101 protein-coding genes, 7 tRNA genes and 4 pseudogenes are annotated in these 108,443 nt (G+C 42.7%); 93 read left to right on the top strand and 19 right to left on the bottom strand.

Annotation, left to right across the window (positions count from 1 at the left end; all coding sequences use genetic code 11):
* Positions 1-152: 152 nt before the first annotated feature.
* On the bottom strand, positions 153-452 hold the full coding sequence (locus tag DW904_RS09730) for a hypothetical protein (protein ID WP_118579873.1): 300 nt from the start codon (positions 450-452) through the stop codon (positions 153-155).
* A gap of 444 nt (positions 453-896) precedes the next feature.
* Here DW904_RS09730 and DW904_RS09725 point away from each other — a divergent pair, with 444 nt between their 5' ends.
* The 6 genes from DW904_RS09725 to DW904_RS09700 all read left to right on the top strand — a co-directional run bounded on the left by DW904_RS09725 (position 897) and on the right by DW904_RS09700 (position 6,755).
* A complete protein-coding gene (locus DW904_RS09725) occupies positions 897-1,925 on the top strand; it encodes a substrate-binding domain-containing protein (RefSeq protein ID WP_118579870.1) in 1,029 nt (342 codons plus the stop codon).
* A gap of 52 nt (positions 1,926-1,977) precedes the next feature.
* Positions 1,978-3,510 carry a sugar ABC transporter ATP-binding protein gene (locus tag DW904_RS09720; protein ID WP_118579867.1) on the top strand — a complete coding sequence of 511 codons (1,533 nt, stop codon included), beginning with the start codon at positions 1,978-1,980 and terminating at the stop codon, positions 3,508-3,510.
* Positions 3,500-4,477 carry an ABC transporter permease gene (locus DW904_RS09715; RefSeq protein ID WP_202187701.1) on the top strand — a complete coding sequence of 326 codons (978 nt, stop codon included), beginning with the start codon at positions 3,500-3,502 and terminating at the stop codon, positions 4,475-4,477. Before DW904_RS09720 ends, DW904_RS09715 begins: the two co-directional genes overlap by 11 nt.
* Positions 4,478-4,694: 217 nt before the next feature.
* Entirely contained in the window at positions 4,695-5,696 is a 1,002-nt protein-coding gene (locus tag DW904_RS09710) for a LacI family DNA-binding transcriptional regulator (RefSeq protein ID WP_202187700.1), read from the top strand.
* Between the two features lie 37 nt (positions 5,697-5,733).
* The gene (locus DW904_RS09705; RefSeq protein WP_118579859.1) at positions 5,734-6,411 is read left to right on the top strand and encodes an MBL fold metallo-hydrolase; all 678 of its coding nucleotides are present in this window, start codon (positions 5,734-5,736) and stop codon (positions 6,409-6,411) included.
* A gap of 17 nt (positions 6,412-6,428) precedes the next feature.
* The gene (locus DW904_RS09700) at positions 6,429-6,755 is read left to right on the top strand and encodes a hypothetical protein (RefSeq protein ID WP_118579856.1); all 327 of its coding nucleotides are present in this window, start codon (positions 6,429-6,431) and stop codon (positions 6,753-6,755) included.
* Between the two features lie 416 nt (positions 6,756-7,171).
* Here the strand turns inward: DW904_RS09700 and DW904_RS25415 are convergent, their stop codons facing one another.
* Positions 7,172-7,369 carry a hypothetical protein gene (locus DW904_RS25415; protein WP_347562092.1) on the bottom strand — a complete coding sequence of 66 codons (198 nt, stop codon included), beginning with the start codon at positions 7,367-7,369 and terminating at the stop codon, positions 7,172-7,174.
* 340 nt (positions 7,370-7,709) lie between these two features.
* On the opposite strand from DW904_RS25415, the gene DW904_RS09690 reads away from it, so the two are divergent.
* From DW904_RS09690 to DW904_RS09645, 10 genes are all read left to right on the top strand, one after another.
* Positions 7,710-9,296, top strand: coding sequence for a hypothetical protein (locus tag DW904_RS09690; protein ID WP_118579850.1), 1,587 nt, complete (start codon positions 7,710-7,712; stop codon positions 9,294-9,296).
* A complete protein-coding gene (locus tag DW904_RS09685; RefSeq protein WP_118579847.1) occupies positions 9,296-10,000 on the top strand; it encodes a hypothetical protein in 705 nt (234 codons plus the stop codon). Before DW904_RS09690 ends, DW904_RS09685 begins: the two co-directional genes overlap by 1 nt.
* A 5-nt stretch (positions 10,001-10,005) precedes the next feature.
* Positions 10,006-10,314, top strand: a complete 309-nt coding sequence (locus tag DW904_RS09680) for a hypothetical protein (RefSeq protein WP_118579844.1) — start codon at positions 10,006-10,008, stop codon at positions 10,312-10,314.
* Positions 10,315-11,231: 917 nt separating this feature from the next.
* On the top strand, positions 11,232-11,549 hold the full coding sequence (locus DW904_RS09675; RefSeq protein ID WP_118579841.1) for a helix-turn-helix transcriptional regulator: 318 nt from the start codon (positions 11,232-11,234) through the stop codon (positions 11,547-11,549).
* Positions 11,550-11,608: 59 nt separating this feature from the next.
* Positions 11,609-12,067: a hypothetical protein gene (locus DW904_RS09670; protein ID WP_118579838.1), complete on the top strand. Its 459-nt coding sequence runs from the start codon at positions 11,609-11,611 to the stop codon at positions 12,065-12,067.
* Positions 12,068-12,571: 504 nt separating this feature from the next.
* Positions 12,572-12,736: a rubredoxin gene (rd, locus tag DW904_RS09665; RefSeq protein WP_005608410.1), complete on the top strand. Its 165-nt coding sequence runs from the start codon at positions 12,572-12,574 to the stop codon at positions 12,734-12,736.
* 77 nt (positions 12,737-12,813) lie between these two features.
* The gene (locus DW904_RS09660; RefSeq protein ID WP_118579835.1) at positions 12,814-13,248 is read left to right on the top strand and encodes a hemerythrin family protein; all 435 of its coding nucleotides are present in this window, start codon (positions 12,814-12,816) and stop codon (positions 13,246-13,248) included.
* A gap of 631 nt (positions 13,249-13,879) precedes the next feature.
* Entirely contained in the window at positions 13,880-14,221 is a 342-nt protein-coding gene (locus DW904_RS09650; RefSeq protein WP_118579832.1) for a DUF3848 domain-containing protein, read from the top strand.
* Complete coding sequence (locus DW904_RS22860; RefSeq protein WP_195699110.1) at positions 14,218-14,388, top strand: hypothetical protein; 171 nt, start codon at positions 14,218-14,220, stop codon at positions 14,386-14,388. Before DW904_RS09650 ends, DW904_RS22860 begins: the two co-directional genes overlap by 4 nt.
* Positions 14,370-14,894 (top strand): site-specific integrase, encoded by a 525-nt coding sequence (locus DW904_RS09645; protein WP_202187699.1) that lies wholly within the window; start codon positions 14,370-14,372, stop codon positions 14,892-14,894. Before DW904_RS22860 ends, DW904_RS09645 begins: the two co-directional genes overlap by 19 nt.
* A 58-nt stretch (positions 14,895-14,952) precedes the next feature.
* Here the strand turns inward: DW904_RS09645 and DW904_RS09640 are convergent, their stop codons facing one another.
* Positions 14,953-15,945, bottom strand: a complete 993-nt coding sequence (locus DW904_RS09640) for a Fic family protein (RefSeq protein WP_118579826.1) — start codon at positions 15,943-15,945, stop codon at positions 14,953-14,955.
* Positions 15,946-16,469: 524 nt separating this feature from the next.
* Between DW904_RS09640 and DW904_RS22855 the strand changes: the two genes are divergently transcribed.
* Positions 16,470-16,640: a hypothetical protein gene (locus tag DW904_RS22855; protein ID WP_173716171.1), complete on the top strand. Its 171-nt coding sequence runs from the start codon at positions 16,470-16,472 to the stop codon at positions 16,638-16,640.
* A 188-nt stretch (positions 16,641-16,828) separates the two neighbouring features.
* On the opposite strand, the gene DW904_RS09635 is transcribed toward DW904_RS22855, so the two are convergent.
* On the bottom strand, positions 16,829-18,313 hold the full coding sequence (locus DW904_RS09635; RefSeq protein WP_118579823.1) for a tagaturonate reductase: 1,485 nt from the start codon (positions 18,311-18,313) through the stop codon (positions 16,829-16,831).
* A gap of 109 nt (positions 18,314-18,422) precedes the next feature.
* Positions 18,423-19,904 (bottom strand): altronate dehydratase family protein, encoded by a 1,482-nt coding sequence (locus tag DW904_RS09630; protein ID WP_118579820.1) that lies wholly within the window; start codon positions 19,902-19,904, stop codon positions 18,423-18,425.
* 256 nt (positions 19,905-20,160) lie between these two features.
* Here DW904_RS09630 and uxaC point away from each other — a divergent pair, with 256 nt between their 5' ends.
* The 17 genes and pseudogenes from uxaC to DW904_RS22850 form a co-directional block, all read left to right on the top strand.
* Positions 20,161-21,567, top strand: a complete 1,407-nt coding sequence (gene uxaC / locus DW904_RS09625; RefSeq protein WP_118579817.1) for a glucuronate isomerase — start codon at positions 20,161-20,163, stop codon at positions 21,565-21,567.
* 59 nt (positions 21,568-21,626) lie between these two features.
* Positions 21,627-22,634, top strand: a complete 1,008-nt coding sequence (locus DW904_RS09620; RefSeq protein ID WP_118579814.1) for a LacI family DNA-binding transcriptional regulator — start codon at positions 21,627-21,629, stop codon at positions 22,632-22,634.
* A 127-nt stretch (positions 22,635-22,761) separates the two neighbouring features.
* Positions 22,762-23,079: a rhodanese-like domain-containing protein gene (locus tag DW904_RS09615; protein WP_118579811.1), complete on the top strand. Its 318-nt coding sequence runs from the start codon at positions 22,762-22,764 to the stop codon at positions 23,077-23,079.
* 143 nt (positions 23,080-23,222) lie between these two features.
* A complete protein-coding gene (yfcE, locus tag DW904_RS09610) occupies positions 23,223-23,765 on the top strand; it encodes a phosphodiesterase (protein ID WP_118579808.1) in 543 nt (180 codons plus the stop codon).
* A 17-nt stretch (positions 23,766-23,782) separates the two neighbouring features.
* Entirely contained in the window at positions 23,783-24,964 is a 1,182-nt protein-coding gene (locus tag DW904_RS09605; protein ID WP_118579805.1) for a class I SAM-dependent RNA methyltransferase, read from the top strand.
* On the top strand, positions 24,961-25,551 hold the full coding sequence (locus DW904_RS09600; protein ID WP_118579802.1) for an XTP/dITP diphosphatase: 591 nt from the start codon (positions 24,961-24,963) through the stop codon (positions 25,549-25,551). Before DW904_RS09605 ends, DW904_RS09600 begins: the two co-directional genes overlap by 4 nt.
* Positions 25,548-26,027: a metallophosphoesterase gene (locus tag DW904_RS09595; protein WP_118579799.1), complete on the top strand. Its 480-nt coding sequence runs from the start codon at positions 25,548-25,550 to the stop codon at positions 26,025-26,027. Before DW904_RS09600 ends, DW904_RS09595 begins: the two co-directional genes overlap by 4 nt.
* 286 nt (positions 26,028-26,313) lie before the next feature.
* Positions 26,314-26,388, top strand: a tRNA-Pro gene (locus DW904_RS09590).
* A 33-nt stretch (positions 26,389-26,421) separates the two neighbouring features.
* Positions 26,422-26,492: transfer RNA gene (locus DW904_RS09585), tRNA-Gly, on the top strand.
* Positions 26,493-26,512: 20 nt separating this feature from the next.
* Positions 26,513-26,586, top strand: a tRNA-Arg gene (locus DW904_RS09580).
* A gap of 5 nt (positions 26,587-26,591) precedes the next feature.
* Positions 26,592-26,665: transfer RNA gene (locus DW904_RS09575), tRNA-His, on the top strand.
* Positions 26,666-26,673: 8 nt separating this feature from the next.
* Positions 26,674-26,745: transfer RNA gene (locus DW904_RS09570), tRNA-Gln, on the top strand.
* Between the two features lie 8 nt (positions 26,746-26,753).
* Positions 26,754-26,826 (top strand) — tRNA-Lys (locus DW904_RS09565).
* A gap of 62 nt (positions 26,827-26,888) precedes the next feature.
* A tRNA-Leu gene (locus tag DW904_RS09560) sits at positions 26,889-26,969 on the top strand.
* Positions 26,970-27,260: 291 nt separating this feature from the next.
* Complete coding sequence (locus DW904_RS09555; protein ID WP_118579796.1) at positions 27,261-28,019, top strand: RNA polymerase sigma factor region1.1 domain-containing protein; 759 nt, start codon at positions 27,261-27,263, stop codon at positions 28,017-28,019.
* 252 nt (positions 28,020-28,271) lie between these two features.
* Positions 28,272-29,969, top strand: coding sequence for an adenine deaminase (ade, locus tag DW904_RS09550; RefSeq protein WP_118579793.1), 1,698 nt, complete (start codon positions 28,272-28,274; stop codon positions 29,967-29,969).
* A gap of 148 nt (positions 29,970-30,117) precedes the next feature.
* Positions 30,118-30,222, top strand: a pseudogene (locus DW904_RS22850) (DUF6061 family protein); the annotation flags it as partial.
* 51 nt (positions 30,223-30,273) lie between these two features.
* Here the strand turns inward: DW904_RS22850 and DW904_RS09545 are convergent.
* The 4 genes from DW904_RS09545 to DW904_RS09530 form a co-directional block, all read right to left on the bottom strand.
* Positions 30,274-32,919, bottom strand: a complete 2,646-nt coding sequence (locus DW904_RS09545) for an ABC transporter permease (RefSeq protein WP_118579790.1) — start codon at positions 32,917-32,919, stop codon at positions 30,274-30,276.
* Between the two features lie 15 nt (positions 32,920-32,934).
* Positions 32,935-33,606, bottom strand: coding sequence for an ABC transporter ATP-binding protein (locus DW904_RS09540; protein ID WP_118579787.1), 672 nt, complete (start codon positions 33,604-33,606; stop codon positions 32,935-32,937).
* A gap of 135 nt (positions 33,607-33,741) precedes the next feature.
* Positions 33,742-34,641 (bottom strand): HAMP domain-containing sensor histidine kinase, encoded by a 900-nt coding sequence (locus DW904_RS09535; protein WP_118579784.1) that lies wholly within the window; start codon positions 34,639-34,641, stop codon positions 33,742-33,744.
* A complete protein-coding gene (locus DW904_RS09530; RefSeq protein ID WP_118579781.1) occupies positions 34,634-35,311 on the bottom strand; it encodes a response regulator transcription factor in 678 nt (225 codons plus the stop codon). Before DW904_RS09530 ends, DW904_RS09535 begins: the two co-directional genes overlap by 8 nt.
* Positions 35,312-36,015: 704 nt before the next feature.
* Between DW904_RS09530 and hflK the strand changes: the two genes are divergently transcribed.
* The 6 genes from hflK (at position 36,016) to DW904_RS09500 (ending at position 42,633) form a co-directional block, all read left to right on the top strand.
* Positions 36,016-36,966: an FtsH protease activity modulator HflK gene (gene hflK, locus DW904_RS09525; protein ID WP_118579778.1), complete on the top strand. Its 951-nt coding sequence runs from the start codon at positions 36,016-36,018 to the stop codon at positions 36,964-36,966.
* Between the two features lie 37 nt (positions 36,967-37,003).
* Positions 37,004-37,867 carry a protease modulator HflC gene (locus DW904_RS09520; RefSeq protein WP_118579775.1) on the top strand — a complete coding sequence of 288 codons (864 nt, stop codon included), beginning with the start codon at positions 37,004-37,006 and terminating at the stop codon, positions 37,865-37,867.
* Between the two features lie 62 nt (positions 37,868-37,929).
* Entirely contained in the window at positions 37,930-38,202 is a 273-nt protein-coding gene (locus tag DW904_RS09515) for an acylphosphatase (protein ID WP_118579773.1), read from the top strand.
* 242 nt (positions 38,203-38,444) lie between these two features.
* The gene (locus tag DW904_RS09510) at positions 38,445-38,945 is read left to right on the top strand and encodes a MarR family winged helix-turn-helix transcriptional regulator (protein WP_118579770.1); all 501 of its coding nucleotides are present in this window, start codon (positions 38,445-38,447) and stop codon (positions 38,943-38,945) included.
* A 23-nt stretch (positions 38,946-38,968) separates the two neighbouring features.
* A complete protein-coding gene (locus tag DW904_RS09505; protein ID WP_118579767.1) occupies positions 38,969-40,726 on the top strand; it encodes an ABC transporter ATP-binding protein in 1,758 nt (585 codons plus the stop codon).
* Positions 40,723-42,633, top strand: a complete 1,911-nt coding sequence (locus tag DW904_RS09500; RefSeq protein ID WP_118579764.1) for an ABC transporter ATP-binding protein — start codon at positions 40,723-40,725, stop codon at positions 42,631-42,633. Before DW904_RS09505 ends, DW904_RS09500 begins: the two co-directional genes overlap by 4 nt.
* A 131-nt stretch (positions 42,634-42,764) precedes the next feature.
* On the opposite strand, the gene DW904_RS09495 is transcribed toward DW904_RS09500, so the two are convergent.
* The 3 genes from DW904_RS09495 to ilvB all read right to left on the bottom strand — a co-directional run bounded on the left by DW904_RS09495 (position 42,765) and on the right by ilvB (position 46,037).
* The gene (locus DW904_RS09495) at positions 42,765-43,718 is read right to left on the bottom strand and encodes a DMT family transporter (RefSeq protein WP_264295788.1); all 954 of its coding nucleotides are present in this window, start codon (positions 43,716-43,718) and stop codon (positions 42,765-42,767) included.
* 68 nt (positions 43,719-43,786) lie between these two features.
* On the bottom strand, positions 43,787-44,284 hold the full coding sequence (gene ilvN / locus DW904_RS09490; protein ID WP_334285059.1) for an acetolactate synthase small subunit: 498 nt from the start codon (positions 44,282-44,284) through the stop codon (positions 43,787-43,789).
* A gap of 34 nt (positions 44,285-44,318) precedes the next feature.
* On the bottom strand, positions 44,319-46,037 hold the full coding sequence (gene ilvB, locus DW904_RS09485) for a biosynthetic-type acetolactate synthase large subunit (RefSeq protein ID WP_118579758.1): 1,719 nt from the start codon (positions 46,035-46,037) through the stop codon (positions 44,319-44,321).
* Positions 46,038-46,416: 379 nt separating this feature from the next.
* Between ilvB and DW904_RS09480 the strand changes: the two genes are divergently transcribed.
* Complete coding sequence (locus tag DW904_RS09480; protein WP_118579755.1) at positions 46,417-47,577, top strand: AI-2E family transporter; 1,161 nt, start codon at positions 46,417-46,419, stop codon at positions 47,575-47,577.
* Between the two features lie 142 nt (positions 47,578-47,719).
* Here DW904_RS09480 and DW904_RS09475 read toward each other — a convergent pair whose 3' ends face one another.
* Positions 47,720-48,955 (bottom strand): argininosuccinate synthase, encoded by a 1,236-nt coding sequence (locus DW904_RS09475; RefSeq protein WP_118579752.1) that lies wholly within the window; start codon positions 48,953-48,955, stop codon positions 47,720-47,722.
* Positions 48,956-49,401: 446 nt separating this feature from the next.
* Between DW904_RS09475 and argC the strand changes: the two are divergent.
* The 4 genes and pseudogenes from argC to DW904_RS09455 all read left to right on the top strand — a co-directional run bounded on the left by argC (position 49,402) and on the right by DW904_RS09455 (position 53,948).
* A pseudogene (gene argC, locus DW904_RS09470) lies at positions 49,402-50,441 on the top strand (N-acetyl-gamma-glutamyl-phosphate reductase).
* 100 nt (positions 50,442-50,541) lie between these two features.
* Positions 50,542-51,765: a bifunctional glutamate N-acetyltransferase/amino-acid acetyltransferase ArgJ gene (gene argJ / locus DW904_RS09465; protein ID WP_118579749.1), complete on the top strand. Its 1,224-nt coding sequence runs from the start codon at positions 50,542-50,544 to the stop codon at positions 51,763-51,765.
* Between the two features lie 109 nt (positions 51,766-51,874).
* Positions 51,875-52,771 (top strand): acetylglutamate kinase, encoded by an 897-nt coding sequence (gene argB, locus DW904_RS09460; RefSeq protein ID WP_118579746.1) that lies wholly within the window; start codon positions 51,875-51,877, stop codon positions 52,769-52,771.
* On the top strand, positions 52,758-53,948 hold the full coding sequence (locus tag DW904_RS09455; RefSeq protein ID WP_118579743.1) for an aspartate aminotransferase family protein: 1,191 nt from the start codon (positions 52,758-52,760) through the stop codon (positions 53,946-53,948). The genes argB and DW904_RS09455 overlap by 14 nt, the downstream gene beginning before the upstream one ends.
* Positions 53,949-54,225: 277 nt before the next feature.
* On the opposite strand, the gene DW904_RS09450 is transcribed toward DW904_RS09455, so the two are convergent.
* Positions 54,226-54,555 carry a DUF1292 domain-containing protein gene (locus DW904_RS09450; protein WP_118579740.1) on the bottom strand — a complete coding sequence of 110 codons (330 nt, stop codon included), beginning with the start codon at positions 54,553-54,555 and terminating at the stop codon, positions 54,226-54,228.
* A 335-nt stretch (positions 54,556-54,890) separates the two neighbouring features.
* Between DW904_RS09450 and DW904_RS09445 the strand changes: the two genes are divergently transcribed.
* Positions 54,891-55,106 (top strand): helix-turn-helix transcriptional regulator, encoded by a 216-nt coding sequence (locus DW904_RS09445; protein WP_118579737.1) that lies wholly within the window; start codon positions 54,891-54,893, stop codon positions 55,104-55,106.
* Positions 55,099-55,902, top strand: coding sequence for a DUF3169 family protein (locus tag DW904_RS09440; protein ID WP_173716155.1), 804 nt, complete (start codon positions 55,099-55,101; stop codon positions 55,900-55,902). The genes DW904_RS09445 and DW904_RS09440 overlap by 8 nt, the downstream gene beginning before the upstream one ends.
* A gap of 30 nt (positions 55,903-55,932) precedes the next feature.
* Here the strand turns inward: DW904_RS09440 and DW904_RS25410 are convergent, their stop codons facing one another.
* On the bottom strand, positions 55,933-56,151 hold the full coding sequence (locus DW904_RS25410; protein ID WP_347562089.1) for a DUF6783 domain-containing protein: 219 nt from the start codon (positions 56,149-56,151) through the stop codon (positions 55,933-55,935).
* On the opposite strand from DW904_RS25410, the gene DW904_RS25405 reads away from it, so the two are divergent.
* The 10 genes and pseudogenes from DW904_RS25405 (at position 56,071) to holA (DW904_RS25395) (ending at position 64,299) form a co-directional block, all read left to right on the top strand.
* Positions 56,071-56,244: a DUF6783 domain-containing protein gene (locus tag DW904_RS25405; RefSeq protein ID WP_308768404.1), complete on the top strand. Its 174-nt coding sequence runs from the start codon at positions 56,071-56,073 to the stop codon at positions 56,242-56,244. The genes DW904_RS25410 and DW904_RS25405 overlap by 81 nt on opposite strands.
* Positions 56,226-56,660: a DMT family transporter gene (locus DW904_RS09430; RefSeq protein WP_118579731.1), complete on the top strand. Its 435-nt coding sequence runs from the start codon at positions 56,226-56,228 to the stop codon at positions 56,658-56,660. Before DW904_RS25405 ends, DW904_RS09430 begins: the two co-directional genes overlap by 19 nt.
* Positions 56,661-56,786: 126 nt before the next feature.
* Positions 56,787-57,623, top strand: coding sequence for a helix-hairpin-helix domain-containing protein (locus DW904_RS09425; RefSeq protein WP_243110360.1), 837 nt, complete (start codon positions 56,787-56,789; stop codon positions 57,621-57,623).
* 13 nt (positions 57,624-57,636) lie between these two features.
* Positions 57,637-58,325 (top strand): annotated as a pseudogene (locus DW904_RS09420) (response regulator transcription factor).
* Between the two features lie 3 nt (positions 58,326-58,328).
* The gene (locus DW904_RS09415) at positions 58,329-59,756 is read left to right on the top strand and encodes a HAMP domain-containing sensor histidine kinase (protein ID WP_118579728.1); all 1,428 of its coding nucleotides are present in this window, start codon (positions 58,329-58,331) and stop codon (positions 59,754-59,756) included.
* Between the two features lie 10 nt (positions 59,757-59,766).
* On the top strand, positions 59,767-60,705 hold the full coding sequence (locus DW904_RS09410) for a GerMN domain-containing protein (RefSeq protein WP_173716154.1): 939 nt from the start codon (positions 59,767-59,769) through the stop codon (positions 60,703-60,705).
* 61 nt (positions 60,706-60,766) lie between these two features.
* Complete coding sequence (locus tag DW904_RS09405; RefSeq protein WP_118579722.1) at positions 60,767-62,647, top strand: ComEC/Rec2 family competence protein; 1,881 nt, start codon at positions 60,767-60,769, stop codon at positions 62,645-62,647.
* A 29-nt stretch (positions 62,648-62,676) separates the two neighbouring features.
* Positions 62,677-63,144 carry a hypothetical protein gene (locus DW904_RS09400; RefSeq protein ID WP_147422308.1) on the top strand — a complete coding sequence of 156 codons (468 nt, stop codon included), beginning with the start codon at positions 62,677-62,679 and terminating at the stop codon, positions 63,142-63,144.
* Between the two features lie 169 nt (positions 63,145-63,313).
* Positions 63,314-63,850 carry a DNA polymerase III subunit delta gene (gene holA / locus DW904_RS25400; protein ID WP_347562087.1) on the top strand — a complete coding sequence of 179 codons (537 nt, stop codon included), beginning with the start codon at positions 63,314-63,316 and terminating at the stop codon, positions 63,848-63,850.
* Positions 63,832-64,299: a DNA polymerase III subunit delta gene (holA, locus tag DW904_RS25395; RefSeq protein ID WP_347562085.1), complete on the top strand. Its 468-nt coding sequence runs from the start codon at positions 63,832-63,834 to the stop codon at positions 64,297-64,299. The genes holA (DW904_RS25400) and holA (DW904_RS25395) overlap by 19 nt, the downstream gene beginning before the upstream one ends.
* 143 nt (positions 64,300-64,442) lie before the next feature.
* Here the strand turns inward: holA (DW904_RS25395) and rpsT are convergent, their stop codons facing one another.
* A complete protein-coding gene (gene rpsT / locus DW904_RS09390) occupies positions 64,443-64,706 on the bottom strand; it encodes a 30S ribosomal protein S20 (RefSeq protein WP_330382769.1) in 264 nt (87 codons plus the stop codon).
* A gap of 296 nt (positions 64,707-65,002) precedes the next feature.
* Here rpsT and gpr point away from each other — a divergent pair, with 296 nt between their 5' ends.
* A complete protein-coding gene (gpr, locus tag DW904_RS09385; protein WP_118579888.1) occupies positions 65,003-65,914 on the top strand; it encodes a GPR endopeptidase in 912 nt (303 codons plus the stop codon).
* Here the strand turns inward: gpr and DW904_RS25390 are convergent.
* A complete protein-coding gene (locus DW904_RS25390) occupies positions 65,868-66,035 on the bottom strand; it encodes a DUF6783 domain-containing protein (RefSeq protein ID WP_347562094.1) in 168 nt (55 codons plus the stop codon). The genes gpr and DW904_RS25390 overlap by 47 nt on opposite strands.
* Between DW904_RS25390 and DW904_RS25385 the strand changes: the two genes are divergently transcribed.
* From DW904_RS25385 to DW904_RS09270, 23 genes and pseudogenes are all read left to right on the top strand, one after another.
* The gene (locus tag DW904_RS25385; RefSeq protein ID WP_347562093.1) at positions 66,009-66,083 is read left to right on the top strand and encodes a DUF6783 domain-containing protein; all 75 of its coding nucleotides are present in this window, start codon (positions 66,009-66,011) and stop codon (positions 66,081-66,083) included. The two genes, DW904_RS25390 and DW904_RS25385, sit on opposite strands and share 27 nt — an antisense overlap.
* A 116-nt stretch (positions 66,084-66,199) precedes the next feature.
* Positions 66,200-67,447, top strand: coding sequence for a stage II sporulation protein P (locus DW904_RS09375; protein ID WP_243110359.1), 1,248 nt, complete (start codon positions 66,200-66,202; stop codon positions 67,445-67,447).
* A 147-nt stretch (positions 67,448-67,594) separates the two neighbouring features.
* A complete protein-coding gene (gene lepA, locus DW904_RS09370) occupies positions 67,595-69,403 on the top strand; it encodes a translation elongation factor 4 (protein ID WP_330386328.1) in 1,809 nt (602 codons plus the stop codon).
* Between the two features lie 101 nt (positions 69,404-69,504).
* On the top strand, positions 69,505-69,936 hold the full coding sequence (locus DW904_RS09365) for a hypothetical protein (protein WP_118579707.1): 432 nt from the start codon (positions 69,505-69,507) through the stop codon (positions 69,934-69,936).
* Positions 69,937-69,992: 56 nt separating this feature from the next.
* Positions 69,993-71,129, top strand: a complete 1,137-nt coding sequence (hemW, locus tag DW904_RS09360; RefSeq protein WP_118579704.1) for a radical SAM family heme chaperone HemW — start codon at positions 69,993-69,995, stop codon at positions 71,127-71,129.
* A 159-nt stretch (positions 71,130-71,288) separates the two neighbouring features.
* The gene (gene uvrA, locus DW904_RS09355) at positions 71,289-74,126 is read left to right on the top strand and encodes an excinuclease ABC subunit UvrA (RefSeq protein WP_118579701.1); all 2,838 of its coding nucleotides are present in this window, start codon (positions 71,289-71,291) and stop codon (positions 74,124-74,126) included.
* A 210-nt stretch (positions 74,127-74,336) separates the two neighbouring features.
* A complete protein-coding gene (locus DW904_RS09350; RefSeq protein WP_118579698.1) occupies positions 74,337-75,326 on the top strand; it encodes a rod shape-determining protein in 990 nt (329 codons plus the stop codon).
* Between the two features lie 219 nt (positions 75,327-75,545).
* Positions 75,546-77,821, top strand: a pseudogene (locus DW904_RS09345) (ATP-dependent RecD-like DNA helicase).
* Positions 77,718-78,458 (top strand): ComF family protein, encoded by a 741-nt coding sequence (locus DW904_RS09340; RefSeq protein WP_118579695.1) that lies wholly within the window; start codon positions 77,718-77,720, stop codon positions 78,456-78,458. Before DW904_RS09345 ends, DW904_RS09340 begins: the two are co-directional and overlap by 104 nt.
* A gap of 92 nt (positions 78,459-78,550) precedes the next feature.
* Entirely contained in the window at positions 78,551-78,985 is a 435-nt protein-coding gene (locus DW904_RS09335; RefSeq protein WP_118579692.1) for a hypothetical protein, read from the top strand.
* On the top strand, positions 78,982-80,100 hold the full coding sequence (locus tag DW904_RS09330; RefSeq protein WP_118579689.1) for a hypothetical protein: 1,119 nt from the start codon (positions 78,982-78,984) through the stop codon (positions 80,098-80,100). Before DW904_RS09335 ends, DW904_RS09330 begins: the two co-directional genes overlap by 4 nt.
* 44 nt (positions 80,101-80,144) lie before the next feature.
* On the top strand, positions 80,145-81,032 hold the full coding sequence (gene cdaA, locus DW904_RS09325; protein WP_118579686.1) for a diadenylate cyclase CdaA: 888 nt from the start codon (positions 80,145-80,147) through the stop codon (positions 81,030-81,032).
* Entirely contained in the window at positions 81,010-82,305 is a 1,296-nt protein-coding gene (locus DW904_RS09320; protein WP_118579683.1) for a CdaR family protein, read from the top strand. The genes cdaA and DW904_RS09320 overlap by 23 nt, the downstream gene beginning before the upstream one ends.
* A gap of 77 nt (positions 82,306-82,382) precedes the next feature.
* Positions 82,383-82,646, top strand: a complete 264-nt coding sequence (locus DW904_RS09315; protein ID WP_118579680.1) for an HPr family phosphocarrier protein — start codon at positions 82,383-82,385, stop codon at positions 82,644-82,646.
* Between the two features lie 31 nt (positions 82,647-82,677).
* Positions 82,678-83,157 (top strand): hypothetical protein, encoded by a 480-nt coding sequence (locus DW904_RS09310; protein ID WP_118579677.1) that lies wholly within the window; start codon positions 82,678-82,680, stop codon positions 83,155-83,157.
* 23 nt (positions 83,158-83,180) lie between these two features.
* Entirely contained in the window at positions 83,181-85,262 is a 2,082-nt protein-coding gene (locus tag DW904_RS09305) for a L,D-transpeptidase (RefSeq protein ID WP_118579674.1), read from the top strand.
* A 261-nt stretch (positions 85,263-85,523) separates the two neighbouring features.
* A complete protein-coding gene (locus DW904_RS09300) occupies positions 85,524-87,101 on the top strand; it encodes a GH25 family lysozyme (RefSeq protein ID WP_118579671.1) in 1,578 nt (525 codons plus the stop codon).
* Positions 87,102-87,281: 180 nt separating this feature from the next.
* On the top strand, positions 87,282-87,836 hold the full coding sequence (gene rfbC, locus DW904_RS09295; RefSeq protein WP_118579668.1) for a dTDP-4-dehydrorhamnose 3,5-epimerase: 555 nt from the start codon (positions 87,282-87,284) through the stop codon (positions 87,834-87,836).
* A gap of 10 nt (positions 87,837-87,846) precedes the next feature.
* Entirely contained in the window at positions 87,847-88,662 is an 816-nt protein-coding gene (locus DW904_RS09290) for an ABC transporter permease (protein ID WP_118579665.1), read from the top strand.
* Between the two features lie 137 nt (positions 88,663-88,799).
* Positions 88,800-90,053, top strand: a complete 1,254-nt coding sequence (locus DW904_RS09285) for an ABC transporter ATP-binding protein (protein ID WP_226837934.1) — start codon at positions 88,800-88,802, stop codon at positions 90,051-90,053.
* A gap of 6 nt (positions 90,054-90,059) precedes the next feature.
* Positions 90,060-90,989, top strand: coding sequence for a class I SAM-dependent methyltransferase (locus DW904_RS09280; RefSeq protein WP_118579662.1), 930 nt, complete (start codon positions 90,060-90,062; stop codon positions 90,987-90,989).
* Positions 90,986-92,221, top strand: a complete 1,236-nt coding sequence (locus DW904_RS09275) for a hypothetical protein (protein WP_118579660.1) — start codon at positions 90,986-90,988, stop codon at positions 92,219-92,221. The genes DW904_RS09280 and DW904_RS09275 overlap by 4 nt, the downstream gene beginning before the upstream one ends.
* Position 92,222: 1 nt before the next feature.
* Positions 92,223-94,697, top strand: a complete 2,475-nt coding sequence (locus DW904_RS09270; protein ID WP_243110358.1) for a glycosyltransferase family 2 protein — start codon at positions 92,223-92,225, stop codon at positions 94,695-94,697.
* A gap of 63 nt (positions 94,698-94,760) precedes the next feature.
* Here the strand turns inward: DW904_RS09270 and DW904_RS09265 are convergent, their stop codons facing one another.
* The gene (locus tag DW904_RS09265) at positions 94,761-96,014 is read right to left on the bottom strand and encodes a D-alanyl-D-alanine carboxypeptidase family protein (protein WP_118579657.1); all 1,254 of its coding nucleotides are present in this window, start codon (positions 96,012-96,014) and stop codon (positions 94,761-94,763) included.
* Between the two features lie 262 nt (positions 96,015-96,276).
* On the opposite strand from DW904_RS09265, the gene DW904_RS25380 reads away from it, so the two are divergent.
* From DW904_RS25380 to DW904_RS09220, 12 genes are all read left to right on the top strand, one after another.
* Positions 96,277-96,831 (top strand): glycosyltransferase, encoded by a 555-nt coding sequence (locus tag DW904_RS25380; protein ID WP_347562084.1) that lies wholly within the window; start codon positions 96,277-96,279, stop codon positions 96,829-96,831.
* A complete protein-coding gene (locus DW904_RS09260) occupies positions 96,756-98,144 on the top strand; it encodes a glycosyltransferase family 2 protein (protein ID WP_347562083.1) in 1,389 nt (462 codons plus the stop codon). The genes DW904_RS25380 and DW904_RS09260 overlap by 76 nt, the downstream gene beginning before the upstream one ends.
* Positions 98,145-98,191: 47 nt before the next feature.
* On the top strand, positions 98,192-98,791 hold the full coding sequence (locus DW904_RS25375; protein ID WP_347562082.1) for a glycosyltransferase family 2 protein: 600 nt from the start codon (positions 98,192-98,194) through the stop codon (positions 98,789-98,791).
* Positions 98,764-99,108, top strand: coding sequence for a hypothetical protein (locus tag DW904_RS25370; RefSeq protein WP_347562081.1), 345 nt, complete (start codon positions 98,764-98,766; stop codon positions 99,106-99,108). Before DW904_RS25375 ends, DW904_RS25370 begins: the two co-directional genes overlap by 28 nt.
* 228 nt (positions 99,109-99,336) lie before the next feature.
* The gene (locus DW904_RS25365; protein WP_347562080.1) at positions 99,337-100,125 is read left to right on the top strand and encodes a hypothetical protein; all 789 of its coding nucleotides are present in this window, start codon (positions 99,337-99,339) and stop codon (positions 100,123-100,125) included.
* Positions 100,122-100,739, top strand: a complete 618-nt coding sequence (locus tag DW904_RS25360; RefSeq protein WP_347562079.1) for an exopolysaccharide biosynthesis polyprenyl glycosylphosphotransferase — start codon at positions 100,122-100,124, stop codon at positions 100,737-100,739. The genes DW904_RS25365 and DW904_RS25360 overlap by 4 nt, the downstream gene beginning before the upstream one ends.
* 14 nt (positions 100,740-100,753) lie before the next feature.
* Positions 100,754-102,166 (top strand): LCP family protein, encoded by a 1,413-nt coding sequence (locus tag DW904_RS09245; RefSeq protein ID WP_118579654.1) that lies wholly within the window; start codon positions 100,754-100,756, stop codon positions 102,164-102,166.
* Between the two features lie 153 nt (positions 102,167-102,319).
* A complete protein-coding gene (locus DW904_RS09240) occupies positions 102,320-103,240 on the top strand; it encodes a glycosyltransferase family 2 protein (RefSeq protein ID WP_118579651.1) in 921 nt (306 codons plus the stop codon).
* A gap of 216 nt (positions 103,241-103,456) precedes the next feature.
* A complete protein-coding gene (locus DW904_RS09235) occupies positions 103,457-105,142 on the top strand; it encodes a trypsin-like peptidase domain-containing protein (protein ID WP_118579876.1) in 1,686 nt (561 codons plus the stop codon).
* Positions 105,143-105,306: 164 nt separating this feature from the next.
* Positions 105,307-106,740, top strand: coding sequence for an ATP-dependent Clp protease ATP-binding subunit ClpX (gene clpX, locus DW904_RS09230; protein WP_118579648.1), 1,434 nt, complete (start codon positions 105,307-105,309; stop codon positions 106,738-106,740).
* Positions 106,741-106,847: 107 nt separating this feature from the next.
* Positions 106,848-107,372, top strand: a complete 525-nt coding sequence (locus DW904_RS09225) for a zinc ribbon domain-containing protein (protein ID WP_118579645.1) — start codon at positions 106,848-106,850, stop codon at positions 107,370-107,372.
* A 13-nt stretch (positions 107,373-107,385) separates the two neighbouring features.
* A complete protein-coding gene (locus DW904_RS09220) occupies positions 107,386-107,850 on the top strand; it encodes a signal peptidase II (protein WP_173769628.1) in 465 nt (154 codons plus the stop codon).
* Positions 107,851-107,887: 37 nt separating this feature from the next.
* On the opposite strand, the gene DW904_RS09215 is transcribed toward DW904_RS09220, so the two are convergent.
* Positions 107,888-108,136, bottom strand: coding sequence for a helix-turn-helix transcriptional regulator (locus tag DW904_RS09215; protein ID WP_118579639.1), 249 nt, complete (start codon positions 108,134-108,136; stop codon positions 107,888-107,890).
* Positions 108,137-108,443 lie beyond the last annotated feature (307 nt).

Raw genomic sequence — 108,443 nt, 5'->3', positions numbered from 1 at the left:
TAGGGAGGTCTGTGCGGTACGCCTTGAAAGAGGTAACCATTGCATAAAGCAATGCTGAACGCACAGAAGTCAGCAGAGGTCATAGTAGCCGAGAGGTGAAGGACCGAATTAGTAGGAGTCTTGAGTATGACCGAGAAAGGAGGAATGACCGTCTATGGCAGAAAACATTGAAAACAATGGCTATTCGCAAAGAGATAATGCGGAACATGATTCAAAGTTCCTACGTATTTGCCAAACAAAGTGAGAACCAGTGCTTCCTGAGGCTTCAGCACTCTCAGCCCGCAAAATGGAATCCATCCCAGAGACAACCATACAATACCGATTACCATCACTGGAATGCACTGATAGATGGCGCTGATAATAGTTGCTGCAGTGGCCGCACAATAGAGCAGGATAAACAGCAGCATCATACTCATACCATTCTTTTTGTTATCCAATACTTTTTCTTTCATTATATCCTCCTTACTGGTGAGAACTCTGCTCACCTGCAAAAAATGGCATTCTTTCTAAAATATGCACGATGCTTTAAAATGCATCTCACTTATTGAATATTGATATATATCATTTTAATATCAAATTGTCAATGAAGACTATATAAAATTTAATTTGAAGCATAAAAATATATAGTAAAAATTTTATATAAAGCTGAATCCTTGCAAATGAAAAATGTAAACAATTCAGCTCTGAATTTGTAAGAAAATAAAATTTATATAAATATTTACATGGCAAATTGCTGGAAAAATGTTATAATATGTGCAATAAGAACAAAAAATAGATTCACAAACTGTGCAAACGAACGATTTTACCAATAAAAAGCAAATAACACTTGAAAACATATATAAAATTATTATAATAAAACATATAAAAATATTACATAAAACAAGGAGGAAGCAAAAATGAAAAAACATGTATTGTTTGGGGTAGCAATGACACTGGCAGCGGTAACTGCAATGGGAAGTACGGTATATGCTGAGGACGGCGGCAGTAAAAAGATTGCAGTTCTCCGAAATATGACCAGCTCCGACCATACCACCCAGTTCTTCGCAGGTGCGGTTGATGAAGGCGAAAAGCTGGGCTACACAGTGGACACTTTCATGAGTGACGGTGATGATGTTAAGATGCAGAACCTGATGGACCAGGCATTAAATCAGGATTATGACATCTGGATTGTTTCCCATGCAAACGAAGGCTATCAGTTCGATTATCTTAGCAAGGCTGTAGAAAAAGGAATCAAGGTTGTTGGCTTTGACTGTGGCGGAGATCATGTTGATGGTGTTACCTACACAAGCCAGAGTGATCCGGATCTGACAGCAATTTCTCTGGATTCACTGATTGATAATGCCAAGGAAGAGGGAAAAGAGGAGCCAATTAAGATCGTAGAAATAAATACATTAGGCGCCATCATTCCTTTTGATACCAGACACGCAACGGTTGAACAGTATGAGAAGGATGGAAAAATTGAAGTTGTAAAGATGATTTCTCCAAACCTGCAGGGTGACTATTATTCAGAGATTAACACAGCTCTTACCACAACTATTCAGAGTGGACTGGAGTTTGATGGAATCTGGACAGCGTCTACCGCTTTCCTGGATCCAATTTTTGATTCAATGCATTCTCTGGAAAAAGATTATGTGGTAACTGGAATTGATATTTCTGATACAGAGGTACAGAGACTGGCAACAGAGCCTGACTATTATTGCTGTGCAGCGGTTGACCCATATGTTATTGGTATGGTTGATGTACGAATTGGTGTTTCCAAGGTTCTTGGAGTAGAAACTCCGGAAGAATATAAATTTGATGCAGTAGGAGTTAGCAATGCAGATGTGACAAAAGATGATTCCATGGCAACTCTGGCAGAAAAGATTCCAGGATTTGGTTCTTCTGACGCATTCCTTTCCGACGAACTGAATGCGCTGTATAAATAAAGTAGTCTGGTAAAAACTGGCGCTTAGAAACGCCCCAAGGAAGGAAATACTTATGGATAACGCTGGTAAAAATGTAATTGAAGTAAAAGGGGTATCAATTGAATTTCCTGGTGTAAAGGCCTTGCAGAATGTGTCCTGTAAATTTGAAAGCGGCATGGCGAAGGCATTGATCGGAGCCAACGGAGCAGGAAAATCTACATTAATGAAAGTACTTGCAGGGGCAAATCCAACTTATACAGGTGAGGTCTATTTCAATGGTAAGAAAGTAGAATTGAGAAATCCTGTAGATGCAAAAGCCCAGGGGGTTGGAATCGTATATCAGGAAGTTGACAGCATTCTAACACCAAATCTGTCAGTAGCAGAAAACATCATGACGGATCATTTGATTTATGAGTTAAAAGGTCTTGGCGTTGTAAACTGGTCCAAACTGAACAAAGAAGCAGCGGCTGTACTGAAAGAACTAGATATTGATATCAATGTAAAAACGCTGGTATCGAACCTGACTCTGGCAGAAAAACAGATGGTTGTTATTGCAAGAGCCATGGTGCAGAACTGTAAATTCCTGATTCTGGATGAGCCCACAGCACCTCTTTCCCAGAAAGAAACTGAGACTTTGTTCGACCTGGTAAGAAGACTGAAAAAGAAAAACTGCGGTATTATTTTTATCTCCCACAGGTTAAATGAATTGTTTGAAATCTGTGAAGAGATCGCAGTTATGAAAGACGGTCAGATGGTTGGAGAACGGCAGGTAGATGGGAAACTGAGAATTGATGATATTGTACAGATGATGCTTGGCGGAAAGCATGTATTGGAACTGGATAAGTCCGGAAGAACTGTGGGCGAGGTTGTGCTGAAAACAGAGAATCTGAAGGACAAAAAAGGCAGAGTACATAATATCAATATGGAGATTCGCAAGGGCGAGATCGTAGGTATTTCCGGACTGGTTGGAGCTGGCAAAACAGAGCTTTGCAAGACACTGTTTGGAGAATTTGGAAAAGTAGAGGGAACCTATGAGGTTTGTGGAAAAGCAGTGAATCCAGTCTGTCCTGCAGATGCGATTAAAGCTGGCCTGGCATTAATCCCGGAGGAAAGACGTAAAGAGGGAATCTTTATCGAGGAAACCGTTAATCATAATATGTCTATCGTAACACTGGGGAAATTTTCCAAAGTTCTTACTTTTGTCAATCAAAGACAGGAGCTTGAAGCAGCAAAGAAGAAAATTGCCAGTCTTACTGTAAAAACTCCCTCACCTCACCAGAAAGTAGGTCTGCTTTCCGGTGGAAATCAGCAGAAAGTAACCATTGGAAAATGGCTGGATTCAAATGCTGAGGTTTATATTTTTGACGAGCCTACAAAGGGTATTGATGTAGGTGCCAAAAATGAGATATATAAGCTGATCGTAGAGCTTGCAAGACAGGGAAAGGCGGTTATCTACACATCCAGTGAGCAGTCTGAAATCCTTCTGGTGTCTGACCGTACTTATGTAATGTACGATGGCACGATTCAGAAAGAGCTGCGCACAGATCAGACAACAGAGGAAGAAATTTTATTCTATTCAACTGGAGGAAGTAATTATGAACGGTAAAATAACGGCGAAAAAGCTGGTAAGCAAGGGTGGAGTTGTCATTGCTGTTATTATTGCATTTATCATTTTTGCAATAGGGGCTCCCAGTGTGTTCTTAACACCAAGTAATATTGTAACGATTTTGAAATCTATTTCTATCACTACAGTTATTGCAATGGGTGCAACCATTGGATTTGCAACTGGCGTGTTTGATTTGAGCTTTGCTACGCTGGCTACACTTGGAGCGGCATTAAGCGTAACCTTTATTGGCTGGTACAATATGCCTATGCCGGTTGCCATGATCGCTGCAACTTTGATCTGTATGCTGGTTGGCGTGATCAATGCTGTAGTTGTAGTAAAATTTCATGTAACGGCTTTCCTTGCAACACTTGCGATGCAGTTTGTCCTGGATGGTGTGATTCTTACCTATTCTGGCGGAGCGCTGATCAACCCGAAGGTTGCTGGTGCAAATGGTCAGGAGGTTGTACGTGAGGTTCCGGAAGCCTTCTGGAACATGGGAAAATCTCCCTATATTATTATCATTATGTTTGTATGTGTCATTGTTGTGGAGCTGTTTCTTTCTTATACAAAGCATGGAAGAATGCTTTATATGGTAGGCTCTAATCCTGGTGCAGCAAGATTGTCCGGTATTAAAACTGGTGCATATATTGCCCTGGCATTTGTGCTGACAGGACTGTTCTCTGCTCTTTCTGGTATGTTAATTGCTGCAAGAGCCGGAACAGTACAGTCAACAGCGGGAAGCTCCTTCCTGATGCCGGCTATCGCAGCTGCCAATATCGGTTTCTCCTTTGGCGGCAGAGGTAAGGCGAATGCAATCGGAACATTTGTTGGCGCGGCACTGATCGGTGTTGTGGAAAATGGTCTGTATGCAATGGCTTTCCCATATTATTCCATCAATATTATAAAAGGTCTGATCCTTTTACTGGCGCTGATCATGAGTGCGGCTACAGCGAAAGCTCAGGACTGATGTCGCTGTAGCGACCCGCCACAGGCGGAGAATCCTGTAAAGAGGATTCATTCTTGAAATTTTGGTTTTGCAAATCCTGTAAAGGGCAGTTCCTTCGTAAAAACGAACCCTTTACAGGAGATTTTTAAGGATTTTGAAGGAAAAATTGACATTCTGAAAACTATCATGTAAAATTTTCACAGAATATAGATAGTATATGTACAGATGGAGGGCGGCTATGAAGGTTAATATGAAACAGATCAGTGAAATAACAGGTTTTTCTCAGGCAACCATATCGAATGCCCTGAATAAAAAACGTGGTGTGAATGCTGATACGGCTGCCCGCATCTTGTCAGTTGCCCGTGAGTTGGGATATCTGGAAGAGGAGAGCGTACAGAGAGTGAAGTTTGTAACTTTTCTCAAGGAAGGCCTGATTGCAGATGCTCCCTATTTTCCGCCGATTATAGCTGCGGCTGAGAAGGAATGCAGAAGTCAGGGAATGGAAATGGTTCTGCATAATATTGATAAAAGAAGTGCCGTTTATGAGGAGGAAATAGAGCAGCTGCGTGAGGATAAAAGTTCGGCTGTAATCTTACTTGGAACAGAAATGACAGCGGAGGATATGGATGTTATCCGGGCAATTACAACTCCTCTTGTGGTGATTGATTATTGGAATAAGGATGAAGATTTTGATGCGGTTCTGATCAATAATACAGATTCCGTTCAGAGGGCCACAGAGTATCTTTTGAAAATGGGACACAGGAAGATTGGATATGTGAGAGGTAAATTTCGTTATGTACCTTTTCAGGAAAGAGAGCTGGGGCTTCGCCGGGCGTTAGCCGAAGCGGGGTTGACCCTTCCGGATGAAATGATATTTGATGCGGATCTGAGTTTGGACAGTCATTTTGAAGATGAACTGGCAGAATATATCCATTCTCTTCATGAATTTCCAACGGCATTTTTTGTGGATGATGATACGATTGCATTGGCTGCAATGAAAGTAATCCTGGCCTGTGGTCTGAGGATTCCAGAGGATATTTCCCTTGTAGGGTTCGATGATATTCTTACTGCAGCGTATATGAATCCGGCTCTTACAACTGTGAGTGTTCCGAAACAGGAGATTGGCAGAGCAGCTGCGCAGAGGCTTTTTGATATTATCAGAAATGGCAGTGATGTAAAATACAAAATCCATATTTGTACGTCCCTTGTGGAACGGGAGAGCGTGCTGAAACTAAATTGAAAACCAGGTGAGCGCCTGGTTGTTAGGAGGCATCTCTATGGATTGGAAAAAAAATATGGAACCTATTGACTTTTCGGCATTACATGACTATCTTCTGGAAGATGAAGATGGAAATATCCTGCCGATGGATGTACCTTATTTTAAAGAGAAAAAAATTGCGCCAGGTACCTGGCAGATTTTAAGTCATGGTGATTACAGCTACTTAATCGAAGGTGACGATGAGGCAATTCTTATTGACAGCGGTATCGGATGTGGCAGTGTGAGAAAGTTCTGCGAGGAGCTTACTGGAAAACCAGTCTACCGTATGCTGCTTACCCATAATCATTATGACCATACAGTAAATAATTATTTGTTTGATGTGGTATATATGTCCCCGAAGTGTTATGAGAAGAGATGGGATGCCATGGGAAGTATGATGTCAGCTCTTGATGTTCCTGTGGATTATCCGGTTGTATTTTTACACGATGGCGACACCATTAATTTGAAGGGCCGTGAGCTTCAGGTGTTTAATATTGAAGAACATTGCTCAGGTTCTCTTCAGTTTCTTGATAAAAAAGAGCGAATCCTGTTCTGTGGGGATGAGCTGAATGGGAATTTCTTTGACAGCAGAATTTCTGTGGAGCATTCTTTCAGGAATGTGGCAAGATGGAAATCTTTTAGAAGTGAATATGATACCTTATGTGCAGGAAACGGAATCCATGATGCAGTTATGTAGATCGGTATTATGATACTTTGAAGTATATTCTGGAGGGGCATGCAGGAGAAGGAGAAGAGTACTACGTACCTCATGAGGATGCCAGATCAAAGGTAAGTGAGCTGGATGGAAAGAAAGTCCATCTGCGCAGAAGCCCGGATATGGACATGGTTGCAGATGCCATGAAAGCAGCAGGTATGGAGAAATTCCTGGAGCTGACAGACGGAAGAGGCTGCTTCTGCTTCCTGAGAAAGCTCACCCCAGACGGAATGTTCGACCGACAGCTGGAGATGAATGACTGCAAAGTTTGCTATTATATGAATCGAATTTGGGATGAAAAAGAAGAGAGAGGCAGTGTAATTTAACCAAATTAAGTATATTGAGAATATCCGCTTAACAGGAGACAAACTTGGTGTTGGGGATTATGGAGACTATGAAGAAAAGTCTGTAAATAATAATCTTCTATGATAATGATTGAGCTGGAAGCGCTAAATTAGAGCTTCCAGCTCTTGCTATATATATACGACATGATTTCGGGCATGTCAAGAGTAGACGTCAAAAACGTCCTTCTCATCATGCATACAGATTTCCTTCTGTCATTACTACTTTGTGTACAGGTTTCTTTTCTCTTCTTGCCATAATAAAAGGCCTCCTATGATTTATATTTTACCATAGAAGACCTTGCTTTTATTAGCTATTTACAGAAAAAGTTTCACACACTCGGGCATGTCACGCTGGTGACATGCCCTGTTTTTTTATCTGAATTAAAGTTCCGAAGCATTCAAGATATAATTCTCCAAAGCCATTCGGCTAATCTTCCAGGTGGATCCCATGCGGAATCCTTTAAGCTTCCCGGTGTTAAGCAATTCATAAATTCTGTTCTTACCCACGCCAAGATACTCAGCAACTTCTGAGACACTAAAACAGTCAAAATAGAATTTTCCTTCCCTGCAGGTACTGAATTAGATGTAGTTGACATAATAGTTACCTCCTGTCTGATATTTGGTTTTACTTATATGTGAGCAAGGTTAGTTTTGTAAGAAATAAATATAAGCAGAACAGTCCTGTAAAAATGCTATAGATGAATTTCAAATGCCATATAAAGTTTTTTCAAGCTCAAACACTTATATGAACCGTAACTGGAGCTACTGAGAGCTGATATGAGCAGATTGTAAGCAAAAGTGTATATTTATAGAAATCTCATAGGTTTAAATAGAGCATTCCCAATTTGCTTACAAACTGTCATGCCATGCTCCCAGAGTGACCAGTTTAGCTTGAATAAAGTATGTCAGTATGGAATTTATCGGAAAGGAAGAATAATGCTTATAAATATAGATTCTAACAAATATAAGGATATGACACTTGCTTCATTACATATGGGACTGATTGCTGATCGTTTTAAGAAGAGGCAAAGTATTAAAGACTTAACCATAAAAGAAATTATAGAGAGCGTTGGAAATAATGGACAGGCTTTTTGCAGGGCTTTATTAGATGGTGGAACAGATGAGGAAAACTTTGTAGGACAGACACTTTTGGTATTGGAATTTGATGGTGATCTGAAATATCGTGAGTTTAAAGAAAAATGTGAAAAATATAGCTTGTCCTATGCTTTTACATATAAAACACTTGGAAGCTGTGCAAACCAAAAGGGATTTGGAGCTGTTTTTTTGATGGATCGTTGGATAAAGAATCCTGCACTTGCGAAAGCTGCTAATATTCTGCTAAGGGCATTTTTTTCACCTGTGGGTGCAGAATGCCTTAATTTAGGCAGGTATTTTCTCGGAGGAAAAGGGATAATAGAGAAGAAGCCGTATGCAAAAATTAATATTGTGGAGCTTGCAAGGAATCTGGAAATTTATTATTGGGAGACAAAGGGGCGTAATAATAGTAAGGAACTAAAAAGACTTGGAAAAAAGAGCGGGATATGTGTTAAGAACGGAGAACTATGTATTTACAATGAGAATAAATTTGATTTAGAAGGAATTGAAGACAAAATTAATGATAACGGCATAATCATGCTTCCATATAGCGAAGGCAAAGCGTGTGAGGGAGATTCTGCGAAAGAGCAGAAAATAAGAAAGGATATTCCAACACTGACCGGATATAACCAGGAATCATTATGTAAACTATGTCCTCTGTTAAATGACTTTGTTAATGGAGAAGACATACATTATGATCAGGAGTTCCTTCTTGTGACCAGTCTGGTACATATAAAAGGTGGAAAAAAATTATTTTTTGATAATTTGCAGAAACGTACTGGTAAATGGAACCATACTTTAAACCAGAATAGAAAACATAATATATTAAATGGCAGCCCTATGTACTGTGAAAATTCAAAGACAACCTGTCCATATTATAATAACTGTAAAGGTAAATCCCTCTATGACAAAGCAAGCAGGAAAATCAGAAAATTAGAAAATACAGAGGTCTTTTACGAAATTGATAAATGTGTATCTGTGCTTAAAAAAATGCTTGAGGAAGCGGTAGCTGCCAGAAATGCAGATATCCACATTATAAAAGCACAGACGGCTTTAGGAAAAACGGAACAGTACGCTGAGATTGTAAAAAACTGGATAGGTAAGAAATTTATCATAGCAGTGCCTACAATCAAGCTGCAGCGTGAGGTGGCTGAAAGAATAGAAGCCAAAGGTGTTGAGTGTGAAATAACAGAAAGTATGTATACCAAGATTGCACAATTAGGTCTTCCGGATTTAGAGGAGAAACTTAACAAGGACTTTTCCAAGGGGTTCACCAAGAGAGGAAAAAAGACCATACTGGAATATAAAAAGGAACATATGGATGAACTATCCCCAAGACAGTTAGAGATATTTAACGAGATACTGAAAAAAAGAAAAATAGGCTACAGCGGAGCGCGGTGTATTGTTACGACACATGCGCTTTTTTAATGAAAGAATTATACAAAATGCAGGACTATGAAATTATCATTGATGAAGACCTGCTTATGACATTATTTCATTTTACAAGTAGTTTACCGCTGTCAGATATTGAGAAATTATTGGAACTGCCATTTATAGATGCGGATAATAGAGAGCAGCTTGAGAGAATTTTAGAACTGGATAATGAAGAAACCCTTCAGGTCAATTTCACCAGTCTGTCAGAATCAGTTTTGGAAAAGCTGTATGAGCAAAGAAATGAGTTTACAGGACCGGTTCCGAAGTTGTTTGATAGTACCCATGTTATCATGTGCAAAAATAAGAAGGAAATTGTGTTTATTAAGAAGTATGATTTCGGAGACTGTAGTAAGATGACTATATTATCAGCAACTGCTGACAGAGCTTTATATGAGGATTACTTCTCTGGAAAAACCATTAATTTCAGAGAAGTATATAAGGCTGAATATAAAGGAAAGGTGCTCCAGTACACGGCACATACTCTCAGCAGAGCTTTTTTCAATAAAAATGGAGGGACAGATGTTCTGGAAGAGATAAAGGAAAAGTATATCGGGGATATTCCGATTATCACCTTTAAAATGCTGGCACCAGACTCAGAAATTCATTTTGGTAAGACTGAGGGATTTAATGTATATCGTGGAATGGATATAGCTGTAATAGGTACACCACATAATTCACCAGTCTATATGAACTGGTAGGAGCAATGCTTGGATACGATACAAGTGGCAGCTTACACAGATACCGTGTGGAAAGAGGTGGATATAGTTTCCCTATGATGAGCTATGATGATGGGAAAATGAGAAATATGCAGCTCTTCTTCATTGAGTCAGAATTGGAACAGGCTGTGGGAAGAGCAAGACTTTTAAGAGAGAATTGTACCGTATATGTTTTTTCTAATTACCCCTGCCAGCAGGCTGAAATTATTGAGAATCCATATCTGAGAGTAAAAACAGAAGCGGATACAGGGAAAAACGAAGATGAAATAATCCAGAATGAGACGATGGAATATTAAGAATAAATTCTTCAGAAACATATATGTGGCGGACTCTGATCGAACAGGGTTGACAGTCATCCCTTAAAATATTATAGGCAACATACTTAAGATGATAATATGGAGAGGAATATACGAATCGGGCACTGCCAGGATTGATACATCTGCCTGGCAGTTAGCCAGAAATGTTATAATTTCTGGCTAGGCGGGAATCAGACACTTCGGTTGGACGGAGACATGTCTGGCAGTATCCCGGACATGTATGTTTGGGAGAGGGCGTATATTCCGTGAAAGAGATGTTGAGAAGGTCACAAATGTCATTGGCATTTGTGACTATTGATTTGCTAAAAGCAATAATATGTTAATATGCGACATGGGTAGAAATGTTTGAAAATTTCAGTGGGAAGGATTGAGGCAAATGCATAAAGACCAGGCTCGCGCGAAGCGATAGAGCCTGGTCGCCTAGGCATTTGTCTCAAGACTTTACAGTGAAATTTCTCAAAGATTTCTATCCGTGGAGCTGGTTATATTTAACTTGATAAGAGAAGGCTAATTATAATCTCCCACGAGGTTTTGGCACGATGCGATAGCAGAGTGACAATAACCGAGTCAATAAAACGAGGGCACTGATAATTACATTATTATTAGGCTACTTTTATGGCTAAAGAAATGAAAAAGTTTAATCTTCAAATTGTGCAATGGAAGATTATTATATTAGACAAAATAACTCATACATGGTAGAATAAATTTGTTATTATAATTGGTATCAGTAAAACACGATACATAAGAACCGGAACATATCTTCGCTTTAGTAAATTATCTTTTTTTGTATAAATACTTTTTAAAACACAACTAAATGCTTGCGTAATATACCTCTAATAAAATGCTGAGATTGAAGGTAAAATAAAACCAGTAATGCTGAACGGAGGTGTATTTACTTGCAGATAGAAGAGTATGTTGCTGGGAATATAAAGGATTTATGCAAAAAACGTCATGTGAGTAAATACAGACTGGCACAGCTGACAGGAATTGCACAGTCTTCCCTTGGAAGGATTGTTGCAAATGAGAGTACACCATCATTACAGACGCTTGAAAAGATATGCAGTGCACTGGATGTAACACTGTCTCAGTTTTTCCAGAATGAAAAAGAAAATCATCTGACGGATAAACAGAATGAAGTGATGGAGATATGGAATGATCTGAGTGCTGATGAGCAGGCTGTTGTATTGGCAATGCTCCGAGGACTTAAGAAGTGAGGGAACAGTTCGGACGTATTTGTTTGACTGTTCCATTTTTGTCTGTAAGGAGAAGATGAATGCTGATAGAATGTAAATATTATGACGTTGCAGCTAAGGAAATGGAAGAACTGGATAAGCAGATAGCAGAAGAATCTGAGAATCTTTCTGAAGGAGAATTACAGCTGGAAAATGACCGGAGAGATTTTCAGTTAGCAGAAATTATCAGAAGCTTTAAAGAGAAGGAAAAAATGAAAGAGATTGTTCCTGATTCCGAGAAGATTGCTTTGTTTATCAGACTGCAGAGAGCTTCGATGGAACTGGCTAAGTTATTGGAATTGAACATTGTGACCATGAAAAAAGATGATGATACCTATGGGTATATTGAATTATCTTATGGAATTTCCTGGATTCTTTCAGATTCTCCGAAGATGTGTAAAAAGACAATGGCAATGTTATATGAGAATGCAGATCAGATTTGTTCTGAGGTAAAGGATAACTGTGTTGTACAAAGGTTTGAGTTCGAATTGGAGAAATAGAAACGATAGTGGCAATATCTTTGACTGCAAGGTATAATATTACCACAAATTCTTTAGGTTAGAATCGATGATGGAGTAAACGAAAAAGCAGTTTTGACATTTCAGTGAACTGCCCCTTCGTTTACTCCATTTTCGATTTGACCTAATTGAACAAAGTGAGCGTCCGAGTAGCTACTACCTATGGACTTTTAATCTTTTGTTCAATCGGAATTTGGAGGAATATATATGGTAAATTCATATAGGATAATGAATGATGCTACATGAGAAAGAGCAATGCACTGTCAGATTTTCAGAAATAGTGTAGAACCAGTCTTTTTCGTAACATTTTAGTCAGATATTACTGAATTTAAAATACACAAAATAAAAATAATAACAATTACTATTATTGACATAATAGAAAGTATCATGTATAATACAGACATACATAAAAAGCAACAAAATACTAAAAAATTCAGTAGGAATCTATTAACAAAATGAATCAACATTGAAAAGGAGAAAATAACTATGAAAAAATATGAATGTGAACCATGTGGCTATATTTATGATCCGGCAGTAGGCGATCCAGACGGAGGTATCGCTCCAGGAACTGCATTTGAGGATATTCCAGATGACTGGGTATGCCCGATATGTGGATTAGGAAAAGATGTTTTTGTTCCTGTAGAAGACTAAGCAGAAAATGCAGGTGTGAAACTGACAGACACAAAAAAATCCCAAGAGAACATATAAAAAGAAATGGAGACCAGATTATGACTTACGATTTAAATATTACCTTTGATGACAATTTAGTAACAGGAAATGAAACAATTGATACCCAGCATAAAGAATTGATCGACCGTATCCAGAACTTTGTAACTGCCTGTCAAAATGGCGACAGCAAAGTAAAAGCAATCAAAATGCTGGATTATCTGGATGAATATACTGACTTTCATTTCAAAGAAGAGGAAAAGCTTCAGGAAAAATCCGGTTATCCAGAGCGTGAAAACCATCATGAAAAACATGAAGAGTTTAAAAAGACAATTCAGGAACTGCATGAATACCTTCAGGATTATGAAGGACCAACTGATCGGTTCAGTGAACTTGTACAGAAGAATGTGATTGACTGGCTGTTTGGACACATTAAAACATATGACCGCTCTGTAGCAGAATTTATCTTTATGAGAGAAAATCCAAAACGATACTAAAATAAAACAGGGAAGGTGTTCCCTCAGAGAATTCAGACAAAAGGGTGAATATTTCTATGATGGATAACCTTAGAGAATACTGTGTCAATGCTAAGAAGATTACAAATAAACAAGAACCCTATTTCACAGGCCCATTTGGGAATGATATTTTTCAATGTTCCCCTAGCTGCGAATAAAATATGTACATGTTTCTCATACAAATTCAGCTAAAAAATAATACCACACCTTTATTGGACTGGGGAAAGTATTGGGAAAAAGATGTAAGGATAATGGTGCCTATATCTGTACAGACTCATTACTCATTTATTGATGGAATTCATATTGGTGAGTTTGTAGATTCATTAGAAAAATATTTTGCAAGTTTTTAACAATCAAGTTCCAGTTTGTGGAATTGGAGTAGTGTAAAAACAAGTTCAAAATTTCAATTACATATTATAATTATGAAAAAGCAAAGGCTGAAACATTCCTTTGCTTTTTTCATGTCCAAATATATCAGAGAAAGGAGTTATGCCAATGGATTTTTCATGGGAGCTGTTATTTGAACTGCTGGGTAAGGTTGCAGATACAATCGGTAATGTTCTCGGCGGCACAAAGAAAGATTGAGAAAAACGAAAACAGGAGGTGATGAAACATGGGAGAGGATGAAATTGTAAGGCTGTTCAATGCCAAGATCAAGCTGGAACGGAAGCAGTATAAGAAGCGAGTATTACAGTTAGCCCCAGAGAGGATTTACCAGAGGGCGTATCAGATCAACTGCCGGGAGAATATTGCAGAGACTTTGCTGGAAAAGAGCGGTGAGATGAAATCAGAGGTCCTGCGCTGTCTCCTGGTCCTGCCAAATGTGATCCAGTTCTTTTATGCCAGGTGGATGGGAAAAGGAGATTCCTTCCAGCTGGAACTGGAAAACAGCATGGATACCGGGATCAAGGAAATTGGCTTGCTCCTGGAGCAGGAAGAAACGGAGGCGGCATGAAGAAAAGAGTCATGTGTGTACATACGGAGCTGGTGAGGGAAGGCTCCGTATTATACGAAGGGAAAGATGGAAACACAAGTATTACAACAACGGAGGAGGCTGCAGGTTTTGCAGCCTCTTTTTTCGACGAGGCGGAGAGCTACGGGCATTGCAGTGGTCGGATATAGATTTTGAGAATAAAATCATACATGTGAATGGAACTTTGAAGTACATAGCCAAGGCTAAAGTAAAATATATGATTGATGAGCCAAAGTCTGAAAGTAGTAAAAGGGACATTCTAATGCTTGACAATCTGGTGACTGTACTACGAGAGCACAGGAAGCGCCAGCTCGCGACAAGAATGCTTCTGGGTGATAAATGGAGACCAGAGCCAGGTTTTGAAAATCTGGTGTTTACAGGCAGTTTTGGAAGGTGCATTTCTGAGAATGCATTGTATCAGGACATGAAAAAAATCATAGTTCAAATCAGGGAGGACGGACACACGTTTGGAGAGCATACACCCCATTCGCTTCGTCATACATTTGCAACACGCGGTTTTGAGAGGGGAATCCCGCCAAAGGTCATGCAGGAAATTCTGGGGCATAAGTCAATCACGATGACTTTGGATATCTATTCTCATGTACTTCCGGACAAGAAGGCTGAGGAAATTAACAAGTTAGCAGCGATGTTTTAGCAAGGGGGAGCAAAGTCCCCCCCCCCTTGAATTTTTCTGCCAGAAAGTCTGATTGGGTTCAAAGCTTAATATATTTCTGACTTCTGCTCCTGGGCTTATCTGGGAGGGTCATACGGATCAGATTAAGCTTAATAGCAGGATGTAAATAATTTTTTCGGAAAGTTTCTTTTGATTTCAAATCTAGTTTTTCCATTAGTGCGCTGCTGGTATAAGGAATGTCATATTCCATTACAGAAAGTAGTTTCTGAACATAATCTGAGAGCAAATGGTTTTCTTCATTGATTTGGGCCGGGATGTCATCCAGAATTTTATCAATCTGTGACAGCATAAATTCAATAAAGTCAGTGGAAGAGCCTGCCCTATGGCATTGGGCGATTGCGTCATAATATTCAGTCTGGAATTTCTCAATCTGGCTTTCGATAGGAATATATTCAAATATAGGCTTCCATTTTGCGAGAATAGCGGTGTGCCATAGCCTTGCCATTCTGCCATTTCCATCAGAAAATGGATGGATAAAAACAAATTCATAGTGGAACACGCTGGCAAGAATCAAAGGATGGATCGTGTTTCTGGATTTATTCATCCAGTTAAAAAGATCATTCATTAATTCTGGAACAAGGTGTGCGGGTGGAGCCATGAAAATACACTGGTCACCATTAAAAACGCCTTCTTCCCCATGTCTGAAGTCCCCAGATTCATTTACAAGATATCTGGTCATTATGCCGTGAAATGTTTTTAAATCTTTGATACTGTAAGGGTCGATTTCTGACAGGCGTTCATAAGCTTCGTATGCGTTTTTTACTTCCTGTATTTCTGTTTGTTTTCCAAGAACTGTTTTTCCCCCTATTACATCCCGGACTTGTCCTAAAGAAAGGGAGTTGGCTTCAATTTTCAGAGATGAGTGGATGGATTTAATGCGGTTGTTTCGTCTAAGGTGCGGCTTGGATTCAAGGCTGCTGGTAGCTGTAATGCGTCCGATTTTTTCTGAAATAGAGGACACATATGTTAGTATTTTGTTGGTAATGGTAAAAGGTGGTGCGTAATCTCCCATAAAATACCTCCGTGTATAATGATTAACTTGCTTATTAACTTGCGTATTTTCTTGCTTAATTATACATGGGAAAAAAGAAAAAAACAATTTCTGTTTTTGAAGAATTTGAGTGAGGGTGGTTAAAAGCTGCCCTCATTTTTGCGTCGGAGGAAACTGATTTGGGTACTTGAAATGCAATCTTGGGTATATTTTGGGTACGAGGGGTAAATGTTACAGAAATATTACAAGAATGGTGAACCCCAAAATCCCGCAAACCCTTATAAATCCAAAGAGAAACACCCGGTAGGGGAGCTACCGGGTATTTCGAGGGGAGTATAAATAATTAAATAAGGGGTTATGTAAAAAAATTTTTGAAGGGTAAATTCTTTTACAAAGCCAATTATAATATAAATTGGAAAAAAAAGCAATATCATTTTGATGAATATTCTTTCTGCAATTGGTTACAATACACAAAGTAATCTGAAAACAGCTGCTGGGTGCGGAACAGAACGCGAACAGCGGCATTCAACAGGAGGAATACTCAAATGGCAAAAAATTATGAGTCTGAAAACAAGAACAGCAAAAATTCAACAAACAGATCTTATGAAAATGAGATGAATTCTCAGGATTGCAAGAATTCTTACTCAAAAAACAGCAGCAAAAACAAGAGTCGTAATTCTTACGAGTCTGGGGAAGATACTACTTCCAGATATTAAAATATTTTAAGAAAGGGCGCAGGGTCTGTTGACTCTGCGCCCATGTTGGGAGGTTTAATGTATGCCGGAGGTTTTTGATGAGCAATGCGGAAGGAAATCCAGAGCCTTTTTCAGACACGCTCTAACGTTGCACGCGTCCTGCACCGTCGCTTTCAATCATGGAAAGAACTTATGATTCAGTAATATATTTAAGCCAGTGCTTTCATTACTTCATACGCACCATTTTCACGGATCTGAGTTAAGTAATTGCATACAGCTGCTTCAAATCCGGAAATCTGTGTCAGATCTTCGCCCCAGAAGGAAGTATTGGTGCAGACTGCATGAACAAGATCCGCTGCGGAATCATCTTTATGTGCAAGGTAGAATTCGAGAACTGCTTTGTCATCTTTTACAGTGTATTCATTAGCTGCTCTTTTGGCTGTAAGTCCGTCTTCGCTCATAGCATATCCGTTATAGAATGCAATGTAGAAGGCGAAAGAAGCTGTGATGCATGCAGGAAGTGTACCTTTGCGTTCAACATATTTTTTGAGTGACGGCATAACACGTGCTTTCCATTTGGATGTAGAGTTCAGAGAAATGGAAAGAAGAGCGTGATCGATAAATGGGTTTTTGAAACGTTCTGTAACAGCAGCGGCAAAATCTTTGAGCTCTGCTTTTGGAAGGTCCAGAGTAGGGATGATCTCATCATAAATAGTTTTGTTCATAAATCCACAGATCACATCGTCGTTCATGCAGTCTCTGACAATATCCTGTCCTGCAAGGTAAGCACCCAGTACAAAGGAGGTATGAGCACCATTTAAGATACGTACTTTTCTCTGCTTGTATGGTTTGTGATTGTCTGTGATCAGGATTGGAAGGTTCGCTTTGTCAACCGGGAATTCGTCTTTGATTGACTGAGGTCCTTCGATTACCCAGAAGCCGAAGATTTCACCTGTGTCGATCAGGTTATCTTTATAGCCAAGTTCTTCACAGATTGCAGCAGCTTCATTTCTTGGATAACCTGTTACAATACGGTCTACAAGTGTAGAGCAGAAGATGTTTTCAGCTTTGATCCAGTTGATAAAGTCTTCACCAAGATTCCACTGTTCAGCATATTTTAATACACATTTTTCAAGCTCTTTTCCATTATCATCGATCAGCTCACAGGAAAGAATGATAAATCCTTTGCCGGCTTCCTGACCGAATTTCTGGAAACGGCGATACATAAATTGAGTAAGTTTTCCAGGATAGCTGCCAGCCGGAACATCAGTAAACTGACAGGAAGAATCATAAGTAATTCCGGCTTCTGTTGTATTACATGCGATAAAACGGAGGTCCGGGTTATCTGCACATGCGAGAACTGCTTCAAAATCCTTATATGGATTGAGACAACGGCTTACACAGGAGATAACACGCTTTTTATTTATTTTTTTGCCATCCTGGAATCCACGGAGAAATAAGGTATAAAGACCCTCTTGTTCGTTGAACCTGTCATCGAGATCTGGAGCGATTGGCTGGCACAGAACAACTTTGGAGTTGAATCCGGCTTTTTCGTTTAACTCATCTATAAAATAATCTACAAATGCACGGAGGAAGTTTCCTTCACCAAACTGAAGTACACGTTCCGGCGCTGATTCAAGAAGGTATCCATCATAGCCCTGTTCTTTTAAAACAGCATAAGATAATTTTTTCATTTTCATTTTTCCTCATATATAATGATATGAGTGTTAAAAGGTCTTTTGACACTCATTTGATATCCGGATTGCTACGCAGCTACGCTGCTTCCGCAATTCGATTTATGTTTTATAAAGTAACGCCCTGTTTGAAGATTGCCATATCATGGAAACCTGCTTCTTCGGATTTTGATTTCTTTCCGGATGCAATCTCAAGGACAAAATCCAGAAGATTTTCTGAAAGCTCATCAAGAGGAGTATCATTTACCATGACTCCACAGTTGAAATCAATCCAGTTCTGCTTCTTTTTTGCAAGCTGGTTATTTGTGGAGATTTTTACTGTAGGTACAGGACTTGCAAATGGTGTTCCGCGTCCGGTGGTAAAAAGTACAATGTGTGCACCGGATGCAGCAAGGGCAGTAGAGGCGACAAGATCATTGCCAGGTGCACTCAGCAGGTTTAATCCTTTTTCCTTTACAGGTTCTCCATAAGAAAGAACTCCCATGACAGGTGCACTTCCGGATTTTTGCGTACATCCGAGAGATTTATCTTCCAGACTGGAAATACCGCCTTTTTTGTTTCCAGGAGAAGGATTTTCATAAATGGTCTGGTTGTGACTTTTAAAATAGTTTTTGAAATCGTTGACAAGGGCAACTGTCTGGTTGAACAGATCTTCTGTCTCGCAGCGGTTCATAAGTAATTCCTCAGCACCGAACATTTCAGGAACTTCTGTAAGAATTGTAGATCCTCCCATAGAAATCAGTTTGTCAGAAAATGCACCAACAGTAGGGTTTGCCGTGATTCCGGACAAACCATCAGAGCCGCCGCATTTCATACCGATCACCAGTTCAGATGCACTGATTGGTTCACGTTTAAATGAGGAGGCATAGGAAATCAGTTCTTTGACAATTTCAATACCATCACGGATCTCATCTTCGCATTCCTGGGCAACGAGAAAACGTACACGCTCAGGATCATAGTCCCCGATAAATTTCTTTAATTCATCGATGTTGCTGTTTTCGCAGCCAAGTCCAAGAACCAGAACACCGCCTGCATTAGGATGGTTCACTAAATCAGCAAGAATCTGACGTGTGTTATTCTGATCATCACCCATCTGGGAACATCCGTAAGGATGTGGAAAAGCACAGACACCATCAATCTGGTCTGTCATGTACTTCTGTGTGGCTCGTTCAATAGCAGATGCCACATTGTTAACGCAGCCTACTGTAGGAATGATCCAAATTTCATTGCGTACACCAACACCACCGTTTTTTCTGCGATAGCCCTGGAAGAACTTTGGCTCCCGGTGTGGAAGCTCTGTGATAGTTTTGTTATATGTATAAGTAAGAAGATCTCCCAGCCCTGTTTTTAAATTGTGAGTATGAATCCAGGAACCTGCAGGAATTTCTGCGGTTGCACGTCCAATGGGATTACCATATTTAATAATGGAATCACCAGGCTTGAGACTTTTTAATGCAAACTTGTGTCCCTGCATGATTTCTTCTGTAAGAGTGAGTGTGGAGTTATCAAGTTTGATCACAGTGCCTTTCGCCAGAGGCTGAAGCGCAACGGCTACATTATCTGAAGGATTAATTTTAATAAAAGATTTCAAGAAATCAACAACCTCCTTTATGTGAAAATAATGTATGTAAGAGCTTACATACAAATTACATCAACAAAACGGGAACGTCAATAGGAAATGGAAAAAAAGCTGAAAATGGTAAAAATACACAATGTGTAGTGCGAAAATTTGTCTGTTCTGCAAATACTTCGTGAATTGAAAATGATACTTATTTGTCGTATACTGTAAATAAAATGTAAGACCTTACATTTGCTGAAACGGATAGAAAGGAGAGGAGAATTATTTTATGAAAGCATTTATGGACAAAGATTTTTTACTTTCAACAGAAACTTCAAAAAAGTTATTTCATGAGTATGCAGAGACAATGCCAATTGTAGATTACCATTGCCATATCAATCCCCAGGAAATTGCAGAGGATCGTAAGTTTGAGAATATTACCCAGGTGTGGCTTGGTGGCGATCATTATAAATGGCGTCAGATGAGATCAAATGGAGTAGATGAGTACTACATTACAGGTGGTGCCAGTGATCGTGAAAAATTCCAGAAATGGGCAGAAACTCTTGGGAAAGCAATCGGAAATCCGCTCTATCACTGGAGCCATCTGGAATTGCAGAGATATTTCGGATATACAGGATATCTGAACGGAGATACAGCTGAAGAAGTGTGGAACCTGTGCAACAAAAAGCTTCAGGAAGATGATATGTCTGTAAGAAACATTATCCGCAAGTCCAATGTAAAATTAATCTGCACAACAGATGATCCGGTAGATGATCTGAAATGGCATAAAGTTCTTGCAGAGGATGACAGCTTTGAGGTGAAAGTGCTTCCTGCATGGCGTCCGGACAAGGCAATGAATCTGGAAAAACCGGAATATCCGGAATACATGAAAAAGCTTTCACAGGTCAGTGGCGTTGAAATTGCTGATTTCGCAGATCTGAAAGAAGCCCTTCTTAAGAGAATGGAATTCTTTGCACAGATGGGATGCAGCGTATCTGACCATGCACTGGAATATGTTATGTATGCGCCTGCAGCAGAAGAAAAAGTAAATGAGATCTTTAAAAAGAGACTGAATGGCGAAAGCATTTCAAGAGAAGAAGAAATGATCTTCAAGACAGCTTTTATGCAGTTTGTTGGAAAAGAATATCAGAAAAAGAACTGGGTAATGCAGATCCATTATGGATGCAAGAGAGACAACAATGCATTTATGTATGAGCAGCTCGGACCAGATACCGGATATGACTGCATCAATAACTATGCGCCAAGTGCTCAGACAGCAGATTTCCTGAATTCTCTGATCGCATCAAATGAACTTCCAAAGACAATCCTGTACTCCCTGAATCCCAATGACAATGAAGCAATTGGAACAATCCTTGGCTGCTTCCAGGGAACAGAGGCAGCAGGTAAAATTCAGCAGGGAAGTGCATGGTGGTTCAACGATCACAAAACAGGTATGATCGCACAGATGACATCACTTGCAAATCTGGGACTGCTTGCAAACTTTGTTGGCATGCTTACTGATTCAAGAAGCTTTTTGTCCTATACCAGACATGAGTATTTCCGCAGAATTCTTTGCGAGCTTATTGGCGGATGGGTGGAAAATGGAGAATATCCGGCTGATTATAAGACTTTAAAGGAAATCGTGTGTGGAATTTCATACAATAATGCAGTAGACTATTTTGGGTTTGACCTGTAAAATGATTGATATCAGAAAGCTTATTTTCTATTATTACCAGAACGAACAGGAGAACGATAGTGAATATATATGATATTGCAAAGCTGGCAAATGTTTCCATCGCAACAGTATCCAGAGTGGTCAATAACAGTCCGAAAGTCAGCCCGAAGACAAAAGAAAAGGTTCTTGCGGTTATGAAAGAAAATGAATACACGCCGAATGCGTTTGCCAGAGGCCTTGGTCTTGGGTCGATGAAAACAGTAGGAATCATCTGTCCAAATATTGACGATATCTATATGGCAAAAGCAGTATCTTATCTGGAGCAAAATCTTCATGCTCATGGATATGACTGTATTCTTGGCTGCAGCGGATTTAAACAGGAAGAAAAGGAGGATTATGTCAGACTCCTTTTGTCTAAGAAAATAGACACGCTGATACTGGTTGGTTCTACATATGCAGGAAATGGTAAAGATGAATCTGACACAGATTATATTCGGGAGGCAGCGGAACAGGTTTCCATATTTATGATTAACGCAAAGGTTTCAGGCGATAATATTTACTGCACCTATGCGGATGATTTTCAGGCTACTTATGAAGTGACGAAAGCCTTTATTCGGAGAGGAAAAGAGAAAATTCTTTTTATGTATGATTCAGAATCCTACAGTGCCAGGCAGAAAATGGCGGGATACGAAGCTGCATTGCAGGATGCCGGATATCCCATTCGTGGAAATCTGAAATTCAAGACCAAAAATGACATTGAATATACGCGGGATATGCTGCTTGAATACAACCGGACCCTCGATTTCGACAGCGTCCTTGCAACGGAGGATGGAATTGCAATCGGAGCAGTAAAGTATGCAAAGATTAAGGGACTGGCGATTCCTGAGGAACTGGCGGTCGTCGGATATAATAACTCAATTCTTGCAATCAGCAGTGATCCTGAGCTTACATCGGTGGACAGTAAGCTGGGGGTAATGTGCAAAAAGACAGTGGAACGGATGATAGACCTTCTTGAGAGAGAAATACAAATTGAAAAGAATGTGTGTGTTCCATGCGAAATAGTCCGCAGATGTACAACGGATTTCTGATCTTGTTTCATATTTAACCGAATCAAGTAAGTCCCCTGCGGAGGTTGCGAAAAGCAATACTTAAAAAAGGTGCATTTTGGCACCTTTTTTGTATTTGCGGATATACTGATAAAAAAGGGGATTTTCCATGTTTCCTGTAGAGCCGATTTCCGGAAAAATGCTGGATTATTATGTTGGACGGAAAGATTCCTTTCTTATAGATTTAAGAAATCCGAAAGAGTACCATACCGGACATATAAAGGGAGCGGTAAATGTGCCATATGAGAAGTTTGAAGAAATGCAGACATATGATTTTCCAAAAGGGAAAATACTGGTGCTGTATTGCGACCGGGGCGGGGCAAGTCTTCAGGCGGCCAGGATTCTGGCGCGAAATGGATATAAGACAAAAACGGTGATCGGGGGAATGAAGGAGTACAGAGGGAGAAATCTGATATGCGATATATGAGAAAAAATTCAAAAGAGTACTATCTTGTAATTTCCATCAAGGCATGATAATGTAAAGAAGAAAAATGTCCTTTTCATGAGGTTATGTAAACCGAAAAGGAGAGAGACAATTCGAACACTAAAAACAGAGGAGAAACCAAGTTTATGAAATATATGTTTGCTTCTGACATCCATGGTTCTGCTTACTATTGCAGGAAAATGCTGGATGCTTTTGAGAAAGAAGGGGCAGAGCGCCTGGTTCTGCTGGGCGATCTGCTTTATCACGGACCAAGAAATGATCTGCCAAAAGAATATGCACCTAAGCAGGTAATTCCCATGCTGAATGCCATGAAAGACAAAATTTATGCTGTGCGCGGTAACTGTGAGGCAGAAGTGGATCAGATGGTTCTGGAGTTTCCGGTGATGGCAGATTACTGTATTCTGTCAATTGACGGCAAGACACTTTATGCGACGCATGGACATGTTTATAATCAGAATAACCTTCCGCCTTTATGCGAGGGAGATATTCTGATCCATGGTCATACCCATGTGCTGAAAGCAGAGCAGATGGAGGGATACATTCTTTTGAATCCGGGTTCCGTATCCATTCCGAAAGAAGGAAATCCGCCTACCTATGCGGTGCTTGAGAACGGTGTTTTTTCCATCATGGATTTTGAAGGAAATATTGTAAAAAGCATAGTGCTTTAAGAAGGGAAAAACGGTGAATGAGTACAGAAAGATTTGAACTGATCGCTCCCTGCCATTTTGGCCTGGAAGCGGTTTTGAAAAGAGAAATACTGGATCTGGGATATGAGATCAGCAAGGTGGAGGATGGCAAGGTTACTTTCCTGGCAGATGCCCAGGGAATTGCAGATGCCAATGTTTTTCTGCGCACTACAGAGCGTATTCTTCTGAAGATTGCGGAAGTGAAAGCTGAGACATTTGATGAGCTTTTCGAGGCAACGAAAGCTTTGCCATGGGAACGTTACATTCCAGCAGATGGCAAATTCTGGATTGCGAAAGCCAATTCAGTGAAGAGTAAGCTGTTCAGCCCGTCTGATATCCAGTCTATTATGAAAAAAGCCATTGTAGAGCGTCTGAAGGGCGTATATAACGTGTCCTGGTTCCCGGAGGATGGAGCAAGTTTTCCTATCCGCGTGGCGTTTATGAAGGATGTGGCAACTATTGGAATCGATACTTCCGGTGTTTCTCTTCATAAGAGAGGGTATCGTCAGATGACCGTGAAGGCACCTATTACAGAGACTCTTGCCAGCGCATTGATTATGTTAACTCCGTGGAAAAAGGACAGAAGTCTTGTGGATCCCTTTTGCGGAAGCGGTACTTTTCCAATCGAGGCGGCTATGATGGCTGCAGATATTGCACCGGGTATGAACCGTTCTTTCCTTGCAGAGGACTGGAAGCAGGTTGTGCCGAGAAGATGCTGGTATGAGGCTGTAGAAGAGGCTCAGGACAGAGTGAATCTGAAAATCGAGACAGATATTCAGGGCTATGACATAGATGCTGAGGCACTGAAGGCAGCCAGGGCAAATGCGAAAATGGCGGGGGTAGAAAGCCTGATCCATTTTCAGCAGCGTCCTGTGAAGGATCTTCATCACCCGAAGCCTTACGGATTTATCATTACGAATCCACCTTATGGTGAGCGTCTGGAAGAAAAAGCAGCTTTGCCGCAGCTTTACCGCGAGATCGGTGAGAGCTACCGCGGCCTGGATAAGTGGTCTATGTACCTGATCACTTCTTATGACAAAGCTGAGAATGACATTGGACGCAAGGCGGATAAGAACCGTAAAATCTATAACGGAATGCTGAAAACGTATTTTTACCAGTTCCTGGGACCAAAGCCTCCAAGACGCGCGGCACAGGAAAAGAAAGAGGGCACTGATAAATGAAGAAAATAATTTTTGCAACAGGAAATGCGGATAAAATGAAAGAAATCCGAAAAATTCTGGCAGATCTGGATGCAGAAGTGGTATCTATGAAAGAAGCCGGGATTCAGGCTGATATTGTGGAAGATGGCAAAACCTTTGAGGAAAACGCAGTGATCAAGGCGACTGCCATCAGCAAGCTTACCAGTGATGGCGAAATTGTACTTGCAGATGACTCGGGGCTTGAGATTGATTATCTGAATAAAGAGCCGGGAGTGTATTCTGCTCGTTATATGGGCGAGAATACAGACTATCATATTAAGAATGCAAATTTGATCCAGAGACTGGATGGCGTGCCGGATGAGCAGCGTACAGCCCGTTTTGTCTGCGCTATTGCAGCTGCCTTTCCAGACGGAAGAGTGGAAACTGTGCGTGGAACCATGGAAGGCCGTATTGGATATGAGGAAAAGGGTGCCAATGGATTTGGCTATGATCCTATCTTTTTCCTGCCGGAATATGGCTGTACATCTGCAGAGCTGTCTATGGAAGAAAAAAATAAAATCAGCCACAGAGGAAAAGCTTTGCAGGCAATAAAGGAAGAATTACGATGAAGGTGCTGGTTGTCAGTGATACTCATGGGAGAGATGAGTCACTGGAGATGGCAGTAGCTTTGGAGCAACCCTTTGACTATCTGATTCATTGCGGCGACGTGGAGGGCAGGGAATTTTTTATTGAAGCGCTGGCAGAATGTCCCTGTACCATTGTGGCAGGAAATAATGATTTTTTCAGTGATCTTCCAAGAGAGGATGAGATTTTGCTGGAAGGACATAAGATCATGGTGACTCATGGGCACAATTATGGTGTGTCCATGGATCTTTATGGGGTTTCGGAAGAGGCGGCAGCCAGAGGCTGTGAGATTATTTGCTTTGGACATACCCATAAGCCAGTGGTGGAGAAGAAAAATGGTGTACTGGTGATCAATCCGGGAAGCCTTTCTTTTCCGAGACAGGAAGGCCGCAGACCAAGTTATGCGGTGATGGAGCTGTATAAAGGGGAAGAGCCGGAAATTGAAATTCGGTATTTGTAACTGAAAAATACCTGTATGTTTGACTGTGGAAATGAAATGTTTTTTGAAATATTTTTTTGAAAATAGTCGAAAAAGAGAAAAATGCAGGTGGTGGAGGGCTTGAAAACGCATTTTTAGCGGGTTTTCGGGAATTACATCTTTTTTCGAAAAAAATATAAAAATTTATAAAAAAGGTGTTGACAAATGGGAGACCATATAATATAATAACTCTTGCCTTGAGCGAGAGAAAAGAAATTCTTGAGAGCACAAGGAACGACAACTTCATAGAAATGATGTTGTAAGACATCGGGGTGTGGCTCAGTTTGGCTAGAGCGCCTGGTTTGGGACCAGGAGGCCGCAAGTTCGAATCTTGTCACCCCGACTGCTGTAACAACATTACCGTTTCAGCGTAAATGCGGGTGTAGTTCAATGGTAGAACACTAGCCTTCCAAGCTAGATACGTGGGTTCGATTCCCATCACCCGCTTCTCTGATGAAGAGAGATATGTGTCAGTAGCTCAGCTGGATAGAGCAACGGCCTTCTAAGCCGTGGGTCGGGGGTTCGAATCCCTTCTGACACGCTGTGGTGGGTATAGCGCAGTTGGTTAGCGCGCCAGATTGTGGCTCTGGAGGCCCAGGGTTCGAATCCCTGTATCCACCCTTTGCCTTTGGCTATCGCCAAGCGGTAAGGCACAGCACTTTGACTGCTGCATTCGCTGGTTCGAATCCAGCTAGCCCAGTCCTATATGGAGCATTAGCTCAGTTGGTAGAGCACTTGACTTTTAATCAAGTTGTCCGGGGTTCGAATCCCCGATGCTTCACTTGCGAATGAGAACCGGAAGCCTTATGATTAGGGCATTCCGGTTTTTTAAATAATATATATGCGGATGTGGCGGAATTGGCAGACGCGCCAGATTTAGGTTCTGGTGTTTACGACGTGCAGGTTCAAGTCCTGTCATCCGCAGGAAATGAGGAATGATCTGGATCGGATTTTCGAGATGAAAATTAGATCTGGGTCATTTTTTTACTTGCTTGTTGCTGTTCACTGGTAACGTTCCGCGAGATGTTTTTTGTGAAGAAAGTTCACAGAAAACCCGAGAGTTAAGTTTGCGCAGCAAACGCTACTTCTTGTGCTTGTCACAAGAAGGTTCGTCTTTCTGTGCATCGCGAAGCGCGTTACTGTGAACAGTAATGCCTTGATTTTACAGGACGGATTTGTTATAGTTTACACAACGAAGAAGTATGGAGGAATAATATGGACGTTATTCAGTTTCAGGAGAAATTAAGGAATATTTGTGAGCTTGGAAAGCAGAATGGAAATATGCTGACGCATGAGCAGATTCGGGAGCATTTTGCAAGTACTGATCTTGAGACCAGTCAGATGTTAAAGGTACTGCAGTATCTGAAACTGCAGGGAATTATGATAGAGGGAGACACTGCCCCGGTGGAGACAGAGGAAGTGGGTGAGACGGAACCGGAGTCAAAAGGAACCAGCACCCCGCTTACTTCAGAGGAAGAAGCATATCTGAAGAATTACCTGGCAGAGGTAAGCAACGGTAAGGAAGTAAGTCCGGAGATGCTTCACACACTGTTTGAGAATCTGGCAGATGGGGATGCCATTGCAGAGGCAGCTCTTACCAGCATTTATCTGCCGGTAGCGGCAAATATGGCCGCTGATATGAACTGTACAGAGATTCAACTTGCAGATCTGATTCAGGAGGCGAATGTGGTGCTGCTCACGGTTCTTTCCGACCCGGAGACAGAACGTAAAGATGATGCTTGGCTGCGTCTTCAGCTTCGCAAGGGAATTATCGCGGCCATTGAGGAGCAGACACAGAAGAAATTCCAGGATGACTGCCTGGTTGCTAAGGTGGAGAAGCTGGAAACCGCAGTGAAGGAGCTGACAGACGATGACGGGGAGAACCGTTTTACCATTGATGAGCTGGCAGTTATTCTCGATATGAATGTGGACGAAATCCGGGATATTCTGCGTCTTACAGGAGACGATAAATAATTATGGCAAGTGAAATCCCGGGAAAATTATGGAGATAAGGCTATCCTGTCGGAAATGAAAAGAATGCTGTAGAATTGATGGAAGCACCGGAGGTGATTTAAAAGTAAAAATCATCTCTGGTGTTTTTTGTCTTTTCCGGATGTTTTGAAATTTACATTGAAATTTCACTGTACAAGTGTTACTATCATAAATAATAATCAAAATATTTTTGTTCGTAATAAATATTATTTGACAAATGAAAGGAGGATATATATGAATTTGGAAAAATATCAGCAGTATTCCAGAATTGCAAGAGGTTTGGAAAAGGCAGATCTGGTATTGAAGGATGCGAGGATTGTGAATGTTTTTACGGAAGAGATCATCCGCGGAGACATTGCCATACAGGATGGGATTATAGCAGGAATTGGAAGCTTCCATGGGAAAGAAGAACGTGATCTGGCCGGCAGATATGTATGTCCGGGATTTATTGACAGCCATCTTCATCTGGAATCTACACTGGTTACACCGGCTGAACTGGTAACGGTTGCCTCCAGACATGGAACTACCACTTTTATTGTGGATCCCCATGAATCAGCCAATGTGTCCGGTCTGGCAGGAGTTGATTATATTCTGGATCAGACAGAGAATGTAAAAGCCAACGTATACGTAATGATGCCTTCCTGTGTTCCGGCTACTTCCATTGATGATAATGGATGTACTCTTACTGCTGAAGATATGGCTCCTTATCTTCATAACAGCCGGATTCTTGGACTTGGAGAAGTAATGGACAGCATTTCTGTGGTACAGGGCGAGAAAAGCATGCATGACAAGCTGGAGCTGTTTGAAGGCAGAATCCGTGATGGCCACGCTCCGTTTCTGGAAGAGGGGGATCTTCAGGCATATGCCATGGCAGGGATTGCTACGGACCATGAGTGCAGCTTCTTTGATTATGCAATGCGAGAACGGCGGAACGGCCTTACCATTCTCATAAGGGAAGGCAGTGCTGCCCGAAATCTTGAGGCACTTGTGGGCGGTCTGGTACAGAGACACATGAATGGTGACGGATTCTGCTTCTGCACAGATGACAAGCATATTGAGGATATCCAGCGGGAAGGGCATATTGACCATAACGTGCGAAAAGCTATCCGCCTTGGCATGAATCCGGTGTCCGCTATTAAGATGGCAACCATCAATGCAGCTAATTGTTATGGACTGAAAGACAAGGGGGCAGTGGCACCCGGCAGACAGGCAGATCTTTTGGTTCTTTCGGATCTTGTCAGTGTGACCATAGAAGATGTGTACTTTAAAGGGCAATTGGTAGATAAAAATGCAAAGATTGTTATAAAGCCGTGTGCCCCTGAATTGAAAAATACAGTGCATGTGGCTGAATTTTCCAGAGAGGCATTTCAGCTGGAGTCTGCAGATGGAATCTTTCCGGTGATTCTGGCAGAAGAAGGACAGATTACTACCAGAAAGGGAACTCTGAAAGCAGGGGATGGTCCCTGCAAATTCCAGTCCGATGACGATTATCAGAAGATTGCAGTTGTAGAACGTCATAAGATGACGGGGAAAATCGGCTGTGGCGTGATCGGAGGTTTTGGTATCCGTGGTGGAGCAATTGCGTCCAGTGTATCCCATGATTCCCATAATATTATTGTGATCGGAGATAATGATGAGGACATGGAGCTTGCTGTGCGGGAACTGATGCGTACTCAGGGAGGCTATACGATCGTAGAGAATCATAAAGTATTTGACACTCTTGCCCTTCCTGTAATGGGACTGATGAGTGATAATGGTTTTGAGAAAGACAATGAGACTCTTGGGCGAATGATCCATAAAGCTCATGAAATGGGTGTGAAAGACGGTCATGATCCGTTTATTACGCTGTCCTTTATGGCTTTGCCGGTTATTCCGCAGATCCGAATTACACCAAGAGGCGTTTTTGATGTGGAAGCGTGGAAGTTTTTATAAGATACCAGGATTGCGGGAGTGCAATGTACGAGACGGTAGTTTTGCTTTCCAAGGGCAAGGTCGACTCGAAAAAGATTCGGGTTGAGTTTCTTTGGAAGATATGGATATGTCAGAATTTCAGGATGGGGCAACCTACACCCAGATCAAGGACTATCTGATCTACAATGATCCGATTGGATATGCAGACTTGATATTGAACGGTGATCCCGAAATTTATCTAAAAACTGTAACTGAATATAAACTCTTAGATTAAAATTCAGCCCTCTGCCTTTTCATTGGCAGAGGGCCGTTTTTTGCTTAACAGTTATTGAGCATCCCTTAATTGCTCTACAACGCTGCATTTCGCTGCGTTGTCATACATCATGCAAGGAATCAGCCACCCCAGCAGAAGAAATACCGGAATTGTCAGCAGGACAGGCAGAATGGTGAATCGATACTCAAAGAACCAGAACATACTGCCCAGCATTTTTCCCGCAAGAGGTCCCACCGCCAGCGACAAAATAAAGGCCGCCGCTACAGAAGACATTGCGTAAAACAACCCCTCGTAGATCAGCATGGTTTTGAGCTGCCGGTTTGTCATTCCTACAGCCTGAAGCACAGCAAATTCACGGCGACGGGAAAGAATACCGGTCATCATGGCGTTGAAGAAATTTAAGAGTCCCACCAGCCCAATGATAGCACAGAGGATACCACCTATCAGAAGGAACATCTGCCGGAACTGAGCAAATTCAGAGCGAGCCGTGGCCTTGCTTTCATACATCAAGGGCGAAAACTCACCGGCAGTGAGCTTCGATAGATATTGCTCTGCTTCGGCCTCGTCAACTTCGTCCGCTGTGTCGAACAGGTAGAGCATCGGAATGGCTGCACCACCGCTGTCCCTCTGTGCGGTGTCCACAGACAAAACTGCGTCATATCCAATACCACCATAACGATAACTCATGGAATTCGGAAGTTCTACCAAGGCGCAGACCGTGTACTCTACATCTCTGGCTCCATACAATTTTGCCTGAAAGTACTCCTCTGGTGTATCTTCGGTGCGGAGTTCCCCGGTGCGGCTGTCGATATATTTCACATCATCCGCATAGGTAGCGGTAATCGTGTCCCCCACCTTGGGGTAGTATTCAGGATTGAGCAGATTGCCGTAATCATCCAAAGAAACCGCAATGGCAATAGCGTTATTGTTTGGCTCCAGCATAGGAGAAATATCTCCGTCGAGCACTTGCAGCTTGTCAAACAGACTGTTATCCAGAGCCTCGATTCTGGTATCTCCCATCACCATATTGCCCCGGTGCTCCAGACGGCTCATATGGCTGTCCAACTGCTCAGCACTTTCGTACCTTGCATAGTCCTGCCGCAGAGCATCCTCCGTCATCCACAGGTATGCGGGTTTTCGCACAGCATATCCCGTGCCGGAAAGATTGGCCTTTGTGTTTGCTGCGATCTCTTCGATTTGTTCTGGCGTGATGAATTCATCTGCCGGGTTGTAACGGAAATAGTCGGGCGTGCTGACGATAAAATCGGCGCAGGTCATGAAGGATACATACTTCTCCATGCTGAAGCCGCCCACAAAGGCACACAGTGCATTGAACAGCGTCACCGACAGTGCCAGAGACACCACCACCAGCACCGTCTTTTTCTTGTTTCGTCCCAAATTGGCAAAGGCCATCTGATGGAGCTTGGCTCCCCGGGTGCTGCGCTGTTTTTTCTTGGTCTGCATTGCATCCGTATATTTGGTAGCCTCCACCGGAGAGACCTTAGCTGCCATTTTTCCGGGCTTGGAACAGGACAAGAGCACCGTCAACAAGGCGAACAGCATAGAACCAAGGAAGATCACAGGCGATGTGCTGATAGTTGTGATGCCCGCATCCAACTGGGTGGAGCGCAAGACAACAGGAACCAAAACAGCGCCGATGCCATAGCCCAGCAGCAGCCCCGCCGGAATGCCGATCAGACAAAGCAGAAGTGCCTGCTGGCGAATGATGCGTTTGAGCTGCCGGGGCGTTGTGCCAATGGTTTTCAGAAGTCCGTAAAACCGGATATCCCCTGCAACAGAGATCTGAAAAATGTTATAGATGATAAGATACCCCGTGAAAATCACCAGCAGCAAAAAAGCTGCTATGGCGACCATCAGCTCTGGATCGAGCTGTGACTCCAGCTGGGATGAGGTATATCCCCAATTGACGCCGATTCGGACGCTGTTGGGATCGGTATAGCTGTCCCATGTGTAACCAAGATCGGTATCCACCTGCTCCATCTGCCCTTGAATGTTTGTGCCGGAGGCCAGCATGACATTCAAATCGGTGCGGAAAGGCTGTAAACCTGTTTTCACTGCCTGCGCTTCGATGTCATCTGCGTAATCACGGCTGATGTTGATGTAATGAACAGGCATTAGTTCATCATAGTCCCAATAGCCCACCAGCGTAAAGGTATCTGTTACAGTAAAGGCGGTTTGATCCTTGTCCGTAATGGAATAGGAAACCGTGACCTCGGCGCCCAGCTCCGGCGTTACGCCAAGCAGCTGCAACGCTGCCGTATCCATGGCTACCTCTTTGCCGCTTTCGGGCATCCGTCCGATAGTAGGGGTTGCATAGCTCCATTTAGTGCAGTTGGCATCCATGTAGCTGATCTCTGCCGGTATTTTGACAAAGCCCCCCTCCGCAGCGATACCGATTACCTTCCGTACCCCCGTAGCCTTCACCTTTGGGTGGGCAGCGATGCGTTCCGCCTGCTCGGGGGAAACATCCTTAAAGGTGCCGTGTGCATAGCCGCCTACCTGCCGAAACTGGTAGGTTTCATAGCTGGCGTTCAGTGACAAGACAATGGTGAACATGGACGTAAATAGCAGCGTTGTCAGCGCAATGGCAAAAATGGCGATCAGATTGCGACGACGGTTCGCATAAAGAGATTTTAAGCTGAGTTTTCGAATACATTTTCGATTTTTGACATTCATCGTAGCCACCTCCCGTTAGTTCTGGGAGACGATCCGACCATCTTCGATACGGATAATGCGGTCTGCCATCTGCGCAATTTCTTCGTTGTGAGTGATCATTACGATTGTCTGGGCGAACTTTTGACTGGTGACTTTCAAAAGGCTCAATACATCCTGGCTGGTTTTGGAATCCAGATTGCCGGTGGGTTCATCTGCCAGAATGATAGCGGGTGCTGCCGCCAGCGCACGGGCAATGGCTACTCGCTGCTGTTGACCGCCTGAGAGCTGATTGGGCAGCGCATCCAGACGGTCGCTCAGTCCAAGCGTCTGCACGATCTGCTGTACGAAATCCTTATTGACCTTGCCACCGTCCAGCTCAATGGGTAGAACAATATTTTCATACACATTCAGCACCGGAACAAGATTATATGCTTGGAACACAAAGCCGATTTTCCTGCGGCGGAAGATGGTCAGCGCTTCCTCCTTCAGGGAGAAAATATCCTGTCCGTCCACCATGACCGTGCCGCTTGTAGGGCGATCCAGCCCGCCCAGCATGTGCAGCAGCGTGGATTTGCCGGAGCCGGATGTGCCGACAATTGCAACAAATTCGCCCTTCTTTACACTTAAATCAACTCCATCCAACGCATGAACTGCGTTATTGCCGGAGCCATAAATCTTTTTCAGGTTTTTTGCCTGTAAAACTTCCATAAATGAGTACCTCCATGAAAAAATCTGTATGTATGAAAGGAAATGATCCTTTGACACATACAGATTATCGCATAGGAATCTTTCCACATTCTTTCCGGCGGAAAATGAAATCTAACAGTTTTGATAGAATTGTTGTTATTTCGGCAGAAATATGGAAAACGTACTTCCTTTTCCCGGAACGGAAGCAACCTTGATATAACCGCCCTCGCCGGATATGATCTGTCGGACAAGGTATAAGCCGATGCCCACACCTTCTTGTTTCTGCACACTGTTTGATCGGTAAAAGCGAGCAAATATCTTCGCTTGCTCACTTTCCGAAATGCCCGAACCGGTATCCGATATATCAATCCTTGCAAACATTTCATAGCTTACAGCAGAAATAGTAATGGTGCCATGCTCTGTATATTTGATGGCATTGTCTACGATATTAGCCAGCGCTTCCGCTGTCCATTTGAAGTCGAATACAGCAAAAGCATCGGTATCTTGCAGTTGCAAAGATAATCCTTTTTCAGAAACCTTGGCGGCATATTGTTCTACTACGCTTTCAAGCAGCGGCTGCAGCGCTGCTTGCTGGGGGGCGAGTGAAATGATCCCGTTTTCCAGTCTGGAAAGCTTTACGAGAGAATCAATCAAAAATCGCAGCTTTTCCGATTGTTTGTACAGCGCCTCCACATTTGCCTTCGCCGATGCAGGCAGAGTTTCCTCCATCAGAAGCTCGCTGTATAACAGCAGGTTAGCAATCGGCGTTTTCGTCTGGTGGGAGATGTCCGCAATCAAGGTTTTGATTTTGTCTTTTTCCTGCGCTACATTTCGAGAAGATGCTTCTGCGGCGGAAAGATAGTGCGCAAACTTCGTTTCCAATGCAGACAGCTGGCTTTCATCAAAATTGGTTTCAGAAAAGGAGCCGGTCATGGCAGCGTCCAGCATCCTTTCGATTTTTTCCATCGTTTTTCTGGCCTTTCTCCGCTCCCATAATACAATAGCTGCCGCCGCCAGAAAACACAGCAGCAGGATCACAATGCCGGCTTTATTCATCTTTTATCACCCAGCTATAACCGATTCCATAGACGGTTTTAATGTATTTCTGTGCACCAAGCTTATCCCTCAGACGCTTGATCGTAACAGACAAAGCATTTTCATCCACATATTCTGCGCCATCTGTCCAGATCCGGTCGACAAGGTCTCCACGGGTCATGGTTCGACCACGATTTTCAACAAGCAGACGCAGTAATTTTTGTTCTGTTTTACTCAATTCCACTTTTGAATCTCCCACATAAAAGGTCATAGCCTCAAAGTCAAAGTGAAATAGATCCATATGGAACGGCGCATTTTTTTTGTTTGACGCTTGCTTTCGCAGTTGGGTATTCACCCTTGCCCGCAAAACCGAAAGAGAAAAGGGCTTGGTAATGTAATCATCAGCGCCCCTCTCCAGTCCGTCTACGATGTCCAGATCGGTGTCATTGGCAGTCAGCAGAATAACAGGAATCCCGGGCGTGTTTTCCTTGATCTCACGGAGCAGCTCAAGCCCACTGCCATCCGGCAGATTGATATCCAGCAGGATCAGGGATACACCGCCGCAAAGCAGCTGTTCCTTCGCCGTTTTTAGGTCTTGGCAGGATATAATCTGACGGTCATCTGCTTTCAGTGCTTTACTTAAACCCTGATTCAACCCTATATCATCTTCAATAATCAATAATTGTTCCATGTATCTCACTCCCTCGTTATTCAAATGCCACCATTATTTCCTTGGGCAATTTTTCGTTCTCACAGTTTAGAAGATAGGCTATTGGCTATTGCTCTGTTTGCAAATTTGTTTGTTTTCACTGTATCCCAATCAGCAAGCCGGATGATCTATGCTGTGCCGTTTTTTTACTTTCTTAATTGTATCATGCTAATGTAAAGAAATCCATATTCTCTAAAAAGTTGTCCTGTTTTTTGAAACAGGGTTGTTACTGTTCACTGGTAACATTCCGCGAGGCGTTTTTTGTGAACAAAGTTCACAGAAAACCCGAGAATTGCGGCGCGAAATCATGCGAATGCATGATTTCTGTGCATCGCGAAGCGCGTTACTGTGAACGGAGTGAACAGTAACACAGGGTTAGCCCCTGAACAGCAACAAGGCATTAATAAGAACTGAAAAACATAAAAAAACATCTTGATTTTCATGAATACTTATGATATGATACCGCTCAAAGAAAAGGGAGTAGCGGCCATGAAGAGATAAAAGGAAATCCATTTTTTCTGAATGGTGCATAAATGCGTCAGAACGGTAGATGAAACTACCCGCATTATGAGATAATCAGCGAGACTTTTATTTCAGGCATTATAACAGTGCCTGGGATAAAAGTCTTTTTTTTCCCTTTTTGAACGCTTTACAACTATTGTTAGTAAGAGAAATGGAGGAGAAAAATGAATAAGCGAAATGGAAAAATGAAATATCTGGCAATCGGTGCTGCCGGGTTTATAGTGGCAGGGGGATTAGCGCTGGATACAACTTACCAGATTCAGGAGCAGGAACAGGCAGTACTCACAACCTTTGGAGTGCCAAAGGCAGTGAATGAAACGGGATTACATTTCAAAGTCCCTTTTGTACAGCAGGTGCAGAAGGTAAATACCACGATCCAGGGATTTCCAATCGGATACAGTATGGGGAACAATGAGGTGGTGGAAAATGAAGGAATCATGATCACTTCGGATTACAATTTTATTGATGTGGATTTCTTTGTAGAATATCGAATTTCAGAACCTGTAAAATATCTTTACACATCTGAGCAGCCGGAAGAGATTTTAAAAAATATTGCGCAAAGCTGTATCCGAACTGTGATAGCAAGCTATAACGTGGATGAGGTTCTGACCACCGGAAAAGGAGAAATCCAGAGCAAGATCAAAGAGATGATTTTGAATCAGATGGAGGAACAGGATCTTGGAATTCAGTTGGTTAACATAACAATACAAGATTCCGAGCCGCCTACTGAAGAAGTGATGAAAGCATTTAAAGAGGTGGAAACTGCGAAACAGGGAAAGGAAACGGCGCTTAACAATGCCAATAAATACAGGAACGAAAAGCTTCCCGAAGCGCAGGCCCAGGCAGACCAGATTATTCAGGATGCGGAGGCACAAAAACAGGTGAGGATCAATGAGGCAGAAGCTGAAGTGGCAAGATTTAATGCAATGTATGAGGAATATGTGAAGAATCCGGAGACCACAAAAATGCGAATGTTCTATGAAACCATGGAAGATGTGCTGCCTGGTATGAAGATTGTGATCGACAACGGAAGTGGCGTGGAAAAGATATTGCCGCTGGATTCTTTTTCCGGAGACTGGAAAACAGAAGAAGATACAAGTGAAGAAACTAAGTGAAGTTAAGATAAGTATCTGATAGAAAGGATAAAAAATTATGAAAATGAAAAAAGCGGCACTTATAGCAGGCATTCTCGGAGCAGTAATAATCGGTTCTTCCATAACTATAACCCAACAAAATGAATACAAGCTGATCCGTCAGTTTGGTAAAGTTGACAGAGTGATCTGCGAACCGGGAATCAGCTTTAAAATTCCATTGATAGAAAGAACACAGTCTTTACCAAAGGAAACGTTGTTATATGATTTGGAAGCATCTGATGTGATTACCAAGGACAAGAAAACCATGATCAGTGACAGCTATGTTTTGTGGAGAATCACAGATCCCCTTAAATTTGCACAGACTCTGAACTCTTCTTTGGAAAACAGCGAGAGCCGAATTAATACGGCCGTATATAATGCCACAAAAAATGTGATCAGCAGTCTTTCCCAGGACAGAGTGATCACAAGCCGTGACGGAGAATTATCGGATATGGTGATGGAAGCCATTGGAGATAATATGGAACAATATGGAATAGAGCTGATTAAATTTGAAACAAAGCAGCTGGATCTGCCGGACGATAATAAGGCTGCTGTGTATGAGAGAATGATCTCAGAGCGTGATAATATTGCTGCTACATATAAAGCAGAAGGCGATTCAGAAGCAAAAGTAATCCAGAACAAGACGGATAAGGAAGTGACCATTCAGATTTCAGATGCGAAGAAGCAGGCTGAGATTTTGAAGGCAGAAGGGGAACAGGAATATATGAAAATTCTTTCCCAGGCTTATGGGGAAGATGAGAGAAGTGAATTTTATTCCTTCGTAAGAAGTCTTGAAGCACTGAAAGCTTCTATGCAAGGAGAAAACAAGACCGTTATTTTGTCATCGGATTCCCCGATTGCTCAGATTTTTGAGGGAAAATAATAAAAATTCTTGCATCTGCCGGTATTGACGTATATCATAAGGTACATAAGGAGTGACAAAAGATGGCGATAGTGAGAAAACACATATATTTTTCCGGGCAGGTGCAGGGCGTTGGATTTCGTTACCGTGCCAAAAATGCGGCGAGAGCCAATGATCTTACCGGCTGGGTGGACAATCTGTGGGATGGCAGAGTGGAAATGGAAGTCCAGGGAGAGCTTTCCGGAATTGAGCGTATGATTCAGGAAATCGAGATGGGAAGTTTCATCCGGATTGAGAATTATCAGATGGAAGACCTGCCTGTGGATGAAAGGGAGTGGAGCTTTTATTCGAAATAAAAAGGGATGCCAGGAGCAATGGGAATTTTGCTTCTGGTATTTTTTTGTGTAATAGGAATATTACGGAGTAATTTCCTATTACACAAAAAACGCTCCGCGAGCAAATAGCAAAGCGGATATTGAAAAAACAGGATTGACATTCAGAAACATGCCCCTTATAATTAGTTCGTGCACGAACAGTTCGAACCCGAACAGTTCGCACATGAACTATTTTGTATGGAAGTATATGAAAGAAGGGAAAGATGGAGAAAAAGAAGAAAACTGGTCCTGATGAGTGCTGCAGGGCGGAACGGCAAATAGGGTATGAGGTTCGTACTCTCAATCAGGTAATTGGGCGTCTGGTGAATTCGTATCAGTCCAAGGTGGATGAGAAAGCCGGAATTAACCGCATGCAGGGTTGGATCATTGGTTATCTGTACCGGCATTCAGAAGAAGCTGTTTTTCAGAAAGACCTGGAAGCAGAATTTCAGATGGCGCGTTCTACTGCGTCAGGAATCCTTCAGGCAATGGAGAAGAAAGGGCTTATTACCAGAGAATCTATTCCAAGAGATGCCAGGTTGAAGCGTCTGGTGCTTACGGAAAAGGGGATGGAATTTCAGATGGAAATTATGGAGAATTTTGACAGGATCCAGGATGTGTTAAAGTCTGATATTCCCCAGGAAAAACTGGAATGCTTTATGGAAGTTCTGGACATGATCCGGGAAAATGCCCAAAGAGAGTGCTGTCTGCGGGATGAAAACTAACAAAAAAGAAAGGGGAGAACCTGATGATAAAGACATTACTTGCCCAGGTAAAGGAGTTTAAGAAGGCCTCCTTCCTCACACCGGTATTTATGATACTGGAGGTTGTGGTGGAGACAATGATTCCTCTTGTAATGGCAGATATGATCGACAACGGTGTGGAAGCCGGTAATATCAGTTATCTTTACAGAAAAGGTGCCATTATGGCGCTTCTTGCTGTTGCAGGACTTGTTACCGGTATTCTTGGGGGAAAATACGGAGCATACGCATCCTCCGGTTTTGCCCGTAATCTTCGTAAAGCAATGTATACGAACATTCAGACATTTTCATTTTCAAACATTGACAAGTTCAGTACTGCAAGTCTGATCACACGTCTGACTACAGACGTGACCAACCTGCAGAATGCATACCAGATGATCCTGCGTATGTGTACCCGTGCCCCGGCCAGTCTGATCTGTGCCATGGCGATGGCGTTTATGATCAATGCAAGGGTTGCCAGCATTTACCTTATTGCCGTTATTTTTCTTGGATGTTTTCTCGTATTTATTATGAAAAAGGCGACGAAGTATTTCCGGGAAGTATTTGAGAAATATGACGATTTAAATGCCAGCGTGCAGGAGAATATCAGCGCAGTCCGCGTTGTGAAGGCTTATGTACGTGAGGAATATGAGACCACTAAGTTTCAGAAAGCCTGCAATAAAGTTTACGAAATGTTTGTAAGAGCTGAGAAGCTGGTAGTTATGAATATGCCGGTTATGCAGTTTACAGTATATGCATGTATTCTTGGAATCAGCTGGCTTGGTGCGAACATGATCGTTGGCGGCAGTCTGACTACAGGTGAATTGATGAGTCTTCTTACATATTGTATGAATATTCTTATGAGCCTTATGATGCTCTCCATGGTATTTGTTATGGTCACCATGAGCGCAGCAAGTGCAGAGCGTGTAACTGAGGTTATCAATGAAACAGCAGATCTTCATGATCCGCAGGATCCGGTTATGGAAGTTGCAGACGGAAGTATTGAATTTGACCATGTGGATTTCAGCTATAAGAAGGACAGTAAGGAGCCGGTGCTGAAGGATATCAATCTTTCTATCCGCGCAGGAGAAACTATTGGTATTATCGGTGGAACCGGAAGCGCCAAGTCCAGTCTGGTAAACCTGATCAGCCGGCTTTATGATGTAAGCTCCGGATCAGTGAAAGTTGGAGGTGTGGATGTGCGTGACTACCATATGGATAGTCTGCGTAACCAGGTGGCAGTTGTACTTCAGAAGAATGTGCTGTTTTCCGGTACCATTCTGGAGAATCTGCGCTGGGGAAATAAAGAGGCTTCGGAGAAAGAGTGCCGCAGAGCGTGTCAGCTTTCCTGTGCGGATGACTTCATTGAGAAAATGCCGGACAAATACAATACTTATATTGAGCAGGGCGGAACCAATGTTTCCGGCGGTCAGAAACAGCGTCTGTGTATCGCCAGAGCTCTTCTTAAGAAACCCAAAGTACTGATTCTGGATGATTCCACAAGTGCGGTAGATACTGCCACAGATGCACGTATCAGAAGAGCTTTTGCAGAAGAAATTCCGGATACTACCAAGTTGATCATTGCACAGCGTATTTCCAGTATTCAGAGTGCGGACAGGATCATTGTCATGGATGAGGGAAAAATCAGCGGATTTGGAACTCATGAGGAACTGATGAAAACCAATGCCATTTATCAGGAGGTTTATAATTCACAGATAAAGGGTGGTGGAGATTTTGATGAGAATAGAGGAGGTGAGCAGGCATGAGCAATGAAAGACCGATAAAGAAGCCAGGCCGCAGCGGGGCAGCCTTCCGTTCAGGCCCTATGGTAGAGAATCCGGGCAAGATGCTTGGAAGACTGATGGGGTATATTTTTAAGAACTACAGGATCCATATTATTGTAGTTGTGATCGGCATTGTGGTAAGTGTTCTTGCCAATGTGCAGGGAACCATGTTTATGAAGACTTTGATTGACCAGTATATCATGCCTATGCTTCAATCTGAGACTCCGGATTTCCATCCTCTTGCAATGGCAATTCTTCGTGTAGCCTGTTTTTATGCAATTGGGGTGGCGTGCACATATACGTACAACCGTCTGATGATCTATGTCAGTCAGGGCACCCTACGCAATCTTCGAAATGAGATGTTTGAGCGCATGGAAACACTTCCTGTTAAATATTTTGATACACATGCACATGGCGATATCATGTCTATCTACACCAATGATATTGATACACTGCGCCAGATGATCAGCCAGAGTATTCCACAGCTGATCTCCAGTGTGATCACCATTGTCAGTGTATTGATAAGTATGATTATTTTGAATGTGCCTCTTACCATCGTGACTCTGGTCATGGTTGGAGTGATGCTGGTGGCAAGTAAAAATCTTGCAGGACTCAGCGGCAAGTATTTCATGGAGCAGCAGAAGAATCTTGGTATTGTAAATGGTTACATCGAGGAAATGATGGAAGGCCAGAAGGTTGTAAAGGTATTCTGCCATGAGGAAGAAAGCCTTGAGAAGTTTAATGAGCTGAATGACCAGCTGTTTGAGAGCGCGAATAATGCCAATAAATTTGCAAACGTGCTGATGCCTACCTGTGCACAGATTGGGAATATCAGCTATGTGCTGTGTGCCATTGTTGGCGGCGTGCTGGCAGTAAATGGTGTGGGTGGATTTACTCTTGGCGGCCTGGCAAGTTTTCTTACTTTTAACAAGAGCTTCAGCCAGCCGATCAACCAGGTAAGCCAGCAGTTTAACAGTATTGTTATGGCACTTGCCGGAGCGAAGCGTATCTTCGACCTTCTGGACGAGAAGCCGGAGGTAGATGACGGATATGTGACCCTGGTAAATGTGAAAGAAGAGAATGGTAAGCTGGTTGAGTCCAAGAAACGTACAGGACGCTGGGCATGGAAGCATTTTCACAAAGCCACTGGCAAAACAGATTATATCGAATTGAAAGGTGATATTGTTCTGGATGGCGTTGACTTCGGATATCGTGATGACAAGATTGTGCTTCACGATGTGAAGATGTATGCGAAGCCAGGACAGAAAATTGCATTTGTCGGCTCCACGGGTGCCGGTAAGACGACAATTACCAATCTTCTGAATCGTTTCTATGATATTCAGGATGGTAAGATCCGTTATGATGGCATCAATATAAATAAGATCAAAAAGGGTGATCTGAGACGTTCCATGGGTATCGTTCTTCAGGATACTAATCTGTTTACTGCTACCGTTATGGAGAATATCCGTTATGGAAAACTGGATGCCACAGATGAGGAAGTTATTGCAGCTGCCAGGCTGGCGAATGCAGATGGCTTTATCCGAAGACTGCCGGATGGTTATCATACTATGCTTCGCAATAATGGTGCTAATTTAAGCCAGGGACAGAGACAGCTGCTTGCAATTGCCAGGGCGGCAGTAGCAGATCCGCCGGTTCTGATCCTGGATGAGGCTACCAGCTCTATTGATACCCGTACAGAGAAGCTTGTACAGGATGGTATGGATAAGCTGATGGAAGGCAGAACTACATTTGCAATTGCACATAGGTTATCCACAGTCAGAAACAGTGACTGTATTATGGTTCTGGAGCAGGGACGTGTTATTGAGAGAGGCTCTCATGATGAGTTAATTGCGCAGAAAGGTAAATATTATCAGCTGTATAATGGGTGATATGGGGTAAATAAGTAAGAGGTAACGTTTGGAAGGTTCAAGCGTTACCTCTTACTTTGGGTTTTGGAAGATTTAGAGCGTGTTTGAAAAAGGCTTTCTGCAAGAATTTTTCAAACAGGCTCTAGAGCGCGTTATTTTTCACTGGCAGTTTCTTTCTGCGGCAGCTGGGCAAGAACGATAGCCCCGAACATTACCACACAACCGATGATTTCCCGGGTGCTTAATTTCTGTCCTAAGATAATCCAGCCGGCGAGGACAGAGATGCAGGATTCCAGACTGAGAATCAGGGAGGCTACGGTTGGGTTCATATTTTTCTGGCCCACGATCTGGAGGGTGTAGGCGACACCGCAGGACATAACGCCGGCATAGAGAGTAGCGCCCCAGGCACCACTGAATGAAGAAAGATTGGGATGCTCCAGAATTATGGCTGGGATAGCAGTGAGGATTCCGCAGACCAGAAACTGGATGCAAGACATTTTTACTCCATCTGTCTTTGGTGAAAAGTAATCAATGACCAGAATGTGCAGGGAAAACAGGAAAGCACAGATCAGGACCAGAAAGTTTCCCTTTCCAATGGAAAAGCCGTCTGTGATGCAAAGCAGATAGAGACCAATCAGTGCCATTACAACCGCAACCCAGATAAAAGGACTGCATTTCTTTTTCATAAAAAGTCCAAGAATCGGGACGATGATAATGTAGCATGCAGTGAGAAAACCTGCTTTTCCAACGGAGGTGTACTGGATACCAAACTGTTGGAAGTTGGAAGCAAGACACAGGCAGATACCGCAGATTATGCCGCCGGCAATTAAGGTTTTGTTGCGGGAAAATGGATTTGAACCGCTGGATGCCATTGGCTGTCTGTCGGATTCTGTGAAATCAGCTGAATTGCTCTGTGGATTTATTTTATTGAGCAGTAAAATAACCGGGATCAGCACCAGAGAACCGATAATGTTTCTTGTGGCATTGAAAGTGAGAGGGCCGACAGCTTCACCGCCCTCACTTTGTGCTACAAAGGCGATTCCCCAGATCGTTGCTGTCAAAAGGAGAATCAGTGAATTTTTTAATGGTATTTGTTGTTTTTTCATAATGAATTATCCCCTCGTAAAATTTACAAAAATGCCCTCCTTTAACAGGAGGGGCATCATCGTTTAAATTATCTTTCCATCATGCTGATGGATTCAATTCCTACACTTCCACCTCGGACTACTTCGATGCGGCCGAATTCTTCTTTGATCAGTTTGACAACTGCATCATTTTTGGTCGCTGTCTGTACGAATTCCAGAAGCAGGCTGTCTTTACCGTAATCAATGACTCTGGCTTTGAAAGTCTCAGCAATCTGGAATAATTCAACTTTGTCCTCAGAAGAGCAGTTAAAAACCTTGATGTAAAGAATCTCTTTCATGCGGACGAACATATTGGTGAAATCAATAACTTTGATGACTTCTACCATTCGGTTCAGCTGTTTCTTGATCTGTTCGAACGTTTCATCGTCGCTTACAGTTCCGATGGTCATTCGGGAAACGGTAGGATCCTCTGTAGTACCAACGGTGAGGCTGTCCAGGTTATAGCTTTTGCCGGAGAAAAGTCCGGAAATCTTGGACAGAACACCTACCTGGTTTTCTACGTAGAGGGAAATCCATCTTTTTTTCATGCCTTTATCTGCCATTGGATAAACCTCCTGTTAATTAACAATCCATAATTAAATCTTCCAGTGTTCCGCCAGGCTTTACCATCGGATAAACCATTTCTTCAGGATCAATGATGAACTCGATCAGAGTCGGAACTTTGGTATTTTTCTTTGCTTCTTCAAAGGCTGCGGCAACCTCATTTTTATTGAAAACCCGGATCCCTTTGGCACCGTAGCTTTCTGCCAGCTTTACAAAATCCGGTGTATATTTCGGGTATTCCTCGCCATTTGTACGGCGGGAAAGGGCACCGGAGCGAAGATTGGTCATGCTGTAGCGTTTGCCATAGAAAAGCTTCTGCCACTGACGAACCATACCAAGATATTCGTTATTAAATACACAAAGGATCAGTGGAAGCTCTTCCAGAACAGCTGTGGCAAATTCCTGAATATTCATCTGCATTCCACCGTCGCCGGAAATAACAATAACCGGTTTGTCCGGATTACCGATCTTTGCGCCTACACCACCGGGAAAACCGTATCCCATGGTGCCAAGTCCTCCGGACATAACAAGCTGTTTGCCTGGTGTGATCTCAGCATACTGGGAAACCAGCATCTGGTGTTGTCCGACATCCGTGACAATGATGGCTTCTTCAAACTGGCAGTTGATCTGGTTAATGATGTCAACCGGACTTAATCTGTCATTTGGACGCATTACAAGAGGATGTTCCTGCTTCCAGCTGTTTATCTCACTGTTCCATTTTTTGCTGGCATAGTCGGAAACGTATTCGGACATTTTTGCAAGGGCATCTTTTGCATCTGCAACGATTGGAATATCTACCTGGATGTTTCTGGAAATAGAGGCCGTGTCAATGTCAATATGGATAATCTGGGCATTAGGGGCAAATTCATGAAGCTTTCCTGTGATTCGGTCGTTAAAACGTGTTCCAATGGAAAAAAGTACGTCACAGTTGCTTACAGCCATATTGGCTGCATAGGCACCGTGCATGCCAAGGTTTCCGATAAAAAGCGGATGGTTGGTAGGAATTGCACCTCGTCCCATAATAGTAGTTACAACCGGAACACCGGTCTTTTCCACTACTTCCTGGAATACCTTATTGGCATGGGAAATATTGATTCCGCCGCCTGCCAGGAAGAGAGGCTTTTTTGCATTGGAAAGTGTTTTGATCGCACGTTTCAGCTGTCCGATGTGGACACTGGTGTTTGGCTTGTAGCCGCGGATATTTACGCTCTTTGGATATTCTGCACTGCCAAGTTCAGCCATTACATCCTTGGGCAGGTCAATAAGAACCGGTCCAGGGCGTCCGGTACGTGCAATATAGAAGGCTTCCTTGATGATACGTCCAAGATCTTCACGGTTGCGTACAGTGACTCCATACTTGGTAATACTGCGGGTAATTCCTACAATATCAACTTCCTGGAATGCATCGTTTCCAATCAGATGACGTGCTACCTGACCGGTGAAGCACACCAGAGGAACGCTGTCGTAATTGGCTGTAGCAAGGCCTGTGACAAGGTTGGTAGCACCAGGACCGCTTGTTACAAGACATACGCCAACTTTTCCAGTGGTACGTGCGTAAGCATCGGCTGCGTGAACCAGTGCCTGCTCGTGACGTGGAAGGATTACGGTGACATCATCCTGTTTGTATAATTCATCGCTGATATCGATGGTACATGCTCCGGGATAACCGAAAACGTACTCAACACCTTCTTCTTTCAGTGCTTTTACCAGCAGCTTATTGCCTGATATCTGTTTCATTTAGTGAAGATACCTCCTTTTCGCCGGGGAAAAACCCCACAATATAATTATAAAAAAATCTCCCACAAGTTGTGACGCACATCTTGCAGAAAGCCTTTTTCAAACACGCTCTAGAGCAAACGATATTTAATCAATATTATAGCGTTAACGTGGAAAAGTGTCAATAAAGTTCACAGAAAACCAGAGAATTGCGGCGCGAAATCATGCAAAGCATGATTCTTTTGCATCGCGAAGCGTGTTACTGGTCACGGAGGGAACAGTAACACGTTGAATTAAAAGAGGTGGGAAAAAGAAAGGGATAACTGGTCAAAAAGTGGATTTTGTGGTAAGATATGTAGAACAAAAGTGTACTGAGAAAGAAAGGAGGAGGTTGAAAATAGTGGAACTAAATAAGGAAAATATGAAAAAGATAAGGTGGCTGATCGCTTTTTCAGTGCTTCTGTATCTGGGAGTGCAGAATCTGGATGTGGTGCTGAAGTATGTGAAAATTGTGTGGGGACTTCTTCTGCCATTTGTGTTGGGTGGAGCTATGGCGTTTGTGCTGAATGTACCTATGGCATTTATTGAGCGACATGTTTTTGGAAAAGCAAAGGAAAAAGAAGACAGGAAGGGACGCGCAGCAGCAAAATTTGCAAGACCGGTGAGCCTGATCTTTTCCATTGTTCTGGTGGTGATGGCGATTCTCGTTGTAGTACTGATTGTGGCACCGGAGCTTGGAAGAACTCTGGTAAATGTTGTGAAAAAGGTGGAAGAAGATATTCCGTTAGTTCAGAAATGGCTGACAGATACCTTCCAGAGTGATTCTGAAATTGTGAAATGGGCATCTACCATAGAAATTGATCCGCAGAAAATTATTGATTCTATTGTGAGCGTTTTGAGAAGTGGGGCGGACAATCTGGTATCATCCACTATTACCGTGACTATGGGATTGGTGAGCATGGCTATGAATTTTGCAATTGGTTTTGTGTTTTCCTGTTATGTGCTCCTTCAGAAAGAGAAGCTGGGCAGGCAGGTCCTGAAAGCGGCTTATGCGATCTTACCTGTGAAAACAGTGGAATATCTGGGACATGTTTGTACACTGGCAAGTAAGGTGTTTTCAAGCTTTATTACCGGGCAGTGCATAGAGGCAGTGATCCTGGGAAGCATGTTCTTTGTTTCCATGACAATCGGAAGATTTCCATATGCAATGCTGATCGGAGTGCTGATCAGTTTTACTGCGCTGATTCCTGTGTTTGGCGGAATTATTGGATGCTGGGTGGGATTTTTCCTGATTTTGATGGTAAGTCCTCTGAAGGCTTTGGCATTTCTGGTATTGTTCTTGATCCTGCAGCAGATTGAGGGAAATCTGATCTATCCTCACGTAGTTGGAAACTCTGTGGGACTGCCGGCAATCTGGGTACTGGTTGCAGTGACTCTGGGCGGAAATCTTATGGGAATTGTGGGAATGCTGATTTTTATTCCGTTGGTGTCTGTAATTTATACATTGTTTAAGGAATGGGTGTCTGAGAGGCTGGAGCAGAAGAAGGTAAAAATCAGTTGAGAAAATTTTTAATGAGCGCTGGATGCTAAATAAAATAAGCGCTGGAAAATAATTGGTTTACATAAAACAAAAAAGCTGCAAAAAAACATCTCCGGGAGGATTAAGAACTTCCGGAGATATTTTTTGCTTATTTTTATGAAGATCAGTCGTTGGTCTGTTTCTGACTTTCTACTTCTGCAAGCTTCATTGCACGAACTTTCAGCGGCAGACCGAACAGAGTGATGAATCCGTCTGCATCATGGTGATCGTACATATCACCTGTTGTGAAGGAAGCAAGAGATTCATTGTAAAGGCTGTATGGAGAAGTGGTTCCGGCTTTGATGATGTTGCCTTTATAAAGTTTGAATTTTACTTCACCAGTTACATATTTCTGTGTGGACTCTACGAATGCTTGGATTGCCTCACGAAGTGGTGTGAACCATTTTCCTTCGTAAACAACCTGAGCCAGCTGGCTGCCAAGTTTCTTCTTGGTTTCCAGAGTTTCACGATCAAGGATCAGCTCCTCAAGCTGTTCATGTGCTTCCATAAGGATTGTTCCACCAGGAGTCTCATAAACACCACGGGATTTCATACCTACAACACGGTTCTCAACGATATCGATAATGCCGATTCCGTTCTCGCCGCCAAGCTTGTTCAGTTCTGTGATGATCTCGGAAACTTTCATTGCCTTTCCATTTAAGGTCTTTGGAACACCTGCCTCAAATGTCATGGTGATTTCGGTCTCTTTATCCGGAGCTTTCTCAGGTGTTACGCTGAGTACTAACATATCATCATAGTTTGGAGCCTGCGCCGGATCCTCAAGCTCAAGTCCCTCATGGCTGATGTGCCACAAGTTACGGTCACGGCTGTAGCTGTGTTTTGCATCGAATGGAAGATTGATACCATGAGCCTGGCAGAACGCGATCTCGTCTTCACGGGACTGCATGGTCCAAACGTCTGTCATACGCCATGGAGCAATGATCTTGATGTCTGGTGCAAGAGCTTTGATTCCAAGCTCAAAACGGATCTGGTCATTTCCTTTACCAGTTGCGCCGTGACAGATTGCAACAGCGTTCTCTTTTCTTGCAATCTCAACCAGTTTCTTGGCAATAGCAGGACGTGCCATGGAAGTACCAAGAAGATATTTGTGCTCATATACAGCACCTGCCTCAACACACGGCATAATATAGTTGTCGCAGAAGTCATCTACGATATCCTCAATATATAATTTGGAAGCTCCGGAAAGCTTTGCTCTTTCCTCAAGTCCGTCCAGCTCATTTCCCTGTCCGCAGTTAACGCAGCAGCAGACAACATCATAATCAAATGTTTCTTTCAGCCACGGAATCAATGCTGTGGTATCAAGTCCGCCTGAATATGCAAGTACAACTTTTTCTTTCATAATATTTACCTCTTTTCTTTTATCCCTCTGAAACAGATAGGGTTATAAAGCATATTAAATTTTGAATAAATATTCATCGTGATAACGGCTCTTACGTTCTGTACGTTATTCACAAAGAATAATATACAACAATACTCATAAATATGCAATAGTAAATTTGAAAAAAATTTATAAAAACTTTGCATAAAAATGCATCATATAATAGGTAAATACGCGTTGAAATGCACAAAAAAAGATAGATTGAATGGAAAATAAGGAAAAAATGACTATTGCATAATATGCAAAGAAGATGTATAATTCATTCATCATTGTTTATAAAGCACATGTTACTGTTCACTCCGTTCACAAAACGGACATTGTTGCCAGTGAACAGAGTAACAAGTATGAGTTCTAGAGCCTGTTTGAAAAAGCATGCTTTTGACACCATAATAATGGAGGACACTAAAATGATAAAAGCTGGAATTATTGGAGCAACCGGTTATGCGGGAAATGAAATTGTACGTCTCCTTCTGGGACATAAAAATGTGGAAGTAGCATGGTATGGATCCAGAAGCTACATTGATAAAAAATATGCAGGAATTTATCAGAACTTTTTTAAGCTGGTAGATGCAAAATGTATGGACGATAACATGGAAGCTCTGGCAGATGAGGTTGATGTGATTTTCACTGCAACACCGCAGGGGCTGTGTGCTTCTCTTGTAAATGAGGGAATCCTTTCCAGAACGAAAGTAATTGATTTAAGTGCAGACTTCCGTATTAAAGATGTGAAGAAATATGAAAAATGGTACGGAATTGAGCACAAATCCCCTCAGTTTATTGATGAAGCTGTGTACGGATTATGTGAGATTAACCGTGAGGACATCAAAAAAGCCCGTCTGATCGCGAATCCGGGATGCTATCCAACTTGTTCTACACTTTCTATTTACCCATTGTTAAAGGCCGGAATGATTGATCCGAACACGATTATTATTGATGCTAAATCCGGAACGACGGGTGCTGGAAGAGGGGCTAAGGTTGATAATCTTTATTGTGAAGTAAATGAAAATATCAAGCTTACGGTGTTGCCACACACAGACATACACCAGAGATCGAAGATCAGTTAGGATATGCCTGCGGACAGGAAGTGACCATTAATTTTACCCCGCATCTTGTTCCAATGAACAGAGGCATTCTGGTTACAGCATACGCTTCCCTGACAAAGGATGTGACCTACGAAGAAGTAAAAGCTGCTTATGATGCATGCTATGAGAATGAGACATTTGTGAGGGTTCTGGATAAGGATGTGTGTCCGCAGACAAAGTGGGTAGAGGGCAGTAATTACGTGGATGTGAATTTCAAGATCGATCCGAGAACCCACAGAATCATCATGATGGGAGCTATTGACAACCTGGTAAAAGGTGCTGCCGGACAGGCAGTTCAGAATATGAATCTGATGTTTGGGTTTGATGAAGCGGAAGGATTATTACAGGTTCCGATGTATCCGTAAAAGTGAAATTGGAGACAGGCTCCGGGCCTGATTTCAGGACTGAGTTACATTGAAAAATAAACATATAATTTGCCTGATCGGGCAAAGGAGGAGTATCAATATGGAAATAATTACAGGTGGTGTTACCGCAGCAAAGGGGTTTAAAGCAGCTGCGGCAGCAGCAGAAATTAAATACAAAGGCCGTACAGATATGGCCATGGTTTACAGTGAAGTTCCATGTGTTGCAGCTGGCACTTTTACAACAAATGTGGTGAAGGCAGCTCCGGTAAAATGGGATCAGAATGTGGTCTATAATCACCCATCTGCACAGGCTGTGATCTGCAACAGCGGTATTGCAAATGCATGTACCGGAGCAGAAGGATATGGCTATTGTAAGGCGACTGCTGATGCAGCTTCTGAGATACTTGGAATCCCTGCAGATAGCGTGCTGGTTGCATCTACAGGCGTGATTGGAATGCAGATTCCGATTGACAGAATTGTAAATGGTGTAAAGGCTATGGCTCCGAAGCTTGACGGTTCTTTAGAGGCCGGAACAGAGGCAGCCAAGGCTATCATGACTACAGATACCGTAAAAAAAGAGGTTGCTGTACATATCGAAATTGGTGGAAAAACAGTAACAGTTGGCGGTATGTGCAAGGGATCCGGAATGATCCATCCTAATATGTGTACCATGCTTGGATTTGTCACAACAGATGCTGCAATTTCCAAGGAAATGCTTCAAAAAGCACTAAGTGCAAATATTAAAGATACCTTTAATATGGTTTCTGTAGATGGCGATACTTCCACAAATGACACTGTTCTGCTCCTTGCAAACGGCATGGCAGGCAACCCTGAGATCACAGAAGAGGGTGCTGATTTTGATAAATTTATGGAGGCTTTGAATTATATTAATACCTGTTTATCAAAGAAAATTGCAGGTGACGGAGAGGGCGCGACTGCACTTTTTGAAGTGAAAATTGTGGGCGCTAAGACAAAAGAAGATGCAGTTACGCTTAGCAAATCCGTAGTAACTTCTTCTCTTACAAAGGCTGCAATTTATGGTCACGATGCAAACTGGGGACGGATTTTGTGCGCTATGGGATACTCTGGAGTGCAGTTTGATCCGGAAAAAGTTGACCTGTATTTTGAGAGCCGCGCAGGAAAATTAAAGATTATTGAGAACGGTGTTTCAACAGGATATGATGAAGCAGAGGCAACCAGAATCCTGTCTGAGGATGAGGTAACAGCTATTGCAGATGTGAAGATGGGTGACGCAAAAGCAACTGCATGGGGCTGTGATCTTACTTATGATTATGTGAAAATTAATGCAGATTATCGTTCTTGATATTAAAGCTTGAGAGTGTGTAAATTAGATGCCAGAGGAAGACTGAAAGGCATGCAGTTGTAGGACTTTTGTAACATAAAGATATAGGAAAGAAAGGTTAAGAGAAAAAATGGTAAATCAGAAATATCTTGATAAGGCAGAGGTACTGATTGAGGCGCTTCCTTACATACAGCGTTTTAACCGTAAAATTGTTGTAATAAAGTATGGCGGAAGTGCTATGCTGGATGAAAAATTGAAGGCGAATGTAATTAAGGATGCAGTTCTCCTGAAACTGGTTGGATTTAAGCCAATTATCGTACATGGTGGCGGCAAGGAAATCAGCAAATGGGTTGGAAAAGTAGGCATGGAGGCTAAGTTTATCAATGGTCTTCGGGTAACAGATTCCCAGACAATGGAAATAGCAGAAATGGTCCTTGCCAAAGTAAACAAAGAACTTGTTTCCCATGTGGAATCTCTTGGCGTACAGGCTGTTGGTATCAGTGGAAAAGACGGTGGATTGCTGAAATGTAAGAAGAAATATTCCAATGGAGAGGATATTGGATTTGTAGGGGATATTACAGAAGTAAACCCGAAAATTCTTTATGATCTGCTGGAAAAAGATTTTCTTCCGATTGTTTTTCCAATCGGATTTGATGATAATTATGACAGCTATAACATTAATGCAGATGATGCAGCCTGCGCAATTGCAGAGGCTGTACATGCAGAGAAGCTTGCATTTCTTTCTGATATTGAGGGAGTTTATAGGGATAAAGATGATCCGTCATCTCTGATTTCTGAGCTTCATATTCAGGATGCCAGAAAACTGATCGAGGATGGATATGTTGGCGGCGGAATGATTCCGAAGCTGAATAACTGTATTGAAGCAATTGAGCATGGTGTTAACCGGGTTCATATTCTTGATGGAAGAATTCCTCATAGTTTACTGTTGGAAATCTTTACAAACAAAGGTATCGGAACTGCTATTTTAAGAGAGGATGGAGAGAAATATTACCATGAACATGAATAATCAGATGGAAGAAGCGGAGTCCAGTATTCTTCATACATATAATCGTTTTCCTGTTGTTTTTGAACGTGGAGAGGGTGTGCACCTTTTTGATTCTGAAGGCTCCAAATATCTGGATTTTGCAGCAGGAATTGCTGTAAATTCGCTTGGATATCATTATCCTGGATATGATGAAGCACTGAAAGAACAGATTGATAAGCTGACTCATATTTCTAATTTGTATTACAATGAGCCAATTATCGAAGCTGGCGCAAAGCTGGTAAATGCAAGCCGCATGGACAAGGCTTTCTTTACAAACAGTGGTACAGAGGCTATTGAAGGTGCATTAAAGGCTGCGAAAAAGTATGCTTATGAACGTGACGGACATGCAGATCATGAGATCATTGCCATGAATCATTCTTTCCATGGCAGATCTATTGGAGCACTTTCTGTCACTGGAAATGCACATTACCGTGAGCCTTTTGAGCCGCTCATGGGTGGTGTGAAATTTGCTGATTTCAATGATCTTGAGAGTGTAAAAGCCCAGGTTACAGATAAAACATGTGCAATTATTATGGAGACCGTACAGGGAGAAGGCGGTATTTATCCAGCGGAAAGAGAGTTTCTGGAGGGCGTTCGCGCACTGTGTGATGAGAAAGATATTCTCCTTATTCTGGATGAAATCCAGTGCGGAATGGGACGTTCCGGATATTATTTTGCATGGCAGGCATACGGTGTACAGCCGGATATTATGACCTGTGCAAAAGCGCTTGGATGCGGTGTTCCTGTTGGTGCATTTGTGTTGAGTAAGAAGGTTGCACAGGCTTCTTTGAAGCCGGGAGACCATGGTACAACTTATGGCGGAAATCCGTTTGTATGTGCGGCTGTAAGCAAGGTTTTTGACATTTATGAGAAGGATATGATCCTTACTCATGTACAGGAATTAACCCCATATCTTGAAAAAAAACTGGATGAACTTGTGGAAAAACATGAGTGTGCTGCAGCAAGAAGAGGTATGGGATTCATGCAGGGAATCGTCATTGCAGGACGACCTGTAGGAGAGATTGTTAAGAAGGCTCTGGAGAAGAAACTGCTGGTTATTTCTGCAGGAAGCGACGTGCTTCGTATTGTGCCTCCGCTTGTGATTACCAAGGCGGATATCGATGAAATGGCGGAGATTTTGGATGAATGTCTGGCGTAAATCAGGGCTGGAGTTTTGGTAAAAAAACAGGTGAAAATTAAAAAAGATTCACTAAAAAAGCAGTGTAGGTTGATTTTAAGCTATAAATGAGAATAAAATGACAGAAAAAAGGTACTTTGAAATGGTTTCAGGTACCTTTTTTCTATTGCTCAAGATTCTGTTTTAAAAAATTATTCCGACAATCGCCCATAAATCCTGACATACATCTTGTCAAAAGTTGGGGGATGGAACTTTTTACACTGTATAGAGTACAGCTGCTTAAAAGCTTTTTGTGAATTTACTCTTCTGCGAAGTCGAATTCGTCTTTAAATTTCTCTTTGAAAATGTCAAAAACAGCGGTGAGAATGTCATCGTCATCAACGAAAACATAGCTCTCGTTTTCTTCATTTCCGTCGTCCTCAACCTGAAGAATCAGTACTTCTTCATCTTCGTTCTCGTCCTCACCTTCCACGTCCTCTACAGGTGGGAGAAGAACTGCGTAGCGCTTTCCTTCATACTCAACAAGGTCCAGGAACTCAAAATCCATGTCTTCCCCGTTTTCGTCGGTGAGGGTGATGATCTCGATTTCCTCTTCTGCTGGGGTACCAATGTTCTTTTCGTCTGCCATTGTGATTCTCCTTTCAAGTTGACATGCCAGCCCGGCTGTCATATTTGTTGAAAATATTATATCAATTGTGAGAGCTGTTGAATAGATGGAAAATATAGAAAATTTCGAAAATATTTTTGCATAATGTCAGAAGAAAGACTGGAAAAGCGGTTTTCAGTAGAGATATAACAGGATTGCAAGGTTGTTTTGGGAAAATATAAAAAACCTGTTGACAAGTAAAGTTGTCAATGATATTATGCAAATACAAGGAATGACAAATAAACTTGTCATAATGACAATGAAATAAGTCATTTCAAAAAAATGAATACACTACGAATGAGAAAGGAGCCTTTGAAATGGCGCTGGAGAATCGATTGAAGGAATATCGTGCCAGGCTTGGAATCAATCAGGCGGACATGGGGAAACTGGCTGGTGTGTCCAGACAGACGATCAGCCTGATTGAGAGGGGAGACTATTCACCTTCAGTGACGCTGGCTTTGAAGCTGGCGAAGATCTGTCAGGTGACAGTGGAAGATATTTTTACTTATACGGAGGATGGAGAAGATGAATAAGGGAAAATCTAAGAAGAAAATGAATTCCTATTTAAAAATGGTACTGATTATGCTGGCTGGTGGTGTTGTTGGAGGAATTTTTGGCTTTGTTACATCATACACTGGGGAGAATTCTATAGCAGCTATTGGGCATGGGATGAATGCATTTCTTTTGGCTGTACGTGATCATACAGTGCTGCTGGAATGTATCTGCGGTGCGATCTGTATTATGATCTGTGAGATCCATTTTGGAAAGATGAAGAGAATGGGAAGCCAGATACAGGATGCAGAGGATGAAGAATATCATGAATTGCAGTATCATATTGAAGTGTCCTCCAGCTGGGGGATGATTGCGAGTACAGTGGGAACTGTTCTTATGATGCTGCTTATTTCACCAGGATACTCTATGAAATATATTGAGAGCCAGAGTGACGGTGAGATATGGATGTTCTTAGCAGGACTGGTTGTGTTTGTGGGAATGGTTGGATATTTTGGTATGTGGCAGATTCGCTATATAAAGCTGGTTCAGAGAATTTATCCGGATAAGAAAGGTGATCCTACTTCTATAAACTTTCAGGAGCAGTGGCTTGCAAGCTGTGACGAAGCAGAGAAGGAAGAAATTTACGAAGCAAGCTATAAGACTTATCTGCTGACTGGAAAGGTACTTCCTTTTTGCACATTGGTAGCCATGCTTCTTCATATGGTATGGAATACGGGCGTTCTTGCTATTATCATTCCTGCTTTTCTCTGGATCTTATCGGCGTCTAATTACTGCCGGTGCTGCGTTACGAAAAAAAGCGAAAAACTTGCGAAGTGAATGAATCTTTGAAAAATACATATAATACTATTATGGAGGTGCCTGCTGCAAGTGCACCTCCTTTTCTTCCCGGGAAGGGAGTATCCTTTTGGAGGCTGTCAGAACATCGATTGGCTTAGAGCGTGTTTGAAAAATCATTCCTGCAATCTGCATGCCCCACTTTGCGGTATATTTCACTCGAATTCGGTTGCCGTAGCCCGCTACGGCGCCCTCATCCGGGCGAAATCTCCCACAAATTGTGACGCACATCTTGCAGAAAGCCTTTTTCAAACACGCTCTAGAGAAAGAATCTGGAAGTATAGGATAGTTTATGGAGGTATTGTATGTGGGGATTTCTTGTAGCGTTGATATCTGGTGCATTGATGAGTATTCAGGGCGTTTTTAACACAGAGATGACTAAGCAGACCAGCTTGTGGGTATCCACCGGCTGGGTACAGTTTTCTGCGTTTCTGGTCTGCGTGTTGGCGTGGATTTTTACCGGGAGGGACAGTGTTGGCGCGTTGTGGCAGGTGGAGAATAAATATACTTTACTTGGCGGTATTATCGGAGCATTTATTACAATAACTGTCATTCAAAGCATGGGAAGTTTAGGTCCTGCAAAGGCTGCTATGCTGATTGTAATTTCCCAGCTGGCAGTTGCCTATATAATTGAATTATTTGGTCTGTTTGGTGTAGAAAAAGTGGATTTTCAGTGGCGAAAACTGATCGGCATGGCTGTGGCGATTGTAGGAATTGTCATATTTAAATGGGAGAAATAAGGCAAATAGATAAAAGACTGATAAAATTTAGAAATGGTATTGTAAAAAATGTAAAGTTTCGTTAAAATAGATTAGGTAAAGCATGAGTGGAGGGGAACCTGCGCATAAAGCGAAAGGGGAACCTGCATGGGAAGAAAAATAAAATACAGATGTGGAATCTGGACAGTTTTGTTCTTTCTCTGGACGGCGTCTGCAATGACAGGTTGCGCACGTCGGGAAGAGGTTTTTCTGGAAGAGATGGATTCAGATGAAGAGAACTCGAATAGAAAAGCAGGAGAAGAGAGCACTGCGTATGAGAATAACGTGGCGGCAGGGGAAAATCCCGAAAAACAGTCTGTTGTTTCAGATGCTGGATCAGAGGGGAATACAGAAAATTCAGCTTTGGATTTGCCACTAGAAACGCCAATTCCACAGAAAATATTCGTTGATGTATGCGGAGCCGTTGTAAATCCAGGCGTTTATGAGCTGGATGAAGGAGCACGTATTTTCCAGGCTGTTGATGCAGCAGGAGGATATTTGCCAGAGGCAGCCATAAATTATCTGAACAGAGCCAGAAGTATTGGAGATGGGCAGCAGATTTATGTGCCTACTGAGAAAGAAGTGGCTGAGAACCTGGAACTTGCTATGGCGAAAGTGCCAGAGGCATTGAACGATGGTGACAATTCTGGGAATTCAGGATTGGAAGAAATTCAAGGCAGCTCAGTGGAAAATCCATCGGGAACTGTTGGAAGAGATACAGGAAGTTTCGGAGATGGCGTAGGCGATGATACACGAATTAATCTGAATACTGCAGATGCCGGACAGCTTTCCACTTTAAGCGGAATCGGGCAGTCAAAGGCAGAAGCCATTGTTGCATACAGAGAGGAGCATGGAGACTTTGCTTCTATCGAAGAGATTATGAATGTAGAAGGTATCAAAGAGGGTACCTTTTCAAAGATAAAAGACAAGATATCAACTGGATAAGGGAGATTCTTAAATGAGCAGGAAAGTTTTGGTAGTAGATGATGAGAAACTGATAGTAAAGGGTATCCGTTTCAGCCTGGAACAGGATGGAATGGATGTGGATTGTGCCTACGATGGCGAAGAAGCCTGGAGATGGCCCAAGAGAAGAAATATGACATTATTCTTCTGGATCTTATGCTTCCCAAGATGGATGGCTTTGAAGTATGCCAACAGATCAGGGAATTTTCAAATGTTCCTATTGTAATGCTTACAGCGAAAGGTGAGGATATGGATAAGATCCTCGGCCTTGAGTATGGCGCGGACGACTATATCACCAAACCATTTAATATTCTTGAGGTAAAGGCAAGAATCAAAGCCATTATGCGCCGTGCAGGCAGCAATCAGGAAGAAAAAGACAAGGCGAAGACAATAGAGGCTGGTGACCTGAAGATGGATTGTGAGAGCCGTCGCGTGTTTATTTCTGGTAAGGAAATCAATCTGACTGCCAAAGAATTTGATGTGCTGGAACTTCTGGTGTTTAATCCCAATAAAGTGTACAGCCGTGAGAACCTGCTGAATATTGTATGGGGATATGAATATCCTGGTGATGTTCGTACAGTGGATGTACATATCCGTCGTTTACGTGAAAAAATTGAGGCGAATCCCAGTGAGCCCAAATATGTACACACCAAATGGGGTGTGGGATATTATTTCCAGGCATAAGCCATGCCAGAGAAAAAGAAACCAAGCTTTTTAAAAAGTCTGCGTTTTCGTATTCTGATCATTCTGGTCATTCTGGGAATCGTACCAAGTGTCATTGTTGCTCATGTGATGGTGGCGGCCTATGAGAACAAGGCTGTGGCTGTCCGTAAGCAGACTGTTGAGAAGCAGTGTGACATTCTGTGTAACCTGTTAATTAAAGAGAATTATATGAATGACTCCAGCTCGCAGGATGTAAACAGCAAGCTGGAGTTGTTGTCTAATGTGTATGACGGCAGAATTCTGTTAGTTGACAGGGATTACAGGATTATCAAGGATACCTATGGCGTAGATGAGGGAAAAACTTTGATCTCCACTATGGTGATCAAATGCTTCAAAGGTGAGGAAGCCAGCCGCTATAATAGTAAGACACAGAAGATTGAGATGGCTCTCCCTGTGAAAAGCCCGGAGGTGAAGCAGCTTCAGGGTGCTATGCTGATCAGCTTTTCCTCCAATGAAATTGCAGAGAATATTCTGGAGCTGGAACAGAAGAGTCTTCTGATCACAGGAATCATTATTGTGCTGGCGGTCCTTCTTGGATATGTGCTTTCTACGGTTCTTGTAAAGCCGTTTGCCAGAGTTACCAAGTCCATTGAGGATTTGACGGATGGATACCAGAATGAGGAGATTTCTGTCCCGGATTATACAGAGACAGCACTTATTACGGATGCGTTCAACAAAATGCTTTCCAGAATGAAGATTCTGGATGAGTCCAGAAATGAGTTTGTTTCCAATGTGTCCCATGAGCTGAAGACACCGCTTACCTCCATGAAGGTACTTGCCGATTCACTGGTGGGCCAGGAAGGGGTGCCGGAGGAGCTGTATCAGGAGTTTATGGGCGATATCACTGCAGAGATTGATCGGGAGAATAAGATCATCACAGACCTGCTTTCTCTTGTAAAAATGGATAAGAAAGCAGCTGATCTGAATGTGGAGCACCTGAATATCAATCAGCTTCTGGAGGATATTCTGAAGAGACTCCGTCCAATTGCAGATAAGAGGCACATTGATCTGATCCTGGACAGTTTCCGCCCTGTTGAAGCAGATGTGGATGAGGTAAAGTTTACTCTTGCCGTGAGCAATCTGGTTGAGAATGGTATTAAATACAATGTGGATGATGGCTGGGTTCGTGTAACCCTTGACGCTGACCATAAATATTTCTATGTGAAGGTTGCAGATTCCGGAATGGGCATTCCGGAGGAGTCCATCGGAAGAATTTTTGAACGTTTTTACCGCGTAGACAAATCCCATTCCAAAGAAATTGGCGGCACAGGTCTTGGACTTGCGATTACCAGAAGTGCTGTGACCATGCATCATGGAACTATTCAGGTGGCAAGTAAGGAAGGCGAGGGAACTACCTTTACTGTCCGCATTCCTTTATCATATATTCCGTAGGAGGTGCCAGATGAAGAAATTGTTGAGTACAGCGATGGCTCTGGTTCTGATCATTGGCCTTCTTACCGGATGCTCGGTGGAAAGCCAGGGAGAGAAGACTGAAAGTGTCAGCAATCAGTACTATCTATATTACTTGAACAAAGATGAAACGAAAGTAACAAAGACAAGATATTATCCGGAGCAGGAAAGTGCAGAATTTATGCTCCAGGATTTAATGGGAATCCTGAATGGACAGGAGAGCAGCGGAGAGAACCTGCCTTTGCTTCCAGCAGGAGTTCAGCTGGTGACTTACCGCTTAAATGAATCCCTTCTGGAATTGGAGTTTAATGCTGATTACAGTAATATTTCCCGAACCAGGGAGATTCTGGTGCGCGCAGGTGTGGCAAGAACTTTTCTTCAGATTCCAGGAATCACCGGCATAAAGATTTTTATAGGAAATCAGGAGCTTACCGATTCCAAGGGACAGGCTGTAGGCTTGCTTGACGGCAACACTTTTGTAGAAATGTGGGGCTCTGATAAAGATGCGTATCGGTATGATACTTTTACTCTGTATTTTACAGACAAGACAGGAGAGCATCTTGTGGCAGAACAGAGAAATGTATATTATAAGAGAATTCTGCCAAGAGAGAGAGTAATACTGGAACAGCTTGCCAAAGGACCGATGGTGAAAGGGCATTATCCAACAATTCCGCAGAATACGGATATTCTGGGAATAGAGGTGTCTGATAATGTGTGCTATGTGGATTTTAGTTCCGCTTTTTCAGATTCAGGAATTGATATCCCGGTGAACACCATGATCTATTCCGTGGTAAATTCTCTTCTGGATACGACATCTGCTGATAAAGTGCAGATTTCAATCGAAGGTGATACAGAGGCTAAGTTAAGTGATGGAACATCTTTGTACAGTCTTTTCAGTAAAAATACAGATCTGATCCTGAAAGAGAATTAGAGCGTGTTTGAAAAAATCAATCAATAACGCTTATAAAATGAAATACTAAAGGAGTTTATAAATGACGAAAAGACCGCTTTGCATGGTGTGTCTGGTCTTGATGCTCCTTATGTGTGTGGCCGACCGGGCAGGATTTCCACTGATCAGAGGGAATCCTGTTCCGGAAAATGTGGACTCCTGGATCCGGGAACATCCCAAGGTCACAATCTGCGGAGAAGTGACACAGACCACAGAAAATGAATTTTCACAATCTGTTTATCTTAGCAATACATATCTGATTTATCAACCAAAGAAGAATCAATCAAAGGAAAATCAACCGAAGAAAATATCTATTGAAAATGTAAAAGTATTTTTAAAGAAAAAAGAAGATGTTCCGGCAGGAACTGTTGTTTTGGTGTCTGGAAATCTGGAGAGAGTAGGTGAGATGCGAAATCCAGGAGAATTTGATGCCAGACAGTATTATGCCAGCCAGCATATTTTCTATTTTATGAAAAAGGCGGAATTGTTAAAAAAATCGGAAAATTATTCTGCTTATCGACAAGGTATGAATGATCTAAGGAAATATCTCAGTAAAGTTCTGAATGGAATTGGTGGAAAAGAAGCCGGGGTTTTTCAGGCAATTGTTCTCGGGGATAAAAGCAGTCTGGATGAGGAAGTAAAGCTTCGCTACCAGATGGCTGGTATTGTGCATGTTCTGGCAATTTCGGGGCTGCATATCAGTGTGATTGGGATGGGAATTTATAATCTTCTGATGAAGACTGGAATGGGAATCTGGCCGTCTGGGATAATTGCCCTGCTGATTTTGCTTCAATACGGCGTGATGACTGGTGGAAGTGTGTCTACTATGCGTGCAGTCTGTATGTTTTTGATATCTGTAGGGGCGAAAATAACCGGAAGGATTTATGATCTGCCAACGGCGCTGGCTGTTTCGGCTATGTTAATTCTTGGAGATTCAGGAGCATATTTATATAACAGTGGGTTCCTTTTGTCATTTAGCGCGGTAGCAGGAGCTGGCGTAGTGGTTCCTGCATTAACAAAGAGTATGGATTTATCCCGTATTGAAAAGGGGGAAAATGTGCGGAGAAAAAAGAGTGTATGGAAAAGACATGCTGGAAAAAAGTTTAAAAATATTTGCTGTATGATTTTAGGAAAACATACAGGGCAAATATATGAAAAGTTTGCCGGAGGTTTTTGCAAAGCAAATCTGGCTTTAGGCGCATCTATAGGAATACAGCTGACCATGCTTCCTGTTTCCTTATATTTTTTCGGAGAAGTTTCACTGGTTGGAATTTTTTTAAATTTGCTGGTGCTTCCTACAGTAGGAGTTGTTCTGGGAAGCGGAGTTATTGGATTGCTTGCTGGGTGTGTAAGCTTTTCCGTTGGGCGTGTTGTGATTTTGCCTGGAAAGGTTCTTGCTGGAATTTATGAAGAGTTATGTAAACTATCTGGGAATCTGCCTTTTGGCATCTGGATCACAGGACAACCAAAGCTGTGGCAGGTGGCTGTATATTATATTTTGTTTGCAGGAGCAGTCTGGATACTTACACAGAAAGGGAAGAGGGAGAGAAAAATAATTGCTTTCGTAGTTGTATGCCTGGCCATGTCTATTCTTATATGGCGTGAGCCGGAACCATTTTCTGTCAGCTGTCTGGATGTGGGACAGGGCGACGGGCTTGTGCTGCGGACGCCGGAAGGGAATTGCTTTCTGGTGGATGGTGGAAGCACAAACAAATCAGGTGTGGGACAATATCAGGTTTTACCGTATCTGAAAAATCAGGGGATTTCTCAGATTGATGGAATTTTTATATCTCATACAGATCAGGATCATATCAGTGGTGTACAGGAAATATTGGAGATGGCTGTAAAAAAACTGAATTCAGTAAATTGGGATGCTTGTATCTGCCTGAGTGGGAAAATCCTCCTGCTGCATGGGAAAAACTGAAACAGACAGCAAAAGCGGCCGGAATTCCAGTGAGAACCCTGAAGGAAGGAGACTGCCTGAATGCAGGTAAATTGCAATTGCAGATAATTGCTCCTGCTGTCAGCGCTTCTGGCGCAGACGTAAATGAAGATGGTATGGTGATTAAAGTAAAATATGAGGAGTTTCTTGGCCTTTTGACAGGTGATATCGGGGAAGAAACGGAAAAGAAATTGCTGGAATTGGGAATGTTGGAAGATGTGGACTTTTTGAAGGTGGGACACCATGGCTCCCATTACTCTACCTGTCAACAGTTTCTTGATACAGTGCGCCCGGAATATGCTGTGATTTCCTGCTCTTCTACCAATACCTATGGCCACCCGTCACCGGAAATTACGAAACGCCTGGAAGAAACCGGGTGCCAGACCAGTTTTACTATGGAGAGCGGTGCTGTGAAAGTTTGCTGGGAGAAAGAGGGGATAAGGATTAAGAAATTTTTGGAAAAGGGAAATAGTATGTAGAGCGAAAAAGGCACTTTTATAAAGACACAATTTGTGGTATGGTTTAGTAGAATGTCGGGTACAGCTCTATCACCCTGGCTGAAAGAGTCTGGGGGGCTACTGGTCAGATCGTGAATAGTAACCTTTGGGGAATGTCCTGACCGACAAGAAGATGACAGGAGCGTATATTTTGAAGAATATCCAGGAAGATATAAAGACGGGCAATTTTAAACAGGCGTATTTGCTGTATGGTGAGGAAGCTTACCTGAAACAGCAGTATAAACATAAACTGGTGCAGGCGCTGAATCCAGAAGATGACACCATGAATTTTAATCATTATGAGGGTCGGAACATTGATGTGAAGGAACTGATCGACCTTTGTGAGACCATGCCTTTTTTTGCAGACCGTAGGGTGGTTTTGTTGGAAGATACCGGCTTTTTTAAGAATAAATGTGATGAACTGGCTGATTATATGAAAGAACTGCCAGACTATCTTTGCCTTATTTTTGTAGAAAATGAGGTGGATAAAAGAAACCGTATGTATAAAGCCGTAAAGGCAGCAGGTAGAATCGGAGAATTTGTGCAGCAGGATGAGAAAACGCTAATGCGCTGGGCTGCCGGGCTTCTGAAAAAAGAAGGCAAGATGATCACCCAGCGGGATATGGAACTCCTTCTTACCATGACTGGCGTGGACATGGGAACCTGCGGATGGAACTGGAAAAGATAATTTCCTATACCGGTGACCGGGATGTGGTAACGGGAGAGGATATTCAGCAGGTTTGTACCACTCAGATCCAGAATAAGATTTTTGATATGGTCCGGGCAGTAACGGAGAAAAATCAGAAGAGAGCACTGGATCTGTATTATGATCTTCTCACGCTGAAGGAGCCCCCGATGAGAATTCTTTTTCTTTTGGCGAAACAGTTTCGCCAGCTGCTTCTGGTAAAAGAATATGCAGAAGAAGGAATCCCTCAGCCGGTGATGGCATCAAGACTGGGAGTGCCGTCTTTTGTGGTGAAAAATATTGCAGTCTGTGCAAGATCCTATAGAATCAGTGAACTTCGTCAGGCAGTGACGGATTTTGTGGATGCAGAGGAAGCTGTGAAGACAGGCAGATTGCAGGATGTGCTTAGTGTGGAATTACTGATCGTGAAGTATAGTTCAGCCAGAAGATGACGTTTTGGTGCAGGCTATGATGTTTGCAAAAATAGGCAGTGGGCTGAACAGGAATGCAAAAAAAATACAGAAAAAGGCAGTCGATGACGGTTCGACTGCCTTAATTTCACTTATAAGCTTATAACTAAAAATTCAGATATCTATTAGCCAATGCTGTTAACGGCTTTGGATAAACGGGAAACTTTTCTTGCGCAGTTGTTTTTGTGATAAACACCTTTGGAAGTTGCTTTGCTGATTGTAGAGATAGCCTCTTTTAATGCAACCTCTGCTGCTGCCTTATCGTTGTTTGCTACTGCCGCGTCAACTTTTCTGATGGAAGTCTTAACAGCAGAACGGATAGATTTGTTTCTCGCAGCTTTTGTTCTGTTAACTAAAATTCTCTTTTTTGCAGATTTGATGTTAGCCAATTCGTACACCTCCAATTCGTGAATGATGATTAATTTTTTGCATCATAAGAACAGACACGGGCGTTCCTATGAACATGCTTATATAGTTTATAATAATTACCTTGGATTGTCAATACATATTTTTACAAAAATGCTTGACATACATATTTTTGCAAAAAAGTGGGGAGATTATATAAAAATCGAAAGGTGTGGCTGTGAAAGGTATGAATTGCAATGAGAAATACATTTTGCACATAGAAAACAGCAGGGCGGAGCCGGTGATATGGGAGAATTTGGGAAAGTATGGAGGAACTGATATGCTGGGAACTTATAAGATCAGAACCGATTTGGCGGTAGAGGCAAGAGAACGCTTTACAGAGGACAATGTAGAAGTGCGCGGGGTGGAGGTTCAGGAAGATTATAATGAGGAAAAAGACATTCGAACCACTGTGGTGAAAATAACCACGGAAAATGGTGCCAGGGCGATGGGGAGACCTCAGGGGACATATATTACAATTGAATCGGAAGGGCTTTCAGCGCCAGATGAGGACTATCACAGGGAAGTGTCTGAAGAACTTTCCAGACATTTACGCCAGCTGATCGGTCTGGAAAAGGAAAAGTCCGTGCTTATTGTTGGGCTTGGAAATCCGGGTATTACGGCGGATTCATTGGGACCGGAAGTAATTGGGAATCTTCATATGACACGCCATCTGATCCGCGAGTATGGACTGAAAAGTACAGAAAAGCAGATTCTTCATGCAATCAGCGGAATTGTTCCAGGAGTAATGGGGCAGACTGGAATGGAAACTTCGGAAATCGTGGAGGGCGTGGTGGAAATAACACGGCCAGATGTAGTGATCGCTGTGGATGCTCTTGCCGCAAGAAATACCAGGCGCCTTAATCGGACCATTCAAATCACGGATACAGGAATTACTCCGGGATCAGGGGTGGGAAACCACAGAAATGGTCTTACAGAAGAAAATCTGAATGTAAAAGTGATTGGGATCGGAGTGCCTACGGTGGTGGATGCGGCGACTATTGTTCATGATTCTATGGCTCATTTGCTTGAGACACTGGACGAGGCCGAACAGAAAGAATTTTTGGAAGAAATGATTTCCCCACATCTTCATGGAATGTTTGTGACGCCGAAAGATGTGGACGAGACCATAAAATATCTGAGTTTTACGATTTCAGAAGGATTAAATATGACTTTTGCAGAGATCTATTAGAGCGTGTTTGAAAAAGGCTTTCTGCAAGATGTGAGTCACAATTTGTGGGAGATTTTGCCCAGATGAGGGCACCGTAGCGGGCTACGGCAACCGAATTCGGGTGAAATCTCCCGCAAAGCAGGGTGTGCAGATTGCGGGAATGATTTTTCAAACACGCTCTGGCGCATGAAGCTGATGTAAAGGTGGTGAGCTGTGGAAAAATACTGAAAATATGGAAAGTTAGCCTAAAAAAAGAAACATACGGAGGAAAAATCTGTCATAGGATAACCTTAAAGAGGTGATTTCGTGACAAAAGTCCAGAAGGTTTTCTGCGTGTTTCTTTGTCTGTGTTTTTTTGCGGTTCTGGCTATGCTGCCAGGACCTTTTTCCATGCGGGAAATTGTGCATAATGTGTACAGGCAGTTTCCGTTCTATTATTTTACAGAGGAAAAAGCACAGGAAACCTGGATGGAAATGGATGGGGAAACTCTGGCTGAGATTGGGAAGAGAAATGGAGCATATTTAGAAGAAGTTGCAGAGAATGAGCGTAATTTGCGAGAGGAAAATGCAAAGAAATCCAAGGAAGCCAATCTGGAAAAAAACAGCAGTGTTTCTGAGGAAAGTAAAAAAATAAATAATACAGATAAAATAGAAAATAAAGATAACTCTGAGATGTCAGAAATCATAGAAAATAGTGAAAATCACTTAAAGTCAGAAACTCAGCCTGCAAATACCCTTCCTCAGTCTAACATCGTTCTCCCGCATCCAATTCTGGATCTGTCCAGAGACAAGCTGTCGGATTACGATTATCTAATGAACAATTTTTACATTGTAGATGAGAACACAGATGCATCTGCCGTAAAAATAAATGCTGCTGAATTTCTGGCAGAGGATTTTTCCTTGAGTCATGGACCGTTGGAGCCGCAGATTCTAATTTATCACAGTCACTCCCAGGAAACGTTTTCCGATTCCAGGGAAGGAGAAGAGGAAGATACGATTGTGGGTGTTGGAAATTATCTGACCAGTTTGCTGTCAGAAAAATATGGTTATCAGGTGATCCATATAAAAGAAGCTTTTGATATGATGAGCGGAGAACTGGATCGGAATAAGGCCTATAATTATGCTTGTGATTACGTAGAAAAGGTTTTGGAAGAAAATCCGTCTGTGGAGGTGGTTATTGATCTGCACAGAGATGGCATCGATGAAGACAGACGGCTGGTAACTGAAATAAACGGAAAAGATACTGCGCAGATTCTTTTTTATAATGGCCTTAGCTACACGAATGACCAGGGGAAGGTTTCTTATTTGCCAAATCCTTACATACAGGACAATCTTGCTTTTTCTTTTCAGCTGGAATATCAGGCGGCGTTGTATTATCCTGATTTTTACAGAGGGATTTACCTGGCGGGCTTGCGCTACAATCTTCATTTACGAAAAAGAGCCCTGCTTCTGGAAGCCGGTGCCCAGACAAATACGGTGCAGGAAGTAAAAAACGCCATGGAACCCTTTGCAGACATTTTGAACAGAGTGTTAAAGGGCTGCGGAACAGGATAAAAATAATATAATTTATCCCGTCAAGAACGTTACTGTGAACGGAGTGAACAGGAACCATATAAAAGGAAGTGACAAACAGATTTAATCTGTGCTATAATCTCTTGATAGAATAAACAGTAAAGCATAACCAGAGGAGGAATGTCTGGAATGACAGACCAGAGTAAAATTCGAAATTTTTGTATTATTGCACATATTGACCACGGTAAATCTACACTGGCCGACAGAATTATAGAGATGACAGGACTTTTGACTGAGAGGGAAATGCAGGCCCAGGTTCTGGATAATATGGAACTGGAGAGAGAACGTGGAATTACCATCAAATCCCAGGCTGTCCGCACGGTATATCATGGAAAAGATGGAGAAGAGTATATTTTCAATCTGATCGATACACCTGGACATGTGGATTTTAACTATGAAGTTTCACGAAGCCTTGCAGCCTGCGACGGTGCCATCCTTGTAGTTGACGCTGCACAGGGAATTGAAGCGCAGACGCTGGCAAATGTTTATATGGCACTGGATCATGATCTTGAGGTTATTCCAGTAATCAATAAGGTTGATCTTCCAAGTGCAGAGCCAGAGCGTGTTATCAATGAAATTGAGGATGTGATTGGACTTGAAGCCCAGGACGCACCGCAGATTTCTGCAAAAACAGGTCTGAATGTAGATCAGGTTCTGGAGCAGGTAGTGGCTAAGATCCCGGCACCTGCAGGAAATCCGGATGCACCGCTGAAGGCGCTTATTTTTGACTCCATTTATGATTCTTATAAGGGTGCCATTGTTTTCTGCCGAATGGTAGATGGAAAAGTCCGCAAAGGCACAACCATCCGTATGATGGCCACTGGATTTGTGGCAGAAGTTGTGGAAGTTGGGTATTTTGGAGCTGGGCAGTTTATTCCATGTGAGGAACTGACAGCTGGAATGGTAGGTTATATTACCGCCAGCATTAAGAACGTAAGAGACACTCGTGTTGGTGATACTATTACAGACAATAGCCGCCCTTGCGAGGAGGCTTTGCCTGGATACAAGAAGGTAAATCCAATGGTTTACTGCGGCCTTTATCCGGCTGACGGAGCGAAATATGGGGATCTTCGTGATGCTTTGGAGAAACTGCAGTTAAATGACGCCTCTTTATTCTATGAGCCGGAGACATCTGTTGCTCTTGGATTTGGTTTCCGCTGCGGATTTCTTGGATTGCTTCATCTGGAAATCATTCAGGAACGTCTGGAGCGTGAATATGACCTGGATCTTGTTACTACAGCTCCAAGCGTTATTTACAAAGTACACAAGACAAACGGCGAAGTGATTGATCTGACAAATCCGACCAATCTTCCAGATCCATCTGAGATCGAATATATGGAAGAGCCAATCGTGAATGCTGAGATTATGGTAACTACAGAATTTATCGGTGCCATTATGGATCTTTGCCAGGAGCGCCGTGGTCAGTATCTTGGCATGGAATATATGGAAGAGACACGAGCTCTTCTGAAATATAAGCTTCCATTGAATGAGATTATTTACGATTTCTTTGATGCCCTGAAATCTCGTTCCAGAGGATATGCGTCTCTGGATTACGAACTTTGTGGTTATGAGAGAAGTGAGCTTGTGAAACTGGATATTCTGGTAAATAAAGAAGAAGTGGATGCCCTTTCTTTTATTGTGCATGCAGATACTTCTTATGAAAGAGGCCGCAAGATGTGCGAGAAGCTGAAAGATGAGATTCCGCGTCAGCTCTTTGAAATTCCAATCCAGGCCGCAATCGGAAGCAAAATCATTGCCAGAGAGACGGTTAAGGCTATGCGTAAAGATGTTCTTGCCAAGTGCTACGGCGGTGATATTTCTCGTAAGAAGAAACTTCTGGAAAAACAGAAGGAAGGTAAGAAGAGAATGCGCCAGGTTGGAAACGTAGAGATTCCGCAGAAAGCATTTATGAGCGTACTGAAACTGGATGAAAATTAATTGTTGTCAATCCTGTGGTGAAAAGCAACAAATAAAGGTGTCTGAGTGTGACTGATTGACATAAGATATATGCCAGCTGGCATCAGACGCGGAGGTATCCGATGAAAGCTAAGATACGTATTCTGACAAGAAGAATAAAGAGAAGTTATAAAAAAGACAGGGAACAGTGGATCAAGGGCGGGATTTTGACAGTGATCCTGCTGGTAATCGTAATTTTTGCAGGCAGCTGTGCATGTGGGAAGAAAACGGTGAAAGCACCAGACGCAGAGTCGCAGGGCGTAATGAAGATCACGCCGATCCCTACAGCAACACCTACGCCGGTACCTCGCCAGGTAAATAAAGATGCGGTAGCGCAAAGCGGAAGCGTGACTATGGTGAATGAGTATCTGGTTCAGAAAGAAGAGGGAAAGGCTGCAGGCAGCAGTAAGAGCGGCTCTTCAGAAGAGCAGACTGCTGCAGATTCGTCTGACAGCGGCAGTGATGCTACTGGAAATTCAACAGATGAAGAAACTGAGACCGGTAGTGAAGATTAATTTTACAGAAACAGCATTGTAAACAGAAGAAAATAAACAATGTGGAGAAAATCAGAATGGGAACAAAGAAGAATGGTTTGGAATTGTACCTTCACATCCCGTTTTGCATAAAGAAATGTGATTATTGTGACTTCCTGTCAGGCCCCTCTACCAGGGCCGGGCAGGAAGCTTATATTTATGCACTTTTACGGGAAATGGAGACGGTTTCAAAGAATCTGAAAAAACGTCCGGTAGATACAGTTTTCATTGGCGGGGGAACACCTTCTGTGCCGGAATGTGATGTAATGGAAAAGCTTTTACAGGGGCTGAGAGATTATTTTTTGTTTTCGGCGGATGCGGAGGTAACGATTGAAGTAAATCCTGGAACATTGACGCCTGAGAAACTTTCTATTTACAGAAAATACGGAATTAACCGGATCAGCATTGGCTTACAGTCGCCAAACAATAAGGAACTGGCTATGCTTGGAAGAATTCATAATTATGCACAGTTTCTGGAAAGCTTTCAGATGGCAAGAGAGGCTGGCTTTTCCAATATAAATGTGGATCTGATGTTTGCCATTCCGGGACAGTGTTATGAAGGTTGGATAGAGAACCTTCGGATGGTGGCGGCACTTGGCCCGGAGCACATTTCGGCATACAGTCTTATTATTGAAGAGGGCACCCCTTTTTCCAGAAAAAAGCTGGATTTGCCTGATGAAGATACGGAGTACCGCATGTATGAAGATGTTGCTGTAGTTCTGAAAGAGTATGGCTATCATCAGTATGAGATTTCCAACTATGCAAAAGCAGGGTGTGAATGCAGACATAATGAAGGATACTGGCAGAGAAAGGATTATCTGGGGCTTGGGCTTGGAGCGGCTTCCTTATTGGGAAAGGAACGTTTTTCCAATACTTCCGATATGCAGGAATATCTGAAAAACAGCAGTGCACCAGAAAAAATTCAAAAAAACTGGGAACTTCTTACAAGAGAAGATGAGATGGCAGAGTTTATGTTTCTTGGACTTCGTATGACACAGGGCGTGTCCAAAAAGGAATTTCAGGAGTATTTTGGCACTGCAATAGAGAATATATATGGAGAAGTTCTGAAAAAATATAAGAAACAGGGACTGCTGTTGGAAGAAAGCGGCAGGATATTTTTATCAAGAGAAGGCGTTCATGTGAGTAATGCAGTGATGGCAGAGTTTTTGCTGTAAGTTTTGGTGGAAAAAGAATTTAGAAATGGTTGACGAACAAATGTTCTTGTGATATTCTTGAAGAACACATTAAGAAATATCTGAGCCGGAGGATTCCGGATCAGATCAGGATACAGGGAGTTACAGCCGGTGCTTTCCGGTTAAGAAATGGAGGAACAGATGGCAGCAGAGAATAAGAAACAGTTTATCAGAATCAGAGGAGCCAATGAGAATAACCTGAAGAATCTCAGTGTGGATATTCCAAGAGATAAGTTTGTAGTTCTTACCGGCTTAAGCGGATCAGGAAAGTCTTCACTGGCATTTGATACGATCTATGCAGAAGGGCAGAGAAGATATATGGAATCTCTGTCTTCCTATGCCAGACAGTTCCTTGGCCAGATGGAAAAGCCAGATGTGGAGAGCATAGAGGGACTTCCACCGGCTATTTCTATTGACCAGAAGTCTACTAACCGCAATCCCAGATCCACAGTAGGAACGGTGACAGAAATTTATGATTATTTCCGTCTTTTATACGCCCGTGTTGGTATTCCACATTGTCCGAAATGCGGCAAGGTGATCGCCAAGCAGACAGTAGACCAGATGGTGGATCAGATTATGGAATTGCCGGAGCGCACCAGGATCCAGCTTCTTGCACCGGTAGTACGAGGACGCAAGGGTACCCATGCGAAATTACTGGATCAGGCCAGACGCAGCGGTTATGTACGTGCGGAAATCGATGGAAATGTGTATGAACTTTCAGAGGAGATTACCCTGGATAAGAATATTAAACACACGATTGCCATTATTGTAGACCGTCTGATCGTGAAGCCTGGAATTGAGAAAAGACTTACAGATTCTCTTGAGACAGTATTGAATCTGGCTGACGGATTGGCTGTGGTGGATACCATGGACGGAAATTATATGAATTTCAGCCAGAGCTTTTCCTGTCCGGATTGTGGAGTCAGTATTGATGAGATCGAGCCAAGAAGTTTTTCGTTTAATAACCCATTTGGGGCCTGCCCGGAGTGCCTTGGCCTTGGTTATAAGATGGAATTTGACCCGGATCTTATGATCCCGGATAAGTCTCTCAGCATTTCTGAAGGGGCTATTGTAGTAATGGGCTGGCAGTCTTGCACAGATAAGAGCAGTTTTACCAATGCTATTCTGAATGCCCTTTGCAGGGAATACGGTTTTGATCTGGATACACCTTTTAAAGATTATCCCAAGAAGATACAGGATATTATTCTGTATGGTACAGGCGGACATTCTGTGAAGGTTTATTATAAGGGACAGCGCGGAGAGGGTGTTTATGATGTGGCTTTTCCAGGCCTTATAAGGAATGTGGAACAGCGCTATAAAGAGACTGGCTCTGAATCTATGAAACAGGAATACGAGAGCTTTATGCAGATCACTCCGTGTAAAGCATGTAGGGGACAGCGACTGAAGAAGGAGTCACTTGCGGTCACGGTAGCGGATAAGAATATTTATGAAATTACCAATATGTCCATTGATAAGCTGAAGAGATTTCTGGCAGAAATGCAGCTGTCTCCGCAGCAGCAGCTTATTGGAAAGCAGATACTAAAGGAGATCAGAGCCAGAGTGGGGTTCCTGGCAGATGTAGGTCTGGAGTACCTTTCCCTGGCACGTGCCACTGGTACTCTGTCTGGCGGAGAGGCACAGAGAATCCGTCTTGCTACCCAGATCGGTTCCGGCCTTGTCGGGGTTGCCTATATTCTGGATGAGCCAAGTATTGGTCTGCATCAGAGGGATAATGATAAACTTCTTGGTGCTTTGATGCACTTAAGAGACCTGGGAAACAGTCTTATAGTGGTTGAACATGATGAGGATACCATGCGCGCAGCGGACTGTATTGTAGATATCGGACCCGGCGCAGGAGAACATGGTGGACAGCTTGTTGGAATGGGCACTGCTGAGGAACTTATGCAGAATCCGAAGTCCATTACAGGAGCATATCTCAGCGGAAAACTGAAAATCCCGGTTCCGGAAGTACGAAAGGAACCTACCGGTTATCTGACTATTAAGGGGGCGGCAGAGAATAATCTCAAACATATAGACGTGGATATTCCTCTTGGAATTATGACCTGCATTACAGGTGTTTCCGGGTCAGGAAAGAGTTCTCTGATCAATGAAATCCTTTATAAACATCTTGCAAGGGATCTGAACAGGGCCCGCGTGATCCCGGGAAAGCATGATGATATTATTGGAATAGACCAGTTGGATAAGGTAATTGCCATTGACCAGTCTCCAATTGGCCGTACACCAAGATCTAATCCTGCTACTTATACAGGCGTATTTGACCAGATCAGAGATCTTTTTGCTGCTACAGCAGATGCCAAGGCAAAGGGGTATAAGAAAGGGCGCTTCAGCTTTAATGTAAAAGGCGGACGCTGTGAAGCCTGCAGTGGTGATGGTATTATTAAAATTGAAATGCACTTCCTGCCAGATGTTTATGTCCCTTGTGAAGTTTGCAAGGGTAAGCGCTATAATCGGGAAACTCTGGAAGTGAAGTATAAGGATAAGAGCATCTACGATGTACTGAATATGACAGTTGAGGAGGCAATGACGTTCTTTGAGAACGTTCCATCCATCAGAAGGAAGATAGAGACCTTATATGATGTCGGTCTTTCTTATATTCGTCTCGGACAGCCTTCCACCACTCTTTCCGGCGGAGAAGCACAGCGTATTAAGCTGGCTGCAGAGCTGAGTAAGCGCAGTACAGGTAAGACTATTTATATTCTGGATGAGCCTACCACCGGATTGCATTTTGCAGATGTTCAGAAACTGGTGGAGATTTTGCGTCGACTTTCGGATGGTGGAAATACGGTTGTTGTAATTGAACACAATCTGGACGTGATCAAGACCGCTGATTATATAATTGATATCGGACCGGAAGGCGGAGATGGCGGGGGAACAGTTGTTGCCAAGGGAACACCTGAAGAAGTGGCGAAGAATCCAGCTTCTTATACAGGACGTTATGTTGCGAAATATTTGAAGTGATTCTGATAATAAACCTCTTTCCAATTGAAGCATTTTTGTTTATAATGGTACGAAGACTATTAATTATGAAAAATCTATGAGACACTTATAAAGTCACATCTGCAGAATGTGGTGTTTATGATTACAGTTCGGAATGTGAATGGTAATCATTTACGGCACAATTCTTGCAGAGAAAGTGTGACAAAGTGTTTTGAGAGAAAGGGGAATTTAATGCCTGCCAGTGATATTGGAATTGACCTGGGAACCAGAAACAGTCAGGTATATTCCACTGGACGGGGGCTGGTAGTCAGTGAGCCGTCTATAGTGGTTTATGATAAGAACTCAGAGAAAATAAAAGCAATCGGTGAGGAAGCCAGACAGATGACCGGACATGTTTCATCAAATATGGAAGTAATCCGGCCAATCCGCCAGGGAGTGATCGTAGATTATACGGTTATGGAGAAGATGCTGAAATATTTCATTTCCAAGGCAATGGGTCGCCATGCCTTTCGAAAGCCTAGAATCAGTATCTGTATCCCCAGCGGAACCACAGAGATTGAAAGAAAGGCAGTAGAGGAAGCTACTTATCAGGCCGGAGCAAGGGAAGTGTTTCTTGTGGAAGAGCCGATTGCAGCTGCAATTGGTGCCGGAGTAGATGTGACGAAGCCTTTTGGTAATCTGATTGTGGATATAGGAGGCGGAACCACTGATGTTGCCGTGATTTCCATGGCTGGCTCTGTTGTGTCTGCTTCCGTAAAGGTTGCCGGAGATAATTTCGACCAGGCAATCATGAGCTATGTGAGAAAAAATCACAGCCTTTTTATTGGGGAAGAGGCCGCTGAGAACATAAAAATAAAAATCGGAACTGCCTGCCAGGAAGCATCTCCGCGGATGCTGGAGGTAAAAGGCAGAAATGTGATCACCGGACTTCCCAAGGTTGTAACTCTGACTTCAGAAGAAATCCGTATTGCATTGAGGGATGCTACCAATCAGATTGTGGAGACTGTGCACGGAGTGCTTGAGAAAACTCCGCCGGAACTGGCTGCAGATATTGTAGACAGAGGAATTGTTCTCACAGGTGGCGGAGCATTGCTCCATGGAATGGACACCCTCATTGAGCAGAAGACCGGCGTAAGCACTCTTACTGTGCAGGATGCTATGTCTGCGGTTGTGGTGGGAACCGGTAAATATGCGGAAGTAATTACCAGGATGGAAGAATAATCTGATTGCTTTGAAAAGCGTAAACAGTAACATATAATTTGGCTATTCTGTTTTGCAAAAGATAAAATATTATGTAAACTATAATGAAAAGGGTACTGCGTTCTAGAGCGTGTTTGAAAAAGGCTTTCTGCAAAGTGGGGCGTGCAGATTGCGGGAATACTTTTTCAAACACATTCTAGCAGTGCCCTTTGGTTAGTGCTGGCGGCAGGAGAAGAACAAATGAGTGAGAAAGTTACAGGCTATATAGATCATGTCATATTCCGCAATGATGAAAATGGATATACAGTTATGGTTCTTAAGACCGCGGATTCAGAGGAAGAGCTGACTTGTGTAGGAACATTTCCTGACGTTACACAGGGTGTGACCATTGAAGCTGAGGGACAGTTTTCCCAGCACCATATATACGGCAGACAATTTAATATCCAGTCTTATGCGGAAAAGGCACCAGAGGACACCCAGGCTATGGAACGTTATCTGGGTTCCGGAGCGATTAAAGGGGTAGGTGCAGCACTTGCTGCCAGAATTGTGCGGTGTTTTGGCGAGGATACCCTTAGAATAGTGGAAGAAGAACCGGAAAGGCTGGCGGAAGTCAAGGGAATCAGTGAGAAGAAAGCCAGAGAGATTGCAGTACAGGTGACTGAGAAGGCAGATATGCGAAAAGCCATGATGTTTCTGCAGAAATATGGCATTTCCCTGAATCTTGGAGCAAAGATATATCAGAAATATGGTCAGTCCGTATACAGTGTGCTTCAGGAGAATCCCTATCGTCTGGCAGATGATATCTCGGGAGTTGGCTTTAAAATTGCAGACACCATTGCGTCACGTATTGGTATACATGCAGATTCAGATTACAGGATCCGCAGCGGTATGATGTATACTCTTCTCCAGGCTTCAGGGGAAGGACATGTATATCTTCCGAGGACGAACTGTTTGACAGAGCTTCCCAGCTGCTTCAGGTAGATGTTTCTTATATGGAGAAACATCTGATGGATATGGCAATTGACCGGAAAGTTGTTTTAAAAGAGAATGACAGAGAGGTACTGGTTTATCCAAGCCAGTATTACCGCTTGGAACTGAATACAGCAAGAATGCTCACTGAATTAAATATCCGTTATCCACAGAATGAGCAGATGATGGAGCGAAGAATTGCCCAGATTGAGAAAGAAACAGGTACTGTTTTGGAGGAAATGCAGAAGAAGGCTGTTGTAGAGGCTGCTGGAAATGGCCTTTTTGTACTTACAGGAGGACCAGGTACCGGTAAAACTACCACGATCAATGCAATTATTCGTTTTTTCGAGGGCGAAGGCGCAACTCTTCGTCTGGCAGCACCTACAGGACGCGCAGCCAAGCGAATGACAGAAGCTACAGGTTATGAAGCACAGACAATACATCGGCTTCTGGAATTGAACGGTGTGCCGGATGAGGATGGCAGAGAGTCTCAGGGTGTTCATTTTGAACGGAATGCAGAGAATCCGCTGGATACAGATGTAATCATTATTGATGAGATGTCTATGGTGGATATTTTTCTTATGCATTCACTGCTTCTTGCGGTGACTGCGGGAACCAGGATCATTCTGGTAGGAGATGAGAACCAGCTGCCAAGTGTAGGTCCTGGAAATGTGCTGCGGGATATTATTCAAAGCGGCGTTTTTCCAGTAGTAGAACTGAAGAAAATTTTCAGGCAGGCCTCTCACAGTGATATTGTAGTAAATGCACACAAGATCCATAACGGAGAGCAGGTTTCCCTTGATAACAAAAGCCGCGATTTCTTTTTCCTGAAGAGATATGATGCCGATATTATTATCCGCGTGGTCATCGCACTGATTCAGGAGAAACTGCCGAAGTATGTGGATGCAAGACCTTTTGAAATACAGGTTCTGACTCCAATGCGAAAGGGGCTTCTGGGCGTAGAGAGGATGAACCAGATCTTACAGAGATACCTGAATCCACCAGAATCAGGTAAAAAAGAGAAAGAAATTGGAGACCGGCTTTTCCGTGAGGGAGACAAGGTTATGCAGATTCGGAACAACTATCAGCTGGAATGGGAAGTCCGGGGGAAATACGGAATTCCTGTAGAAGAAGGGGTGGGCGTATTTAATGGAGATACTGGCATTCTGAAGGAAATCAATGAATTTGCAGAGACTGCCACTGTGGAATTTGAGGATGGCCGTTTCGCTGACTATTCTTTTAAGCAGCTGGAAGAATTGGAACTTGCCTATGCTATAACCATACATAAATCCCAGGGCTCAGAATATCCGGCAGTTATTCTGCCGCTCCTTTCCGGCCCCAAGATGCTGATGAACCGCAATCTTTTGTATACAGGTGTTACAAGAGCCAGGAAATGTGTTACTGTAGTTGGAAGTGAGGAGACTTTCGGGGAGATGATCCGCAATGAGAAGCAGCAGAAACGTTACAGCTCTCTTTGGGCAAGGATACAGGAACTTTCTGGATCTGTTGTATCCAAGACGGTGTCCTCTGTGTCACAGGATTCTTAGGAACAGCCATCAGTTGATCTGTCTGGACTGTGCCGGAGATTTAAGACCTGTATCGGGGCCACGGTGTTACAAATGCGGAAAACCGGTAAATGGAGATGAAGAATACTGCAGGGACTGCGGCGCCCATCCAGGCGCTTTTGACCAGGGACGCGGGATTTTTCTCTATGATGACCGGATGAGATACTCTATAATGAAATATAAATATTTTGGTTGTCAGGAATACAGCCGCTTTTATGGAAAAGCATTGTATATCTACGGAAAAGATATGCTTGCATTATGGAAGCCGCAGATAATCATTCCGGTTCCGCTTCATAGAAGAAAGCAGCGCATAAGAGGGTTTAATCAAGCTGAACTTCTGGCGAAAGAACTGTCCCGTTATGCTGGGATTCCTGTAGATACTGCTATTCTAAAAAAGTGCCATGCTACCCGATCACAGAAAAAACTGGATGCGGCTGAAAGAAAGAAGAATCTTCAAAAAGCTTTTCAGGTTGTAGGAAATCCTGCAGGAATGCGTATCTTGCTTATTGATGATGTATATACTACTGGAAGTACCATGGATGTGCTGGCAAAGCTTCTGCTGGAAAAGGGAGCATCCCATGTATATTTTCTCACGCTGTGTATTGGAAACAACAGGTAAAAAAATGCTTTTCATGGCATGGGATATATGATACAATCATCCTGTATGAGTATAGCTTTTCAGCTTTAAAAGAAACGCATAAGGAGCCATTTATGATAAACGAAGAAAAAGTAAAGATAATGGACCGGCTTGCTGTATATGAGAAACAGGAAGGCAGAAAGTATCTTCCAGTAAGCAAGTACTACAGGAGTGACTATATTGGTCTGGCGCTGATTAAGAATTTCTTTCTTGTAACAATTGGATATGGATTGATACTGGCTGTGATTGCAGCGTATAATTTGGAATATCTGCTGGATAATGTGCACAAGATGGATCTGATCTCTCTTGGAGTTGTAGTCCTGGGGGGATATATAGGGATATTGGTATTATATTCTGTGCTGACATATATCCAGTACACTGTGAAGTACCATAAGGCGAAGAAGAGTGTAAAACAGTATTACACTCAGCTGACGAAATTAGAGAAAATCTATACTCGTGAAGAAAAGAAATTCGCAGGACGTGAAATGTCAGGAGGATATAGAAAATGACAGCATTACTTGAGTTAAAGCAGAAAATAAAAGAAATATACGGACAGTATGAAATGTATATCCTGCCTGTAATGAAGTTTGTTCTTGCACTGGTTTATTTCCTGTGGATCAATGCGAATATGGGATATATGTCTCGCCTGAATAATGTATTTTTAGTACTGATCCTGGCATTGATCTGTTCCATTTTGCCGTCTTCCGCTATGATGTATATTGGTTTTGTGCTGATCCTTGTTCACAGTTATGCACTTGGAATTGAAATTGCGGCATTTATGCTTGTTCTGATCCTTCTGATGATGATCTTTTTCCTGAGGTTCAGTGGTGAACAGAATGTAACATTTGTATTTACACCGCTTTCCTTTGCATTCAGCCTTCCGGCATTACTTCCTATTGGAAGCGGACTTATGGAGAGCAGTTTATCTGCAATTCCGGCTGGCTGCGGTGTGGTTATGTATTATTTTATCCGTTTTTTAAGATCACAGTCAACAATTCTTGTGAATCCGGATCTGGAGATGACAGATAAGCTGCAGATCATGGCTGACGGTCTGGTACAGAACTGGGGAATGTGGATTGCAGTTGTTGCTTTTGTAGCAGTTATCCTTCTGGTACATCTGATCCGTACCCGCTCTTTTGATCATGCATGGAGGATATCTATTATTACAGGCGGTGTTGCCTATGTGTTTATAATGCTTGTTGGAAGTTTTGGAATGAACCTGAATGCAACTGTTGCAATGGTTCCGCTTTTGATCTGTACGATTGCAGCTGTTCTCCTGGCACTTGTGCTTGAGTTCTTTGCATTTGGAGGAGATTACAGCCGTGCAGAGCGTCTGGAGTATGAGGATGATGAGTACTTCTATTATGTAAAAGCAGTTCCCAAGGCTTCTGTTGCAACTTCCGAGAGAAGTATTAAGAAAATAAATGCAGAACCTGTTCGTGAAGAGCGCAAGGCAGAGGACAACTCTGGTACTTATGCCAATCCAATCTTCCGACAGGATGAGAAGCCTAAAAGAAAGAAAGCTTCTCCAGCAGCAGACAGAAAGCCAAGACAGGCAGAGAAACCTGCTGCTAAGGATATTGATTTTGAAAAAAAGCTTGAAGAATCTCTTAAAGATCTTTAAGGTTACTGCTTGGCAGTGAATGGTAACAAAGAAAGGAGTACACTATGCAGGATATGGCAGTCAGATTATCAGGATATTTGTCAAAACTCTCCCTGCCCAGTCTGGGAGTAACAGACATACTGGAGATTGCCCTGATTTCCTTCTTTATCTATCAGTTTATGGTGTGGATCAAGTTTACCCGCGCTTATACTCTGTTGAAGGGAATTCTGATAGTACTCCTTTTTATTTTATTTGCATATGTGTTGAAAATGAATACGATCCTCTGGATCATTAAGAATCTTTCTACTATACTTCTTACCAGTGTTGTTGTTATTTTCCAGCCAGAACTTCGGAAAATGCTGGAGCAGCTGGGACAGAAGAAGTTTATGGCTTCTATTTTCCCTTTGGATGCCGGCAAAGAGGTACAGGAAAGGTTTACAGATAAAACAATCAATGAGCTTGTGAAGGCATGTTTTGACATGGGAGAAGTAAGAACTGGCGCATTGATCGTCATTGAGCAGAATATCCGCTTAAGTGAATATGAGCGCACAGGAATCAATGTGGATGCAGTTCTTACAAGTCAGCTCCTGATCAATATTTTTGAACATAATACACCACTCCATGATGGCGCTGTCCTGGTGCGTGGCAATCGAATTGTAGCAGCTACCTGTTATCTGCCTCTTTCCGACAATATGGAGCTGAGCAAACAGCTTGGAACCAGACACAGAGCTGGTGTGGGAATTAGTGAAGTAAGTGATTCCCTGACAATTATTGTTTCAGAAGAAACCGGGCAGGTGTCTATGGCCCAGAACGGACAGCTCAGCAGAGGTCTTACCAGTGCTGAACTGAGATCTGCATTGATCAAGGCTCAGAATAAAAAGGTTGTAACTAACAGTAAACTGCGTCATCTGTTGAAAGGAAGAATGAGACATGAAGAAGACAAAGCTGACTAGGAATTTTACCTTGAAGATCATGTCTGTTTTCATCGGATTTCTGATCTGGTTTATTGTGGTAAATGTGGACAATCCGGTATCCAGTAAAAGTATCACCATTGCCGGAGAAAGTGTAGAACTCCAGAATACGGCTTATGTGGATAGTGCAAACATGATGTGTATGCAGGATGATGATCCGGATCCTATAAGGGTTACAATCACAGGAGAGAGAAGACTTCTTTCCAGGATTACTCAGACCAATATAACCTTGACGGCAGATCTGCAGCAGGCAGGAAGCCTTGATACAGATCCGGTTATGGTTCCAATCACTGCCTCCTGTCCGGGAATCAGCCCCGAGAATATTAAAGTGACACCACAGTATCTCAGTGTCAGACTGGAAGAAAAAGTAACACAGGAGTTTCTGGTTAATGTAAATTACGGTTCCAGCCAGCCGGGCAAGGGCTACGAGGTTGGTTCCCAGACTGCAAGTCCGGAGAAAGTTAAAATTACAGGTCCGAAATCTCTTGTGAATAAAATTGATAAAGTAAATGCGACCGTTGATGTTGATGGCCGAACAAAGGATTTTTCCGAAGAGGCAGAACTGAATATTATTGATAAGAATCAGGACAGTCTTGCCGGAAGAATGGCTTATCTCACCATAGATAATACCAAAGTTGTTGTTACAACTAAATTTTGGAAGATTCGCACAGGCGTTAATATTGGTGCGGACTATGTAGGTGTGCCGGCAGATGGCTATCAGGTGGAGAGTGTGACTACTGTTCCGGATACTGTAAGTATTGCGGGAACAGATGAGGCATTGGAGACTCTGAAGCAGAATGACAACACGATCTGGATAGGCGGTACTGATATTGATATTACAGGAGAGACAACTGATATTGAGAAGAAAGTCAGTCTGAAAGATGTGCTTCCTGAGGATGTGAAGCTGACAAGCGGAACCAGTGAGGACGTTTGGGTGAAGGTAAGTATTTTACCTATTGGAAGTCATTCATATGGTCTTCCCTCCAATCAGGTTACGGTAGATAACCTTGCTGATAATCTTCTGGTAACATTTGGAACAGATAAGATTGAAATCCGCGTGAAAGCAACAGCTGGAGAGCTTGATGACTTTAATCTTGACGAAGTGAAAGCTTCTGTTGATCTGAAGGATATGGAAGTAGGAAGCTATCAGATCCCTGTGACTGTGAAGCTGCCTAAGGGATTTGAACTTCTGGATGATGTGGTTGCAGATGTGACTATATCAGAAGTTTCCAATTCAGATACTAATAATGAATGAGCTGTTGTTTACGGATAACGTTTGGCGAAATATATTGCCATGGATCTAGAGAACAGCAGCAATAAGGGAGAGAAACTATGGTAAGTGAGAAAGTAAGGGTGAACAATCCTTCCGGCCTTCATTTACGACCGGCAGGCATTCTTTGTAAGGAAGCTATGAAATATAAATCTCTTATAACATTTCAGTATGGTCAGGGGTCTGCCAATGCCAAAAGCGTGCTCAGTGTTCTGGGCGCGTGTGTGAAATGTGGTGATGAGATTACTATATTTTGCGAAGGCGAGGACGAAACAGAGGCTTTAAGAAATCTTGTAACTGTTATCAATAATGGTTTAGGAGAATAAGATTTACAACGTTACAATAGGGAGGCATAAAGTGAAAAAGAGAGTAGCAGCCGCAGTTTTAGGGATTATGTTAAGTATGTCCATGGGTCTGGAGGTTCCAGCCGCAGCTTTGGATAGCGGATTTGAATCCGGATTTACATCTGAACAGGCAGCAGATGTGCAAACAGAAGACGGAGCCGAAGCAGTACAGCCGTCTGAGGATACAGAGGTGCCTGCAGATACGGCAGCAGCTGAGGAGCAGCAGGTACAGGAAAGCCAGGACAAGGAAGAACATACAGACAGCGAAAATTCAGAAGAAAGTACAGATGGTTTTTTCGATGGCTTTACTTCAGGTGAAACAGTGGAGGAGAATGGAAGTACTGCTCCGGTAGATGGATTTGAAGCTGTTCCTGAAGGCACATTGGATGGGACTCAGGAAGTACAGGCAGATAATTCAGGCGGAGTATTTGACTGGAAAGAATGGGAGCAGACAGCTGATGGTTTTAGCTTCGCAAGAAGAAATCAGCTGTAAGTGCAGCTGCTGAGGCTCAGAATGTGGCTGGTTCTGATGAGATTCAGGCTTTTGATGAAGTCCAGGAGAATGGCGAAGCAGCAGGTACGGAAAGTGTAGAGGCTGAAGGAACAACTGCTCAGGCTGAATATTATACTGCGGCAGATGGAATTGTAGAGATTACTACAAGAAACGAGGCTGGAGCAGTTCATACAGGAAGTTATCTGTTTGATGCCAATGGATTTCTGGTTACTGGCATTAAGACTTTAGCTGGAACGGAGAGTGCAAATGGGGCTGTTGGTGAATTCTATTTTACAGCTTCCGATAGTGCACAGGCATATACAGAATATAATGGACAGGGTGCTGCACTGGTTCCGTGGAAGACCACACTTGGTCAGATGAAGAAGGATTACTGGCTGTGGAACAAAGAAAGCAGAAACTTCCATTATTATGGCGCAGATGGTAAGACATTAACCACTGCACAGCTGGATGAAGCCGCCAAGGCAAATAATACATATACAGGATATTATAAGATCAATGATGAGTATTATTGTCTGGATGAGAATGGAACACCACGTACAGGGGATGTTACTCTGACAGTAAACGGAGTAGCTGCACAGTACTACTTCCAGCCAGCAGAAACAGATCAGGAAATTCCAGGAAAGATGTACCGTGATGGATGGAAGAGTTTTGTAGGAACAGCCGGTGAGCAGTGGAAATATTATGATTCCGGTGAGCTGGACAGCAGTAAGATTGGACAGCTTATGGTTCATGGCGTTATTGTAACAGATCTTGACGGACATAAAGATGCGGAAAATTCCTATCTGATCGATAAGAATGGCTATCTTCTTAAGAAGACTATGAAGAAAGCCACAGATGGCAAATATTATCTGACAGATAAGAATGGTTGCATTTATAAGAATCGTATTGTCACTTATAAAAAGAAACAATATTATGTAACAGAAACCGGTGCAAGAGCAACATGGAAAAAGGTATGGCACCGCTGTCCTGGGGCTGGAAACAGAATGTACTATTTTGGTTCTACTGCTGGCCGGATTGTGAAGAAAACCGGATGGCAGAAAGTAACCACCTCTAAGGGGAAATTCTATGGCTGGTTCCTGTTCAATAAAAAAGGAAAGCATTACGCCAATACACTGAGAAACGGATATTATTTCAAAGCTGACGGAAGACTTGCCAGCGGAGTTACCGTAATCAATGGCAAGAGTTATTTCTTTAAACCATCTACATCTAATACAAGAAATGGCCAGATGGTTAAGAATGAAATGTTTGTTTACAAGAAAAAAACATATTTTGCAGACTCTAAGGGTGTACTTCGCAAGAGCGGATGGCAGAAGATTGATGGAAACTGGTATTACTTCAAGAATATGAGTCTTGTGAAGAATGCATTCGTGAAGAAAGGCAAAAAATACGGATATGTAGATGCCACTGGTAAGTTCACTACAGGCTGGGTAGTTGTAGACAATTCCCAGAATCTGGTTCGTTACATTAACCCGGATAAGAAGGGCTTTGTACAAAATGAATCCAAGTGGATTGATGGCAAGCTGTATTACTTTGATAAGAATGGTTACAGAATCAATGACGTGACAAATATTTACAAATCAGGATATACAGTTGAAGTGGATCGTGTAAATGGTGTTATGACAATTTATGCAGATGCGAACCGTACAATTCCGGTTAAGACCATTCGTGTTTCAGTAGGCAATCCTGGAACAGATACTCCGACAGGTAGATATAAACTGACAAGATACAGCAGATGGCAGGCGCTTATGGGACCGTCCTGGGGACAGTATGGTACTCATGTAGATGGTGCTGGTCAGGGCGGAATTTTCGTCCATTCTATTGCATGCGGCTCAGCAAACAGCTATAATTTGCCGGTTAGTGCATATCTTAAGCTTGGAAGCCCAGCTTCCCATGGCTGTATCCGTACCTGTGTTGCCGATGCAAAATGGGTATATGAGAACTGCAATGGTTCCACTATTTATATTTTCGATGGAACCTATAAATCTGATGAGGTATTCAAAGGACCGCTGGGACGTCGCGCAATTACACCGCTGAAGGGAATTAAGAATGGCGGATACTACGATCCGACCGATCCAGCAGCTTAATAGCTTACTCTGAAAGATATTCGTTGATAAAAAAAACGACATAAAAAGCCAAAAAGAGTGTCTTAAAATTATCAGATTTGATGATTTTAAGGCACCTTTTTACTGTTTTGGAGAATAACATTGAAATTTGAAAATGGAAACTGTATAATAACAAAGTAACACATTTTTAACATCTTGTAAGAAACAAGCGAATAAGGGAAAACGGTAAACACTACTAGTCCAGTAAGGATCGTAACCTGAAACTGTTTATCAGGAGGAGATATGGGAAAATGGAAAAAATGGCTGTCTGCCGGTTTATTTACAGCTATGCTTGGAACTGCAATAATTGCAGGACCAACTGCAGATGTAAGTGCCAATGCAGGAAATAAGCCATATAATATTGAAAATGTTTCACCAGATGCGCATCTGGCACCAAGTGTAGGAGATTCCTCTTCCAAGACAAGCTCAAAGGCATGGCACAAAATTGATGGAGTCTGCTACAATGGAAGTGGAAAGAAAGTAGAAGGAGCCATTACCAGAGGTATGGATATCTCAGAATGGCAGGGAAAGATCAATTGGAAGGAAGCCAAGAAAGATCTGGATTTTGCCTTTGTGCGTATTTCCTATGGAACCAGACATCTGGATGATTATTATGACTATAATATGACTGAGGCAGAAGCAGCAGATGTGCCGGTAGGAACTTATGTATACAGTCTTGCCAAGACAAACAAAGAAGCACTTGCTGAAGCGCAGTTGGCTATTCGTCAGATGCAGGGACATAAGGTTTCCTATCCGGTAGCTTTTGACCTGGAAGATGAAGCTACATTGGGAACCTTGACTAGAAAGGAAATTTCCCAGATAGCTCTCACATTCTGTGATGAGATTCGCAAGGCAGGATATACACCAATTCTCTACATGAATCTGAATTGGTATAATAATTTTGTAGACTGGAACGTTCTGGAAGGCTCCGGTCTGGATGTCTGGATTGCAAGCTACGGAGATACAATTCTTGCACCGAGCGCCAGCAAATACAAATACACCATCTGGCAGTGCACAGCTGGTGATGAAGTTCCAGGTATGATCAGTACCAAGAAGCTGATTAGTGGAGTTCCCAAAGAAAACAATGTGGATCTGAACTTTGGCTATGTAGATTATACAACCAAGGTTGTTCCCAGATGGAATTCGCAGGAAGGCTATACCCCTGCAAAACAGCCTTTATATTCAGATCCCAAGCTTCACAAGAATGGCTGGACCACTGTTAAAGGCAGAAAATATTACTACACAAATGATAAAAAGGCCAAAGGCTGGCTGGAAATTGATGGCAAGTATTACTGCTTTAGTTCTGTAGACGGACACTTATATAAAAGCAAGCTGATCAAGAAAGACGGCACTGCTTATTACGTGGACAAAAACGGTGTACGTGTAGAAAATAAAGTTGTAACAAAGAAAGACAAGACCTACTATTTTGGAGCAGATGGCAAAGCTCTGACAGGTATGCGCAAGGTGGGCAGGAAATATTACTATTTCAGCACTACATCCTTTGCCATGGAAAAGAATTACAAATATGTAGCAGCCAACGGTAACATTTACTATTTTGGAAGTAAAGGTTACCGTGCAAAGAACAAGTTTATCACCCTCACAGAGAATGGCAGGAAGAATACTTACTATTTTGGAAAAAATGGAAAGGCTTATAAGGGCTGGTACACCATCAAAGGAAAAAAATATTATTTCTACCGCGGAACGGGTGCCGGCGCAGGAGTACGTGCGCAGAACGTGAGCCTGACCAGTGCAGATGGACTCGTTTCCGTATTTAACAAAAATGGTGTATGTACCAAACAGTACAGATTGGATGAACAGTAACCGCAACCAATAATCTTGATTTATCAGACGGAATCATGTATATTAGAGCGTGTTTGAAAAATCTCCCATAAATTGTGACACACATCTTGCAGAAAAACTTTTTCAAACATGCTTTAAGAAGTCGATAAGACTGTAAATTTGACTGAATATAAAATGAAAGATAAATAAGGAGAAAAGAAAATGGGAAAAATTAAAGTAACAAATTGTGATGATATTGAAGGATTAAAAGTAATTGAGCCAACCGTATTTGGAGATTCCAGAGGTTATTTTATGGAGACTTACAATTACAATGACTTCAAAGAGGCAGGAATTGACGTAGAATTCGTACAGGATAATCAGTCCAGCTCACGTTATGGTGTTCTTCGCGGTCTCCATTTCCAGCTTCATTATCCACAGGACAAACTTGTCCGCGTAGTAAACGGAGAAGTGTTTGATGTGGCTGTAGATTTAAGAGAGGGCTCCAAAACTTATGGAAAATGGTACGGAGTTGTTCTTTCAGCAGAGAATAAGAAACAGTTTTTTATTCCGAAAGGATTTGCACATGGCTTCCTGGTTCTTTCTGAGAATGCTGAGTTTACTTATAAATGCTCCGATTTTTATCATCCAAACGATGAGGGCGGTCTGATCTGGAATGATCCGGACATCAATGTACAGTGGCCGATTCCGGAAGGTATGGAGCTGATCTTCTCTGACAAGGATCAGAAATGGGGCAGCTTTAAGGAACTTAACAGATAGGAGACTGTAAATGCTTAAGTCTATTTTTTCCCTGCCGGCGGATTTATATAAAAACCGCCGGCTGGTTATGAAACTGGCAAAAAATGATTTCAAGACCCGATATGCAGGTTCTTATTTTGGAACCTTCTGGGCTTTCGTTCAGCCGGTGGTAACAATTCTGGTATACTGGTTTGTATTTTCAGTGGGGTTCCGGTCCAACACAGATGAACTGGGAGTCCCTTTTGTGCTTTATCTGGTAGCTGGTATTGTGCCCTGGTTTTTCTTTTCTGATGCGCTTTCCGGAGGTACCAATTCGCTTCTGGAATATAATTACCTTGTAAAAAAGGTAGTGTTCAACATTAGCGTCCTTCCAGTGGTAAAAATAATTTCCGCTTTATTTGTACATGGCTTTTTTGTACTTCTGGCAATTATTCTTTATATATGTAACGGAAGATTTCCTGACTGGTACTACCTTCAGATATTGTATTATAGTGCATGCGTCTTTTTTCTTGTGTTGGGACTTTGCTATGCTACCAGTGCAATTGCAGTCCTTTTCCGCGATCTGAACCAGATTATTGGTATCGGATTACAGGTTGGAGTATGGCTGACTCCTATTATGTGGGTGTCAGAGAGCATGATCGGTACCAACAGCCTTCTATACAAAATTCTTCAGCTGAATCCTGTATTTTATATTGTATCAGGATATCGTGACGCATTTATTATCAAGCGCTGGTTCTTCGAAAGACCAGTCTGGACATTATATTTCTGGATATTTGCCATCTGCTGCTTCCTGTTTGGAAACTGGATCTTTAAGCGGCTTCGGGTTCATTTTGCAGATGTTCTGTAAATAGGAGAAAAGCAGTTATGAATCGGAATGTATTCAGCGAAGAGGGAAGGTAACGGCTCATGAGACATGTTCGATGAAGTACAGAACTGTAGAGGAACTGGGCAGTTACAAAGCGGATAGAAAAGAAAGGAAACAACGTGGAAAGTAAAAACGCCATTGAAATAAGAAATTTGTCCAAGATGTATAAGCTCTATAACAGACCACTGGACCGCCTGAAGGATTCTCTGGGGCTTAGTCGTAAGAAGCTGTATAAAGAGCATTATGCACTTAAGGATGTTAGTTTTGATATTGGAGAAGGAGAATGCGTTGGTATTATTGGAACAAACGGCTCCGGAAAATCCACTATTCTGAAAATTATTACCGGTGTACTGGCTCCTACAGCCGGAACCGTAACCGTAAATGGAAGAATTTCGGCTCTTCTGGAACTGGGAGCCGGATTTAATCCGGAATATTCTGGTATGGAAAATATTTTCCTGAATGGTACCATGTTAGGCTTTTCCGAAGAAGAAATCAACGCAAGGCTGGATGAAATCCTCAGTTTTGCTGATATTGGTGACTTTATCCATCAGCCGGTAAAGACCTACTCCAGTGGTATGTTTGTACGCCTGGCCTTTGCTGTGGCTATCAACATAGATCCGGAGATCCTGGTAGTGGATGAAGCACTTTCTGTAGGTGATGTATTTTTTCAGGCGAAATGCTATCATAAGTTTGAGGAATTTAAGAAACAGGGCAAAACTATTTTGTTTGTAAGTCACGACCTGGGAAGCATTTCCAAATACTGCGATCGTGTTATTCTTTTGAATCAGGGTGTCATGCTGGACGAGGGTACGCCTAAAGCTATGGTAGACATGTATAAGCAGCTTTTGGTACATCAGGATCCGGTGAAACAGGCAGAAGGCTCAGAGACAAAGAAAGAAGACTGGAAACAGGGATTCCTTGTGAACCCGAACACATTGGAGTATGGGGAAAAACAGGCTGAGATCACAGACTTCGTTGTAATGGATTCCAAGAGCCTTCAGACCAACACGATCGAGAAGGGGTCTAAATTTCAGATTAAAATGCGCATTCATTTTCATGAAAGCATTCAGCAGCCTATTATGGCTTTCACATTCAAGAATATTCAGGGAACTGAGATCACAGGAACCAACACTATGTATGAAGGTGTGAATGTGGAACACACAGACGCGGGGGATGAGTGTGTAGTGGTTTTTGAGCAGAAAATGGATATGCAGGGTGGGGAATATCTTCTCTCCTTTGGCTGTACCGGCTATCGGAATGGAGATTTTACCGTATTCCATCGTTTATATGATGCATGCAACATAACTGTGGTTTCTTCCAAAAATACAGTTGGATTCTACGATATGAATTCCAAAGTGTGGATAGAGGAATAATAAAATATGCAGGAAAAAATCGGAAACGTAACATTAGATTATGAGTATTACCCAGGCGAGGATCTGTACAGCGATGGTCCTGTGGAAGAAGAGCTTCTTGAAATTGCGAAAAATTATCAGGAGAAGGAACTAAACCAGTTGATCTATGAGCGAAACAGCTGGCCGGTTCTTTATCATTTTTCACATATTCGCCAGAACATTCTGGAGTGGCTCCCTATCACAAAAGAACAGAAGGTTCTGGAAATCGGATCCGGATGTGGACCGATCACAGGAGTTCTCGCGCGAAAAGCCAAAAGTGTCACCTGTATCGATCTGTCAAAAATGCGCAGCACCATCAATGCATATCGAAATCGCGAATGTGATAATGTGAAAATTATGGTAGGAAATTTTCAGGATGTGGAGAGTAGCCTTACTGAGAAATATGATTACATTACCCTGATCGGTGTGTTTGAATATTCCCAGGGCTATATCGGGACAGCACAGCCTTATGTGGAAATGCTCAGACGCATTGCCCGCCATCTGGCACCGGGAGGCAGAATCGTGATCGCGATTGAGAACCGACTTGGCCTGAAATATTGGGCCGGCTGCACCGAAGATCATGTGGGAAAATATTTTGAAGGACTGGAGAACTATCCGGATACCAGAAGTGTGCGGACTTTTTCCAGAAAGGAACTGTCTGATATTATTGACCAGGCTGGTGAATTTAAGACCACTTTCTATTATCCATATCCGGATTATAAATTCCCGATGACTATTTATTCAGACAAGCGTCTGCCGAAGAAAGGCGAGCTTCGGGATAATTTCTGTAATTTTGACCGTAACAGAATACAATTGTTCAATGAGGGGAAAGTATACGATTCCCTCACTGATGCAGGACTTTTTCAGGAATTTTCCAATTCATTCCTGGTGATTGTGGAAAGGAAGGAAAACAAATGAAAGAGATTATTTTCAGTAAATATTCCAATGAAAGAAGCCGTTCCTTCGCAATTCGCACTGACATTGTGGAAGAAGATGGGAAAAGATGGCTGGAGAAAAAATGGCTGTATCCGGAAGGAAAAGAACATGTTCTTCGTATGAAAAAATGGAATCAGAAGCTTGATCAGATGTATGGGGAAGTTCCGTTTCTGAGCAACAAGTGCGAGATAGGCGAAGACTGTGCTTATTTTGAGTATCTGGAACAGGAGAATCTTGCAGAATATCTGGATGATCTGCTGGGAAAGGGAGAAAAGGAAAAAGCTGAGAAAATTTTCACCGAATATCTGGAAAATGTACAGAAGCTTCACAGCAAGAAGCCGTTCACAATAACTGAGGAATTCAAAAATGTTTTCGGTGATGTGCCTATGCCTGGCGGACTGACATGTACAGATGTTACAAATATAGATATGATCTGTGACAATGTTGTAATGACCAGTCCATATACGCTTCTGGACTATGAATGGACATTTGAGTTTCCTGTTCCCTGTGAATTTGTACTGTATCGGATCATCCATTACTATATACAGACGCATAAAGTGCGTGAAGTGCTGAATGCAGCCGGATTTTATGAGAAATTTGGTATTTCAGAAGTGATGAGAACCAGTTTTTCCAGAATGGAAAGCGGTTTTCAGGTATATATTACAGGCATGCATGTTCCTATGAGGGAGATGTATGCCACAATGACTCCAGGGGTGGAATATTTGTCCCTGAGTAATCTGGGACCGCTGCAGGTATATTTCGCAGAACAAAGAGGTATGTATTCCGAAGCAAGTTCTGTAAAAAGACCTATTATGGCCGGAAAGGTAAAATGCACCTTGAATCTGCCGAAAAGCTGCAGGTTTATTAGAATTGATCCAGGTGATCATCCGTGTACGGTACATCTTGCAGCAATCCGTTTTGACAGGATGCCAGCTTCCCTGGACGGGGTTCTGACACCCGAAGGAACAATCTGCGGCAGCTGGGCTTTCCTTTCGCGGTTTGATCCCTGTATTGTAGATATAGAGGTTCCGGAAGGTGCTAAGAATCTTACACTGAATCTGGAGATTGATGAGGCAAAGGAAGATATGCTGAATGAGATCTGTTCCCTTGAGGTGAGAAGCCACAGTCTTAAAGGAGTGCTTGGAGAGCGGGCGAGAGAAGCAGTGGGCCGTTTGAAAAATGGTCGGGAATCTTCTGCAAAGAAAGGAAAGTAGAATGAATCAAAAGGTAATGCTGGTTGAAAAAGAACGGTTTCTTTTGAATGATAATTGCAAATATATGATCACAGGAAGGGTTTCAAAGGAAGCAGATATAGAGTGTTATCTGGATGGTATCCGCCTTCCTTCTGAGGCAAACCTGATTACTGTGATGACCGGATTTATGAGGGCTGTGGAGACGAAAAATCCAGGAGGCAAATGGGTGGAGGTATTAGTTACCCTGCCTGAAAATCTGCAGAATTACAAAAAACTTGAGGTGTACGCTGTTAACGGAAAGGAGCGTTTCCTCTGGTATAAGATGAAAACCCCGGATCTTATGAGAAAACAGGGAAAACCTCAGCTTTTTGTTGATGGGGAATCTATAGTCAGAGAGCAGAAGAAGGTTATCCTTGCCGGCTGGGCGGTAGGAACTACACCGGTTTCCCTGCAGGTATATGATGAAAATAAAAAGCCTGTGAAAATAACCCTGAAGCGGAATACCCGAATGGACGTGGCAGAAATGTTTCGGGAATGCGAAGTGAATAAGGATTGCGGATTCCATATCCAGGCAGAAAATGTATCTGGAAAGAAGGCTTATCTTGTTGCAAAGGATGAGAACGGAAAAAAGGCAGTCTACCAGATTGGTATTTCAAAGGGCGAACGCTTTAAGGCAAAAGCCAGCCTTTATTCGAAAAAGGCAATGGAGAATTATCGTTCCAATGGCATTCATACTGTGATCCGGAAGTCGCTGATCAAGCTGGAAGCATTGAGCAAGGGAGACGGTCTTTACCAGACCTGGCTGAAGGAGAACAGGGTTACTAAGAAAGAACTGAATCAGCAGAGAAAGACTGTTTTTCGGGAGAACATTAAGTTTAGCCTTGTGGTTCCTCTCTATAAGACGGATAAGTACCTTTTGAAGGCTCTTGTGGATTCTGTGCTGGCGCAGACATACAGCAACTGGGAACTTTGCCTTTCAGATGGAAGTGGAGCAGATTCTCCGATCCGCAGTATTCTGGAAGAGTATCAGAAAAAGGATCCAAGGATCAAAGTTGTTTTCAATGAGAAACAGCTGCAGATTTCAGACAATACAAATGCTGCTATTGGAATTGCCACTGGAAATTATATTGCATTTGCAGATCATGATGATACCCTGGCAGAGGAAGCTTTTTATCAGATGGCGAAGGAGATCTCACAGCATCCGGAGGCGGATCTTATTTATTCCGATGAGGATATTATTGATATAAGAGGAAATCGGCTTTTCCCTCATTTTAAGCCGGATTTTAACCCTGATTATCTGTGCTGCGTAAATTATATCTGCCATCTGGTGGTTGTAAAGAGAACACTTCTCGACCGAGCAGGACTTCTGAGACCAGAATATGACGGTTCTCAGGACTTTGATTTTCTGCTTCGCTGCACGGAGCATACAGACAGTGAGAAGATCCGCCATATTCCCAAAATTCTGTATCACTGGAGAAGCCATGAGGGTTCCACTGCGGGCAATCCGGATGACAAGCCATATGCAGTGATCGCAGGAGAAAAGGCACTTGCAGGGCATTATGAGCGCATGGGAATTAAGGCAGAGGTGGAATACACTGGATGCCCGGTCGTTTTCAGAACCCATTTTGTTATAGAGGGTGACCCGAAGGTATCAATTTTGATTCCGAATAAGGATCATACAGAGGATCTGAATAAATGTGTGACTTCCATTCTGGAGAAGAGCACCTGGAAAAATATCCAGATTATCGTAATTGAGAATAACAGTGAGAAGGAAGAGACCTTCCACTATTATGAGGAACTTGAGAAGCGGTATCCTCAGGCAAAAGTGGTTACATGGGATGGTCCCTTCAACTATTCAGCAATCAACAATTTTGGTGCAAAATATGCGGATGGAGATTATTTACTTCTGTTGAATAATGATACAGAGGTTATTACTCCAGAGTGGCTGGAGAACATGATGGGCTATTGCCAGAGAGAGGATGTGGGCATTGTAGGTGCCAAGCTCCTTTACCCGGATAATACGGTTCAGCATGCTGGTGTCGTGGTAGGAATCGCAGGTTTTGCAGGACATATTCTTACCGGATATGACAGATATGCCACAGGATATTTGTGGAGACTGGCAACTACACAGGATGAGAGCGCAGTAACAGGCGCCTGTCTGATGGTGAAGCGAAGCGTTTTTGAGGAACTTCATGGGCTGGATGAAAGCTTTGCAGTGGGACTGAATGATATTGACTTCTGTCTTAGGGCAAGGGCACTTGGTAAACTGGTTGTATTTACTCCGGAGGCCTGCCTGTACCATTATGAATCTAAGTCACGCGGACTGGAGAATACGCCGGAGAAGAAGGCGCGTCTTCAGAAAGAGGTGGATCATTTCCGGGAACGTTACAGAGATTTTCTGAAAAAGGGTGATCCGTATTACAATCCGAATCTGAGCATTGTGAGAGGGGATTGTGCATTCAGGATGGCGTATGAGAAGAAGGATGAAATAGTTTGATGCAGAACTAATATAAAAACCCAGTCGGGAGAGGAAGATACCCTGTCCTGACTGGGCTTTTTATTAGGATTTTACGATTTTCACGATCCTCCAGATCAAAAGAATCAGAAGAAGTAAGAATACACCGGCAATTACAAAATACGGAATTTCAGTGTGATTATCGGAGTAATCCTTGGCAGCCTGCATGTGCTGCTGACCTTCCTGGACGGAGGCAGTATCATCAGACTGAACAACTTCAAGGACTGCAGATCCCACAGAAGTGCCGTTAAAAAGGTAGGTGCGGTCAATCTGGTCGCCGTTCTGGGAATCTTCTGTGGTAAGGCTATCGGCACCGGTGCCGGCTGGAACTACTACGTCACCGCCGGAGATAATGCTGAAATCGCTGTCTCCAAGGGATAAAGTTACAAACTGATCGAATCCATAATTGAGAATAGAGGCTGCATCAGGAGCTGTCTGACCGGAAGCACCTTTTAGGACTACGCTGATCAGAGTCATGCCATTTCGCTGGGCTGCACATACCAGTGTACTTCCGGAGGCTTCCGTATAACCTTCCTTACCGCCGATACATCCTTCATAAAATCCGGTGCTGCCAGTATCTGTCATGGTGAATTTGCTGGTCAGGTTACGGGCTGCCGCTTTATTGGTGGCAGGGATCGTGTAGCTGGTGGCTGCTGCGATGGTTCTGAAAGACTCATTCTGGATGGCGGCCTGCATGATCAGCGCCATGTCGTGGGCTGTAGTGTGCTGGTTGTCATCCGGAAGTCCGGTGGGATTCGTGAATACGGTATTGGTACATCCAAGCTCCTGTGCCCGGGTATTCATCTGCTGGACAAAGCCGTCTACAGAACCGCCTACATGCTCTGCAATCTGCAGTGCAATATCATTGGCAGAGGCAACCATAATGGCATACAGGCACTGCTCTACAGTGAAGACCTCGTCAACCTGTGAGGAAATACTGGCACCACCGTCTGTGACACCGGAAACTCCGGTGGCGGTCATGGTAACCTCATCTGTGAGCTGTGTATTCTCAAGAGCCAGAAGACAGGTCATGATCTTGACTGTACTTCCAGGGAAAAGTACTTCGTCTGCATTCTTGGAATAGAGAATGGTATTGGTGGTATTCTCCATGACTACAGCCGCTTCAGAAGAAATATCGGAAGCCTGGGGCCATCCGGAAATGGAATTGGTAGATATGGTACCTGATGCTTCAACTGCTGCACTCTGGTCTGCCTCTTCTGCAGATATGGGAACCTGGAAAAGAAGAGATGCAAAAAGACCAAGAGCCAGAAAAACTGAGGTTATCTTTCGCTTTTTCATAGTATAATGAACTCCTGTATTAAAATAAGGGTATCTGCAGTGCTGTCTGTGAACAACATGGTAACACTCTTTCTGACAGTGCAGATACAATTCTGCTGCAAGTATAACATATAGTATATTTTTCCTGTAAAATAGAAAAATATAATACAAATATAATCATATCCTAAAATGTGGTTCAATTCAACCTTTCTTTTACAGCTTCCTTGCAAAATTGTTTCTTCAATGTTAAAATAGGGTCATTATAAAAGCAAAGGATTTTAATATGAGCGATAAAAACGGATCAGAGGGACGGATCCAGTGGTCTCGTTTCTTCAAAAAATTATCTCCTTACATGATCCAGAAGGGACTTTTGTATCTGAAGCATTATGGTCCAAGGGAGTTCTGGATACGGCTGCACGAGCGCTTTGAGCCGGAGGAGATCCCTTATGGTCCCTGGTACGCGGCATATGTGCCGGACCAGACGGTCCTTGACAAACAAAGAAAGAAAAAATTTGCTTACGCACCTCTTATCAGCGTGGTAGTTCCGGCTTATCGTACTCCGGAATTATTTTTGCGGCAGATGATCGATTCACTGGAAGCACAGACCTATGAGGACTGGGAGCTTTGCATTGCCAATGGAAGTCCGGAAGATCAGTCCATGAGAAAAGTGCTGGAAGAATACAGCAGCAGGGACAGGAGAGTACGCTGGCAGGAACTCACTGAGAATAAAGGGATTGCAGAGAACACCAATGCTGCATTTGCATGGCAAAGGGAGAATTTGTGGGGCTTCTGGATCATGATGATCTTCTTGCGCCAAATGCTCTTTACGAGGTTGTGAATGCACTGAACCAGCATGAGCACGGGGATGCAGTATACACAGATGAGGATAAGGTGACTGCTGAACTGGATGAGCATTTTCAGCCGCACCTGAAGCCAGATTTTAATATTGATCTGCTTCGTTCCAATAACTATATCTGTCACTTTTTTGTTGTGCGGCGGCAGCTTGTAGAAGAAGTGGGCGGATTCCGCAGGGAATTTGACGGAGCACAGGACTATGATTTTATTTTCCGTTGTGTGGAAAAAGCCAGGGAAGTGGTGCATGTACCGGAGATTTTGTACCATTGGCGTACCCACAAGGCATCTACTGCTGATAATCCTGCAAGTAAGATGTACGCTTTTGAAGCAGGCAAACGCGCTATCGAGGCACATCTTGAAAGGACTGGAGTAAAAGGCACTGTAAGCCATACTCCTGATCTTGGATTTTACAGAGTGAAATACCCGGTACAGGGACATCCGCTTGTTTCCATTATCATTCCCAATAAAGACGAGAAGGAAACTCTGGAGAAATGCCTGGAATCTATTAAGAAGAACACACTCTACGACAATTATGAGATCATTATCGTGGAGAATAACAGCACTACAGATGAGATTTTTGATTATTACAGGAAGATTTCAGAGGATCCCAGGATCCATCTGATCTGCTGGAAAAAGGAATTCAACTATTCCGCGATCAACAACTTTGGGGTTAAAAATGCCAGAGGTGAATATCTCCTTTTTCTGAATAATGATGTAACGGTCATTACAGAGGACTGGATGGGAGAAATGCTGGGGGTGTGTCAGCGAAGAGAAGTGGGAGCGGTAGGTGTGAAACTGATCTATCCGGACAATACCATCCAGCACGCAGGCTGTGTGATCGGAATTGGTGGAATTGCAGGTCATATGTTTGTGGATATGCCTGCGGATCGTACCGGATATCTCCACAAGGCGTCTATTTTACAGGATATGAGCGCTGTAACTGCAGCCTGTATGATGATGAAGCGCAGTGCTTTTGACAAAGTGGGCGGCTTCACAGAAGAACTTGCAGTCGCCTTTAACGATGTGGATCTGTGCCTGAAGACTACGAAAGCAGGTTATCTGGTGGTTTATGATCCTTATGCAAGGCTTTACCATATGGAATCCAAGACCCGCGGAGCAGAGAACAATGAGGTGAAAGTCAGACGTTTCCAGCGGGAAATCGAATATATGAGATGTAACTGGATCGATATTCTGAAGAACGGTGATCCCAATTATAATAAGAATCTTTCCCTGACCAAGTGGAATTATTCTTTAAGACCACTTCCGGGCATGACCGGCAAAAAGGAGGAAGACTAAGAAGACATTATGCAGGAAGTATCAGTCATTATTCCCAATTATAATGGATGGCATATCTGGAGGGTGTGCTTTCAAGCCTGGAGCAGCAGGCGTTTCAGAATTTTGAGACCATTCTGGTGGACAATGGATCCTCAGATGGAAGCGTTGCCTTTGTAATGGGGAACTTTCCCTGGGTACACATTGTGGAGCTGCCAGATAATTTCGGCTTTTCAAGAGCTGTAAATGAGGGGATTTATGCATCACGGACACCTTATGTGCTCCTTTTGAATAACGATACAGAAGTAGATAAGAATTTTGTGGGGGAAATGCTGGCAGCTATAAAGCGTCATAAGAAGGCCTTCTCCTGCAGTGCAAGGATGATCTGTTATCATGACCGGAATAAACTGGATGATGCAGGAAATTATTATTCTGCTCTTGGCTGGGCATATGCCCGGGGCAAAGGAAAGGATATTCATTCCTTTGAGAAGGAAGGGCGGATATTTGCTTCATGCGCTGGCGCAGCTATTTACCGTAAGAAGGTTTTTGAGAAAATCGGATATTTTGATGAAGAGCATTTTGCATATCTGGAAGATATTGATGTGGCTATCGTGCCAGGATCTTTGGATATGAGAACTGGTATGTGCCAGCTGCACTGGTCTATCATGTAGGCAGCGGAACAAGCGGATCCAGATACAATCAGTTTAAGACCAGATATTCTTCAAGAAATAATATTTATCTGATCTACAAAAATATGCCGGTTCTTCAGATTATTTTGAATCTTCCTTTTCTGGTGCCGGGCTTTGGCATGAAGATCCTGTTTTTTTCCCAGAAGGGAATGGGCAGGGAGTATGTGGCAGGAATCAAAAATGGGTTCCAGATCAGTCATAGAAATAAAAAAGTGAAGTTCCACATGAGAAATCTTGGAAGATACGCCAGAATCCAGCTGGAACTGTGGTGGAATATAATTTACAGATTTATGGTATAAAAAGTTTGTGCAGAAGTGATTCGTTAGTATTTCGTAACTATTTTTCACATTAATGTATGAAGAATTTATTGCAATTCTGTTTTATCTATTATAAGATAGAGAAAGTCACAGACCAGATAGTGCTTAAAGCGTGAGATGTGGATGAAACGCGCAGCAGGAACAGGTTTGTGAAGGTTGCTGTGAGTGACAGAACCAGCAACATGCGAAGAAGGGCAGAGGTGGCAGAGATTGATTAAAGATAATCAGAAGAACTTCAGTCGGCTCCATGTCGTTATAGATGCCTGTGTAATTACGTTATCTTATATGTTTGCCTGGGCGCTGAGATTTATCGGACCTTTTGCGGCAAATGCAGTCCGGGCCAGAAGCTTCCAGCAGTATATGTCTGCACTGGTATTTATCCTGCCGGCATATATTCTGCTGTATCATGCGTTTTCGCTGTATGAACCAATGCGTATGCAGGGAAGACGTCTTGTGCTGTCTAATATTGTGAAAGCCAATTCTCTTGGTATTCTGATCACTACATTTATTTTGTATACCATTGAAGAAGGCGATATTTCCCGTTCCGTACTGTATATGTTTTACGGAATCTGCATTGTAGCAAGCTGGGGAGCAAGAATGTTCATTTTCTACAGCCTGCGCAAAATGCGAAAGAAAGGACTGAACCAGAAACAGGTAGTGCTGGTTGGGTACAGCCGGGCAGCAGAAGAGTATATTGACCGCATTCAGCAGAACCCTCAGTGGGGATATGTGGTAAGAGGCATTCTGGATGACAATATTACTGCAGGTACCATGTATAAAGGCGTCAAGGTGATCGGAAGAATTGCCAATCTAAACGTGATCCTGCCGGAGAACAGGCTTGACGAGATTGCGATTACACTGGGATTAAGTGAATATTACCGACTGGAGGAGATTGTAGCGCTTTGTGAGAAATCAGGAGTGCATACAAAATTTATTCCGGATTATAATAAGATTATCCTACGAAACCATATACAGAGGATATTCTGGGACTTCCGGTGATCAATATCCGGTATGTTCCTCTTAGTAATACTTTTAATGCCATGATAAAAAGAATAATGGATATCTGTGGCTCCATTATTGGAATTATTGTGGCGTCGCCGATCATGCTGGTACTATGTGCGCTGATAAAGCTCACTTCTCCTGGACCGCTGATCTACCGTCAGGAACGTGTGGGTCTCCATAATCAGACTTTCTGGATGTATAAATTCCGTTCTATGGAGATTCAGCCGGAGGCAGAGGAGAAGAAAGCCTGGACAGTAAAAAATGATCCCAGGGTTACAGCAATCGGCAGATTTATGCGAAGAACCAGCCTTGATGAACTTCCCCAGCTTTTTAATATTTTTAAGGGAGATATGAGTCTGGTAGGGCCAAGACCTGAGAGACCATTTTTTGTGGAAAAGTTCCGTGAAGAGATTCCGAGATATATGGTGAAGCACCAGGTAAGACCCGGGCTGACCGGATGGGCACAGGTAAACGGATACAGAGGTGACACTTCCATCCGCAAGAGGATTGAGTGTGATCTTTACTATATCGAGAACTGGACTGTAGGGCTTGATATCAAGATAATGTTTATGACGATCTTTAAAGGATTCATTAATAAGAATGCGTATTGAGAAAGGAAAGAAAAATGGCAAGACCTGGTAGAAAAAAGAGGACTGCTTTGTTTATTGTGGAAATTATCTGTCTTTTGCTGTTTATTGGCGGATTGTATGTATATGGACAGATTGATTCCAGATTGAACAAGATTGAGACACCTCAGCTGGATGAGAGCAAGATTGTTACGAATGTGACAGCACCACAGATGTCTGGCTATACAACTTATGCACTTTTCGGAATCGACCAGCGTTCCAAGAATGCTGCGCTTGATGCACAGAACAGTGATACCATTATCATTGCAAGTATTAATAATGATACCAAAGAGGTGAAGCTTGCTTCCGTATATCGTGATACTCTTCTGGATATTGGAAATGATACTTATACCAAGGCAAATGCTGCTTACGCATATGGTGGTCCGGAACAGGCCATTTCCATGCTGAATACCATGCTTGACCTGAAAATTACGGATTACGTAACTGTTAATTTTAATGCAATGGTAGCTGCAATAGATGCACTTGGCGGTCTTGATATTCCTCTTTCCTATGCGGAAATGGTGTTTATGAATGACTATTGTATAGAAACTTCCCAGGAGACCGGCAAAAGTTACACGCCAGTAGAACTGCCGGATCCCAAGCCGGAGAACGAGGAGGAAATCCTTGGAACATACCATCTGAATGGTGTACAGTCAGTTTCTTACTGTCGTATCCGTTACACTGCAAGCATGGATATGGGACGTACTGAGCGTCAGCGCCGTGTGATCGGAATGATGGTTGACAAAGCAAAGGCAGCAGGAATTACCACCATTTTCAATATTATGGACGAGGTATTTCCTATGATTTCCACATCCATCACGAAGACTGAGATTCTGAACCTGATTCCGACGCTGATGGGGTATAACATTGCGGATACTACCGGTTTCCCAGCCAAGTACAAATTTGCGGATGTGAAGAAGGCCAGCATGGTTGTTGCAGACACGCTGGAGGATAATGTAAAGGAACTTCATAAGTTTCTGTATGGTGCTGACGAGAATTACCAGCCGTCACAGAACATCGTGGAGGCGAATGCCCGGATCATTGAGCTTGTAGGCGGTGCAGATACCTTGGTTGACCAGTCTCCGATTGCAAGTAATGAAGCAGGAAATTCTTCTGATATTGTATGGCAGGGTGACGGAAGCGGAAACTATGATTACAACGATTATGGTGGAAGCGATTACGACAATAGCTATGATAACAGCTACGACAACAGCTATGATAACAGCTACGACAATAGCTATGACAGCGGAAACGACTATAGTGGAGACGATAGCGGCGATTATAGCGATGGCAGTTATGACAGTGGAAGTGATTCTGGAAGCAGTTACGATAATGGAGGAGACTACAGCGGCGGAGATTATAGTGGAGACAGCTCCGGCGATGGCGGTTTCGAAGATGGAAGCGGATATTGATCAGTAGATAAATATTCCATGATTGAAAATTTAAAGGGACCATCCGAAAGGAAGTGGTCCCTTTTTCGCGAAAAGGATGTGCGCTCTGCCAGCATTGTTACCATATTGCGAAAGTATATTTATTCGTGCAGAACCTGAAAGAGGAGAGATACTATGGAAACAGTTGACGTAATTATTCCTGCATACCGTCCGGGAAAAGAATTTGAGAAGTTGTTGGATTCTCTTTCCACACAGAATTATCCAGTGGAAAAAATTCTTGTTATGAATACAGAAGAGAAATTCTGGAACACGGCCTGGGAGAAAAAATTTCCAAAAGTGGACGTGGTACATTTGAAAAAGGCGGATTTTGACCACGGTGGAACCAGATGCCGGGGAGCAAGACTGTCTGATTCAGATATTATGGTATTTATGACTCAGGATGCAGTTCCGGCAGACAGAAATCTGATTGGAAATCTGATCCGTCCACTGCAGGAAAATTCCAAAGTTGGAGCTGCCTACGCAAGACAGCTGGCTCGGGAGGACTGTGCTTACCTGGAAAAATACACCAGAAGATTTAATTATCCGGAAACTTCTTCTATAAAATGGGAAAAAGATACTGGCATATATGGAATAAAAACTTATTTTTGCTCCAATGTGTGTGCAGCTTATAAGAAAAGTATTTATGAGGAAATTGGCGGTTTTGTAAAAAAAGCTATTTTTAATGAAGACATGATCTATGCAGGAACTATGGCAAAGCGGGGATATGGAATTGCCTATGCTGCAGATGCCTGTGTGATCCATTCACACAATTATTCATGCAGACAGCAGTTTCACCGGAATTTTGATCTGGGTGTTTCCCAGGCAGATCATCCGGAGATTTTTGAGGGAGTACCATCAGAGGGAGAGGGACTTCGCCTTGTGAAAAAGAGCCTGGCTTATCTTATAAAAACAGGGCATATCTGGCTGGTTCCCAAGCTGGCAGGGCAAAGTGGCTTCAAATATATGGGATATTTTCTTGGAAAAAGATATAAAAAGCTGCCGAAAAAGGTGATTTTGTTTTGTACTATGAACCGTGAATATTGGAAAAACGAGTAACTGTTCAGTGTTTTTACAGTTATGCACTTCGTGAATAGGGACTGTGGCTATGAAAGGTGACACTTTTTTTCGTGTCACCTTTTCTTAATGAATCTATCACATTTTCAACACAATTGCTTGCTAAACTTGTATCATAAATAAAAGAAAATGTTACAGAATGCTGCAGATTCCAACGTGAACAGCAGCACTGTTTATGAACATAGAAGGGAGCAGAAAATGAGTGATGAATGGAATTGGGGACAGGAGCCAGAGAAAACGGATGGCAGCTCCCAACAGCCAGAGAATACAGATGAATCCGGATCGGCTGCATCGGATCAGACAGCGGCCCCCGAAGATGAATTGAATGAAAATGTAACTTATCATTACAAATATACCAGCAGCAGAAATTCAGATGGTGCAGGAAGCACAGACAATGGAAATTATTACGCTTCCAGCAATAATTCAGATACTTCCGGAAATTCATCCAAAGACAGCGGTTTTGAGTCCCAATCTTCGGAACCCAGATATGCGCATTATCAGGTTGATGAACAGGAGAAGAAGCCTGAGGAAAAAAAGAAAGGAAGACATCACAGACTTCATAATGATAAGGCAGCATCTTCCGGTTTGGGAAGGAAAGCAGGAAATACTATTACGCTGGCTGTGATTTTTGGTCTGGTGGCAGGTCTGGTATTTCAGGCAGTGAATATGGTGTCGGATAAATATTTTAAGAAAGAAACTCAGACTGCAGTAGGGTCTGCAGAGACACTTACTTCTTCAGCATCTGCCAGTACTACGGCAGAAGAAAGCACAGATGCAGGCGAAGGCATCAATGCAGAAATCGTAGCAAATGAAAAAGGTCCCGTTGCAGGGGTTGCCCAGGCTGCAATGCCCTCAGTCGTGGCAATCACTTCAGTAAGCATGCAGGAAATTCGCAGCTTTTTCGGCTATGGAATGGAATATCCCAGTACAGGAAGCGGTTCTGGTATTATTGTCGGAGAGAATGATGATGAACTTCTCATTGCTACCAACAATCATGTAGTGGAGGGCGCTACTACACTGAGTGTCTGCTTTATCGGAAGTGATGTGGTAAGTGCAGAACAGGAAACTGAGAATTATATAAATGGAAATGGAGACTTGAATATTGATGGTGCAGTTTCCGCAAAGATAAAAGGAACTGACGAGGATACAGACCTTGCGGTGATTGCAGTTGAAAAAAGTGACATTCCGGAAGAAACCATGAGCCAGATTAAAATTGCCCAGCTTGGCAATTCGGATGATCTTGCTGTTGGTGAGCAGGTGGTTGCCATTGGTAATGCACTTGGTTATGGTCAGACTGTAACATCTGGCTGGGTAAGTGCCCTGGATCGCACTGTTCAGTCCGATTCCAATACTTATGAGGAGCTGATCCAGACAGATGCAGCAATTAATCCTGGCAACAGTGGTGGTGCCCTTTTAAATATGCAGGGAGAATTGATTGGAATTAACTGTGCCAAAATTGCATCAAGCAGTATAGAGGGAACCGGATATGCCATTCCGATTTCCAAGGCACAGCCCATTCTGGAAGAACTTATGAATCGTAAGACAAGGGATAAAGTTTCAGATGAGTCACAGATTGGCTATCTGGGAGTTAAATTCGCCGATCTTTCCAGAGAAGCAATCCAGATGTATAATATGCCATCTGGTGCATTTGTTATGGATGTGTATCCGGGAGAGGCAGCAGATAATGCCGGAATCCAGAAAAGTGATATTATTACCAAGCTGGATGGCCAGAAGGTTTCAAGTAAGGCTGATATCAACGATAAGCTTCAGTATTATTCAGCTGGTGAAGAAATCGAAATTGAGGTGGCACGGTTAAATAACGGAGAGTATGAGGAATCGACAGTAACTGTTACATTGAGTGCAAGACCGGATGGTAATCAGTAATATGCAAGGGGAGCTGATAAGGCTCCCCTTTTCACATTTTATAAAAAGTTAATTTCTAAATCAGAGAAAAGTATGGTACAATAAGAAAACAAAAATGATTTTTACATAAGATAGGAAAGACTGCTGGTTAGCCTGATAACAGCAGCAGGAAAGGAAATAATTATATGACTGAACATTTTGACGATGAAAAAGACGAAATCATCGATGGCGATATAACAGAGAAGAACGATGATCACGAAGATGACAGCGATTATGAGAAATTCTGTTTTCTCTGTCATCGTCCGGAGAGCCAGGCAGGCAAAATGATCGAGCTTCCTAACAATATACATATCTGTAATGATTGTATGCAGAAAAGCTTTGACACCATGACCCAGCAGATGAATAACGGACTGAATCTGAACGATCTTCTTAATATGCCTAATGTGAGTATGATCAATCTTGGCAGTATTCAGGATGCAATTCCTCGTCCGAAGAAAGTAAAGAAGAAAAAAGAAGATGCCAGGCCAGAGATTGATCTTAAGAAGATCCCGGCACCACATAAGATCAAGGCAAGCCTTGACGAATATGTAATTGGTCAGGAGAGAGCCAAGAAAGTAATGTCTGTTGCTGTCTATAATCATTATAAGCGTGTGGCTACAGACACTATGGATGAGATTGAGATAGAGAAGTCCAATATGCTGATGATCGGACCTACCGGATGCGGAAAGACCTACCTGGTAAAAACTCTTGCCAGACTTCTGGACGTGCCGCTGGCTATTGCAGATGCTACTTCTCTTACAGAGGCAGGCTATATTGGTGACGATATTGAGAGTGTGATCTCCAAGCTTCTTGCTGCAGCAGATAATGATGTGGAGAAAGCAGAGCATGGGATTGTCTTTATTGATGAGATTGACAAGCTGGCCAAGAAAAAGAACACCAATCAGCGTGATGTAAGCGGTGAAGCGGTTCAGCAGGGACTTTTGAAGCTTCTGGAGGGAAGCGAGGTAGAGGTGCCGGTCGGAGCCAACAGCAAAAATGCCATGGTTCCTATGGTAACGGTAAATACCAGAAATATTCTGTTTATCTGTGGAGGGGCATTCCCGGATCTGGAGAATATTATCAAGGAGAGACTGAATAAGCAGGCATCTATCGGCTTTTACGCAGACCTGAAGGACAAATATGACAATGATCCACATATTCTGGAGAAGGTGACAGTAGATGATATCCGTGCATTTGGTATGATTCCGGAATTTATCGGACGTCTGCCGATTATATATACACTGGACGGACTGAATGAGGATATGTTAGTGCAGATTCTGAAGGAACCGAAGAATGCAATTCTGAAACAATATCAGAAGCTCCTTGCCCTGGATGAGGTGAAGCTGGACTATGAGGAAGATGCGCTTCACGCGATTGCGGCCAAGGCACTGGAGAAACACACTGGAGCCAGAGGTCTTCGCGCCATTCTGGAGGAATATATGCTGGATATCATGTATGAGATTCCGAAAGATGACAGTATTGGACAGGTGATCATTACCAGAGAATATATTGAAGGTACAGGCGGTCCGAGAATCCTGCTTCGCGGACAGGAAATTCCCCTGATCGGGATGGCACAGTAGACAGGGAAACAGGTGTTTCATCATTTTGCAGCTGTTCAGGAGACAGCTTTTAGCCGTAAAAGTACTGAATAGTTACAACACTTTTTATATGAAAGGGAGATGGTATTATGGCACGCGATTTTTTTGACGAGTTAAGTGACACAATTACAAGGACAACCAAGGATCTTGGAAAAAAAGCCGGTCAGCTTTATGAGGCGCAGAAGATCAGAAGCAAGATTTCCAGTGAAGAGCAGATGGTACAGAAACTGAAAGCAGACATTGGAAATGTGATCTTTGAAAAGTACAAAGAAGGTGCAGAAGTAGAAGAAGCTCTTAAAGGGTTCTGCGAAGAGATTGAGCAGCATCTGGATATTATTGACGGATATAAGGATGCAGCAGCGGAGATGAAGGGACGGAAAATCTGTCCGGCATGTGGAAAATCTGTAGACAGAAGTGTCTCCTTTTGTCCATATTGTGGCTCTGTATGCCCGACTCCGGAACCGGAGAAAGCTGAGGGTGATGTGGTGGACACTGAGACTGCAGAACCTGTAGAAGAGACAGAAGAGAAGCAGGCAGAGAATGAGGCAGGTACAGAGGAAGAAAAGGTCTCAACAGAAACTGAGAAAAGTGGTCAGGATTTTCCAGGTAAATAAGGAGGCTGCATTTATGCTTTCGCTAACAATTGCCGGCGGAATTTTTCTGTTGGATTATAAGATAAAAGAACATATTGACAGTACCCGCCTTCAGGGAAGCAAAGAAGAAGTACTGGGAGGCAGACTGCTCCTTCGGAACTGTCACAATAAAGATAAGATTCTTGGTAAGGTAAAAATCGGCAGGGAGAATTGCCAGGAGCTTGCAGCAGCTGGTATGGGCTGTGTGGCAGGGGAATACTGGCACCAGCTTCTCCCCGGCGGAAATAAGCTTAGCAGAGCCGGTCTTGCCATGATCCTGGGTGGTGGAATGTCCAACTACACAGACCGTCGAAATAAAGGATATGTTACAGATTATGTGAGCCTGAATGTGAAGAACAAAGAAATTCGTAAGATCGTATTTAATCTGTCTGACGTATGTATTGCTGCAGGTACCATTCTGTGGGCAGCAGGAAATTTATTTTCATATAGGAAAAAATAATCTGAGACAGAAAACAAAAGACACCTGGCACAGTGCGCTAGGTGTCTTTTGTTTTTCTGGAGAGCAGTGAGGGAGGATAAGGCTGCTTTGTATCTGTGCGTTCCAGCAGATAATCTACACTTACATTATAGAAGTCTGCAATTTTGCATAAGACATCAGGAGGAATGATTCTTTCCCCTCGTTCATAACGCGAGTAGGTACGCTGGATCACATTGAGATAGTGAGCCATGTATTTCTGTGTCAGATCATGATCTTCCCGCAGCTCTCTGATTCTTTTGTACGTCATATTTCATTTCTCTGGTGTAAAAGTATAAATAGTATCAGCCGTCAGCCACAGGTGGATAACGGTTGATTTCATTATAAATTGCGGTTCCCTTGGAATAGTTAAAAAGACCAAAATGGACTAAGAACAAATCTATGCCGGAATCCTAAAAGATACAAAAATATATTTTTTAAATTTTTCAAATTTTTTTGAAAATTAGTGTGTCAAGCGTTTTTGAAAATGTCCTAAAATAATTGAAGTATTAGCCCCGGCTTTTTGCTGGGGCTTGTTATATTGATGTGCTTCATTCCTCAGGCAATTTTTGTATCTT

Origin of the sequence: Ruminococcus sp. AM42-11, assembly GCF_003480145.1 — a bacterium.
Classification (GTDB): domain Bacteria; phylum Bacillota; class Clostridia; order Lachnospirales; family Lachnospiraceae; genus Blautia_A; species Blautia_A faecis.
This window is presented reverse-complemented; position numbering and strand designations above follow the sequence as displayed.

Excerpts from the sequence above, each read along its gene's own strand:
- DW904_RS09730 (WP_118579873.1), bottom strand. The coding sequence starts at position 452 with ATGAAAGAAAAAGTATTGGATAACAAAAAGAATGGTATGAGTATGATG.
- DW904_RS09725 (WP_118579870.1), top strand. The coding sequence starts at position 897 with ATGAAAAAACATGTATTGTTTGGGGTAGCAATGACACTGGCAGCGGTA.
- DW904_RS09720 (WP_118579867.1), top strand. The coding sequence starts at position 1,978 with ATGGATAACGCTGGTAAAAATGTAATTGAAGTAAAAGGGGTATCAATT.
- DW904_RS09715 (WP_202187701.1), top strand. The coding sequence starts at position 3,500 with ATGAACGGTAAAATAACGGCGAAAAAGCTGGTAAGCAAGGGTGGAGTT.
- DW904_RS09710 (WP_202187700.1), top strand. The coding sequence starts at position 4,695 with ATGAAGGTTAATATGAAACAGATCAGTGAAATAACAGGTTTTTCTCAG.
- DW904_RS09705 (WP_118579859.1), top strand. The coding sequence starts at position 5,734 with ATGGATTGGAAAAAAAATATGGAACCTATTGACTTTTCGGCATTACAT.
- DW904_RS25415 (WP_347562092.1), bottom strand. The coding sequence starts at position 7,369 with ATGTCAACTACATCTAATTCAGTACCTGCAGGGAAGGAAAATTCTATT.
- DW904_RS09690 (WP_118579850.1), top strand. The coding sequence starts at position 7,710 with ATGCTTATAAATATAGATTCTAACAAATATAAGGATATGACACTTGCT.
- DW904_RS09685 (WP_118579847.1), top strand. The coding sequence starts at position 9,296 with ATGAAAGAATTATACAAAATGCAGGACTATGAAATTATCATTGATGAA.
- DW904_RS09680 (WP_118579844.1), top strand. The coding sequence starts at position 10,006 with ATGCTTGGATACGATACAAGTGGCAGCTTACACAGATACCGTGTGGAA.
- DW904_RS09670 (WP_118579838.1), top strand. The coding sequence starts at position 11,609 with ATGCTGATAGAATGTAAATATTATGACGTTGCAGCTAAGGAAATGGAA.
- rd (WP_005608410.1), top strand. The coding sequence starts at position 12,572 with ATGAAAAAATATGAATGTGAACCATGTGGCTATATTTATGATCCGGCA.
- DW904_RS09660 (WP_118579835.1), top strand. The coding sequence starts at position 12,814 with ATGACTTACGATTTAAATATTACCTTTGATGACAATTTAGTAACAGGA.
- DW904_RS09650 (WP_118579832.1), top strand. The coding sequence starts at position 13,880 with ATGGGAGAGGATGAAATTGTAAGGCTGTTCAATGCCAAGATCAAGCTG.
- DW904_RS22860 (WP_195699110.1), top strand. The coding sequence starts at position 14,218 with ATGAAGAAAAGAGTCATGTGTGTACATACGGAGCTGGTGAGGGAAGGC.
- DW904_RS09640 (WP_118579826.1), bottom strand. The coding sequence starts at position 15,945 with ATGGGAGATTACGCACCACCTTTTACCATTACCAACAAAATACTAACA.
- DW904_RS22855 (WP_173716171.1), top strand. The coding sequence starts at position 16,470 with ATGGCAAAAAATTATGAGTCTGAAAACAAGAACAGCAAAAATTCAACA.
- DW904_RS09635 (WP_118579823.1), bottom strand. The coding sequence starts at position 18,313 with ATGAAAAAATTATCTTATGCTGTTTTAAAAGAACAGGGCTATGATGGA.
- uxaC (WP_118579817.1), top strand. The coding sequence starts at position 20,161 with ATGAAAGCATTTATGGACAAAGATTTTTTACTTTCAACAGAAACTTCA.
- DW904_RS09615 (WP_118579811.1), top strand. The coding sequence starts at position 22,762 with ATGTTTCCTGTAGAGCCGATTTCCGGAAAAATGCTGGATTATTATGTT.
- yfcE (WP_118579808.1), top strand. The coding sequence starts at position 23,223 with ATGAAATATATGTTTGCTTCTGACATCCATGGTTCTGCTTACTATTGC.
- DW904_RS09605 (WP_118579805.1), top strand. The coding sequence starts at position 23,783 with ATGAGTACAGAAAGATTTGAACTGATCGCTCCCTGCCATTTTGGCCTG.
- DW904_RS09600 (WP_118579802.1), top strand. The coding sequence starts at position 24,961 with ATGAAGAAAATAATTTTTGCAACAGGAAATGCGGATAAAATGAAAGAA.
- DW904_RS09595 (WP_118579799.1), top strand. The coding sequence starts at position 25,548 with ATGAAGGTGCTGGTTGTCAGTGATACTCATGGGAGAGATGAGTCACTG.
- DW904_RS09555 (WP_118579796.1), top strand. The coding sequence starts at position 27,261 with ATGGACGTTATTCAGTTTCAGGAGAAATTAAGGAATATTTGTGAGCTT.
- ade (WP_118579793.1), top strand. The coding sequence starts at position 28,272 with ATGAATTTGGAAAAATATCAGCAGTATTCCAGAATTGCAAGAGGTTTG.
- DW904_RS09545 (WP_118579790.1), bottom strand. The coding sequence starts at position 32,919 with ATGAATGTCAAAAATCGAAAATGTATTCGAAAACTCAGCTTAAAATCT.
- DW904_RS09540 (WP_118579787.1), bottom strand. The coding sequence starts at position 33,606 with ATGGAAGTTTTACAGGCAAAAAACCTGAAAAAGATTTATGGCTCCGGC.
- DW904_RS09535 (WP_118579784.1), bottom strand. The coding sequence starts at position 34,641 with ATGAATAAAGCCGGCATTGTGATCCTGCTGCTGTGTTTTCTGGCGGCG.
- DW904_RS09530 (WP_118579781.1), bottom strand. The coding sequence starts at position 35,311 with ATGGAACAATTATTGATTATTGAAGATGATATAGGGTTGAATCAGGGT.
- hflK (WP_118579778.1), top strand. The coding sequence starts at position 36,016 with ATGAATAAGCGAAATGGAAAAATGAAATATCTGGCAATCGGTGCTGCC.
- DW904_RS09520 (WP_118579775.1), top strand. The coding sequence starts at position 37,004 with ATGAAAATGAAAAAAGCGGCACTTATAGCAGGCATTCTCGGAGCAGTA.
- DW904_RS09515 (WP_118579773.1), top strand. The coding sequence starts at position 37,930 with ATGGCGATAGTGAGAAAACACATATATTTTTCCGGGCAGGTGCAGGGC.
- DW904_RS09510 (WP_118579770.1), top strand. The coding sequence starts at position 38,445 with ATGGAGAAAAAGAAGAAAACTGGTCCTGATGAGTGCTGCAGGGCGGAA.
- DW904_RS09505 (WP_118579767.1), top strand. The coding sequence starts at position 38,969 with ATGATAAAGACATTACTTGCCCAGGTAAAGGAGTTTAAGAAGGCCTCC.
- DW904_RS09500 (WP_118579764.1), top strand. The coding sequence starts at position 40,723 with ATGAGCAATGAAAGACCGATAAAGAAGCCAGGCCGCAGCGGGGCAGCC.
- DW904_RS09495 (WP_264295788.1), bottom strand. The coding sequence starts at position 43,718 with ATGAAAAAACAACAAATACCATTAAAAAATTCACTGATTCTCCTTTTG.
- ilvN (WP_334285059.1), bottom strand. The coding sequence starts at position 44,284 with ATGAAAAAAAGATGGATTTCCCTCTACGTAGAAAACCAGGTAGGTGTT.
- ilvB (WP_118579758.1), bottom strand. The coding sequence starts at position 46,037 with ATGAAACAGATATCAGGCAATAAGCTGCTGGTAAAAGCACTGAAAGAA.
- DW904_RS09475 (WP_118579752.1), bottom strand. The coding sequence starts at position 48,955 with ATGAAAGAAAAAGTTGTACTTGCATATTCAGGCGGACTTGATACCACA.
- argJ (WP_118579749.1), top strand. The coding sequence starts at position 50,542 with ATGGAAATAATTACAGGTGGTGTTACCGCAGCAAAGGGGTTTAAAGCA.
- argB (WP_118579746.1), top strand. The coding sequence starts at position 51,875 with ATGGTAAATCAGAAATATCTTGATAAGGCAGAGGTACTGATTGAGGCG.
- DW904_RS09455 (WP_118579743.1), top strand. The coding sequence starts at position 52,758 with ATGAACATGAATAATCAGATGGAAGAAGCGGAGTCCAGTATTCTTCAT.
- DW904_RS09450 (WP_118579740.1), bottom strand. The coding sequence starts at position 54,555 with ATGGCAGACGAAAAGAACATTGGTACCCCAGCAGAAGAGGAAATCGAG.
- DW904_RS09445 (WP_118579737.1), top strand. The coding sequence starts at position 54,891 with ATGGCGCTGGAGAATCGATTGAAGGAATATCGTGCCAGGCTTGGAATC.
- DW904_RS09440 (WP_173716155.1), top strand. The coding sequence starts at position 55,099 with ATGAATAAGGGAAAATCTAAGAAGAAAATGAATTCCTATTTAAAAATG.
- DW904_RS25410 (WP_347562089.1), bottom strand. The coding sequence starts at position 56,151 with ATGTGCGTCACAATTTGTGGGAGATTTCGCCCGGATGAGGGCGCCGTA.
- DW904_RS09430 (WP_118579731.1), top strand. The coding sequence starts at position 56,226 with ATGTGGGGATTTCTTGTAGCGTTGATATCTGGTGCATTGATGAGTATT.
- DW904_RS09425 (WP_243110360.1), top strand. The coding sequence starts at position 56,787 with ATGGGAAGAAAAATAAAATACAGATGTGGAATCTGGACAGTTTTGTTC.
- DW904_RS09415 (WP_118579728.1), top strand. The coding sequence starts at position 58,329 with ATGCCAGAGAAAAAGAAACCAAGCTTTTTAAAAAGTCTGCGTTTTCGT.
- DW904_RS09410 (WP_173716154.1), top strand. The coding sequence starts at position 59,767 with ATGAAGAAATTGTTGAGTACAGCGATGGCTCTGGTTCTGATCATTGGC.
- DW904_RS09405 (WP_118579722.1), top strand. The coding sequence starts at position 60,767 with ATGACGAAAAGACCGCTTTGCATGGTGTGTCTGGTCTTGATGCTCCTT.
- holA (WP_347562085.1), top strand. The coding sequence starts at position 63,832 with ATGGAACTGGAAAAGATAATTTCCTATACCGGTGACCGGGATGTGGTA.
- gpr (WP_118579888.1), top strand. The coding sequence starts at position 65,003 with ATGCTGGGAACTTATAAGATCAGAACCGATTTGGCGGTAGAGGCAAGA.
- lepA (WP_330386328.1), top strand. The coding sequence starts at position 67,595 with ATGACAGACCAGAGTAAAATTCGAAATTTTTGTATTATTGCACATATT.
- DW904_RS09365 (WP_118579707.1), top strand. The coding sequence starts at position 69,505 with ATGAAAGCTAAGATACGTATTCTGACAAGAAGAATAAAGAGAAGTTAT.
- hemW (WP_118579704.1), top strand. The coding sequence starts at position 69,993 with ATGGGAACAAAGAAGAATGGTTTGGAATTGTACCTTCACATCCCGTTT.
- uvrA (WP_118579701.1), top strand. The coding sequence starts at position 71,289 with ATGGCAGCAGAGAATAAGAAACAGTTTATCAGAATCAGAGGAGCCAAT.
- DW904_RS09350 (WP_118579698.1), top strand. The coding sequence starts at position 74,337 with ATGCCTGCCAGTGATATTGGAATTGACCTGGGAACCAGAAACAGTCAG.
- DW904_RS09340 (WP_118579695.1), top strand. The coding sequence starts at position 77,718 with ATGAGAAGCAGCAGAAACGTTACAGCTCTCTTTGGGCAAGGATACAGG.
- DW904_RS09335 (WP_118579692.1), top strand. The coding sequence starts at position 78,551 with ATGATAAACGAAGAAAAAGTAAAGATAATGGACCGGCTTGCTGTATAT.
- DW904_RS09330 (WP_118579689.1), top strand. The coding sequence starts at position 78,982 with ATGACAGCATTACTTGAGTTAAAGCAGAAAATAAAAGAAATATACGGA.
- cdaA (WP_118579686.1), top strand. The coding sequence starts at position 80,145 with ATGCAGGATATGGCAGTCAGATTATCAGGATATTTGTCAAAACTCTCC.
- DW904_RS09320 (WP_118579683.1), top strand. The coding sequence starts at position 81,010 with ATGAAGAAGACAAAGCTGACTAGGAATTTTACCTTGAAGATCATGTCT.
- DW904_RS09315 (WP_118579680.1), top strand. The coding sequence starts at position 82,383 with ATGGTAAGTGAGAAAGTAAGGGTGAACAATCCTTCCGGCCTTCATTTA.
- DW904_RS09300 (WP_118579671.1), top strand. The coding sequence starts at position 85,524 with ATGGGAAAATGGAAAAAATGGCTGTCTGCCGGTTTATTTACAGCTATG.
- rfbC (WP_118579668.1), top strand. The coding sequence starts at position 87,282 with ATGGGAAAAATTAAAGTAACAAATTGTGATGATATTGAAGGATTAAAA.
- DW904_RS09290 (WP_118579665.1), top strand. The coding sequence starts at position 87,847 with ATGCTTAAGTCTATTTTTTCCCTGCCGGCGGATTTATATAAAAACCGC.
- DW904_RS09280 (WP_118579662.1), top strand. The coding sequence starts at position 90,060 with ATGCAGGAAAAAATCGGAAACGTAACATTAGATTATGAGTATTACCCA.
- DW904_RS09275 (WP_118579660.1), top strand. The coding sequence starts at position 90,986 with ATGAAAGAGATTATTTTCAGTAAATATTCCAATGAAAGAAGCCGTTCC.
- DW904_RS09270 (WP_243110358.1), top strand. The coding sequence starts at position 92,223 with ATGAATCAAAAGGTAATGCTGGTTGAAAAAGAACGGTTTCTTTTGAAT.
- DW904_RS09265 (WP_118579657.1), bottom strand. The coding sequence starts at position 96,014 with ATGAAAAAGCGAAAGATAACCTCAGTTTTTCTGGCTCTTGGTCTTTTT.
- DW904_RS25380 (WP_347562084.1), top strand. The coding sequence starts at position 96,277 with ATGAGCGATAAAAACGGATCAGAGGGACGGATCCAGTGGTCTCGTTTC.
- DW904_RS09260 (WP_347562083.1), top strand. The coding sequence starts at position 96,756 with ATGGCAAAGGGAGAATTTGTGGGGCTTCTGGATCATGATGATCTTCTT.
- DW904_RS25375 (WP_347562082.1), top strand. The coding sequence starts at position 98,192 with ATGGCATATCTGGAGGGTGTGCTTTCAAGCCTGGAGCAGCAGGCGTTT.
- DW904_RS09245 (WP_118579654.1), top strand. The coding sequence starts at position 100,754 with ATGGCAAGACCTGGTAGAAAAAAGAGGACTGCTTTGTTTATTGTGGAA.
- DW904_RS09240 (WP_118579651.1), top strand. The coding sequence starts at position 102,320 with ATGGAAACAGTTGACGTAATTATTCCTGCATACCGTCCGGGAAAAGAA.
- DW904_RS09235 (WP_118579876.1), top strand. The coding sequence starts at position 103,457 with ATGAGTGATGAATGGAATTGGGGACAGGAGCCAGAGAAAACGGATGGC.
- clpX (WP_118579648.1), top strand. The coding sequence starts at position 105,307 with ATGACTGAACATTTTGACGATGAAAAAGACGAAATCATCGATGGCGAT.
- DW904_RS09225 (WP_118579645.1), top strand. The coding sequence starts at position 106,848 with ATGGCACGCGATTTTTTTGACGAGTTAAGTGACACAATTACAAGGACA.
- DW904_RS09220 (WP_173769628.1), top strand. The coding sequence starts at position 107,386 with ATGCTTTCGCTAACAATTGCCGGCGGAATTTTTCTGTTGGATTATAAG.
- DW904_RS09215 (WP_118579639.1), bottom strand. The coding sequence starts at position 108,136 with ATGACGTACAAAAGAATCAGAGAGCTGCGGGAAGATCATGATCTGACA.